Source organism: Chryseobacterium wanjuense, from assembly GCF_900111495.1.
Taxonomy (GTDB): domain Bacteria; phylum Bacteroidota; class Bacteroidia; order Flavobacteriales; family Weeksellaceae; genus Chryseobacterium; species Chryseobacterium wanjuense.
Genome location: NZ_FOIU01000003.1, coordinates 346,029 through 460,944 on the forward strand (window position 1 = coordinate 346,029; position 114,916 = coordinate 460,944).

Below are 114,916 nucleotides of genomic sequence, written 5' to 3' on the forward strand. Positions count from 1 at the left end.
AAATAAAAAATCTACTCCGGACTTCAGCTTTATGTTTCCTTGTGATTTCCTGCAGCTCTGATGATTCTCCCGAACTGCCTGATCAAAATGAAAATCCATCAACAGAAACAATGTACTTTCCTCCTTCCAACAGTGATGTCTGGGAAACGAAATCTATCTCTGCTTTGGGTTGGCATCAGGATAAAGTACAGGATCTCCTGACTTATCTTGAAACAAAAAATTCTAAAAGTTTTATAATTCTTCAAAACGGAAGGATTGTCATGGAAAATTACTTCAGTGGGCATACATCCACCACTCCGTGGTATTGGGCAAGTGCAGGCAAAACATTAACTTCTACTGTCACCGGAATTGCAGAACAGGAAGGGTTTTTAAATATAAATAATAAAGTTTCCGACTACATAGGAACAGGCTGGACAAGCGAACCTTTGGCAAAGGAAAACCTCATTACCTGCAAAAATCTACTCACTATGACTTCCGGATTAGATGATAGTCTGGGCGATGTTGTGAGTCCGGCGAATCTACAATATAAAGCCGATGCAGGAACGAGATGGGCATATCATAATGTCTATGTAAAACTTCAGGATGTGGTGGCAGCAGCAACCAATCAGACCTGGTCGCAGTATTTCAATATAAAACTCAGGGACAAAATCGGTATGACCGGAAACTGGGTTCAAAGCGGAAACAACAGTGTGTACTGGAGTACAACGAGAAGTATGGCTCGTTTTGGTTTAATGGCTTTAAATAACGGTAATTGGAATGGTACACAAATTATTAATTCCAATTATTTCCAAAGTGCGACCAACACCTCACAAAACATCAATCTTGCATATGGATATTTGTGGTGGCTGAACGGAAAATCGAGCTACCATCTGCCACAGACACAAATTCAGTTTAATGGAAAATTGATTCCGAGCGCGCCGGATGATATGTTTTGTGCTTTGGGAAAAAATGACCAGAAAATCTATGTGGTTCCCAGCAAAAAATTAGTTATCATCAGAATGGGCGATGCTGCTGATAATGTAAACCTTGCGCTTTCTGATTTTGACAATACTTTATGGCAAAAAATAAATGCAGTGATTAATTAAATCGCTGCATTATTCTGTTTATTTCAAAAATCCAATATTTCATCAGTTTTTATTTTTTAATTTTTGAACTCTTTTAATCTCATTCAGCAGCAAAGGAAATGCAGGCTGTGCCATTCCGCCGTGATCGAAGCCATCGAGCTCATACAAAGTCGTATCTTTATGACCTTTCAATTTCATCATTCGGGCCATGTAGGCGTTTTCCTCGTATCTTCCAAGTAATTCCTTTTCCCGATCACCGGTGATTAATAACAACGGTGGAGCATCAGCACGGATAAAATGCAGCGGCGCCATTTCATCGATTCTGGCATCCAGTTCATCAATTCCTTTTTCTTTTCTCGTCGTAAAATGAGAGATCATTTGTCCGCTGAAAGGTATGATAGACGCCAATTGATTAGCATTAATTCCATATTTGTTCAGATACATTTTGTTTAAACCCACCATCGTCGCCAGATAACCTCCCGCAGAATGTCCTGAAATAAAGATCATATCTTCACTTCCACCGTAATTTTTAATATTTTTAAAAACCCAGGCCGTTGCAGCAGTGGCATCTTCAATATATTTTGGAGCATTAACTTTTGGAGAAAGTCTGTAATTAACGCCAATTACGGCAATACCTTTATTTTTTAATGCTTCGGGAATTTCTTTTTGTCCGCCGGTCAGTCCACCTCCGTGAAACCAGATCACCGTCGGAAAATTTTTCACATTTTTCGGAACATATATATCCAGCACACACCTTTCATTAATGTAAACATCAGACTGATTAACTTTTTCATCATAATAATGAACATTACTGATCAAGCTGTATTCCTGAGAAAAAAATGGCGTTGAAAATAAAAATGCGAGTAAAAAAATCAGAAGCCTGGCCATAAAATGTTGTTTTTAAGATTTTAAATATACAAATTCATATTGTCTCAAATTGATAAAGAATTAATTTTTTATTCAAATTTCAAAACATTTAATTTAATTTTTTAATTAGACTTAAAATAAAAATTTACAATTATTGATATTCAAAAAATACGGACTCAAATTATTTAATTTTTATTCATAACTTTTTATATTTACTTTATCAATACAAATATCATGATGAAATTAAATTTACTTGAAGAAACCCGCTTCGAGAAAGTTCCCGTAAGCGTATTTGAAAATTCCAAAACGGCTTCCGTTCATGTAGCGCATCGAATTGCAGAAATTATCCGTAAAAAGCAGGCCGAGAAGACCTTTGCCGTGCTGGGTTTGGCAACAGGTGTCACGCCCATTGCTGTTTATGCCGAATTGGTAAGACTTCACAGAGAAGAACGGCTGAGTTTCAAAAACGTCATTACGTTCAATCTCGATGAATATTATCCGATGCAGTCCAGCTCGGCGCAAAGCTATGTCACTTTTATGAATGAAAATCTTTTCAATCATATCGATATTCCAAAGGGCAACATTCACATTCCGAATGGGACAATTGCAATGTCCGGAATTCCCTCATTCTGTCTCGAATACGAAAAAAAGATTGAAAGTCTGGGAGGGCTGGACATTCAAATCTTAGGAATCGGGCGAACCGGACATATCGGTTTCAATGAGCCTGGCTCTGCACCAAACTCCGGAACCCGACTGGTCACCCTCGATGACCTTACAAGAAGAGATGCAGCCCATGATTTTGGAGGAAAAGCGTTTGTCCCAACAAAGGCAATCACCATGGGAATCGGAACAATTTTCAAAGCCCGCGAAATTATTCTCATGGCGTGGAGCCGAAAAAAAGCCACCGTCATCAAAAAAGCTGTAGAAGGCGATATTTCCGGGGAAGTTCCTGCAACATATCTTCAGTTATCCAATAATGTTGAATTTATTTTAGATGAAGCTGCTGCCGCAGAACTTACCCGCTTCGATACACCCTGGCTGGTGAAAGATTGCATCTGGACGGACGATTTAATCCACAAAGCTGTCATCTGGCTGGCCAACCATTTGCAAAAACCCATTCTCAAGCTCACAGATGATGATTATAACACCCATGGAATGGCGCAGCTTGCCACAGAAAAAGGTCCGGCTTATAATATCAATATTCGTGTTTTCAACAAACTGCAGCATACTATTACAGGCTGGCCCGGCGGAAAACCGAATGCTGATGATTCTCAACGCCCCGAAAGAGCCGAACCTTCGAAAAAGAATGTCCTTATTTTTTCACCACATCCCGATGATGATGTTATTTCGATGGGTGGAACTTTTATACGGTTGGTAGACCAGAAACATAATGTTCATGTTGCTTATCAGACTTCGGGAAATACGGCGGTCTGGGATGATGATGCCTTACGTTTTGTCGAATTTAATCTGGATTTTTCTGAAAAGATGAAGATCGATAATAAATCATTAAAAGACGTTTATCAAAAAATGAGAACCTTTCTTGAACACAAAAAGCCCAATCAGACAGATAGTCCGGAAATTCAGACGGTAAAATCTCTTATCCGGAAAGGAGAAGCTATTGCCGGAGCCCGGTATTGCGGTTTAAATGACGATCATATCCATTTTCAGTCTCTTCCATTTTATGAAAACAGAGAAAATAAAAAAAATCCGGTTTCAGAGAAAGATATTGAACTAACGATACAATTGTTACAGGAAATAAAACCTCATCAGGTTTTTGCCGCCGGAGATTTTGAAGATCCGCACGGTACTCATCTTGTATGTTTCAATATTGTTTTAGAAGCATTGCAACGTTTAAGAAGAACCGAAACCTGGGCAAAAGACTGCTGGTTGTGGATGTATCGCGGAGCCTGGCATGAATTTGAAACCCACGAAATTGAAATGGCAGTTCCATTGAGTCCGAAAGAATTGGAACAAAAGAAACAGGCAATTTTTAAACATCAGAGTCAGAAAGATAAAGCCGTTTTTCCGGGTGATGATTCCAGAGAGTTCTGGCAGCGTGCCGAAGACCGGAATCGGGAAACAGCAAAGGCTTATGATAAATTAGGCTTAGCAGAATATGAGGCGATGGAGGCTTTTGTGAGGTGGAAATTTGAGTAACTTTATATTAAATTCCCATAGATTGCACAGATTTACACAGATGTTTATGTTTTATTTCTTCAAAGAAAAAATTATGCGCAATCATCTGTGTAAATCTGTGCAATCTGTGGGAAAAATATTTTTTGAGATTACTTCATTGCTTCTGAACTATGTTCGTAGACCCTCAGTCTGTTCGCAATGACAGATTATATTTTCGTCAGTTTAGCGTATTTTAAAATCAAATTCTTTTCACCCTCATGCTGGAAAATCACTTTTGCTTTGATATTCTGAGGATCGGTTCCATCAAGGAAAGTCACTTCCCCGATTCCGAAACGGTCGTGTCTTACCTTGTCTCCTACTTCAATATCCTGCGAAGAAGCTCCACTTGGGTTAATGATTTTCGCCGTAGCTACAGGTTTTAATTTACGAGGTTCAGCGATTGGTTTTGAGCCTTCTGCCCTTTCGATGGTTTTCTTTTCAACCTTTTTGAAACTTCTCATTTCAGAAGGATGCTCGTCGAAAATATTTGATCTTACTCCTGAATTATTAATGAAACGCTTTTCAATAGCGGGATTTACAAATTCGATATATTGCTCATCAATTTCACTTAAAAATCTCGATGGTTCAGCATCGGTAATTTTCCCCCACTGAAAACGGGAAATCGCATAAGAGAAAAAGACCTGTTTTTCAGCTCTTGTCAAAGCTACATAGAACAAACGTCTTTCCTCTTCCAGATCTTCTCTGGTGGCCGAACTCATAAAACTCGGGAAAAGATTTTCTTCCAGACCTACCAAATGTACTACTGGGAATTCCAGACCTTTTGAAAGGTGAATCGTCATTAACGAAACCATCTCATCCTCACTCTCTTTATCCTGAGTATCTGCAGAAAGGGCAATATTTTCAAGGAAATTCGATAAACTTGGGTCTCCATCTTCCAGCTGCATCTGCTCTTCAATGAAACCCTGCATCGAGTTCATTAATTCCTGAACGTTTTCTACCCTCGAAATCCCTTCCGGAGTCTGATCGTCTTTTAAAAATTTGATCAAACCGCTTCGTTTGGCCACTTCCATTGCAACATTGTAAGCTGTTTCTGTTTTTAATAATACTTCAAACGCTTTGATCATCGACCAGAAATCGTTCAGTTTATTTAAAACCCCATTGTTAAAGCCTAAATGCGGTGCATAGATCGGAAGATTGTCCAATACTTTTGCAACAGAAACATTCTGGGCATCTGCAAAAACGATCAACTTGTTCTGGGTAGTTTCCCCGATTCCTCTTGCAGGATAATTGATAATTCTCATCAATGCTTCAGAATCACTTTCATTAATTAAAAGTCGAAGATAAGCCAGTAAATCTTTCACCTCTTTTCTTTGGTAGAAAGACAAACCGCCGTATACTTTGTATGGGATATTTTTGCGTCTCAGGGCATCTTCAAAAGCACGCGTCTGAGAGTTTGTTCTGTATAAAATAGCAAAATCGCTGTATTTTCTTTGTTCGCGATTCCGGATTTCCCAGATATTTCCGGCTACGAAATTGGCTTCATCGGCGTCGGAAAGTGAGCGGTATACCTTAATTTTTTCCCCTTCTTCATTTTCACTGAATACATTTTTCTTAAACTGCTGAAGGTTTTTTGCAATCACAACATTGGCCGCATTTACAATATTCTGAGTCGAACGGTAATTCTGCTCCAAAGACACGGTAACCGCGTCGGGATAATCTTTTTTAAAGTTTAAGATATTATAAATATTCGCACCACGGAAAGAGTAAATCGACTGGGCATCGTCTCCCACCACACAAATATTTTCAAATTTTGATGCTAAAGCTTTAACGATCAAATACTGAGAATGGTTCGTATCCTGGTACTCATCTACCAAAATATATCTGAATCTGTCCTGATATTTTGCTAAAACTTCCGGAAAACGGGTTAATAATTCATTGGTTTTCAACAATAAATCATCAAAATCCATAGAACCGTTTTTGAAACACTGCTCTACATACCGCTGGTAAATCTGTCCGATGAATTTCATGTTGGCTTTTTCGTCAGCTTCCATTAATTCAGGATTATTGAAATACGCTTTTACCGTGATCAGATTATTTTTATAGGTGGAAATTCTTGCCTGAACTTTTTTAGGTTTATACAAATCTGCATCGATGTTCATGTCTTTTAAAACTTTTTTAATGACATTCAGAGCATCCTGTTGATCGTAGATTGTAAAATTCGAAGGATATCCCAGATAATTCGCTTCACTTCTCAGAATTCTCGCAAAAACCGAGTGAAAAGTTCCCATCCAAAGGCTTCTCGCATTGCTTTGTCCTACCACTTTTGCGATACGTTCTTTCATTTCGCGGGCGGCTTTGTTGGTAAAAGTAAGTGCTAAAATATTAAAAGGATCTACCCCATTTGTAATTAAATGAGCAATACGCATCGTCAGTACACGAGTTTTCCCCGAACCAGCTCCGGCAAGAACCATCAAAGGTCCCTGTAAAGTGGTAACGGCTTCAAATTGTGATTCATTCAGTCCTTTCAGATAATCCTCCATGCTGCAAAAAATTTTTGGGAACACAAAATTAGTGTATTATATGGAGAATTCAAATTTTGGTTTTAGATATTAGAAGTTGGAATAAGCTTATATAGAATTAATAATAAAAAATAAAGACTATTCTCTATTATTGGAAATCGCAAAGGCGCAAAAACTTTTACCTTGATGCAGGTTTTAAGGTGCAAGAAAATCAAAGATTTTTAGCAAGCATTTTATAAAATAAAAACTATAGAAATTTTATCGCAGATAAAATCCTTGCGCCTTAAAATAGTTTTTAATATTATTTGCGCCTTTGCGATTTCCAATAATAATGAACAATCTTACACTTTAATAATCCTTCCATTAAAAACTCCGGCAATCGATTTTTCATAAGCCTTCGCTACTTTCCAGGCTTCAACAGGGATAAAACCAGGGAAAAATGGATGATAATCCTCCGATTCCACTAAAACAGTCGGACTGATACAATTGATTCTGATATTTCTCGGCAATTCATAAGAACTGGCCTTCACAAAGCCTTCGATAGCTCCATTCACGGTAGTTCCGATGATACCTCCGGCGATAGGCTCGTCTGTAAGAACTCCTGAAATTAAGGTAAATGAACCGTTATCATTAATGAAAGGCAGTGCGGTACGAACAATATTGATCTGCCCCATCAATTTGCTTTCGAAAGAAAAGGCAAAATCCTGATCTGTGAAATTTTCCAGAGGTCCGAATTTTACATCTCCGGCAGCATTGGCCACTGCATCGAAATTTCCAACCGATCTGAAAAGCTGTTCCAAACTATTTTTATCCTGAATATCCGCATGAAAATCTCCAGAGTTTCGGGAAACCCGGATCACTTCATGACCATTTCCTTCAAGATTTTTTGAAACTTCCTTTCCAATCGTGCCGCTTGATCCGATGACGATGATTTTTAACTTTTTAGAATCCATATTATATTAAGATTTGATTTAAAAATTTATTTAAAATACTCTTTTTAACGCAAAGTTTTTTTTTATAATTAATTGAGATTTCTATAAGATTTAGGTGACATTCCGGTTTTGTTTTTGAAAAGCTTTGTGAAGTGTGACGGGTGCTCAAATCCCAGATCATATGCGATTCCGCTGATGGATTCGTCGGTACTCCACAACAATGCTTTCGCTTTATCAATTAATTTTAAATGAATATATTCCTGACAGGATTTTCCGGTGTATTTTTTTAATAAATCCGAAAGGTAATTCGGTGACATATTCAGTTTTCCGGCAAAATAGGCAACGTCCGGAATTCCTGACTGCACCAGCGTTTCCTGAGCAAAATAATCATTCAGCAACCGTTCAAAATTGGCAACCACATCATTACTCGCTTTTGTTCTGGTAAAAAACTGGCGTTCATAAAACCGCTCACAATACGACAGCAGCAACTCCAGATTCGTCAGAATAATATGGTAAGAATGCTTATCTACATTCAAGGAAATTTCTTTCTGAATATTTTTCACACAGTCTTCCAGCACAAGCCTTTCCGCTTCCGAAATATGCAGCCCTTCGCTTGTATCATACCCGAAAAATGAATATTCCGTCAGTTTATGTCCTTTTCCTGTGGCATTCAGGAAATCGGGATGAATGTAAATTCCCCAACCGCTCACTTTATTTTCCATTCCGGGAGACAAGGTCTGATGCGGAGCCGTAAACATCATCGTTCCTTCGGAGAAATCATAATTCGTTCTTCCGTACTGAAAACTTCCTTCTATTTTTTTACAGGCAATGGAATATAAATCCAGTCTGTAAACGGCATCGGGTTTCCTGTGGCTCCGGTCGACTTTAGCCAGATCAACAACGGTCACAAGCGGATGCAATGGCTTTTCATACCGAAAAAAATCGTGCAGTTCCGAAATCGAATTGATGTCTACATAATCCATTTTGCCTATTTTTTTACATTAAAAATAATAAATTTAAATATAAATTCCTCCACTGATTTCAATACGCTGAGCATTCACAAACCGGCTGTCATCAGAAAGCATTGAAGCTACAAAAAGACCCACATCATCGGCTTCTCCGAGTCTTCCTAAAGCTGTCATTCCCGCAATTTGCTGACGGTGGCTTTCATCTCCTTTTCCTCCACCGAATTCTGTATCAATAGCTCCGGGAGCCACAGAATTGGCCCTGATTTTTTTGTCTGCAAATTCTTTCGCAAAATATCTCGTTAAGGAATCAATTCCGGCTTTGATCGCGCCGTAGACCGCAACTGTCGGAAATGCAAATCTGGCCAAACCGGATGATATATTAATGATCTGCCCTCCGTTTTCCATCAAAGGCTCCAATTGTTGCGTGAGAAAAAATACACCTTTAAAATTAACATTAATTAATTCATCAAAAATAGCTTCCGTGGTATCTTTTATTAATGTTCTTTGGGCGATTCCTGCATTATTTACAAGATAATCGAAAGAATCTCTGCCCCAATCTTTCAACGTTTTTGATACTTCATCAGCAAAACCTGAAAATGTGCTGATATCGGCTACATTTAATTTCAAAGCAATTGCTTTTCCACCATTTGCATTGATTTCTTCTGCTACGGCTTTTCCCTGTTCCGGATTGTTGTTGTAGGTTAAAATAACAGCTATCCCACGTTTTGCGGCATTGATAGCGATACTTTTTCCAATTCCGCGGCTTCCACCTGTGATCACCGCGATTTTCTGATTGTGATTATTTGTTTCCATAAGACTTGATTTTTATAGGACAAAGTTCCACACTTTCAGTATTTTAAAATTAAACTTTTAAAGAAATTACTTATACATTTTACTGATTATAAATGTTTAGACTTATTTTGATAAAAAATCAGCTATAGATTGTAACAATTAGAGTAAATTTGGCACTAATTGACAAAACAATTTCTACTTTATGAAAAAGCGACTTCTTTCTGTTGCTGCAGCGGCTTTCTTCGGGATGGCTCTGAATGCACAACAAATTAAATTCGAAGAGTATGACTTACCAAACGGTCTTCACGTAATTCTTCATCAGGACAATTCTGCACCGGTAGTTACAACAGGTGTAATGTATCACGTAGGTGCAAAAGATGAAGTAAAAGGAAGAACAGGTTTCGCGCATTTTTTCGAGCACCTTTTATTCGAAGGAACACCAAACATCAAAAGAGGTGAATGGTTCAAAATAGTTTCTTCAAACGGAGGACAAAACAACGCCAATACGACAAACGACAGAACGTATTACTACGAGACTTTCCCATCAAATAACGAACAATTGGGTCTTTGGATGGAAGCTGAAAGAATGCGTCACGCGTTGATCAACCAAGTTGGTGTAGACACACAAAGAGAGGTTGTAAAAGAAGAAAAAAGATTGAGAATGGATAACCAGCCTTATGGAAATCTTTTCACGACAATTCAGAAAAACTTATTTACCAATCACCCGTACAACTGGCCGACGATCGGTTCTATGGAAGATTTAAATGCTGCAAAACTAGATGAGTTCCAGGCATTTTATAAAAAATATTACGTTCCGAACAACGCTACTTTAGTCGTTGCCGGAGACATCAAGCCTGAGCAGACTAAAAAATGGATTCAGGAATATTACGGAGGAATTCCAAAAGGAACCCTATATCCTAAAAATTTCCCGAAAGACACTCCTATCACTCAGGAAAAAGAAGTAACAGCTACGGATCCTAACATCCAGCTTCCTGCTTACGTTTTTGCGTACAGAACGCCGGGTAACAAAGAGAAAGACGCTTATGTTCTGGATATGCTTTCTTCTTATTTAAGTAATGGTAAATCTTCGGTTTTATATAAAAAATTAGTTGACCAGGATAAAAAAGCACTTCAGGTAGCTGCTTTCAACCAAGGTCTTGAAGATTACAGTATTTTCGCATTCTTCGCGATCCCGATGGGACAGACTACTAAAGCAACTTTACAAGCTGACATCGATGCTGAAATCAAAAAACTTCAGACGACTTTAATCTCCGAAGAAGATTATCAGAAACTTCAAAACCAGTATGAAAACCAGTTTGTGAATGCCAACTCAAGCATTCAGGGAATTGCAGCTTCATTAGCAACGAACCACGTATTGATGGGAGATACCAACCTTATCAATAAAGAAATCGACATTTACAGATCTATCACAAGACAGGATCTGCAAAATGCGGCTAAAAAGTATCTTAATTCCAACCAAAGAATAATCATTAACTACGTACCTGAAAAGAAATAATCATTCAGAATTTTAGGTTTAAAGCTGATTATTAAAATTAAATTTTTACAAATGAAAAAGCAATTAACATATATAGCTGCAGCGTTTTTCTTCACAGGAATGGTTTCAGCACAGAAAATTGATCTTAATGCAATGCCAAAGCCGGGGCCGACTCCAGCGATTAATATTGCCAAGCCAAAAACATTCCAGCTAAGCAACGGTCTTACGGTAATGGTGGTAGAAAACAACAAATTACCAAGAGTAACAGCGAATCTTTCAATGGACAGACCTCCATACTACGAAGGAAGCGTGGCTGGTGTAAGCGATATCATGGCTGAACAGTTCGAAAACGGAACAACCAACATGAGCAAAGATGATTTCAACAAAAAAGTAGATTATCTTGGTGCAGGTCTTAACTTCTCTTCAAACGGTGCGTCTGCCAATGCACTATCAAAATATTTCCCTGAAGTATTGGGTTTAATGGCTGATGCTATTATCAATCCTAAATTTTCTACTGAAGAAATCCAGAATTCTAAAGAAAGAGCTATCGAAGGATTAAAATCTTCAGAAAAAAATGCTTCTGCGATTGCATCTAAAGTGTCTAACGCCTTGATGTACGGAAAAAATACGTCAAGAGGAGAATTTGAAACCGTTGAATCTATCAACAAAATACAATTGGCTGACGTACAGAATATTTACAAAAAATATTACGCTCCGGACAATGCTTATTTAGTAATCGTGGGAGATGTAAAATTTGATCAGGTAAAACCTTTGATCGAAAAATCATTCAACGGTTGGAAAAAAGCAAACACTCCGATTTCACCACTGGAACCGGCATCTAATGTTGCTAAAACAGAGATCAATGTAGTAGATGTACCTTCTGCTGTACAATCTGTTGTTTCTGTCAACAACCTGAACAACCTGAAAATGAAGGATCCGAATTATTTTGCTGCAGTTATGGCCAACTACATTCTTGGAGGAGGCGGTGAAGCAAGACTTTTCATGAATCTTCGTGAGAAAAACGGATTTACTTACGGAGCTTATTCAGATATGAGCGCAAGCAAATATTCACCTGATTTCTCGGCAAGCGCAAGTGTAAGAAACGAGGTTACGGATAAGGCTGTTAAGGAATTCATGAACGAACTTAACGCGATCTCAACCGTAAAACCAGAAGAATTGGAAAATGCCAAAGCAAAACTAAAAGGAGCTTTCATTCTTTCATTGGAGCAGCCTGCTACAGTAGCAAGATTTGCATTAAACCAAAAAGTTCAGGATCTTCCTTCTGATTTTTATACAAACTATTTAAAATCTATCGATAAAGTAACAGCTGCAGATATTTCGAATGCTGTAAAAGCCACTATTTTACCAAACCAAAGCAGAATTTTCATCGCCGGTAAAGCTTCTGATATTTCTGAAGGATTGGATAAATTGGGTTATCCAGTAAAATATTTCGATAAAGATGCTAATCCTGTTGCAAAACCAACGACTCAAAAAGTGGATGCCAACGTAACGGTAGCTTCTATTGCAGACAAATACATCAACGCTATCGGAGGAAAAGCCAACCTGGAAAAAATCTCTTCTTATACGATGAATGCTTCCATGACTATGCAGGGGCAGACTATTGATTTTAAAATCATTAAAGCTCAGGGCGGTAAAGAATTAACGACGGTAACAGCAATGGGACAGGTTGTTCAGAAGCAGGTATTTGACGGTAAAGCAGGATATTCTGAGCAAATGGGACAAAAAGTTCCTATGAAAGCAGAACAAATCGCTGAAAAACAGAAAAATCCTGAACTTTTTGAAGAATTAGGTTTCGCAAAATCTGCCGATTATAAAGTAGCGGGAATCGAAAAAGTGAACAATGAAGATTCATACGTAGTGAAAGGCGGAGATACTACTTACTACTACAGCGTAAAAACAGGTTTGAAAACAGGAGAAACGAAAACTGTAAAAGCGCAAGGAAAGGAAATGACCATCCCTACAACATTCTCGGATTACAAAGATGTATCCGGAGTGAAAATGCCTTACAGCATCTCTGTAAACCAAATGGGAATGGATATGACCATGAACGTAAAATCTTACGAAGTAAATCAGGCTAAAGACGCTGATTTTAAATAAAAACTTCTATTTCTATAGAAAAGCGGCAGCCAAGGCTGCCGCTTTTTATTTTTATTAACATTTGGTTGCTTCTTTTTTTGTGATTCGGTAAAAAAAGATTAAATTTGCCCATTCTAAAAGATATCAAATTAATGGATTCTATATTTATACTATTGATGGTTCTTATTATGATTGCCAGCGTTTTATTGGTAATCATCGTTATGGCTCAAAATCCGAAAGGAGGAGGTCTTTCCAGTACTTTCGGAGGTGCATCTTCTGCACAGTTTGGAGTACAGAGAACCAATGACTTCATGGAAAAAGCAACATGGACTCTAGGAGGAACTATCATCGTTCTTATCCTTTTAAGCGTTGTACTTACAGGTAAGCCTGCACAAACAGCACCTGCTCAACAACAGCCAGTAAAACAAGAAGCTCCTGCTAAATCTGCTCCTGCTTCTTCTACGCCGGCACAGACACCAGCTACTAAATAAGCAAATAATATTTTTACATAAATAAAGCAACTCAATTGAGTTGCTTTATTGTTTTAGCTTGATTTTTAATTCTTTCTGAAGGAATTCCAATAATCGTCCTGATCCTTTATAAACAGACATTCTATAAAAGAATCCAGTGACATTTTGTAAAGGACATCTTCACCCAGTTCCTGAAAATCTGTCTTAAAAAATTCGGGATCTAATTGAATATTCTTGCGATCGATCACCAAAATATTATCCGGATTATAGAAGGGATAATTTTTAATATCAAAATTCGTAGTAATCAGTTTTCTTCCGGACGCCAGCACTTCAAAAGTTCTGATTGTTAATCCATTCTGAAACGGTTTATTGATATCAAGTACAGATTTCGTTTTTTTATAAAAATCTATGATTTGATCATGATTAAGTTTATCAAAACTTACTTTATCAATATCGAACTGCTTCAAGCTTTTATCAATAATTTTTTTTAATCTGAAAGTAAATCTTCCCATTGCATAATAATAAAAGTATGACCTTAGCTTAAGTTGATCCGCAATAACTTTTATTTTTTCTCCCACAATATACCGATCCGTGTGTGCACTGCCTATAAATACGATATCATACTCTGGCACACCTTGGTTCTGTCTTAAATTTTTATATTCATCCAGATAAAAAAGTGGTCTGAAATTCAAATTATATTTGACCGAATCATTATATTCAAAAGTAAATTTTTTATCAAAATATTTTAAATTAGAAATAAGATTAGGATATTCTGTCAAAGGATCAAAATTGTAGTAGATCATCTCCATGTCAGGGTTACTTTCCTTGATTTTTTCAAGAAAAAAAGCAGGAATTGCTTCACCTTTTATCAACAGGAAATAATCGTATTTCTTATGTTTAATATCATCCAAAATCCGGTTGTAGTATTTATTTATTTTTAAATGATACAACCTTTTATTAAGACGAATGATTCCTTTGGAAATATTGGAGTTGGAAGGCCTTTCATCATAAAAATCCACTTCATTTCCCATCTCAGTAAGTCTTTTTGCTATGGCTCTTTCATATTTAAAAAAACTGACTGATAAGAAAAGAATTTTTTTGTTTTTCAGGCTGATCATTTTAAAAGTCCTTTTACTTTCATCTCTTCCAGAGATTCTTTGAACTTCACATCCTGAATATTTTGCTGCAATACCCAATTGGTAAACTTCGACATTCCTTCTTCAAAAGATATTTTAGGCTGAAAGTTTAATCTTGATTTAATCTTGCTGATATCTGCAAAATTGTGCCTGATGTCTCCCAAACGGAACTGGCCTGAAATATTGATTTCGAAATCGATATTATAAAATTTTCTGAGATTTTCTGCAACGGTCGTCACTGCCGTTGAAACTCCAGTTCCAACATTGAAAATTTCTCCGTTTGCGGCATCATTTTCAATACATTTTATCGTTGCTTCCACTGCATCGTCAACGTGGATGAAATCTCGGGACTCCCTCCCGTCTTCAAAAACATTAATATTATTTCCATTAAGAATCTGGGATGAAAAAATAGATAAAATTCCCGTATATGGATTCAGTAAAGACTGACCTTCTCCATAGACATTCTGGAATCTTACCGCGACCGGCGCCACTCCCATCGATGAACAGGCGGTCATCACCATTTGTTCCTGGGTATATTTTGTAATTCCGTAGATGGATGTTGGATGTATTTTTGATTCTTCATCTGTAGGAAGTGCAGTAAGCGTTTGTCCGTCAGGATAAATAATATCAAACTTCCCGCTTCTCATTTCTGCAACATTTCTCGGTTTCGGATAGATCAACCCTAATTCCGGATGCAGATATTTTCCTTCGCCGTACACTGCCCTGGAAGATGCAATGACAACTTTTTTCACATTATGAGGTTTATTTACCAGAAGATCAAGCATTTTTGACGTTCCGGAAACATTCACTTCCGTATATTTTTCAATCTCGTACATCGATTGTCCGGTTCCGGTTTCTGCGGCCAGATGCACAATCACTTCTTGCCCTTCAATCGCTTTTTCCCAATCTTCAAGGTTGATAATATCTCCGTGAATGAAATTGACCTTTCCTAAAATACTCCTGTACAGCGGCGAATCTTCTTCAGGATTTTCCCCGTGGATCTGAGAAGAAAGATTATCTAAAACAGTAACTTCATATCCTTTTTTCCTAAGTTCCAGCGACAACTTACTTCCAATAAATCCGGCTCCTCCTGTGATGAGTATTTTCATGCTTATTTGTGTAATGTTTAATTTTTTGTTTTCCTTATATTATAATAAAAGGTTCGGAACAGCAAAAGTAAATATTTTGCTTTGTAAAAAAGCCTAAATGTCACATATTGAAGAAAACTTATTTTTTTCAGTATATAGATTTCCTTTAGGTTCTTTCTAAAACCTTTAGCCATTTCCGGAAGATTCGCAGATAATCCTGAAACCCCGAACGTTCTTTTTCCCTTTCCTACAGTTACCAAACTTTCGTCCAAGATATACATTTTATTTTTTAATGAAACCTTCATCCAATAGTTAACATCTTCAGCATATCTTTGATCATCATCAAAATATCCCGTATTTTCAAGGACTTTCTTCCTGAACATTACGGTTGAAGGCTGTGCTTCATTTCTTATTAGAAGCTTCCTGAAGGTTATCTCTGCAAGTCCATTTTTTACATGATAAGGAAAAAGAATTTTATTGTTATTTCTAGCCGTTGCCAGAAAATCGATTTGCAGATCATTTTCAAAATGCTGTATCTGTTTTTCAATTTTATCGGTATGCCACTCGTCATCCGCATCCAGTAGAGCGATATAATCTCCTTTTGCAACTTTTAGCCCTGTATTTCTGCCCTTAGAAACTCCGCCGTTATTTTGATGTAATAAAATAATATTCAACTGTGGATTTTCTTTCATATAATTTTCTACAATTGCCTTGCTTTTATCTGTAGAACCATCGTTCACAATAATAATTTCAAATTTTTCCAGAGGAAAAGTCTGATTTTTTACAGAATCTAAAGCGGAAACTATAGATTGCTCAGCATTATACATGGGAACAATTACGGAAATCATTTAATTTTCTTTAAACTTATTTTTAAAAATACCCAAAACCAAAGTGATGATTACAAACGGCATACACATATTGAAAAAACTGAGATCAAAAAAAGAATTTGTAATCATATCCGTATAGCCATATTTTGCAAAATACATGATAAAAGGTACGAAAACACAAATAAACAGCAACGTTCCTGCACGAAAAGTAATGTCGGAAAATGATTGTATTTTAAAAGACAATACAAAAGCTGCCACAATATATAAAAGACTAAGTAATAGCGGCTGTTTTGCACCCTGAATCATAAGTGGGTTGTGCTTTATAAAAACATCAAAGCCAGGTGCATTATGAAAGAAAAAATAGGCAACAGCAGCCACTGTAATTATGAAAACCAAAGTAAACCGCAATTTCTCCAAAATTGAAAAATCATAAAACTTTTTAAACAATAAAATAATCAACGGAATAGCTGATGAAAGGCGTGTCATTAAAAACAATGCTGATAAAAATGAAACCAATTCCAGTTTCATATTATTTTTCATTAAAAATTTATTCCAGATTAAAAATGTAAATCCTGCAACAATAATAAAATTGGAAAATAAATCACTCTTCACATATACCTCCCACAAATAACTTGGTGAAAGAAAAAGTAAAATCAATACCGCCAGTCTTTGTTTATAATCCGTAAAAATTTTAAAGATCAGATAAGAAAAAAGTAAAAAACAAAAAGACTGCAAATATCCTACACTTCCGAAAAGCAGGTAAAAAGGCATTCCTAAAACAATAAGCATGGGAAGATTAGAAGATTCCCGACCCATATGATCCGGAATATTATAAGGATACTGTCCGTTCAATATTGCTTTTATCCCGATTTCCATGGCAGACCAGCGATCTACATTCAGGGAATTTCCGTCAATTTTATAATTCAGATAAACACTTAAAAAGAAGAATAAAACAACTCCAAACCAAAATAATATTTTATAAAAAACCTCTTTAAAGTTGAATTTTAAATAAAAAAAACTTACTCCCGGAACAGCCAACAAATAAACGGTTAAAATCAACATATTATAATTCTCCCCGTACTTCATGATAAACAAAGAATTTATAATAAGGTAAATTAAAAAACTGCTGTATTTTTTAATCGTATCTAAAGAAGTGTTACTTGAGAATTGTAAGATATCCATGAAGAATTGTAACGTTTACTTTGGTTTAAGAATTCCCTTCATTATACGGCAACCTGTTCATAATCGACCTTCCCAGAGAAATTTCATCGGCATATTCCAGCTCATCGCCCACCGAGATTCCTCTTGCAATGCTTGAAAAATTGACATTAAAGTTTTTAAACTTTTTGTAGATATAATAAGCCGTCGTATCGCCTTCCATCGTGGCACTCAGCGCAAAGATTAATTCTTTTACCCTGCCTCCGTTCAGCTTTTTTTCAATGCTTGGAATGTTGAGCTGATTCGGTCCTACGCCTTCCATCGGGGAAATTTTTCCGCCTAAGATCAAATATTTTCCGCTGTATTTCCCTGTATTTTCAATGGCAATAACATCGCGAACATCTTCTACAACGCAGATCAGTTCATCATTTCTTTTTTCATTGCTGCAAATTTCGCAAACATCAAAATCAGAAAAATTATGACATTCTTTGCAGTATTTTATTTCATTCACAAGGTTAATCACGGAATTCCCAAGACTTACCGCTCTGGAATTGGGTTGTTTCAATAAATGTAAGGCTAAACGTAAAGCCGTTTTCCTGCCAATTCCGGGCAATCCCGAAATCTCATCCACTGCTTTTGCCAAAACTTTACTTGGGTAATCCATAAGACAAAAATAGTGATAATTGTTGATAATTTATCGTTGTTAGCCACTAGTTTCTCTCTAAAAACATCTTTAAATTTAATGATTAATAAATCTCCACTGTTTGACTTAATAAATTTTCTTACTATCTGTTTTTTAAAGATTAATTTTTAAAATTATTTATAATTAAGTTAAAACAAAAAACTCTCTAAATCGAAACACTTTCACTTCCATCTCCCTTCTTCCATCTTCCATCTTAAATTAAAAACCTCTATCTTTGAATTTCTAAATATTAACTTGAAAAAAAATAAACTAAATGGTACTTAACAATTTAAATTATCCATTGGATTTTAAATTTAAGATCACAACATTAGCCAGTGATTTTAATATCACGGACAAAAACGGAAACTATGTAGCTTACGTTCGTCAGAAAATGTTTAAATTGAAAGAAGATGTAGTCATTTTCAATGACGAGAGCAAATCAAAAGAACTGTTCAGAATCAGAGCTAATAAATGGATCGATTTTAATGCTTCTTATTCCATCAATGAAGTGGCAACCGGAAAAAACTTCGGAAGGCTGGCCAGAAAAGGAATGCGCTCTCTTTGGAAATCTACCTACAATATTCTGGACGAAAATGATCAGCAGAAATTTACCATAACAGAAGATAATGCATGGACAAAATTCTTCGACGGACTGGTAAGCGAGATCCCGATTATCGGAATGTTTACGGGATATTTCCTTAACCCGGCTTATACCGTAAGAGGTATTGACGGAAAAGAATATTTTAAACTAAAAAAAATGCCTTCATTCTTCGGAAGAAGATTCCAGCTGGACAGAATGATTGATATTGATGATGAAGACGAAAGTTTAGTCATTCTTTCATTCTTAATGATGGTTCTTCTGGAAAGAGCAAGAGGATAAAATAATATAAACCACAAACAATGAAATACGTAATTATTTTTTTTTCAGCATTTCTGTTGGTCGCTTGTAAAAAAGACCAACAAACCGTTTCAAGTTCCGCACCTGTGGCAGATTCTTTAGCAACTGTTCAGGATACAGCAAAAACAGAGGTTTCTTCAGGAAAAATTTTAGTTGAAAACTTTCCTTTCCCGAAAGAAATTAAGGAATGTTCTTGTTATTTTGCAAAAAATAAAAAAGATTTTGAAGCAGAAAGATACATATATGCCGATGATGCCGGAAAAACTGCCTACATGAAACTTGACGGAAAAAGGGTCGCTATGAATCTTATCTCTTCAAGCGATATGGAAGTGGATGAAGAACTGAACAAAGAAATAGAAAATGATAATTACAAAATTTCCGTAAAAGGTAAAAAGATAAAACACGAAGAAGCTCTGTTATTTGAAGGTACTTTAACCATCGAAAAACCGGACGGAACCGTAGTCACAATGCCTATTTACGGTGAATGTGGATGTTAATGAGAAAAGAAAAACGAAAATGCTGATAAGTTTATTAGCTAATTAGCTTTAAACCGTTTAACAGTGATAAAAAATAGTGCTTCCGATCTACGGGAGCATTTTTTATTTCGTAATTTTGATAAAAATAAAAATTCATGGAACTATCTAATATAGAACCGCAAATTATCTGGAAAAATTTCTCCAAATTAAACGCTGTTCCAAGACCATCAAAAAAAGAAGAAAAAGTAATTGCTTTCATCAAAGAATTCGGTGAAAACTTAGGACTGGAAACCACAGTAGATGAAGTTGGAAATGTGATCATCAAAAAGCCAGCAACAACAGGAATGGAAAACCTGAAATCGGTTGTCCTTCAGTCACACCTGGATATGGTTTGTCAAAAAAATAACGATGTTAATTTTGATTTTGAAACAGAAGGCATCAAAATGGAAATCGACGGCGACTGGGTAAAGGCAAAAGGAACAACATTAGGAGCCGACAATGGTTTAGGAGTGGCCACTATCATGTCTATTCTTGAAAGTTCAGATATTCCGCATCCGGCTTTGGAAGCCCTTTTCACTATCGATGAAGAGACAGGGATGACGGGAGCGTTGGGGTTGAAACCCGGACAATTAACCGGAGATATTTTATTAAACCTTGATACAGAAGAGGACGACGAAATCGATATAGGCTGCGCCGGCGGAATTGACGTAACGATCACTCAAACCTACGAAGTTGAGCCTGCAAAAGGCCAGATTGTAAGATTTGAAGTAAAAGGTCTTCAGGGCGGTCACTCCGGGATGGATATTCACAAGGGATTAGGAAATTCCAATATTATCTTAGGAAGATTGCTGTACACGGCTTTAGATAAAGAAAACATTCAGTTGATTTCTATTGATGGAGGCGGATTGAGAAATGCCATTCCAAGAGAAGCTGTTGCGATTGTTTCTGTGAGGAATGCCAATGAATTTATCGAAGAATTGACAACCGGTCTTAAAAAAGAAATTTTAGAAGAATTTGCTACCATTGAACCTGGAATTCAGATTAATATCGAAAATTCTACTACATCTGAAAAGGCCATTTCAGAAGCGGATTCGAAAAAAATTATTTTAACTTTAAAAGCACTTCACAACGGAGTTTACAGAATGAGCCCGGATGTAAAAGATCTTGTGGAATCATCTAATAACGTTGCAAGAGTAGAATTAAAAAGCGGTGCACTTAAAATTTTAAACCTTTCCCGCTCTTCTGTAGAATCTACAAAATATTCAGTTGCAGAACAGTTGAAATCCGTTGCAGAATTAGCAGGAATGAATACCGAATTCAGTGGTTCATATCCGGGATGGAAACCAAAACCGGGTTCTGAAATCGTACAGCTGATGGAGAAAATCTATGTTGAAAAATTCACCGAAAAGCCACACGTCGTAGCTTGTCACGCAGGTTTGGAATGCGGAATCATTGGTGCAAATTATCCTGAAATGGAAATGGTAAGTTTCGGACCGACCATCAGAGGAGCACATTCTCCGGATGAAAAGGCAAACATCCCATCTACACAGAAATTCTGGACTTTCCTGAAAGATATTTTGGCGAATATTCCTTCAAAATAAGAATATAAAATTGCTATATTTAATATCCAAAGTCGCTTTGATTTTGGATATTCTTTTTTCAAATTGATACAATGACAAAAAAATTACTTTTAATCTTTGGCTTGCTACTTTTTAGTAAACATTTTTCTCAATCAGAAAAATTAATTGGTGAGTGGTTTCTTGATCGAACGGTAAAGTCTGACGGAAATAATTTAGAAATTAACAATCCTAAATATTCAATGTTCCTCACCTATAAAATTAATCCTAATGAATTAATGATTAATAACATTAAGTTTAAAGCCAAATTTTCTGTAGATCAAATAAAACTTGATAACAGAAATTTTAAATATTGGTTTGAAAAAGATTATTTATTAATTCAGGAAGGAAATGAAATTTCTCTATTTTTAAAAGCAGATAATTTTATAAAGAAATACCCCGAATTTGAACCCAAAGTTGAGATAAGAAATAATGACAGCGTAATAGTTGCTAATCAAATCATTCATCCGATATTTAATAACGAAAAAACTTTTGATGATTTTATAATACCGCTTATGACTCAAGAATCCTCAAAAAATATGAATGATTTATATTTTAATGCGGAGTATATTTTAACAAAAGATAATAAAATTACTGATATTAAAATTATAAATAAACGCACTCCACAATATGATTCTCAGTTTATTCAGGCATTAAAAAAAGCTGAAAAGTATTACGAAAATCCTTACAAAAAAAATTTACTTATAGTCGAAGAAAAACATTTCCTGAAATGGTATGATGATTTAAAAGACAATTCAGAAAAAGAGTTACATAATTATATATATGAGGGATCCGGATTTTATGATAATAATAATTTTGAAAAAGCAATAGAAAAGCTTAGTAAAATTGACCAATTGGACATTAAAGACAATAAATTTATGATGAATATTCATGATGCTTATATAAAATTAGGAATATCATATCTTGCTCTAGGTAAAAATGATCAGGCTTGTATAAATTTTAGAAAAGCAGGTAATTTAACAGATTTTGCAGTAAGAAATTATTTAAAAGATTTTTGTAAATAATATGAAAAATATCACAGTATTTTGCGGCTCAAGTTTCGGCTCAGATCCTATTTTTGAAGAGCAGGCAATCTTGCTTGGGCAAACATTGGCAAAACAAAATATACAACTGGTTTATGGCGGTTCAAACACAGGCCTAATGAAAGCAGTTGCAGACGGCGCATTGAACGAAGGCGGAAAAGTAACCGGCGTTCTCCCCCACTTTTTACAATCCAAAGAAATTGCCCATAAAAGCCTCACTGAATTGATTCTGGTAGAAACCATGCACGAAAGAAAAACCAAAATGAATGAACTGTGCGACGGTGTCATCGTCCTTCCCGGCGGTTATGGAACTTTGGAAGAGTTTTTCGAGATGATCACCTGGGCGCAACTCGGCCTTCACAAAAAACCAATTGGAATTTTGAATATCAATGGATTTTATGATGATTTGATTAGACTTGTCCAGACCATGGTCGATAAAGGATTTTTAAAACAAATCAATCGCGATATGCTGCTGATCAGTGATAATATTGATGAGCTCTTGGAGAAGATGCGAAATTATGAGGCTCCGAGTGTTGGGAAGTGGATTTCGAAAGAGGAAGTTTAAAATTATTTACCTATATTTTATTAAACAAAAAATCATTAATTTTGATTTAAATATTAAAAATTATGAATTTAGAAGCACGTAAAATATCGCTTGTTCAAGAATTCTTGAGGATTGATAATGAGAAAATAATCAGTGCTTTAGAAAATGTACTTCATAAAATTAAATCTGAGAATTTTGATGAAAATTTAAAACCTATGTCTCTAAATCAATTTAATGAGGAAATTGATAAAGCAATTGAAGATGAAAATAAGGACCGATTGATTAATACTAAAGATTTAAAAGATAAAATCCAAAAATGGGATTAGAAATTCTTTGGTCACAATTTGCAGAAGATAAGTTGTATGATATTTTTCACTACTATAAATTTAAAGCGGGTATAAAAATTGCGAAAAAAATAGTCAATGAAATTGTTGATAAAACTTTAATTTTAGAGCAGAATAGTCAGGCTGGACAAATTGAAGAATTATTAATTGAGAGAAAACAGGAATTTAGATATTTAGTCTCTGGAAATTATAAAATTATCTATTATATCAATCTGAAAACCAAAAGGATTATCATTGCAAATGTTTTTGACACAAGACAAAATCCTTTAAAATTAAATGAAACCAAATAATTCAATTTTTGATTATAACAACAACAAAAACTCCCGAAGAAAATCTTCAGGAGTTTTTTATATAATTTAAATAAAATTTTCTAAGGATAAGGAGCAATTTCCACTTCAAGACCTTCCATGTTCATTGCCATGTGTAATTGACAACCCAATCTACTGTTTTCTTTCACATGGAAAGCTTCGGCAAGCATCGCATCTTCTTCATCTCCCATCGGCTCAAGTCCAGGATCGTTAATTACATAAACCTGACAAGAAGCACACATAGCCATCCCACCACATACTCCGATTGTTCCTTCTTCTGCCAATTCATATGAACGGATGATTTCCATTAAGTTCATGGACATATCCGTTGGAGCAATAACATCGTGAGTTACACCTTCTCTATCGGTGATTTTTATATTGATATCTGACATAATTTTGCAAAATTAGTCAATTTTTTTCACAACAGCTTTCTCAGCTTCTTTTCTACTTCCGTCGAATCCGTCTACACCGCTTACCGTTGTGTATTTCAGTACATATTTTTTACCAGGATTCAATCTGTTGTAGACACTTTGGCACATCAATGTTGCCTCATGGAAACCACAAAGAATCAATTTTAATTTTCCTGGATAGGTATTGATATCTCCGATAGCGTAAATCCCGTCGATATTGGTCTGATAGTCTAAAGCATTATTTACAACAATAGCATTTTTCTCGATATTCAGTCCCCAGTTTCCGATTTCACCCAATTTTGGAGTCAATCCGAATAAAGGAATAAAATAATCGGTTTCGATGTCGTAAGCTTCCTGCCCATCAACTTCTACTGTGATCCCTTCAACTTTTCCGTCACCTTTGATTGCTGTAACTTCTGCAGGAGTAATTAATTTAATTTTACCCTGATTTTTCAGTTCCTGAACTTTCTCTACAGAATCCAAAGCTCCTCTGAACTCGTTTCTTCTGTGGATTAAAGTTACCTCACTCGCCACATTCGACAGGAAAATACTCCAGTCAAGCGCAGAATCTCCTCCACCGGCAATTACCACTTTTTTATTTCTGAAATGTTCAGGTTCTTTCACAAAATATTCAAGACCTTTTTCTTCGTAGTCTGCAATGTTTTCGATGGTTGGCTTTCTAGGCTCAAAAGTTCCCAAACCTCCCGCGATAGCGATGGCTTTAGCTCTGTGAACAGTTCCTTTATTAGTAACAACTTCAAACCATTCGTCATCTACTTTTGTATAAGAAACAGCTGTTTCCCCCAAAGTGAACCCCGGCTGAAACTGCTTGATCTGCTCCATTAAATTATCTACCAATTCACCAGCATTTACAGAAGGATAACCAGGAATATCGAAAATAGGTTTTTTAGGATAAAGCTCAGCCAACTGTCCTCCCGGCTGAGGAAGTGCATCGATAATGTGACACTTCATTTTTAATAGACCAGCTTCAAAAACTGCAAAAAGCCCGGTAGGTCCCGCACCTATGATCAATATATCAGTAGTTATCATATTCGTAAAGATAATTTAATTATACTTGTAGCTGCAAATTTACTAATTTTAATGCGAAGCATATTTAATTCAGTCTAAATAAAAAACTGAGATTTGTCAAATATCCCTAAAATTTTAAAGATTTTAAATTTGGCAGTGTTTTTGTAAAAACTCTAACTATGAAGAAACTTTTAAGTCTTTTAACAATATTTGTATTCTATTTAGGATTTGCCCAGATAGATAATATTGCCGATGGAGAGTCCATCAAATTCAGAATTCACTACGGATTCCTGAACGCCGGGACAGCTACTCTCGTGACACAAAAAACAACTTATAAAGGTGTCCCGCATCTTTATGCCAAAGGAACGGGTGAAACTACCGGAGCTGTAAAAGCCTTTTTCAAAGTGGAAGATTTGTACGAAAGTTTCATTAATGTACAGACCGGACTTCCTAGTTTTTATGTAAGAAATGTAAAGGAAGGAAGCTACCGCCAGCATTTTGAAACGGTTTTCAATCACGATAACAATACCCTTATTTTAACGGATAAAAAAACTCCCGCCAACGGATCAAAAGTCATTAAATCGGTAAAAGGAGTTCAGGATATGCTTTCATGTTTTTATTATTTAAGAAGCAAAAGCCCAAGTGAATTAAAACCAGGAACAGTAATGAACATGAATGTCTGGATCGATGATGAAATGTTTCCTTTCCAGCTGAAAGTAGTAGGAACTGAAAACCTGAAAACGAAATTCGGAACCATTAATTGTTTAAAAATTATTCCTTCCGTAAAAAGCGGCAGGGTTTTTAAAGAAAAAGAAGGCGTGACGATGTGGGTTTCCAATGATGCCAATCACATCCCGATGCTCTTGAAAGCCGAACTGGCAGTAGGTTCCTTAAAAGCAAGTATAGATGAGATAAAGAATGTAAAATATCCTTTAAAATTCTCAAAATAAACATATAAGGTCTGTTTAAACTAACTAAAAAAATTTAACCACAAAAGATACAAAAGATCAACATATTAGTTAGCTATCTTAAAAATAAAAGCTTACAAAAGACTAAAAATCAAAGATTTTTAAAACTTCTATGTTCTTGTTTGCAGTTTAATAATAAGCTTAAAATAATTACTGTATTAATCTTTTGTATCTTTTGTGGTTAAAATGAAAAGCTTAAACAAGTTCACTGTAGTTTTTTCAAAATCATGAAATGTCTGTACAATTTACAGACATTTTTTTTGTGGTATGTAATAGATTTCAAAACTTAATTGTCTTCTTTGTATAAACGCTAAGACCTAAGACCATGAAAACTCAATTGATGATTCTTTTTATTGTTTTACTTTCGGTTTTCACCTTTGCCCAGAAAAAGGAGAACGACAATATTGTAAGAAAAAAAATAGTGATCACAAAAACAGCTTCCTCTCCAAAAATTGATGGAATTCTAGATGATGCAGAATGGCAAAATGCCCCGGTTGCGACCAATTTTATCGAAAGAAATCCCAACAATGGAAAGCCACAAGCCGATTCTATAAAAACGGAAGTTAAAATTTTATATGATGATACGGGAATTTATTTTGGAGCACAGATGTACGACCCGACTCCCGGAAAAATCGCCAAAGAACTTACAGAAAGAGACGGCATCAGCAATGATGATTTTTTTGGAGTTGCCTTAAACGGGTATAATGATAAACAGCAAAGTTTAGAATTTGTAGTGACGGCAGCCGGAGTTCAGTTTGATGCAAAATTAACAACCGACGGTGAAGATGACACATGGAATTCTATCTGGTACAGTGGCGCAAAAATCAATGAAAAAGGCTGGTCTGCAGAAATAAAAATTCCTTATTCTGAATTGAGGTTTCCGAAAAGCAATGTGCAGGAATGGGGAATGAATATTTTCCGAAGAATTCAGAGGATTAAAGCGTCTTATGACTGGAATTTTGTAGACAATGCCAAGAATTCTTATACTTTATTCGACGGGGTTTTGCAGGGTATTGAAAACATTAATCCTCCTACACGATTGTCATTTACGCCTTATTTTTCGACTTACGTTAATAGTTTTGACGGAAAAACAACAGCCAATTTCAATGGAGGAATGGATGTAAAATACGGAATTAATGATGCTTTCACATTTGATATGACCTTGATTCCTGATTTTGGGCAGGCCAATTTTGATAATTCTATTTTAAATTTAACCCCTTTTGAACAGCAGTTTTCCGAGCAGAGAACATTCTTTACCGAGGGAACCGAATTGTTCAGCAAAGGCGGAATGTTTTATTCAAGAAGAGTTGGCGGTGAACCGACAGCTTATCCGACGATCTCAGCGAATGAGGAAGTTACAGAGTATCCTTCAAAAGTAAAATTATTTAATGCTTTTAAAATTTCCGGAAGAACGAAAAAAGGTCTGGGAATAGGATTTTTCAACGGAGTTACCCAGAGAATGGAAGCTACGATTGTAAATAATGAAACCGGTGAAACAAGAAAAGAAGTCGTAGAACCCTGGACGAATTACAATGTTCTGGTTTTTGATCAAAGATTCAACGGGAATTCTTCTGTATCACTGGTGAATACGAATGTAACAAGAGACGGCAGTTTTCGTGATGCCAATGCAACGGGAATTCTCTGGGACCTCAACAATAAGAAAAACACCTACAAAACCTTCGGAAGCCTGAAAGGAAGCTGGGTGATGAATGGTGAAACAAAATTCGGTACTCGCGGCGAAGCAGGTTTCGAAAAAATTGCAGGAAAACATCGTTTTTCGATCAACGGAAATGTGACGACAAAAGACTGGGATATCAATGATGTAGGGTTTTCTACCAAAACTAATTTTGCGAATTATAATGTCTGGTACGGTTACAGGATTTTGCAGCCTACAAAGACTTTTAATAATATTTATCTGAATTTTAATCTAAATTATTACCACCGATTAGAACCATTTATTTTCCAGAATTTTGTTTTTAATCATAATAATAGTTTTACAGATAAAAACTTCAGAAACTTCGGGGGCGGAATTGAATTTACCCCACTCGGACAAAACGATATTTATGAACCGAGAACCTTCGGAAGACACCTTAAAGTTCCGGGATATTTTGATTCGTGGGTTTGGTTTGAAAGTGATACGCGGAAAAAACTTCAGTATAATTTTACCGTAGATTATTATGCTTTTGACCAAAAAGGGAGAAATCAAATCTTTACCAACTTCGGATTGCGTTACAGGTTTTCAGATAAATTCAATGTAAACTGGAGCTTTAACCCTAGTTTCAGCAATAATGAAACAGGCTTTGCCGGAAAAAACGATACGGATATCTTTATCGGAAGAAGACAGAGAAATACGTATGAAAATGCTTTAACCTCAAAATATACTTTTAACGAAAAAATCGCACTTACCCTTACTTTCAGACATTATTTTTCGGATGTTACCTATAAGCAATTTTATACTCTCAATCAGGATGGAAGCCTTACCAATACAGATAATTTCACCAATAATCTCAACGGAACTTACAACGCCTGGAATGTAGACCTGCGATTTTCCTGGTGGTTTGCTCCGGGAAGTCAGCTGACTTTATTATACAGAAATGCCACTTCCAATTATCTGGATATATCGAGACTGAACGTGACAAAAAATTACGATATGCTTTTCAGTGAACCCACCGTGAATAATTTTTCTTTAAAACTGACATACTTTTTAGACTACAACAGAATAAAAAACTGGACAAAGAAGAAAAATAAAAGTTGATCGTACATCAATGACCGTAGTAAATTTTTTTAATAAACTCGTTTTTAATTACGTTTTGTTTCTTAGGTCAGTAATTAAAAACAAAAGAACCTCCGAAAGTTTTCGGAGGTTTAATTTTTTTAGTATCATTTGTGGTGTTAGAGATCTTTGATTCTTTCTCATCATTTGTGTTTCTTGAGAAACCAAAGATCATCTTAGTTGTCTTTTCTAAATAATTTTTTTTTATCCTTTTTGTTGATACAAAGATAGGGGCAGAACAATATTCGATCCCAATAAATATTGTCGATATATATCGCATGGCTCGTAGATATTTATCGACACCATTTTAAACCAAAAAAAAGAACTTCCAAACTGGAAGTTCTTCCTCAATATAGTCTTTTGTAAGGGGGACCTTTGATTCTTTCTCATCATTTGTGTTTGGGGAGAAACCAAAGATCATCTTATAGTCTTTTTAAATAATTTTTTTTTATCCTTTTTGTTGATACAAAGATAGGGGCAGAACAATATTCAATCCCAATAAATACTGTCGATATATATCGCTTGAGCTGTAGATATTTATCTACTGGAGATACTAATTGTTTTTAATTAATTCAATAAGCTCTACCAGATTTTCAATATCCAATTTCTCGAAAATCCTTTTCTTAATGGTGCTTACCGTGTTTTGTTTCACATCGAGGTTATTGGCAATTTCAAGGTTTCCGTAGCCTTCAGCGTACAGTTTTGCAATTTGAAGTTCTCTTTCCGTTAAAGACAACAAAGGGTTGATAAGCTTAGGATTGTGCATAGAATTCATCAGTAAAGCCTGGGTTGCAGGAGAAATATATTCTCCGTTTTCCAGCATTTTTCGGATGGCACTTTCAATTTCGTCTTCTTCATTCATCTTACTCAGAAAACCGTTGGCTCCCGCGTTCAGATATTTAAGCGCATGTTTGTCCTCCTCTATTCCTGTAAAAATCAGAATTTTTATTTCGGGTTTTATTTTTTTTATTTCAGGTAAAATGCTCAGGCTGTTTCCATCGGGGAAATGGGCGTCTATGATCGCCAGATCTATCGGATTTGTTTTTAAAGACTCCAATGCCTGCTGCAAATTTGATGCATGAAAAATTTCAAAATCCGGGTTAATATCTTCCAGGAGAAAAACAATGCCCTGTCTTATCAGACTGTGGTCATCTGCGAGTAGAATAGATTTATGATCTGGTTGATTCATTTTTAAGATTTAAATTAATAGAGAAAGTTACGGTTGTCCCTTTGTTTACCTCGCTTGCTACGGATATTTTGCCTGAGTATAATTCTACAATTTCCTTACACAGGCTAAGTCCCAAACCTGCTCCAAGATTTTCTATATCCTCCGACAATACTCCCTGATAATAAGGCTCGAATATTTTTTCGAGATCCGTCTTGGAAATTCCGGCGCCGGTATCACTTATTATGGTTGTTAAAGCAACAGTATTTTCATCAACTGGTTCGGCTGTAGTCGTTACACTGATCTGTCCGTTTTCGGTAAACTTATTGGCATTCCCGAGAATATTCATAAAAACCTGATTGATCTTTGTATTATCAGAATACACAACAATCTCAGGATCAATATTTTCATGAATGATAAATTTATTATTTCTCGTTTCTATATAAGGTTCAATAGAGTTTAATATCGACTGTATTTCATTTTTAAGATTAAAAACCACCGGGATCAGTTTATTTTCCACCTGCTGGTTTTTGGTGTATTCAAGAATCTGGTTGGCCTGCATCAATAAGGTGTTGTTGGTAAAGCTTATCGATTTAAGATATTCTTTAATGTTTTTATCGTCCGTTTTCTTACCAATTCTGTTGATGAAAATTCCTATGATTTTTAAAGGCGATCTCAATTCGTGACTTAACATTCCTAAAATCCTATTTTTAAATTTCAGGTTTTCACTGATCTGTTGGTTGGCAGCTTTTAGTTTTTGTTCGTAAATAAACGCTATCCTCGTCAAAATCATGATCAGTATGGAAACAATGATCATCAAAATAATCGATCCGAAAATCAGATATGTTCTGATTCTATTGTTTTTAGAATTCTGCTTGTTGTACTCTTTCTCAAGATCCGATTTGGAATCTTTAATGGCCAATTCATAAGTGTTCATCAAGCCGTTGCTGTAAAGCAGGAGATTGTTGAAAATTCTATAAAATTTATCGTTATTATCCTGTTTTTCAGCGGCATCTACCTGTATTCTTTTTACTTCTCCGGAGTAGTGATTGTTCACTAAATTAATGATACTGTCAAATTCCGTTTTTATAGCCTTAGAAACCGGAACTTTGCCCTGTTTTACGGTAACAACGGTACTGTCTTTCCGTACATTTTCTTTTCCGGAAATGGCATCACCTATCCTTCCGAACAATCCTTTTTTCTTTACAGTGGTATCTGAGTAGGTTTTGGTTTCTACGTTAAATTTATCAAAATTATAATCCACATCATACCTCTCCAGTTTCGGCAGATCATTACCTATTTTAAACTTGGGTCTGGTAGAAAACTGATACGTAGAATCAATCAGTACTTTTAATTTTTTTATTTGTGATGAATCTTTTTTATGGGAAGCCGAAATATTTTTCAACTTAGGATATTTGTATTCATAATGACTTATGCTATCCAGATTTTCACCGAGCTTATTTAAAGATTTAAAATAAGAATCCAGATATTTTTCATCTTCACTCATCATGTATTTCTGAAGAAAATCCTGCGCATTCAATAGCTCTTTCCTGGAATTATCCGTCAGATTCTCCAACGAATGAACTTCCTTCAGCTGGTTTTCAATAAAAGTTAAATTTTTCTTGTTAATAAATTCATTATAAAAAAAAGCCGCTATGATTACCTGAATTAATAGAATACACAGTATCAGGGAATAATGCACAATTTTCCTTACTTTAAAATTCAACAATTTTACAGACATTTCTCTCGTTAAGTTATAGTATAAAATTAATAAAAAATCCTGTAAATTAGCTTTTTACAGGATTTAATTTATTTTTATTTAAAACAAATTATAAAGTTTTAAACTGTTCCAGTGTTCTGATATCATTTTCGAAGAACATTCTGATGTCGCTCATTTGGTAAAGAAGCATGACGATTCGTTCTATCCCCATCCCGAAGGCATATCCCGAATATTTCTCAGCATCAATATTTACGTTTTTCAAAACAGCCGGGTCTACCATTCCGCAGCCCATAATTTCCAGCCATCCTGTTCCTTTCGTGATCCTGTAATCGGTTTCAGAATTCAGTCCCCAATACACATCAATCTCGGCACTCGGCTCGGTAAAAGGGAAATAAGAAGGTCTTAATCTTATTTTAGACTTACCAAAAAGCTCTGTCGTGAAGAACTGGATCGTCTGTTTCAAATCTGCAAAGCTTACATTTTCATCAATATACAATCCCTCGATCTGATGGAAAATACAGTGCGAACGTGAAGAAACCGCTTCATTTCTGAACACCCTTCCCGGAGATAAAATCCTGATGGGTGGCTGGTTTTCCTCCATATATCGGATCTGTACCGAAGAAGTATGCGTTCTCAATAAAATATCAGGATTCTGCTCAATGAAGAACGTGTCCTGCATATCTCTTGCTGGGTGATATTCAGGGAGATTCAGGGCGGTAAAGTTGTGCCAGTCGTCCTCGATTTCCGGCCCGTCTGCTACAGCAAATCCGATAGATTTAAAAATCTCTATAATTCTGTTTTTCACCAGATTAATAGGGTGTCTTGATCCCAGATCCAATGGAAAAGCAGGTCTCGTAAGATCTTCTTTCTCTACGACAACAGAAGATGTAGAAGAGTTTTTCAAATCTTCCAATTTTACGTTAACAGCCTGCTTCAGAGTATTGATCTTCTGCCCGAATTCTTTCTTCTGGTCGTTGGGAACTGCTTTTAATGTTTCATAGAAATCATTCAAAACACCTTTTTTACCATTGTACTTAATTCGGAAGTTTTCGATATCCTCTTTAGATGTAGCATTGAAGCTGTTTACCTCAACCAGTAATTCTTCTATCTTTTCTATCATTGTTGTACTCCTTTCAAAAATATTTTGCAAAAATACGTTTTTTCAGTTGAATAATTTTCCTTCTTGTGTTAAAAAAAATCTGCCTCTTTTTGGGGAGGCAGACTTCAATCACTTATTTCACTTAAATAAAAAAATTATTTTTTTATTATTTTTTTAAGACGAACAATGCCATAAATAATCAGAACAATAAAACCGAGGGTCAAAATTTGCCCGGTAATATATCCCATATTATATCCAGCTTCGTAAGAATTCATCTTTATTTTTTCTCTAAAGCTTTTACGTTGATCTGAAGAGTCACCTCATTTTTGATCACACCGTTTTCAGCCGGAGCCTGGAATTTCACCCCAAACTCTTCTCTATTAATATCTTTAGGCTCAGTTGCAATGCTTGCTTCCCCTTCTTTTACAGAAACATTGGCTTTGAACTGAACAGGTTTTGTAATCCCTTTGATCGTAAGATTACCATCCAAAAGAGTGTTATAATCACCTTCTGCGGATGGGGTAACTTTTGTGATCTCATAAGAAGCCGTCGGGAATTTTTCCACTTCGAAAAAGTCGCCGCTTTTCAGGTGCCCGTTCAGTTTTCCCAGCTGTTCAGCATCGTCTTTTAGATCTACTGAAGTGAGAGAATTCATATCTGCAACGAATTTTCCGCTTTCCAGCTTTCCGTCTTTAATCGTTACATCACCACTTTCAAACTTAATTGTTCCGAAATGGCTTGTGTTTTCAGATTTAAGAATTTTATATCCCTTCCATTCAACCTTACTGTTCAGCGTATCTATTGCATACTGATTTCCGTCTTTCGTAGTCGTCACCTCATTAGTCTCACTGGAAAGCGGTTTGTCTTTTTTACAAGAAATAACCACAGCTGTTGCAAAAAAAGCAGGAATAACCAGTGAAAACAGCTTTCTCTTCATAATTTTTAATTTTTTAATATACCCGCTAATATAATAAAAAAAATGTTCTTTTCCTAAAAACATTTCATTTCATTACATTTGTAATATGCTATTAGAAATAAACAATTTATATTTTTCATATTCTAAGGAAAAACCGCTGTTTCAGAACTTAAATCTGAGATTTGAAGAAGGTAAAATTGTCGCGCTTGCCGGCGAAAGCGGATGCGGTAAATCAACTTTACTAAGCTTGATTTACGGGCTTCTCGATTGGCAAAGCGGAGACATTATTTTTGACAGTGAAAAACTTTTGGGACCCAAAGGAAATCTGGTTCCCGGAGAGGCGGAAATGAAACTTGTGGCTCAGAATTTTGATCTGATGCCTTATGCTACCGTAGCCGAAAATGTAGGAAAATTTATTTCAAATATTAATCTCGCGAAGAAAAAAGAAACCGTTTCCGAACTTCTTGAAGTGGTCGGATTGGAAGAATTTGCCCATGTTTTGCCTAAATATTTAAGCGGTGGACAGCAACAGCGGGTAGCCATTGCGAGAGCTCTTTCCGTTCTTCCAAAATTGCTGATTCTTGATGAACCTTTCAGTAATCTTGATTTTCCGAGAAAAATCGAACTGCGCGAAAAATTGTTTACATATGTAAAACAGCGCAATATTACTTTAATCATTTCCACCCATGAGCTTCAGGATATTATTCCTTGGCTAGATCAGATTATTGTTCTGCAAAACGGAAGATTAATTCAGAATGACAATCCGGAAGAAACTTTCAGAAATCCATACAATTCTTATGTTGCCAAGCTTTTCGGGGAAGTGAATATTTTTAATGAAAATGAAATGACCGATTTTCAGATTTCAAAATTTTCATATCATCCCAAACAAATAAAAATCTCTGAAAACGGCTTTGATGCTGATGTTTTGGAAAGTCGATTTGCCGGAAACCATTACTGGAACAAACTGAAAGTGATGAATAAGGAAGTGATAGTTTATACGGACAATAAAATTCAGGATGCTGTTAGAATTTCTTTTATTTAAAGCCTTCCTTTTTGTTGATTTGTAAGTTTGTCATTTCGACGAAGGAGAAATCTATTAGCATAACCATCACATTTACCAACACTTATTGTTAATTTGTGGATAAAAAAAATACAAACATAAGAATCAGGTTTAAAACTTTTTCTTACATTTGTATTTCCACAGCATAAGGAAATTTTTGGTTAATTCTCTTTCTGCCTTAGACGAAAATTAGTCTCCTCAACGAGACAATCTAGTTTTTTGAAAGATTACACTGTCCAATTTTTTCCTTTTTTTTATGCCTTTTTCACAAATTCTGATTTCAGAGCCATCGACCCGAAACCATCAATTTTACAGTCAATATTATGGTCGCTGTCTGGTCTTAAACGAATATTTTTCACTTTAGTACCAGCTTTTACAGGTTTTGGAGCTCCTTTTACGGGTAAATCTTTAATAACAACCACAGAATCTCCGTCTTGCAGTTCATTACCATTCGAATCTAAAATTTTTCCTGAATTTGATGCTTCAGCAACTGTTTCTTCCGGATTCCATTCGTAGAAACATTGGGAACACACCATCATATTGTCGCTCGGATAGGTAAATTCTGAGCTGCATTTCGGACAAAGTATTGTATCACTCATATTTTTAATTTTTGCAAAGGTAATTTTTTAATATTTTTAATTAAAATTTAAACATGAGAAATATCCGAAGAGTTTTCTTGATTATTTCAATCTTATTATTTGGATGGATATTTATTCAAATATTCAATCAAATTAATTTAATTCCAAATTATTCACGTGTTCTTATACAAGAAGATATTTCAAAAGTTGAAAACTTCACTGACTTGAATGAATTGAAACAATTTTCAAAATCAAAAATTTATAGTTTACAGAGAATTAATATAGAAAGGTCAGATTTAGCGCATAAACAGCTTTTCATAATATTCATACTTATTGGCATTCAATTATTTCTTTATATAAGTAAAAATAACTCAAAAACATAGTGAACTCTTAAAGCATGAACCCAAAACCCGAGACTCGTATCTCAACTTAAATTCGTATTTTTGCAGACTCAAAATAGCAGAACCCAATTTTATGGAACTTATTCACAGAAACTTAGCGATCGGAATTCACGATGCTTTACAGGAAACATTTTTCGAGAAAAATAAATATGCCGATAAAGTAATCGAAAGACTTTTAAAAGCCAATAAAAAATGGGGAAGCCAGGACAGAGCCGTTGTTTCGGAGATTTTCTATAATATCATCCGTTGGAAAAAACGCCTTGAATATTATATGGGAGAAGGTGTGAAGCCCAACAATATTTATAAACTTATCATTGCTTACCTTTTGTGGAGCAAAACAAATTATAAAAAGTTTGAGGAATTTGACGGAATAAAAATCGCCGATATCCTTACAAAACTTAAAAAATCTACAGTTCCTACCAAAGCTATAGAATATTCTATTCCAGAATGGCTTGCTGAGACACTGGAGAAAGAATTGGGATCAAAATGGGAAAAAGAAATGCAGGCTCTGAATGAGCAGGCTCCGACTGTTTTGAGAGCAAATTCTCTGAGAACCACACCGAAAGAGCTTATTTCTGATCTTTCTGATGAAAATGTGGTTGCCTATCCTATTAAAAATTATCCCGATGCCGTTCAATTGGAGGAGAAAAAGAATGTTTTTCTTACAACTGCCTTTAAAGAAGGATTATTTGAAGTTCAGGATGCTTCTTCACAAAAAATCGGATATTTCCTGGATGTAAAAGAAGGACAAAGAGTTGTGGACGCGTGCGCAGGAGCCGGCGGAAAAACCCTTCACCTGGCTGCTTTGATGGGAAATAAAGGACAAATCATCGCTTTAGATATTTTCGAATGGAAATTGGCAGAATTGAAACGCCGTGCCAAAAGAGCCGGAGCCCACAACATTGAAACCCGCCTGATTTCTGATAATAAAGTCATCAAAAGGCTTCACGAAAAAGCCGACAGACTACTGATTGACGCGCCTTGTTCCGGTCTTGGAGTTTTGAAAAGAAATCCGGACAGCAAATGGAAAATCGATCAGGAATTCATCGACAGAATTAAAACAGAACAGCAACAAATCCTTCAAGACTATTCTAAAATGCTTAAAATAGGAGGAAAAATGGTGTACGCAACATGTTCTATCCTTCCATCTGAAAATAACGGGCAGGTAGAAGAATTCTTGAAAAACAACCCTAATTTCAAAATGCTAAAAGATGAAAAAGTAATGCCTAGCGAAGGCTACGACGGATTCTACATGGCTTTGATAGAGAGAGTTTCTTAAAGTAAATTTAAATACATAATATAAAAGCTACCTCTGTTTTGGGGTAGTTTTTTTGTTTGAAATCACAGTTTGGATCAAAAATAAAAAACTTTAAATCAGACAATTATTTAAAAAACTTTTATGTAAATGTAACTTTTACACAATCTTTCAAACCAATACTATAAAAACTAATATAAAAATTCGTAAAGCTAAAATTCTATCAACTAAAAATTATCTTTGCGAAAACCATCATCAATTATGCATCAAAGAATTTTATTCAGCTTTTTTATCTTATTATTTTGCCTGTCTTTCGGGCAGACTTATGAAGTTCAGTACATCAGCTCATCCAACGGAAAAGTGTTGACTGAGCAACCTCCTACCCTAGTCTGGGCAAACGAAAAGGAAAATTTTATATTAAACAATAAAATAAGAGAACAAAAAGCAGAATATCCATTCACAATAACGAAAATTGAAAAACCGTCCAATACAGTCGTTTCTTATGCACTTTTGAAACCTAACGAAATTATTTCAACTTCTGATGCAGAAGCTATTGGGAAGCAAACTTTTGAATTTACAAACGAAACAAAAAAAATATTAGGCTACAAATGTAAAAAAGCGGTCATCAAGATCAATTCCAATACGATCGAAGTCTGGTACACCAATGATCTGAAAATACAAGGCGGACCTTCTACGATCGGGCAAAATTTAGGTTTTGTTTTAGAAATCGAAAGAAATAAAAACTCATTAATTTCCGCTAATTCCATTAAAAAAGTCAAAAAAACCGATATTGAAAATATTCTTAAAGGTCCGATAAACTCTATCGATAAGCTAAGTTACGGTGATCTTTTGTGGAAAAGCACATTCACGACATTGAAGGTTTTTGATAATGAAACGATCAACTTTTCGGACGAATCAAAATCAGACGAAAAAATAAAAAGATTCGCCAACGGAACCATTATTCTGAAAAAAATTAAGTTTCCTAAAATATCGGAAGGCGAAAATATTTTCGTTGAACTGAAACAGCAGTCGAACGGTGATGCTTACGACAGAACCGGAACTGTTTTCTTTATTCCCCAGAATAAACCTCAATCTTTCCTTGATGGACTGGAAAAAGGCGTAAAAACATTACCGGTCTATGAAAACGGAAACGGAAAGCAATACTACGGAATCACAGCAACAGAAAACTACGATCCCCCTGTTGAAATGATGCGTTTTTTCACGGCTTTCGGGATTAATAAATTTAACCATATTCAACTAAAAGATAAAAACTGGCAGACGATCAGTCCGTACAGAGAAGATATTACCGATCTGAAACCATCTCTGTCTGAGAAGGAATTGTGGGTCGGTGCATTCATCGGTAATTACGACAAAGGTGGCCACAAAGTAAGTCTTGAAATCACCATCCATAAAAGCGACCAGGGTACTTATAAAAACAATGCCGTAATTCCTCTATTCAACACCTTGAATATCATGGAAATGGCAGGTCAGGATTATTCTACGATGTTTAATAATGACAAAGGATTATTTGTAGAGTTTACCTTAAAAAAAGATTTGAAAAACGCACAATTGAAATATACAACAACAGGTCATGGTGGTTGGGAAAACGGCGACGAGTTCGTTCCTAAAGTCAATTCTATTTTCCTGGACGGGAAAATGACCTATTCTTTCATCCCATGGAGATCAGAGTGCGGCTCTTACCGTCTTTATAATCCTGCATCAGGAAATTTTCCGGACGGACTTTCATCATCAGATTTAAGCAGATCAAACTGGTGTCCGGGAACGGTTACCAATCCTAATTTCATTCCTCTTGGAGATCTGAAAGCAGGGAAACACACCATTCAGGTGAAAATTCCGCAGGGCCCTACAGAAGGAACGAGTTTTAGCTCTTGGAATGTTTCAGGAGTATTACTAGGATCTGAATAAAATAAAAACCTTCTCGCAAACTGAATTGCAAGAAGGTAAAAACACAAATGATGAAAAAAAATTATTTCGAGCCACAAAGTAAGGGTTAAAATTTCTATAATAAATTATCATAGATTAATAAATATGTCAATATTATTTCGTATGTGAATAATGCTTTCGATTGCACAACGAAAAAAATTAACCAAAACAACTGTTTTATTTGAAAATAATTAAAATTATTCTTTATTATAAACTTTTTAATTAAAATTTTAAACTTAATTAAATTTTTTATTGTTATTTTTAAACTGTAAATATAATTTTGTTTCAAATAAATAATAAAAAATGTGTGGAATTGTATGTTTGTTTGATGCCAAACAAAAAACCGAAATATTAAGACCTCAGGTTCTTGAGATGTCAAAAAAGATCCGTCACAGAGGCCCCGATTGGAGTGGTGTCTTTCAGGATGAAAAAGTAATTTTCTCCCACGAAAGGCTTGCTATCGTAGATCCTACTTCAGGAAAACAGCCCTTGTTTACTAAAGATGGAAAAATAGTTTTAGCTGTAAACGGCGAGATCTACAATCACAGGGAATTAAAAGAAGAATTTCCCGATTACGAATTTCAAACCCAATCGGATTGTGAAGTAATTTTAGCACTTTATAAAAAATACGGAAAAAATTTCATCGAAAAGCTCAACGGAATTTTTGCCTTCTCTTTATATGATATAGAAAATGATGTGTATCTTATTGCCCGTGACCACATGGGAATCTGCCCTCTTTATCATGGTTGGGACAAAAACGGAAACTATTATGTCGCTTCAGAACTGAAAGCTTTGGAGGGTATCTGCAAAACGATCGAAACATTTTTGCCGGGACATTTGGTTTACAGTAAAGATGGTAGCGAACTTCAGCAATGGTATACAAGAGACTGGGAAAATTTTGACCATGTAAAAGACAACGAAACCGATATTTCAAAATTAAGGAAAGGATTGGAAGATGCCGTTCACAGACAATTGATGAGCGATGTACCTTACGGGGTCTTACTTTCCGGAGGTTTGGATTCTTCGGTCATTTCTGCTATTACGGCAAAATTTGCAAGGCAAAGAATCGAAAGCGGTGATACTCAGGAAGCCTGGTATCCGAGGTTGCACAGTTTTGCGGTCGGCTTGGTAGGTTCTCCGGATCTGGAAGCAGCCAGAAAAGCAGCGGAGCATATCGGCTCGGTTCACCATGAGGTTAATTTTACCGTTCAGGAAGGTCTGGATGCGATCCGGGATGTGATTTATCATTTGGAAACGTATGATGTAACGACGGTAAGAGCTTCCACTCCGATGTATCTTCTGGCAAGGGTAATTAAATCAATGGGGATAAAAATGGTGCTTTCCGGAGAGGGTTCTGATGAATTGTTCGGAGGATATTTATATTTTCATAAAGCTCCGAATGCTAAAGAATTCCATGATGAAACAGTGAGAAAATTAGGAAAACTTCACCTTTATGATTGCCTGAGAGCCAACAAAGCCCTGATGAGCTGGGGAATTGAAGGGCGTGTTCCTTTTCTTGATAAAGAATTTATGGATATTGCAATGACCGTTAATCCAAAGGATAAAATGGTAAGTAAAGCTGAAGGAAAAATTGAAAAATGGGTATTGAGAAAAGCTTTCGAAGACATCCTTCCGGATTCGATTGTGTGGAGACAGAAAGAACAGTTTTCAGACGGAGTCGGATATTCATGGATCGATACTTTAAAAGCTGTTGCTGAAAAAGAAGTCACCGATGAAATGATGGCCAGTGCAAAATTCAGATTCCCTCTGAATACACCTCAAAATAAAGAAGAATACCGATACAGAACGATTTTTGAAGAACATTTTCCAAGTGAAACCGCTGCTGCTACAGTTCCTTCTGTACCGTCAGTTGCCTGTTCAACACCTATCGCCCTGGAATGGGACGAAGCTTTCAAAAACATGAACGACCCAAGCGGAAGAGCGGTGAAGGTGCATGAAACGTCATACGATAATAGTGATGAATTATAAGTTATTAATTATGAGTTTCTTTAAACTAATTTCTAACCCCTAATTTCTAACTTCTCAGACAAAATTTATCAATCCTGTAGCAATACGGGATTTTCTTTTGAATTAACGCTAATAATATTGTCAGATTTTAACCGTTAATCAAAAATAATATCTAATAAATAATTATATTTGGAAAACGAAAATATCAATTATAAAAAAATGAGAAGAAACATTACTATCTTATTTGCTTTATTAGCCATGACTTTTGCTTTTGGACAGGGAAAATATGGCAAATATCTTAGCTCCAAAAAGCTGGCTATGGTCTATAAAAGCGTGAAGGATGCAGATAAAGAAGATTTTTATCAACAATATTACTGGTTGGTAAAAGCGGAACAATTGAAAACATTTCCTCACCTTAAAGATGTAAAGCCTGTAGTTTTGTATGAATTTGTGAAGAAAGTAAATCCTCAGAACCCGACGAAAAAGCTGGATGCAAGAGGAAAAGAGTTGAGAGAAACAGCAGAATTATCTCTGAATCAATATTTTAAAAATAAAAAACTGGACAACAATTCTGTTTTGATGTACAACCTTGAAACGTACGTAGATCCTTCAAAAGGTCAGTATTATACAAAAGTGGATGCAGAAAAAATCAAGGAGCTTGTTCCGAAAGAATTATTTGCTTTCAACTCAAACAACAGAAATACAGGAGAAGAAAAAACATATTACCTGTGGATTGATAAGAAAAAAGACGATTTCAATATTGTAGATATCATTCCTGACGAAAAAGAAAACAAAGATTTCTACGCAAGGGTAAAACAATATCTTCCAAACTACAAATTCTCCAAATACGTTCCTTCAGTGAAAAAAGGTACGAAAACGGACAGAACAGACGTAGATTATTATTACATTATGCCATTTGAGCAAAACACCGATAATATCGAATATAAAACAAAAGATTTCAAAACTTTCTCATTAAGCCAGTATAGAAAAGCAGGCGAAGAATGGAAAGGAGTAGAAAAGCCAAGAAAATAAATCAAAGAGTCCTGTGAAATTTCACAGGACTTTTTTAATGAGTGAATGTTTAGTTTGTCGTTTTGAATGAAGTGAAAAATCTGTTATGTAGATAGATGTCTCCTTTGTCGAAATGACAAAGTGAGTCTAAGATTAAAGCTTTTAAATTCATTTTCTTGTTTTAAATTTTATATAAGGAACAAATATTGCTTTAGAATATCATTCTCAAATCTTTGAACTAAAATAAATCTGGAAATTTTATTTTCAGTAAAATCAAATGTCAGAAGTCATTTCGCAACCCAATTCGATTAAGAAAATCTTACCCCTGATTCTTGCAACCGCAATTTTCATGCAGATGCTGGATTCTACTATTCTGAACACTTCTCTCCCATCCATTGCGAAAGATTTGCACGAATCTCCGTTCAATATGCAGAATGCGATTATCAGCTATGTTTTGACATTGGCGGTTTTTATGCCTGCGAGCGGCTTTTTGGCAGACCGGTTCGGAACAAAAAAAGTGTTTATTTTTTCGCTGGTGCTTTTTAGTTTGGGTTCATTATTTTGTGCCTTATCTCAAAATCTCACCCATCTTGTCATTTCTCGTGTGATTCAGGGAGTTGGCGGAAGTTTGATGACGCCTGTCGGAAAATTAGCTTTAATTAAAACTTTCGATAAAAACGAATTATTAAAAGCCATGAATTTCGCCATTATTCCAGCTCTGATCGGTCCCGTTTTAGGTCCGTTAGTGGGAGGTTATATGGTCGATTACCTTTCCTGGCACTGGATTTTTTTGATTAATATTCCGATTGGTATTTTAGGAATTACGTTAGGCTTAAAATATATGCCGAATTACAAATCCACCGATGTCGATTTTGATTTAAAAGGATTTTTAATTTTTGCGGCAGCTTCTCTTCTGCTCTCAATTTCACTGGAACTTTTCGGAGATCTGCAGAACACAACTCCCGTTTTGGTTGTTTTCATTCTCGGGTTTCTTTTTATGTACTATTATTACAGACATGCAAAAAGAGATGAAAGTCCGATTTTCCCGTTAAATTTATTCCAGGTTCGAACTTTCCGGGTAGGAATTGTTGGAAATCTGGCAACGAGGTTAGGAATTAGTTCTGTTCCTTTATTATTACCATTAATGATTCAGATTGCGTACAATCAATCGGCGGTTACTTCAGGTTGGATTATCGCTCCGATGGCAGTTACAGCGATGTTTGGAAAATCTTATGTCATAAAAATTTTAGATAAATTTGGGTATCGGCAAACCCTGATGGTGAATACATTCATTATCGGAACATTGATCTGTCTTTTAGCCATTCCGAATATTCATACGTCTTTGTATTGGTTTATCCCGATTATTTCCGTGTTAGGATTTTTTAATTCGATTCAGTTTACCTCGATGAATACCATTTCCATTGCAGATTTAAGGAATTTTCAAACGAGCAGCGGAAACTCTTTAATTTCAGTCAATCAACAGCTTGCCATCGGTTTCGGGATCGCTTTCGGACTGATTGTTTTAAAAATATTTGAAAGCACAGATCTTATCAAAGGGGAAATTCACAACGCCTTCCGCTACACCTTCCTCACAGTCGGGGTTCTCACGATCATTTCCGGATTTGTTTTCCGCAGACTTCACATTTCAGACGGCAAAAATATGAAATCGAAGGAGTGAGGGGATACGGGTTTCGGGGTTCGGGTTTTGAGATGCGGGTTTCGAGTTTTTTTGAGTTGTGAGTTTAGGGTTTTACTGCAGTTGTCATTCTGACTTCAGGAAGAATCTATATTTTCAATCAAGCAAACTTCCACCCCCATCTTCCAACTTCCTTTCTTTATTAGTAGCTTTTTCCGCTTGTCACAGCTAGAAAAATATGATGTTGAAAACCACCCCGTCAAAAATTCTTACGAATTTTCGCCACCCCTCCAAAGGAGGGGAATTCGCATTCCAAAAAACAAAGCAATACCATAACAAACAATAACCAGCAATAACCACCCAGCAACCAAAAAATCAGAACTCGGAACTCAGAACTCAAAACCCGAAACCCGAAACCCGCAACCCATACCTCTTATTACCACAGATCAATGCACCGGATCTCCAACTCCACTACCTTTGCTTTTATAATACCAACAATATTATGGCAACTAAACAAGTACAAATCGTAATATCTCCAAAGCCTGCTCATTTTGTGGGTGATGGTTTTAGGGTGCATAATTTTATTCCGGGCGTTCAGGGATTGGATATGAAGAGGATGGATCCGTTTATTATGCTTGATTATAATGCAAAATTTCATTTTAATGGAACAGATCAGCCTCGTGGTGTCGGCGTGCATCCTCACAGAGGTTTTGAAACCGTGACTATCGCTTATAAAGGTCGTGTACAGCATCATGACAGTGCTGGCGGAGGTGGAATTATCGGTGAAGGTGACGTGCAGTGGATGACAGCGGCAAAAGGAGTCCTTCACAAAGAATATCATGAAAGAGAATGGGCAAAAGAAGGCGGAATTTTCCAGATGGTTCAGCTTTGGGTGAATCTTCCATCGGTATATAAAATGAGCTGCCCGAAATATCAGGCGATCAAAAATTCTGATATGACGAAAATTGATCTCGGTGAAAACGGCTTTATAGAGCTTATTGCCGGAGAATATCAACAGCAGAAAGGTCCTGCTTTTACTTTCAGTCCGGTTCATATGATGAATGCCAAATTGAAGAAAGGGGGGAAAGCAGATTTCAATTTTCCTGCAGATTTCAATACCGCGGCTTTGGTCGTGGAAGGAAGTATCATCATTAACGGCGAAGAAAAAGCTCCGACAAATAATTTTGTTTTATTTAAAAATGAAGGAGAAGATTTTTCTATTGAAGCTACAGAAGATTCAATTATTTTAATCATCAGCGGAATGCCACTGAACGAACCGATTTATCCTCACGGTCCTTTTGTAATGAATTCCAGAGAGGAAATCATGCAGGCTTTTGAAGATTATAATTTGGGAAGATTCGGATATCTTGCTGATTAATAATTTAACTTAAATCTAAAATCCAGTTATTATTTTCCTTAATTTTAATGCTATTATGTTTGGTTTCTTTTTCGCAAAGACGCAAAGGTTATTGACTGGCTTTATGTTGTAAGACACAATTTATCTTCGATAAAATTGATTATACACAAACGAAAATCTTTGATTTTCTTGCGCCTTACAGCAGTACTGAAATTAAAAACTTTGTGCCTTTGCGAGAATCCAACATAATTTTTAAACAAAAAAAATCATGAAACCAGAATTTGAAAACATCCCTTTAATAAATACCGGAACAAGATTCCAGATAGAATTCAATGGACATTCTGCCTTTATCGATTATCGTGAAATGGGAAGCCAGATCGCACTTAATCATACCGAAGCAGACATTCTGATTGCAGGAACCGGTGCCGCACAGGCAGTTGTGGAAAAGACTTTACATTATATCGAAGAACATCAGAAGAAAGCACTTCCCTTTTGTCCGTACGTTGTATCATTCATTAAAAAAAATCCGGAATGGAAACGTGTTGTCGACCAGAGATTTCACGGATACGAGCAACTTTAATTTTTATTAAAGTACCATAAACATTGGAAAAATTAATTACATTAGCTTAAACAAAAATCAAAAACCCCATTATTTATCATGTCAAATATCGGACTTATCATTGAAGAAAAATCTGCAGATATAGGAAACTTTTTGGTGGGAAGACTGTTGCCTTTCCGTGAAAAAAGAGCAGTTGGCCCCTTCGTTTTCATCGATCATATGGGACCTGCAGAGTTGAAAGATTATCAAAATCTTGATGTTCCGCCACATCCACACATCGGGCTTTCTACGTTGACCTATCTTTTGGAAGGGTCAATTTTCCACAGAGACAGTGTTGGAAGTGCATTGGAAATCCAGCCGGGCGCTGTCAATTGGATGACGGCCGGAAAAGGGGTTGTTCACTCAGAAAGAACCCCCGAACATTTGAGACATTCTGATAAAAGACTTCACGGTTTCCAAATCTGGGTGGGACTTCCCAAACATCTGGAGCAGTCTGAACCGACTTTCCATCATATTGAAGCCGATGAAATTCCGGTATGGGAAGAAGATGGAATTCAGTATAAATTAATTGCAGGGGAAGCATTTGGAAGAAAATCTCCGGTTCCTGTTCACAGCAAATTATTTTTTATTGAAATTAAAACCAAGGACGCCAAAAAAATCAGCATCGGAAAAGATCTTTACGGCGAAGCGGCGATGTATGTATTGGACGGAACGGTTTCTACAGACGGAAATTCTTACGGCTCAAAACAATTGATGATTGCCAAAGACACCAAACTTTGCGAATTTGATATGAGTGAAAACGGAACGGTTTATCTTTTCGGCGGTGAACCTTTTGATGAGGAGCGTTTTATATTCTGGAATTTTGTAAATTCAGACAAAGAATTAATCGAAAAAGCAAAAGTAGACTGGAACGATCAAAATCACGAAGCTTTTCCTTTAGTTCTGGGGGATGAAGAAGAATTTGTCCCGCTTCCGAAAGCCATTCTAAACAGAAAATAATATTAAAATTTTAAAATAATTCAACAGCAAATCTCAATAAATGAAAAAAATAATTCTTGTATTCTTAGTCATTATCTCTTTTGTAAGCAACGCACAGACCGTTACAGAACCCAAAAACAATCCTGCAGAATGGTCAAAACCGTATGAACCTTTTAGAATTGCAGGCAATTTGTATTATGTAGGAACCTACGATCTGGCGTCCTATCTGATCGTTACCGACAAAGGAAATATTCTTATCAATACAGGATTAGCAGGATCGCTTCCGATCATTAAAAATAATATTAAGAAGCTTGGTTTTAAATATAAAGACATTAAAATTTTGACACTTACACAGGCTCACTTCGATCACATGGGAGCAATGGCCGAAATCAAAAAAGAAACCGGAGCTAAGCTTTATGTAGACGAAAAAGATGCGGAAGAGCTGAAAAGCGGAGGAAAATCTGACTACGAATTGGGAAAATACGGAGTCACTTTCAAGCCTCTACAGCCAGATTATCTTTTAAAAAATAATGATAAAATAAAACTTGGAAACACTACCCTTACTTTGCTTCATCATCCGGGACATACAAAGGGATCGTGCAGTTTTGTATTTGAAACCAAGGATAAAAATCAAACGTATAAAGTTTTAATTGCCAATTTGCCTTCCATAATTATCGACAGAAAATTCGCTGAAGTGAAAGATTATCAGGACATCCAGAAAGATTATGCTTATACCTTTGAAGCCATGAAAAAGATAGATTTTGATCTTTGGGTAGCTTCTCATGCCAGTCAGTTTGACCTTCATACCAAACGAAAAACAGGAGATGCTTACAATCCGAAACTGTTTGCAGACAAAGAAATATATTTTCAGAAACTTGGAAAATTAGAAGCGGATTATCTGGAAAAAATTAAAAAAGATTCATCAGAAAAATAATAATAAATAAACAAATGAAAATATTAGCATTTGCAGGAAGCACGTCTTCCACCTCGATCAACAGAGAACTGGTAAAATTTGTTTTGAAAGATTTTCAGGATGAAGAAATTAATTTAATTGACCTTAATGATTTCGATATGCCCGTTTTCTCCGTAGACCGCGAGAAGAAAGGCTTTCCGGACGCCGCCCACCATTTTTTGAAAGTCATTGAAGAATGCGACGTGATCATCTGTTCTCTGGCAGAACACAACAGGTCTTATAGCGCTGCTTTTAAAAACGTTTTCGACTGGGCTTCAAGAATTAACGTAAAAGTTTTTCAAAATAAACCCATGCTTCTGATGTCGACTTCTCCGGGAGGGTATGGCGGCGGAAATGTGATGAACACGGCAAAAACATTCTTCCCAAATTTCGGAGCCGATATTAAAGATACTTTCTCACTTCCGAAGTTTTACGAAAATTTTGATTTCGAGACCGGAGTTATCAATCCTGAAATGCTGAAAGATTTGAAGAACAAGATCGAGAATTTTAAAAATCAGGTGAAAAACCAATGACAAAAGGAAGATTAGAGGCTTTCAGCGATGGAGTTTTGGCCATCATCATTACCATCATGGTTCTTGAGCTCAAGTTACCGGAAGGAGACACTTGGGCGAGCCTGAAACCTATTTTACCGAAATTTTTAGCCTATATTTTCAGTTTTATTTATATCGGAATTTATTGGAACAACCATCATCACTTGTTTCAGATGGTAAAAAAAGTGAACGGAGGGATTCTTTGGGCCAATCTTCACCTGCTGTTCTGGCTTTCGCTGATGCCGGTGGCCACAGAATGGATCGGAGAAACACATTTTGCCAAAAACCCTGTCGCCGCTTATGGCATCGGATTGATTATGAGTGCCGTCGCGTACACCATTATGGAAAATTTAATCATTAAAAATGAAGGTGAAAATTCAAAATTAAAAGAAGCAATCCATTCAAAATTCAAAGAATATATTTCTATTGTGTTTTATGTTTTAGGATTCGCCACTTCATTTTTTTATCCTTATATTGCTATCGGTTTTTATTATCTCGTTGCATTGATATGGCTGATTCCGGACAGAAGAATCGAAAAATCTTTAAAAGAAAATTGATATGGAAACACATGAATATGTAAACGGAGAAATTACTGTTATCTGGCAGCCTAAGAAATGTATCCACGCTGCGGTTTGTGTAAAAATGCTCCCTAAAGTATATAACCCGAAGGAAAGGCCCTGGCTGAAACCGGAAAATGCAACTCCTTCAGAACTAAGAAATCAAATAGATAAATGCCCTTCAGGAGCATTAAGTTATAAATTCAATACAGAAAAATAATGGCGATTATCGTAAAAGCAAGCTTAGGAAAAGAAAAATATTATACAGAAGTCGTGGCCGGTGAAAATACATTAATCACCGACGAACCTGTAGACAAAGGAGGAGGAAACAAAGGTTTCAACCCCTTCGAAATCCTGGCAACATCGCTCGCAAGCTGTACAGCCGCAACATTGAGAATGTACATCGACAGAAAAGAATGGAATGTTGAAAAAATAAACGTAGAAGTGGAACTGGAAAATTTTCCTTTAACCAAAAGAGCGGTTTTTAAAAGAGATATCAGCTTTGAAGGAACCAATCTGGACGAAGAACAGCTGAAAAGGCTTCACACCATTGCAGACGCCTGTCCTATTCATAAAATTTTAATAAACGATATAGAAGTATTAACCAAATTTTCATAATATGATTGAAGTAAAACAAAACAACGACGCAAAACACGGAAATTTTGCAGCATTCATAGACGGAAACAGCGCAGGTCTTATGACGTATACCTGGGCCGGAGAAGAGAGGTTTATCATCGACCATACTGAAGTGGAAGAAGCATACAACGGACAAGGCGTTGGAAAAGAAATGCTTTTGGCTGCGGTAGATTTTGCAAGAAAAAACGGGAAAACCATTATTCCGCTTTGCCCTTTTGCAAAAGCTACTTTCCAGAAACATGAAGAGCTTCAGGATGTTTTGGTGAATCAGACACAGGCTTGATTTTTTAAAGTTAAGATTGAGGCTGAGATTGATAATTTTTAAGTTTAATCTGAATTTTATAGATGCTTCGAGAACCTCAGCCTGACATCGCTAATACTAAATGTTTGATTCTTTTAATAGAAAAATAACTGAATGTTTTATTATTCATGCCAAGCGGAGTCGAAACATCCCAACAAAAAAATATAAACCTTCCAGAGTAAAATCCGGAAGGTTTTTTCTTTTTCAACAGAACATAAAAAAACTATATTTGTAAAATTTTAATCGAGTAAAATATGTCTCCAATTATATTATTGTCCATCATTATCGTCTATTTCGCATTGCTGCTCTGGGTAGCGTACAGAACCGGAAAAGGAAGTGATAATGAGAGTTTCTTCATCGGAAACCGTAAAAGTAATTGGATGCTCGTAGCCTTCGGAATGATCGGGACTTCCCTTTCGGGTGTGACTTTCGTGAGTGTTCCGGGAGCCGTTGGGAATGATAAATTTTCGTATTTGCAGATCACTTTGGGATATCTTATCGGATATATGGTCATTGCCTACGTTCTTCTTCCTTTATATTACCGCTTAAAATTAACCTCCATTTACGGCTATCTCCAACAAAGGATGGGACAGCTTTCCTATAAATCGGGAGCCTGGATTTTCATTGTTTCGAGATTGGTGGGTGCGACTGCAAGGTTGTATCTGGTGGTGAATATTTTACAGGTTTCGATCCTCGATAATTTAGGAGTTCCTTTTATTGTGACTACGTTGATTATTTTGGCGATGATCATCCTTTATACTTATGAAGGAGGCGTAAAAACAATCGTCTGGACAGACACTTTACAGACTTCATGCATGCTTTTGGGATTGATTATCTGCACGGTTTATATGCTGAATCATTTGGGCTTAAATGTCGGAGAAAGCTTTGCCGCAATGAATGAAAAAGGCTATACCAAAATTTTCGATTTTGATCCGAATCAGAAGAGTTTCTTTATTAAACAAATTCTGGCAGGAGCTTTCATTACCATTACCATGACGGGAATTGATCAGGAAATGATGCAGAAAAGTTTATCCGTAACCAGACTTAAAGATTCACAAAAAAATATGGTTACACTGGGCTTTATTTTGCTGGGTGTCATTTCACTTTTCCTTTATATGGGCGGATTGCTGCACCTTTACGGAGCGCAGGAAAGCGTAGCTAGCGCAGGAGATCAATTATTTCCGGATATTGCGTTGAATCATATGCCACCGTTTATTTCGATTATCTTTATTATTGCCTTAATTTCGGCCTTATTTCCAAGTGCGGACGGTGCAATGACGGCCTTGACCTCATCTTTGTGCATCGATATTTTCGGGATGAGGGATAAAACCCATTGGGATGACGGCAAAAAAGAAAAATTCAGGAAAAATGTTCACTTGCTTGTTGCATTGGCTTTCCTGGTTATGGTGATTATTTTTAAAATTATTAATGATAATTCCATGATTGGTTTAATTCTTAAATTGGCAGGATTTACTTACGGACCCCTTTTAGGACTTTTTGCCTTTGGAATTTTTACGAAATATAAAGTTAAGGACAACTTGGTGCCTTTTATTTGTATTATAGCTCCGGTTATTTCTTTCTTTATTGATAAGTATCAGGAAAAACTTTTCGGAGAGTTTAAAATCGGATTGGAACTTTTGATTATCAATGGATTGCTGACGTTTATCGGGCTTTGGTTGATCAGGAAGAAATAATCTTTAAGTTTTGGCTGAAGCCAATTGAATATTGATTTATTTAAAAAACGGGCTAAAGCCCGTTGCTATTGATGTTTTTAGATCCTTCCAGGATGACAAAGATGGCGTTGATAACTTTAAATATAAAATATTAAACCCAAAACTCAGAACCTTAAATTTTAAACCCAAAACCTAAAAACCTATGAAAAAAATTATTCAATTATTCTTACTACTCTTTGCTGTAAGCTTTATCTCTGCTCAGGAATTTGAAATTTCTACGTTGAGAATCGGACCGTACAAAATTTTTATGAAAAATGATGAAGCGGATAAATTCGGGACAAAATTGAAGCAGACGAATTACGAATTAAAAAATGTTATCAAATACAACGGTGAAACGATTTTAATTGCAACCAACCCCGATTACGATGATCAGGGAAAAGAGAATGGAAAAATTGTGATTCAGGGACTTTCTACAAAAAGTAAAAAATTCAAAACAAAAAGCGGAATCGGAGTTGGAAGTACCAAAGACGATATCATTAATGCCTATAAAAATTATCCCAGCTACAGCGTTTATCCCACTTATGACGAAAAAGGAAATAAGCAAAACAATTCCAGTAATTTTATATTAAATGATCTGGATGCGGGCACTACCCTTACCTTTACAATCGTAAATAATATGGTCACCGAGATGTCTGTTTTCATCAACGAAGGCTGTTAAATCTTTAAAAATATTTAAACAATTAAAAATCCGTGATTTATGTCCGGATTTTTGCATTTCCATAACCCGTCAAAAAATTGTAAATTCGCGGGCAAATAAATCTTAATATAAATGAGTAAAAGTATCGAAGAGTTAAAATCTCTTACTACGCAAATCAGAAGAGACATTTTGAGAATGGTTCATGCTGTAAATTCTGGTCACCCAGGAGGAAGTTTAGGTTGTACTGAATACTTTACAGCCCTTTACGGAAAAGTAATGAACTATAGTCTTCCTTTCACGATGGAGGGTAAAAATGAAGATCATTTCTATCTTTCAAACGGACACATTTCTCCGGTATTCTATTCTACTTTGGCTAGATTCGGCTTTTTTCCGGTGGATGAATTGAGAACTTTCAGAAAATTAGATTCAAGACTACAAGGTCACCCGACTACTCACGAAGGGCTTCCTGGCGTAAGAATCGCTTCAGGTTCTCTTGGACAGGGACTTTCTGTGGCTCTAGGTGTTGCTGAAGGTAAAAAACTAGATGGAGATAACGCTCTTGTATACACTCTTCACGGAGACGGAGAATTGCAGGAAGGACAAATCTGGGAAGCTTTGATGTATGCTGCTGCCAAAAAAGTTGATAATATCATTTCTACAATCGACTACAACGGCCGCCAGATTGATGGTGATACTGAGGATGTATTGAGCTTAGGAAATCTTCATGCAAAATTGGAAGCTTTCGGATGGCTTGTTTTGGAAGAGAAAAACGGTAACGATCTTGAGGCGGTAATTGCTATCTTAGAAAAAGCAAAATCTGAAACAGGAAAAGGAAAACCGGTAGTGATCATCCTTCATACAGAAATGGGTTACGGTGTAGATTATATGATGGGAACTCACGCTTGGCACGGAAAAGCTCCTAATGATGAGCAATTGGATACTGCATTCAAACAATTATATTTGGAAGCTCCTGCAGATTACTAATCTCTTTTTATCAAAATCAAGTTAACCATGAAAAAGTTTTTGTTGATCTGTTTGTTTTTCAATTTTATACTGGGAATTTCTCAGGAAAAGAAAATTTCTTTCACCAAAGAGATTCGTTATACATTAATTGAAAAAAAGAAATCTCAGGTATTTATAAAGTCATTCGCCAGCAATAAAGGCGAATTTCTAACACAGGCAAATATTCGGGAATTTCCTGTTTATTTTTTCACGGATGCTTTGGGAACAAGTTCAGTAGGACTGGAAATGAACAATCGCCTGAACGGATCCAATGCTTTTGCTTCGTCAATGTTTTTCGGGTACAACAGATCTCAGCCCGAAAATAAAGAAGAATGTGTTCTTGAAAGTAAAAAGTTGGATACAAAGGAAACTATTTTAGGAGTTCCATGTTCTCATTATATTGTAAATTTTAAATTAAAAGATGGTGAGAGCAAAGGCAAGGATGCTATGAAATTATGTATTGATGATAAATCAGACTACAATAACATTCCTGTTTTAAGTGGAATTTTTACAATGTTTGAAAGAAGATCAAAAATTAAAAATTCTGGCTTAAAAGGTCTTATTTTAAAAGGCGGACCTGCTGAAAGCTATGATACTGAATATTTTGTGGCTTCTTCCATGAAAGATTCTGAAAGCTTCGTGTATTTCGATCACAAAAAAGCGATGATGGATCAGCAAAGACAGATGGATTCTCTTACGCTTGCTTATAAAAAGCAGGAAGAAGAATATGCAAAAGCTGATTCTGCGGCTGTATTAATTGATTCTGCAGCGGCTGTGGCATTAGATTCTGTAGCTATGGCAGAAGCTCCAAACGGTACAATGTCTGATGAATATTCTTACTATATTCCTGATTATGTTTCCGAATATAAAAAAGGAAGTACTGAAGATTCCAGTTTAGCCATGACCAATATTCCTAATCAAAAGCTTTGGAAAGGACTTCCGAAACATTGTAAGAATTTTGAAAAAGACCTTCCTTCTTTTAACAATAAAGATTTGAAAAGTCACTTGAAAAACTATGTGGGACAGGTCTGTGATATGTATCTTACTCAGTCCGAAGGTCATAATGTAGGCATTAAAATTACGTTAGACGAAATAAGACGTGAAGTTCTGTACCTCAACGAAATTCAGGAAAAACTTGATCAATCAGATAAAAAGAAATTAAATACTTATTTAAAAAATCTAGATTAAAAAAATAAAAATGAAATATACATATACAGAAAAAAAGGATACGCGTTCAGGATTTGGAGCCGGATTGGCTGAACTTGCTGATAAGAATCCTAATGTTGTAGCACTTTGTGCAGACCTTATCGGTTCTTTGAAAATGGAGAAATTCATTGAAAAAGCACCAGAAAGATTCTTCCAGGTGGGTATCGCTGAAGCTAATATGATGGGGCTTGCTGCAGGTCTTAGCATCACAGGGAAAATTCCTTTCACGGGAACTTTCGCTAACTTCTCTACTTCAAGAGTGTATGACCAGATCCGTCAGTCGATCGCTTATTCCGGGAAAAATGTAAAGATCTGTGCTTCTCACGCAGGGCTTACTTTAGGAGAAGACGGTGCGACACACCAGGTTTTGGAAGACATCGGAATGATGAAAATGCTTCCCGGGATGACGGTTATCAACCCATGTGACTACAACCAGACAAAAGCTGCAACCATCGCGATTGCTGATCATGAAGGTCCTGTATATTTAAGATTCGGAAGACCGACTGTACCGGTTTTCATCCCTGAAGATATGCCTTTCGAAATCGGAAAAGGAATTTTGCTTCAGGAAGGAACTGATGTAACGATCGTTGCAACGGGTCACCTTGTTTGGGAATCTCTTGTAGCTGCAGATGAGCTTGAAAAAGAAGGTATTTCTTGTGAAGTGATCAATATCCACACCATTAAACCTTTGGACGAAGAGATCATCTTAAAATCGGTTGAAAAAACAGGAAAAATTGTAACAGCTGAAGAACATAACTATCTTGGTGGTTTGGGAGAATCTGTTGCGGGTATGTTGGCTAGAAGAAGACCTACAAGACAGGAATTCGTAGCGGTAAACGATACTTTCGGAGAATCTGCAACACCTGCTGAATTGATGAAGAAATATAAAATCGATTCGACGGCTGTGAAGGAAGCTGTGAAAAGAATTTTAGAGAAATAATTTCTTTTTAATATATAAATGAAAAGCATCCGTTTTTGGATGCTTTTTTTTGTTATTTTAAATCGTAGATAAATATTTTACTATAGTTCAATCGTTTTACAAAACATGAACCAAAACACTGACTATCACCACAAAAATTAAAAAAAACAATTGTTTTTTTCATATATTTGGGAAAAACAAAAATGTATGAAAAAGGCTACCTATCAGGATAGGGAGAAAGTCGTTGATATCTTATGTCAGGCTTTTATTGATGTTCTTATTCCCAATTCTATAAATTTTGTTGTAAACAAATACTTAAAACTTAAATCAATTATATAAAATGTTTGTTTTAAGTATGCACTTCAGCACAATTATTTATATCATAATATTTGTGCTTTTAATAATTATTGCTTCAATTAATTTTGTTCTTCATTGGAAACAAAGAGATCGTATTTATTATTTGCGATTTCTTTTATTATCAATTGTCGGATTAATATATAACTTTATAGAAGAAATATTTCCAGACAGTAAATCTACTATAGATCGTAATACTCAATATATAATATCTTATACGTCAGGTTTGCTTTCAGCATTTTATTTTTTATTTTATTTATATAAGGAATATCACTTAAAGTTTATCAAAAGATTTGACTTACTTTTGGTGGGTTCATTTTCATTCTTAATCTTGATTTGTTCTTTTATTATTCCTCTTTCAATTACTAAATCAATTAGTATTCCTAGATATCTTTTCTTATCAATTATTTTAATTATTTTATTACTCAATATCTTTTCAATACTTAAAAATCAGTTTCTAAAATTTAAATCCAGTAAAGAAATATTTTTAAAAGTACATTCAATCATTGGAGTTATTGGCTTTTTAAGTATTATATCATTACCAATTACAATTCTTTCTTCTTCTGGAAATCAGTTTATTGTTCAATTTTGTTACACTCTAGGCTTTTTTATTATTTCAACCGATTATTTTTTATATCCGTATCGAAAAGAGGAAATTAAAAAAACAATTCCATTCGAAAAATTATCCGTAAGAGAAACAGAAGTTTTAAAATTGCTTTTGGAAGATCCGAATTTAAAATATTCTGAAATCAGCCAGATGTTAAATATTTCAGAGAAAACATTATCCACCCATCTATCTAATATTTACAAGAAAATTGAAATAAAAAACAAGAAAGAAATTCATGAAATAAGTAAGATATATAAAAGCACTATCATAGAATAACACGCTGCAAATCAATAAATTTCAAACCCTTACTAGCTACCCTTAGTAATTTAAGTAGAAGTTTAAGGGTAAAAAATTCAAGTTTTGGTGATTAATGATTTTATGTTTGCATCAGAAACGCAAGTGATGTTTTTTGTTTGTGCGCACGACAAAAATAAAACTGCCGATCGGCAACAATTCCAAGTCGGGAATTGTATGATTAAAATTAATTATTAAACTTAAGAAAAACAATTTATGTCAAAATTATTTAAACTTACATTTACCTTGGTCTTATTTATCGGAACTTTTAGTTTTGCAAATAGTAAATCCACAGACATTATGATTGATGATTTACCTTATTTAAATCATATTAGTAATTCTCCTACATTTAAATATGGATGCAAAACTTTCCATATAACTGTATCAATTAAATTTATTGAAGTAGAAACAGATGTAACAGTTTGCGCGGGATGTACAAGTTATATGGCAGTAACGTGTGGAGGATCGATAAGTAAAAATGCATCAGAACAAGATTTTACTTTTGGTGGAATGGATCTTAATCAATTAATGAAAGATAGAAGATTTGCTGATGCAGAACAAATAACTGTTCTAGCATCAAGCATAGAAACAGATGATAATACTTCATTGACTGTAAAGAGAGGGACATACAAAATCATCAGAGATGAAAATGGGTATGGAACAATAGTAAATTTAGAAGTAACAAAATAACCAACAGAATAAGAGTGTAGCATCTACTACACTCTTATTAAATTATGAAAAAGATATTTTATATAACGTTGACAATCTGCCTATGTATAGCATTCGGTTTATTTTTGATAAATCAAAACACAGATATCATTAAAAACTTAAAGATCAGAACTGCAGATCAGGTAAAAAAGGATGAAGTAAAATATTCATTAAAGAATAGCCCGTTCTACAAACAATATTTTTCAAAAAAAAATCTAATTGTTTTCAATATTTGGGCGACGTGGTGCGAACCTTGCCTGAAGGAAATGTCTGTATTGAACAAAGTCAAAAAACAAATGAATAATTCTGATATTATTTTTTTATCTTATTCATTAGATAACGATTCTCTAAAAATTAAAAATTTCAATGCTTCTAAAAGGTTTGATTTTAAAGATATAACACTTGAAAACTATTCCTACAAAAACTCTATTCTTTTGGCTTTAGATGCAAATAAAAATGAGATCAACAATTCCATTATTAATATTTCTTCTACAGAATTACCTGAAACTTTCATTATAAAAAATGGAAAAGTCGTTTACATAACCAAAGGAATGATTAATTACGAAGATTTTTTAGAAAAATTGAAATCATTTAACTCGCAAAAATGACAGCTCAAATACTGATCTATTTACCTAAAAAACTTCCACTTCGGAATAATCGCCAGCATTCCAAAACCTGTAAAAAGGAACAGATTCGTAACGTCTGTGTATAAAAATGTCGACAGATAATAGTTATGCATAAAGAAATGCAATACCAGCAAGGCAGGGAAAGCAAAGATCCCTATTTTCCTGTAAAAGAACATCAGCACCAGGCTGACTGCCATCAGAGCATCAACCGAAAAAATAATAAAGAAATACCACCTCGGGATGTTGAGATATTCATGCTGCAGATACTCATCCAGATCGATCCCAAAACCCATTAGCGTAAACAACATCAAGGCTGCGAAAGCCAGAATAAATCCCCATCCTTTCTTCGGATCTTCGTCAAAATAGCTGTATTCTTCCATAGGTACAAAAATAAAGAACTTATGAGAGATTTCATAAGTTCTTTTATATAATTCGTTTAAAATTTGATTATACAGAGATTGCGTTGATCAATCTGTTTTTGTCACTTAGGTATTCTTCCATAGAAATCATACTCTCCGTTCTCATTACATCTTGAATATCATCAATTTGATAGATGATTCTCTTAGCATCGTCAGTATTTTTAGCTTTTACTTTACAGAAAATGTTATATTTTCCGGAAATAACGCTAGCTTCGATTACGTTAGGAATGGTTGACAATTCTTTTAGAACTTCCTGAGTTCTGTTTGATTTTGTCAAAAGGATTCCGATGAAAGCTGTAAAGTGATAATCTAGCTTCCCGTAGTCGATATTAAGAGATGATCCCAAAATAATACCCGCATCCTCCATCTTTTTCACTCTTACGTGAATTGTACCAGCAGAAACATCCATCTGCTTAGCAATTTCAGTAAAAGGCATTCTTGTATTTTCTACTAAGAAATCAAGAATTTTCTTGTCTATTTCGTCCAGTTGATAGTTCATATTAGTTAAATTACAATTTTCTTAAAAAATCTATGTATTTTTTGCAAATTTATAAAAAATAATTTAACTAAAAAAATTATATCAAATATTAACAATAATTAACACGGATGATAAAAATCATTAAAAATTTAGAATTATTTCGCTCCGGATTTTGTAGAATCTGTTTTTATCTCCTGCTTTGGTTCCTGAACTTTTTTATCTTTTTTCTTCTTTTTGAATAAAGAATTAAAGCTCTTGCTCCAAACGATACCTCCTCCATAGGCTTGGTTAGCAGTTCCGTTGGATCCCGCTCCATTTACCATTCCGATATTGGAAGGCTTAGAATACCCTCTCAGGATCAGGCTTCCGTCATTCTTTTTAGAAATATCGTACTCGATCGTTCCTTCTCCGGACAGATAATTGGTCTCTGTGTTTTCTGTTTTGGTTAAAGGAATTCCAAGTCCTGTTTTTACTTTAATTCTTGGGGAAAGGGCAAAACTTACCCCCGCATTCGCCCTGTCTCCCGTATTCGAATTCTGGTCTCCTTTTACATAATTAAGGTCAATCTGGAATTCGTTACTCATCGTATTAAGAACAGAACCCAGCTGTTTCAGCAACATATTATATCCGGAAGATTCCGCAACTCCCGCTACATCCACATCTACTCCACCGGTATTTGAAACATTAAAACTGCTCAGCAACAAGACGGACCCAAACTGAAGAACTTTCTCCCCTTCCTGGCTCATTTTTGCTGCCAACGTTTCCCTTACCTGGCTCGAAACATCCAATGCAGTAACATTAAGATCAACCTTAGGATCGATAAGAGATTGTGTAATATTGGCCTGTAGCAAAATACTTATCGGCTGCAGACTTCCCATATTCAGGTATTCTCCTGCGTTGGAAACCATTCTTACATAGTTTGCCGTAATGTCGAGAGCCGGCTTCATCGCATCACCATCCCAACGGATGCTGCTTCCTTTCTCGATTTGGAAGGTTTTATTTAAGATCGCTTTCGAAACAAAAGTTCCGTTGTCTACTCTATACGTTCCGTTCATGGCGATATTTCCCTGTCTGCTCATCTGGAAGCGAAGTTTTTCTGCCGCTCCTTTTACCATGATATTTCCTACATCATCACCTATCAGAACATTCACCGTAGTTCCTTTATCAACATCCAAAGAAAAATCGATATTCATATTGGCTCCGGTTTTTTTCTTTTCCTCAAGGGTTACCAAGCCGTCTTTTCCTTCTTTCAGGAACCTCAGCATTTTAAACTCCTCCACATTGGAAGTAGACCCTGAATTGAAAGTAAAGGTACTTCCGTTCAGCGCTTTCATATTAGGCGTTGAAATACTTAATCCTGAAACAGGCCCATCCACATAAAGATCTCCTTGCCCGTACACTCTGCCCCAGAATAGATCAAAATCTTTCTGAGTGGTATTTAGCATTAATAAATTATCGGCTCTCATTACGAGGTTGACCCCCATCGAAGAAATAGTCTCAAACTGAATCGCACCGGAAATATTTCCTTTGGAATTGGTTCTTCCGTCGTGCACTTCGATATTATTGAGAATGGCAAGACCTTTCGTTAAAGGAATCACCGTATCATCAAACGAGTAATCAACTCCAGTAAACAGCAGTTTTAATCCAAAACCTTTCAGCGCAATATCTCCACTGTAATCCAGATCACTGAATTTTCCTGAAATTTTAAGGTCTCCCGTCGCTTTTCCGCGAAGATTTCCAAAAACAGTCTGTACGAACTGCTGTGCAAAAGCAAGGTCAAAATCCCTCATTTCTGCCGTAAGATCAAGAACTGGTGATGATCCGTTGTTGTTAACTGTTCCTGTAAGGTTTAAACTGTTATTTCCAAGCACTCCCGCAGAATTTACCTGTACGTTTACATCATAGACATTCAGAGAATATCCGTTGGTTGCAGAAATGGTGATATCTCCCATATCGTTTCCGTTCATCTTGATATCATCGATGGTCATGTCTACCAAAGGCTGCAATGTGCTCTTATCCATCCTGATTTGCACACTTCCGTTGGCCAGACCTTTAATATTTAAAGAATTTCCGCCGGACTGCATTTCCAGGAGTTTTTCGATGGCGAAATTATTGACTTCCGCATCTACATAAAAATCTTTGGCTGACTTAAACTGCGCTTCTTTCACAAACAAAGCACTGTCATCAGAATAAACCCGCAAATTCCTTATATCAAAATCGCCCTCTTTCTTACGATACGTAATGGAATGATTGAGATCCGGACTCGTATCAATGGCCCAGGTCACATCATTGAATTTCACCTCAGTAGGCTCAAATTTAAAGACAAAATCCCCTGCCGCATTCGTTGATTGATTTACATTAATTGCATATTCCTTCATTTGGTCAGCAAGTTCATCTTCAGCGTTTCCATGCTTGAATTTTGTAGCAAGATGAAGAACCGTATTATTCTCATTTCTTCCGCTTAACGTAATGTCTTTAAGAATATTTTTATTGTATACAGCCCTGCTTATTTTAGCAAAAATCTGCTCATTAAGATTTGCCGTATTGATTCTTACCATGAGACTGTCGACCATGGCGCTGTCCCGCGTGATTTTATCTCTTTCATTAATTTTATACTCAGGATTGGCTGCGGCCAATGCTTTATCCGCTTCCGTAATTTCCTGAACTTTGGTCATGATATACTTCAGTGATGCGGCATCTACATTCAGAATCAGGTTGTTTGAATTTCCGTCATACTGACCTTCCACTTTTGCTCCCTGCGGAATTTTAAGGTCGGGAAGAAAATAACTTACCAACCCTTGTTGAACATCAAAATTCATAGCAAAATTCTGACCTCTGTATAATTTTCTCGGAGCCGGGCCAACTAAAATTTTATTCAGTCCGTTTTCTACCATTCCGGCAAGATCTCCAAGATTGTATCTTCCGGAAATTTTCCCATTTACAGCTCCCGGAGCATCTACATCGATCACTCGACCGCCAGCTTCGACGAAAGTTTTTACCTTAGCATTCGGGATGGTATATTTTTGTGTTGCCGTCGCAAAATTGATATTAGTGGCTTCAACATCCAAAGCAAGATCATTGATCGACGACATTGCCATTTTACCGTTTACTTTCCCGCTTACGATCTGGTTTCCGGGTTTATCGGTAAAATAATTCATATTTAAATAATTAACATCAGCGTCAACATTCATAGAAATTCTTGAAGTACTGAAATCAATTAACCCCTTAATTGTAGCTTTCGCCTGCTCGTCGTTAACGGTAATTAAGCCATTGTATTTTTTATGATCCAATAATCCGTCCAGATAAAGATTATTGATCTCTTTGTTCATTATTTCAATGCTTGAAATCTGGGATTTCGTGGTCAGTCTCATGGTATTTACATCGAAACTCTGCCCATTAATATCAAACCTTCCGGAGATCAAACCAACTGATTTATTTTTAGTAATCACCGAAGTGTTCAGATCTTTCACTTCCGCCAACCCGGAATATTTCGGCATTGCAGTACTGTAGCCAGTCAGTGAAAATTTCGTGATTTTTGCCTGTCCTATTCCCGTCATTAAATTTCCGTTCGAAACATACACCTGATCAGGATTTACCCTCGCAGCTCCGTTATATTTCAGTTTTCCGAAATCATCAGCAAAATTCTTCATCTTTTTAGAAATGAATGAAGGCATCATTGCTTTCAGGTCTTTATATGTAAAATCCGTTGAAAGATTATTGGTTTCAATTAAAAATTTACCTTTCAGCAAATCTTTTACTTTCATGGTTTTAGTTGCGATATTCACCTCAGGATTCCGGATCAGGAAGTTTTCAAGATAAAAACTATTTAATGGACCAGTCATTTTTCCGGACACATTGAAAGGTCTGAAATTATCCCAATTGGTTACAAAATAACTGATATCATAACCGCTCAGCTGGCTTCCCTGCTGAAGATTCATATCCCAGCGGACACGGTCTGCAAAATCAGCCCATGAGCCATTATTTAAATGAAATTTAATATCACCCTGCAGCAACGTGTGATCTGTATTTAATGTTAAATCCTTTAATGACAAATACTTTGGCGTCATGGATAATTCTGTCGAAAAAGTATCTACTAAATGAGATTTCCCCCATCTTTTTGTGACGAAGGACATATTGTTGATCAACGCAGAAATATTGGCTCCGTTTACTTTTACATTGGGAGCTTTCAGATTAAAATTCGTTGCAGTAAGCCATTTTCCGGCTTCTCCCGGGGAATTTTGATTAACAATCGAAACTTTGGAATCAAGAATCTGCAACCTTGAATTGAGCTGAAATTCCGGTTTTTTGGGATCTTTTGGTTTTCCACTGTCAAACAGCTGTGTAAAACGGATAAAATTTGAGATACTGTCGCCTTTATAAGTAATGACTTTTACGTCGGCATTTTTAAGGGTAAGAGAGTTGAAACTTAGAGAATTGTTTTTCCCGATATTGGTGGCCAGAGAAAACCAGTCTGAATTTGCCGTAAATTCTTTTGCTGTAATAAAATCGAGACCTTTATAATCTTTGATTTTCAGTCCTTTGATTTTCACATTTCCGAAGAAATTCACTTCGACACTTTCGGTCGACATTTGTGCTTTAAAGTCCTTATTTACAATCTGTAAGGCCTGATTGGCAGCCCATTGCTTTGTGACGGGAAGATTGATAATAACAAAAACCGCAACCACTAATGCAACACCCAACCAGAAAAGAATCAGTAAAAGTTTTGCCCACCAAGAGTAGCTTGTAACATCTTTTACGGCCTGTTTTCCGAACTCTTCAGCCGTCTCTACCGGATGGTGAATCGCATCTGAAGCCAGTTCAGACGCTTCCTTAACCGTCTCCTTTACAACATCTTCTGCATTTTCAACGGCTTTCTGTACCTGATCACCTAAGTTTCCAGCTACTGATTTTTTGTTCTCATTCTCGTTATTATTCTCTAACTTTGCCATTATTATGAGCGACTCTATAATTTTAGGTATTGAATCGTCTTGCGACGACACATCAGCAGCTATCATCAAGGGAAATTCTATTTTGTCGAACATCGCTGCGAATCAGGCTATCCATAAAGAATATGGCGGTGTTGTTCCTGAACTGGCTTCGCGCGCACATCAGCAAAATATCATCCCCGTTGTTGAAAAATCTCTAACTAAAGCAAATATACAACAAAATGCTATTTCTGCGATAGGATTTACACGTGGCCCCGGACTTTTGGGATCACTTCTTGTCGGAACCTCCTTTGCAAAATCATTGGCAATGAGCCTGGATGTTCCTTTAATTGAAGTAAACCATTTACAGGCGCACATTTTAGCCCATTTTATTGCAGATGCAAATCCTATGCCGCCAAAATTTCCGTTTTTGTGCCTTACCGTAAGCGGCGGTCATACAATGATCGTTTTGGTAAAGGATTATTTTGACATGGAAATCATCGGGAAAACCATTGATGATGCGGCAGGAGAAGCTTTTGACAAAATCGGAAAAATCTTTGACCTGGATTATCCGGCAGGTCCGATCATCGATAAAATGGCGAAAGAAGGAAACCCTGATTCATATAAATTTAATAAACCAAAACTGGATAATTACGATTATTCTTTCAGTGGAATTAAAACTTCTGTATTATATTTTATACAAAAAGAAGTTAAAAAAGACCCGGATTTTATTAAAAACAATATTTATGATCTTTGTGCTTCCGTACAAAAGACCATCATTGAAATTTTAATGAATAAACTGGAAAAAGCAGCGAAAGATTTGGATATTAAAGAAGTGGCGATTGCCGGTGGAGTTTCTGCCAATTCTGCCCTGAGAAAAGCAATGCAGGACAACCAGGAAAAGCTAGGCTGGAATATCTATATCCCAAAATTTGAATATACTACCGATAACGCGGCGATGATTGCGATGGTGGCTCAATTAAAATTTGAAAGAGGCGAGTTTACTGATCTCAGAACGACTGCTACGGCGAAATATGATCTATGAAAATACTGTTAGAAGAAAAAATACTTGGAACACATTCTAAAAAGAATTCAAAATATTATTGGATTTTAGAAACGATTACAGGAAAAAACGAAGTCTTTGCTGAAGCTGAAGAAGATGATTTTTTGATGAACAGTTCCGAACAAGGATATATTCAAAATGTAAAAGAAGAAATTATTGAAAAAATGAACGCTGAAAATGTATTCAGCTTTGCTTTTGAACCTAAAGAAGGAGATTATTTATCCATTAAAAATAATTTAAGAAAAAACGAATATCTTAATTTAATTTTTATGAATAATAAGTGGATTGAAGAAATTTATGCCTGTTCTTACAGAGACTGCGAAGGTGATATTTATACCACAATAAAAACCGGAGTTGCATTTTTGAGCGAAAATGAGATTACATTTTAAAAAATAATTAGCTTTTTCTATGAAACTTTTTTACGGAGAAATTGAAGAAAATAAAATAACAATTAACGACGAGGAACAGCAACACATTGTAAAAGTTCTTCGGATGAAAAATGGTGAGGAAATTCATGTGACGGATGGTAAAGGAAATTTGGCATCCGGAAAGTTAATTATTGAAGGTAAAAAAGCGAATATTGAGGTTGCAGAAATAAAAACCGATCTGTCTGATTTTAAAACAAAACTGCATATCGCCATAGCTCCGACAAAAAATATTGACCGGATCGAGTTTTTTGTAGAAAAAGCTGTGGAAATGGGAGCATCGGAAATAACTTTTTTGCAGACAGAAAAAACCGAACGTAAAAATATTAATGTCGATAAAATTAGGAAACAGGCAATTGCAGCGTCAAAACAAAGCTTGAGGTTTCACTTTCCCGTTATTAATGATTTAATTAAAATTCAGGATTTCCTTAAAAATATTAATCCAGAGCATACTTTTGTGGCGCACTGCCATGAAAACCTGGAAAGGATAGATTTGAAAGAAATTCCGCAAACAGATCAGATTACATTTTTCATTGGTCCGGAAGGAGACTTTTCGGAGAAAGAAATTTCTTATCTCGCTCAAAATAAAGTAAAAGCTGTTTCATTGGGAAATCAACGACTGAGAACGGAAACTGCCGGAATTTTTGTTGCTGCGTGGAATTATTTAAGATTGTAAAACATTGCTTTTTCTCCTGAATTTCAAAAATAACGGGTAAAAAATATGATACGGAAACAATGCTATTAAAACAAAATTTTTAGCATCCCGAAAATCTGCCAGCACAAATAAATCTGTATACCAATGAAAAATATACAGGAAAATCATTATAAATGTAAGATATTTTCTATTAAAAGCACCCAGAAAGCTTGAAGCCTGAACAACGATTCCAAACACGGTGGTGATTACCCAAAAATTTTCATAAGTGTATACATTCAGGATCCAGTCTGGAACTTTGATATCGGCGAACCAATAATTATCCAACGTATTGATTTTCGCGGCATTTTTGTCCAGCCAGGTAATTTTTCCGGTTTGCAAAATAATATTTTTAGCCATTCCTAAAAACTTGGAAAGTCCTGCTAAACTGTAGGTTGCCAATATTCCGAGGTAGAAATACTGTACCCATTTGAAATCATTTTCTTTATTCAAATTTTTCGGCAAGAGGAAAATTGCCATGAAATATCCGATGATGATCAAATGATTATGATGCCCCACACTGAAATTAAGCGAAATAGGAAAATTGATAATGGCAATTAATACAAATATTAAAAAATTGAGAATATAATTTTGTTTAAATATGGTGATGATTAAAAGTAAGGCACAACCGATCAGAATACTTCCGTACAAAAATTCGCTTGGATATTGTGGGAAAATAAATCGCTGGATTAAAAGAAACGGTTCATAAATTTCTTTCGGCCACTGACTTATCTTTTTGAAGGTAAGATACTGCATCAACAACCAGTACAAGCCAAAAATACGCATCGCATAATACGTCACTTTAAAATTAAATACCGTAAGTTCGTTATATCTCATTACAGTCTGGTTATCAGAGTTTTTTTGATTTTAAAAACGGATGTTCCCAAATCCCAGGGATTAAAACTTTCCTTGTACAGCAAAAGATTTTTATACTCCGGCTGATAGCTTTTCATGAAAATTTTCATTTTTTCAACACTCCCTTCCCTGTTCTCATTTTTTTCGATTTTTTTACCGTAAAAACCTACGATAAGTGCGAGATTATTCTCGTCATAGATAGCCGTTGGCTTATAAAGAATCCTTATCGTATCATTTCCATCGACCCTGTACAACCTGTACTGTTCTTCAAATTTTTCACTTCCACTCGGGCTTGTAAACAATTTCCAGCTGAAAAACGGATAAATTTCCTTCCCCCCTCTTTCAATCACGTACAACGAAAGCAGTGACAAAAAAAAAGAAATGAAGAAAAGATATTTGGTGTATTTCTGCATAACATTTGTGTTTAAAATATTAATTAAAATCAATATTATTTTCCCTTATATATTTCTCAAAAATCTGCTGCCCGCTTCTCATGGAATTCACCGCCCAACGGATTTTCATTTTTAATAATTTTTCTTCGTTTAATTTATAATCAATCCCAGATTTCATCAGCTTTTGCTTCAATTCGTACATGCAAATTCCAGCTGCAACGGAAACATTAAAACTTTTTGTAAAACCATACATCGGGATCGCCAGTGTTTCATCTGCAAAATCAATGACTTCCTGCGAAACACCTTCAAGCTCGGTTCCGAAAACCAGAGCAATCGGTTCTGTAATCTGATAATCAGGAAGCATCACTGCATTTTTTTCTAATGATACTGCCAGAATTTTGTAACCTCTTTCTTTAATATTTTTCAAAGAAGCCAGGTTTTTCGGCATTTTTTCAACTTCAACCCATGTTTCAGCACCTTTTGTTACGGTAAGATTCGGATTAAAAACATTTTCTTCCTCCATCGCGATCACTTTGTGAAAAGCACAGGCTTCTACCGACCTGATGATCGCCGCCGCGTTTCTGAACTGATACACATCATCCATTACAGGAAGGACAAAATCTGAACTTTCCTGAGAGAAATATTCAATTTTTGATAATCTTTCCTCCGTTAAAAATTGTTTTAAATACTCAAAAGTCTGCGCTAAATCTTTCATCTGATGATATATATTTTTTCAGTAGTCAGATGCAACGTTCACAATGACAGCATTAGTGATAAAATTTTGTCATAAACGTTTCATTCATTTTCAAATCTTTGCAAATTAACGTAATTTTGAGGAATCATCCTGAAACGGGGATAAAAATCTAATAAAAAGTCCTTATATGAAACGAAAAGTCCTGCTCATCTACACCGGAGGAACCATTGGTATGGAGAAAGATTATGAAACCGGAAGCCTTCGTGCGTTTGATTTTGGGAATATTTTTGAAAAAATGCCTGAAATGAAACTGATGGAATGCGAAGTTTTTGTACATCCTTTTGCAAAACCGCTTGACTCTTCGGATATGGGACCGGAAGAATGGAAAATTATCGCTCATTATATCCAGAAAAACTACGATCAATACGACGGTTTTTTGGTTCTTCACGGAACGGACACGATGTCTTATACGGCTTCAGCATTGAGTTTCATGTTAAAAGGATTAAAAAAACCGGTGATTTTAACAGGTTCACAGCTTCCGATCGGAGATTTGAGAACGGACGCGAAGGAAAATCTTCTGACAAGCCTGTATTATGCCAGCTTGTACGAAAATGATGAAGCAGTGATTCAGGAAGTTGCGATTTATTTTGAATATAAATTATTAAGAGGAAACCGAACTTTGAAATATTCTGCGGAGTATTTTGATGCGTATGCAAGTCCGAACTACCCTATTCTCGGGCAATCGGGAGTGCATCTGAATATTATTAAAGAAAATCTTCATCGCGATGATTCTGATGTTGAATTTCATGTGGATGATCATATTTCGGAAGATGTTTTGTTCTGGAGGATTTTTCCGGGCATGCAGCTGAGCCATTTTAAAGAAATCCCTACAATGAAGGTTCTGATTCTTCAGGTTTTCGGTTCGGGCACGATTTTCAGCAGTGAAAAAACCAGGGAAACTTTGCAGGAAATCCGAAATAACGGAACGGAAATCGTAGTGGTAAGTCAGTGTATATCAGGAGGAATCTCGTTCGGAAAATATGAAAACAGCAATATTTTCTCAAAAATCGGAGCTATCAGCGGAAAAGATATGACCGCAGAAAGTGCGATCACGAAAGCGATGCATTTGATCGACAATCCCAATTACCAGGGAAGCTTCGCAGATCATTTTTCGAAAAGTCTTTGTGGAGAAATTTCAGAGTAATTGCTTTAAGAATTTGTTAATTCAATAAATTCTTCTATTTTTGCAGTCTCAATTAGAAAGGTGTCCGAGTGGTTGAAGGAGCTACCCTGGAAAGGTAGTATACGGGTAACTGTATCGAGGGTTCGAATCCCTTCCTTTCTGCTGATTATCAAAGTCTTAAGTTTTTTTTTAACTTAAGACTTTTTTTATTTAATTATTATAAATTCATCTTAGTTTAAAAAACATAAAAAAATTCAAATAATAATTTTATTTAATTATTATTTTATGTTAAAAATCAATATTTTTAGTATTTTAAAATATATTTGCAAAAAAAAGCAAATGAAATTCAGAAATGATATTTCTTTTCTAAGAGCAATATCGGTAATAGCAGTTTTACTATATCATTATAATTTTTCTTTCTTTAAAGGAGGTTTTATAGGGGTAGACATCTTCTTTGTAATTTCCGGTTATTTAATGACCAGAATTATTTTAACTGGTTTTTCCAAGAATAATTTTTCTATATTGGATTTTTACAAAAAAAGGGTTGTACGGATTTTCCCGGCCTTAATTGTAATGATTACTTTTTTTGCTGTTGTAATCTATTTTCTTCTCCCAATTCAATTTATTAATTATACCAAGCTCTATTTTTCGAGCAGCTTATTTTTTTCTAATATTTATTATTATTTAAATTCCGGTTATTTCGATTCATCTTCTAAGTTTAATTTTCTTTTACACACCTGGTCTTTATCTGTAGAATGGCAATTTTATATGATATATCCGCTGATTTTAATCATTTTTAAAAGGTTTTATTTGCAGGAAAAAAGAAAATTCAATCTGATTTTTTTAGCATTGATAATCCTCTCAATAACATCTATGCTTATTCACAATATCTTTAGTAATTCATATTCATTTTATATGTTTTATCCGAGAGCTTGGGAGATGATGTTTGGAGGTTTGGCATTTTTATTTGCAAATTCATTTGACGATAAAAGCAGTACATTTAAAAAAAATATTTTTTATGTTTCTCTATCTGTAATTGCTTTATTCATTGTATTTACAAACGAACATACTGTAAAATGGCCTTCATTAATAACATTAATTCCGGTAGCTTTCACAACACAGATATTGTTATTAAACATTGATATTAAACTCTTTAATAATAAAATTGTAAAATACGTTGGAGATATTTCATATTCATTATACTTATGGCATTGGCCTTTCTATGTCTTAAGTTTATATTTCGCCCTTAATGACAGAATAAGATATAGAATTATTTTTATTATCCTCTCTCTAATTTTTGCGATCATTTCTTATCATGTGGTAGAAAAAAGAAATTATAATAATAAACACAGGCTTGTTTTAAGCTCTACTGCAATTCTTTTTATATTATCATTTGCAATTTCAAAATTAAATGCTAATTATTTGTTTAACAAGAATATGGCTAATTTAATTTCCGCAACAACCGATTATAAATATAGCGAACAGGCATATAAACAATTCAGTCTTGAAAATAAACATTTGGCACATTATCAAACCTTAAAAGATTATAATTTTAATAATTTAAAAATCAATAATAACAAGAAAAATATAATTTTATTAGGTGACAGTCATGCTGCAATGTTTTCGCAAACTATTAATAATATTTTTAAGAATGATAAATATAATCTGATACAGGCAACAGCTGACGCAACATATCCTATGATTAATTCTGAAACACCTTATGAAGGACCAAAAGATTTTTTCAATTTCTTTTTTGAAGACTATTTCCCGAAAAATTATAATAAAATCGATCTTGTGATTATCAGTTCAAATTATTATGGTTATTATAAAGATGATCTTATAAAGAAAATCAAATTCACTGAAAATTATTTTAAAAAATATAATATTCCTGTTATCTATTTAGGACAAACTGATAACTATCCTACTGATTTTCCAACACATTTTTATTTAAAAAATGACTATAATGTAGAAAGTATCAACACCCCTCAATTACAAAATAAAGTGTATGCAGCTAACAAACTTTTACTGAAAATATTAGGCAACCGCTATATCAATTTGCTTGATTATAAAATCGCAAAGGTAAATAAAGATGGTACACCTTATATTTATGATCAAAACCACCTTACCTATTATGGAACAGAGCAATATCGCAGTTTTATTGTAAAATCACTTTCATTAAAATAAAAAATCCCAGTCAAATCGACTGGGATTTCTGTTTGAAAAAGTACCAACTCATTTCAAACTTAAAATAATCTAGCTATATGAATGTTTAGGTGTAAAATTTTAATTGCACATGGTGAGAAATTGATGACTCATCTGTACTTTGAATTTGGCGTCTGATTTTAATTTTGAATAGATCATGCTTTCAAAAGCCTTGACTTCTTTTAATTTCAGATCAATAAATTCGGCAATCTGAACAATCGAGAATATAAAATCTCTGTATGTCGCAATATTCACGGTTTGTCCGTAAACAGGAAGATAGGCCTTCAGAAAAGGAAGCGTTGCCTGATGCTGGCTGTAATTAACGCAATACTCCGCTCCTTCCCTGGAAGTAATAATTTCATAATTATTAATGAAATCTAATGTGTTTTTACCTTCTTTATCGTTATTCTTAGAAAAATATCTGTTGATTTTATCTAAAATATGTTGGGCATACTCCATCATGGTGATGGTTTTCAATTCGAAAACATGGTTCATGCCTTTTACCTTTTTTGTTGTTTTCCCGTTTTCACAGCTTGTACAGAACGAAAGCCCGATCTTTTCGTGATAAGGGAAAAAGCAATCCTTAATCTGGATCGAAGCGTCCGCCTGAAGCCTGTCATTCGCAAAGTTGTAATACAGATACGGACTGTACATTTCGGCCAACGCTTTCAGATAATCCGTTTCTGAGGTATTGTGATATTCTTCAAACCATTTTTCAAGGTTGTCGTAATATTTGTTTTCAAATTCATTAAAACTTAAATAAAAAGGCAGTTCCATAGCTCTGTAATTTTGATATGACAAAGCTAATGGCGTAATGCGACAAAACTTGACGTGTTATTTTTTTGATTTTATTTTTTTTCGGTTTGTTATTCTAAAATGAAGGATTTGTGTAAAAATAGATTCTTCATTCGTCAGAATGACAATCTTATTGCTTTATCTTTTATTGAAAATAATTTCTTTTGTCCTGAAACAAAAGTTCAAGACTTGGATCCTTCGACTGCTTCGCGCTCAGGATGACAGCGTTAATACTAGCTGTTTATTAATGATAATTTATTTAAGTTTTAATGATAATTTATTTTTGATCATCACCCATTATTACTCATTACCTATTACTCATTACTTATCATAATTAAGCATGATAAATTCAAAGTAGTGGATCATTTTCATATAATTTTCGATGCTGATATATTCATTGGTGCTGTGAATGGACTGTTTTTCGGCATCCGTAATTTTTATCGGCATGAATCTGTAAATGTTTTTGCTCACGATCTGATATTTGTAAGCATCCGTAGCGCCAACTGTAAGGTAAGGAGTCGCGATCGCCGTTGGATGAATTTCCCGGATTCCGGCTTCTATTAATTTAAAAGCCTTTGTAGTGGTTGATGAAACGGCCGATGCTTCTTTCACATTGTCGATTTCTTCAATTTCTACATTAAAACCTTCGGTAGCTCTGGCTATGTGATCCTTTACTTCCTTCACCGTATTTCCGGGAAGAAGCCTGAAATTGACTATGAATTCAACCTCCGGCGAAAGAACATTGGGTGCATCACTTCCTTTCATCATCGTTAGGGCGGTCGTGGTACGAACCAGTGCGTTGGTAGAATTATTTTTAGTTAATTGTGACAGTAGTACAGGCCTCAACAACCATTGATTGGCAATTGCCATCCGGTTTACAAACGACATCGAGCCACCGATATTGGTGAAAAATTCATTCATCAACGGAGTAACGATGGGCTTCATCTGGTCTTTTTCCAGCCTTTGCATAATGACTGCCGCTTTTCCGATGGCGCTTTCCAACGGAGGCATCGATGAATGTCCGCCCAATCCTTTTACTTTAATTTTTACAGAAAGAAAACCCTTTTCTGCACAGCCGATTACGGCAACGTCTGCATCAATTCCGGCAACGCTACCTTTTTGTAAAATTAATCCACCCTCATCGTAAACTGCATCGAATTTCAGATTTTTACTTTTGAAATAATTTGCGATTTGTGCCGCACCTTTTTGTCCGCCCACCTCTTCATCAAACCCGAAAGCAAGATAAATATCTCTTTGAGGCGTATGTTTATTTTTAATTAAATTATTAAAAGATTCCATTAAAGAGAAGAACATTCCTTTCATATCGATAGTTCCCCTGCCATAAATTCTCCCATTGGCAACAGCCCCGGAAAATGGTCCAAAATCCCAGTCTTCGGCCACTTTTGAATTGGGAGCCAATGGCTGATCATCGGGTCTGAAAATATTTTCAGATTTATCTTTAATTTCTGCATCTCCCGGAGGAACAACATCGTAGTGAGAGAGGAATACAATGGGATCAAGAGAGGGATTGCTTCCTTTTAACCTAAAAACCAAACCATATTTATTGACTTCATAATTCTCCGTATTCTGGTAGATCAACGGATAAGTTTGCTTTAAATATTCTTTGAAGGTATCGAATGTAGAATAATCAAATTCACCCAATTCTCCCGCAGAAACCGTCGGAATTTTTATCCCTCCGGAAAGCCTCTGAATCGCGGAATCGTTTTTAACAGCTTTCCAGCCTTGTCCATTTCCCGCATTTGCTTTTCTGAAAGGGTAGGTAAATGTTTTGATTAAAATGACAGCTATTAAGACAATAAGGATGGCAAGGAGGATGAAGAGGAGCTTTTTCATAATTTTGAAATTGTGGTGAATGGTTATTTCAAATATAGTGAGATTTTTATTTTGGGAGGGTTGACAAAAAAATCATATTAATAAAATCTTTAATTGTTTAGTTTACTGGGTAATGATTTTGACTTTGAGGTTTTTGGAGGTGATGGGGATTGTGTGTTTATTTGATTTTTAAATATATATCATCAGTAAATCTGCTATATTTGTCCATTGATGAAATGATTCCTTCTTCTTTTTCTCTTTTTTTATAAATAATTCGAGATATTCAAATCTTTTAAACCCCGAATTGCAATAAAAATTCCTGTAACAATTGATACAGGAATTTGGTACATTAAAATCTTTAATATCGCGATTATTTGGACTTAAAATGTTTTATTATTTGGAAAAACCCAGGAAAACATAACATTACAAAAAACAAATAAAAACTCATTCCAAAATCTAAAATAATGGTTACTATTAAGCTGAGAAGTGGAACACATATAAGCAAGATACCAAGTATTAAGTGATTAGGCCTTTTTATAAAAAAAGGGGGTTTATTTCTAAACCGATATTCATCACTATACTTGCGAGAATGTCAATCCTCAAAATCCTCTATGAAGCTGTCCTCTTTTTCTTTGTTTTCTTCAAAATCTTTTTTACTCATTTGATGATTTTTTTGCAATTATGTCGAAAAAAAAAGTAAAAATACAGAAATAATCAAAGATGTTATTTTTCTTATCGTAGTAAAATCAACTTTGAAAGTAGAAAACATATTATTTACTAGAGAAAAGCCTGTAGTTATAATAATATAATAAGAGCAAATAATGATTGCTATCCGAATAGTTTAAAATCAATCCCCCGAATATTCGAGGGATTGATTTATTATTCAATTTTAAACTGTTTTTTATCTGGAGGAATAACTTTTATTACAATTATTTGATTATTTTTTAGTTCTCCCTCTCCATATTCGTCTGAACCAAACGCAAAATTAGGGCCGTCTGTTTCAAAGCTATAACGCTTCTCTTTATTGATTTTAAGAGTAACCATTCCTAAGGAATCTGTAACATACTGGCCTATTTCAACATACTTCCTTAATGGAATATTCCATTTAGCCTGTCTTACTGTAACAGTATCATTTATCCGAGGATGTTTAGTATAAGAATCTACAACTTTTACAGATATAGTAATCTCATTTTTTTTGTCATAATTATTACATCCTATTAAAAATAAACAAAAAAATACTAACGTTATTAATTTAGAGACCATATGCTTTTCTTATAATGTTTAAATGACTAACAGGTACACCAGATTTATAATACTGACCTGTGTAATCAACTTGATTAATAATAGGAAATGAAAACTTCGCTTTTACCGGACTACCAACAAAAGGATTATCAAGATTCCAATAAGGCAGACCATACATTTTTACTGTTGAATTTCTCTGATAATAATTGTTAACTCTTAAAACATTCGGATGAGTAAAAATAAAATCTCCTCCCAAACTTACAGGATCAAATAGATTTACTTCAGCAATATTAATATTCATTTCTCCCAACTCATTAGCAATTCTAACTGCAGCGGCTCCACCTCGACTATGTCCATAGATCTTTATCTGTTTTCCCTCATTATAACCATCCACTAAGTAATCTATGATTTCTTGGTCATTTGTTCCCCAAGAGCTTGTAAACATTTTTCCTCCTTGTTTTTCAACAATTTTCTCTAATCGTGGATTGTCACTAACTTCTCTTCCTCCTGCTCCGTAAATGCCAGCAACTACATATTTTGGCTGTGTTATCCTATGCATTGCATGATTAAATAACGCAACAATCCCACCAATTTTCACACCTTCCCAGAAGTTTCCTCCTGCAAGAGCATGACCTACACCTCCAGAAAGCATTCCCAATGCAAACTGGCTTGTACCGCTGTATGCGGCAGCTCCAACAGCTTGTCCATATCCAAACGATACAGCACTTGATAAAAATGCACTCGCTGCCGCAGTAAAGAAATTACCTCCCTGCATAAAGCTCAATGTTCCCTGTACCCCTGCGTGGACGAGACTTCTTAAAGCCTCATTTCCTATGCTTGCAGTAGCAGTAGAAAAAACATCTCCTATAACAATTGTTATTCCCGCACTTATCATACCCATTACGATGGATGAATAAAGGTTGAGGATATTAAACTTTCCGCCAGTAATCAAAACCGTAGCAGTATAACCAACAACAGCAATAGCAATTGCTTGTACTATAGGAATCATTAAAAACTGAAAAAACTCCCCACTCGGATCATTAAACATCAAGGGATTATTCAGAACATACCCATATTTATTATAATTCTGGGTGTTGTAAGGATCCTGAATGTTCTCATCAGCATTTAAGAATCTTCTTAATAACGGATCATACAATCTACCATTCATGTGAATGATTCCCACCTCTGCAAAATGCTCATGGCTGGTGTATCCTCTGTCTACTAATAGCGAAGCATTATCAATTATACTCTTATCGGTAATGATTGCACCATTTCCTATCTTAAGATGGGTAAAATTGCCCCACGCATCAAAATGCCTCTGTTCCAGTTTATTTCCTGCTTCATCACTTATTGCTAAGATACTTCCGATATAATCTTTATGCAAAAATCTGTAAGAACCACTACTCTCATCAAAGTTCTTTAAATATACAATATTACTTTCATAAGGTGTTCCTCCGATATATAAAATATGTTTTTCCTTTCCGGTAGTGTTGTCTTTCAACACTTCAAAACTTCCGTCTTCACTGTAGAATTTGGTGAATTTTCCATCTCCGTCAATACTAAAGTTTCCACCATACGTCACTCTTTGTCTCATGCTTGTCAAGCCGTACTGAAAGGCAACATCTCCTTTCTCTCCATCAATGAAAACAGGATCATTATTCTCGTTGTAAGCAATGCTCTGAATCAGATCATTATTATAGTTTTGAGTTCCCGCAGCATTTAACGTCATTCCGGTTGGTTGGTAAATCTTTGCAGAGTTTTCATACTTCATGGTTCCCACCTGGTCATTCTCCATGATTCTACCTTTAACGTCATAGATATTTCTATTATTTGATGGCTTAATTCCCGTTACCGGATTCGTCCAGTTTACCAATCGGTTGTTGTCATCATAGTCAAAGGATTCAACAATATTGAAATCTCCACCTGTTGTTCTGCTCTTTAATTCATTTTTAATGGCATCAAATGAGTAAGAAAGTTGAAGAATACTTGGTTTTACTGCCGATGAGTGATTAACATTCGTTAAAAATCCATTGGTGTCATACGTATTATTGACGTCTGCAGCTCCCAATTTAGCTTTTAAAACCTGACCTTTGGCATTGGTTTCCTTAAGCTCCCACAGGCTTTTACCTGTTACTTTGTCTTTTACCTGATAAAGCTCTCCGTTCCATGTACTGTATACATTTTCTACGTTAACTTTAGTCAAAACACCGGAAGAATATAATTGCTTTTCATAAGAAATTACTCTTCCTTTATCATCATAAGTAATTCCTTTTTGGATAAAGTATTTCCCATTACTGCTTTCTGATGAAGATAATAATCTTCCTTGTGGATCGTAAGAAACATTTGAACTATATACTTTTCCTTTAGATGTACCTCCTCTTGAAATTACTCTGCCTTTATTATCATAAGTATAAGAGATAATTTTATTCGTAGCCTGACCTCCATCTGTTGTTGACAATTCTTTTTGAGAGATCAGCTGACCTAAACTGTTATACGTGTATTCTTTTGTTCCTTTTGGACTGATAATTTTCTTGGACTGTCCAAAACCATCATATTCATATTTATAAATTCCATTGGAAGGATCATTGAATTCTGATTTTCTTCCCCAAGAATCGTATTTTGTGGTGACAGTATTTTCCGCATACTGAGCTTTTATCTGCTCTCCGGCTGCATTGTAAGAGAATTGTATCGTCCCGCCTTTATCTGTTGAAGAAACTACATTTCCTAAAGCATCAGTGGTTTTGGAAGTAGTTCTTCCATAACCGTTAAGCTCTTTGGTAGTCGTTATCAAACCTGAAACCGTAGTTACCATCTGCTTCCCATTGAACCCAGTAGCAGTTGCCTTGGTGATAGGAAAAACAGAATCATCATAAACAATGGTATTCCACCCGGAAGCACTTTGCCCTTCAAAATAAGGCTCGGATTCCTTGATTTTTCTTCCTAAAACATCATACTGAGTTTCTTTGGAAACAAATTGTCCCTGTCCGAATGCTTTAGCAGAGGTTTTATAATCCTGACCCAATCTGTTGGTAAATTTTTTAGAGATATTTCCATCAGGATCGTATTGGATAACAGTAATATTAGCATTATCATCTCTTTCATATTTATAGGTAGTTGTTCCTCCAAGATTTGTTTTGGAAGTAAGGAGTTTACCCCATGCATCATAGGTATTGGTAAGGATATTTCCTAGTGGATCGGTTTGTTTCTTAATCTGTCCCCAGTCATTATATTCAATATTAGTTTCTAATCCTAAATTATCGGTCTTTTTCTCTACAAACCTTCCTTTCGGATCATATACACTTGCTTCTGTCTGAGTTTGAGAATCTACGCTATTGCTGATTGTTTTTCCTGTGATATTACCAAAACCATCGTAATTGTAGGTTTCCTGTAAGTAGCCTGTATTATCCCTGTTCCAGGTTTTTAAGGTTTTAAGGAGATTATTTTCGTAAACGTATTCTTCTTTTGCCGATTTGGTATCTCCATAAGCCTGTACTGCATCGGTTTTAGATTGAGGACGACCTACAAAGTAATCTGCTCCAACTCCTGAGAAATTATGAATATATTCAAAATTAGAAGTTGTTATGGCATATCCATTATTAACATTCGATACACTTTGCTTTGGAAGATAATAATCTCCATAAGTGATAAAAGTGTTTGTTAATGTACCATTCAGGAAGTCCTTTGTTTTAGTACTTGTGGGAACAGTAGCTGTTACAACTTTCGGTTTATCCGTATCAGCAATTACTCCTGTTACGATTTGTCCGTTTAATAGCTTATCCTTTTGATAAACGGTAGATTTGAAACTTAATAATTGTGTATTATTCTCAGAAATATCAGCAGGGAATATTTTTGATTCATCGTTGGTCGAGATACTCCATTCTTTTACCGGGATCCCGTCAAAAAGGGGATCAATCTCTGCTCCTGACCAAATTTTAGTATTTTCAAACCCATCAGCATACCATGAGGATCGGGCAGACTGATGATAGCCCATCATTCCCTTTCCCTGCATATGTCCTGTCATTCCCCTGTACCGAAAATCCTGCTTTCTTCCTTCCTGTCTAAGCTGAGATACAGCATAGGACTGGTCTACTCTGTTTAAAGAAAAGTAAGGGTAATATTCTTTTTTAACCTTCTGATAAAAATTAGGATTAACAGTATTATTTGGAATTACCTCTAAATAATCCGCTGATGTTGTAATTCCTCCCTGAATAATAGATTGCACTTGTGATAGCCTTCCAACCGAAGAGGGTGATTTAAGCTTGTGCATCCTTTCTTTCCAAAATAAAAATACATCATAATAATTATTATTAACTTTAACCTGTGAAGTAATCGGGGAAAATAATGTAAAATTGCCAACATCAGAGGTTACATAATTATACCCTCCATAAGTATAACTGGTAAAGAAATCAGGACTATCATTTGTTGTAGTTCCATTAGCAGTATAAGCAGCAATAGTATAGCCAAAGTATCGGTTAAGTATAACTCCGCTTCCATTCACTTGTCCCGCCTTATTAAAAGAATTGATGTGTACAATATCTGACTTACCGTCTTTATTAATATCTGAAGTTGTATAAAAATTTTGATAAATATTAAAAGTAGGGTAATTACTGTTTTGATAGTCATTAGGTTTTCTATACTTCAAAAAGTTTGTTTTTAAGAAATTAGAAAAACCTTTTTCAGTTCCTATATAAAATCTCCAATTATCTTTTTCCTGTGTATCCGTAGCTGGAATGGTAAAGTCAAGATTTCCATCACCATTAAAATCTCCAAATAATACTGGAGATTCCGGTGCTTTTGTTTCAGCTAAACTACCTGTGAATCTGATTTTCTTAAGATACTGATTAGAAGCTGTTTTTACAAATTCAAATACAGTATAGGTTGTATTGGAAACATCAATAATATCTACTTTACCATCACCATCGACATCCAGATATTGCTGCTTATAATAGGAATTTTCATTGATCCCTGTGTCAACTGCGTAGGTTGATAAAGGATTGTTAGCGTTTTTTAAGTCAACAATATAATTCCCAACCAAATAAGTATCACAATTGAGTTCCTGACATGGAGGTGGTCTGTTAATTGTATTATCAGAAGTGGATGTAGGTGTTTGTTTTAAATCATTACATCCGGGGATCGGTTCAAACTGGCAGATTTCTTTATTGATTTTCACAAATACATCCGAAATACCATCTCCATTGATGTCTCCTTCGTTGAATGAAGCCATTTCTATACGACAGCCTACACCTCCTCCCTGATATGTACAGTTTGGATCAGTATAAACTAGTTTTTCAAAGACTTTTACAAAAGTGTTATCTCTGAAAATATAACCCACCACTTTACCAGCTTCGTATTGAACAATTCCATTTCCATTGTGAACCTGTCCTTCTTCATCTAATAAAGCATTAATCACTTTAGCTTCAGCATTAAAAGTTTTACCTGTGGAAATATCAGTATAGGTATCATTTAGCCCTCCAAGCTTTACTGTTCCGTTGTTCATAACAAAATCCAGATAGGAATCACCATTAAAGTCTCCTGACAACTTTACGTTTTCAAAACTCTCAACATTATTATTTGAGAACTCTAAATTTGGCTGTGTTGGAGCAGGATAGGTAAAAGCTACCGGATTAGTCGCATTATTATCAGCATTGTATTCCGTTATTTTATTAACTGCCTGATAATTCGTCCCGTTTTTCAGATAATCGATTGTATATTTCTTAAATTGGCTTCCGTTGGTGCTTACTTTAATTTCAGACAAAAGTTGAGTTTGTAAAAAACGAACTCCTGCTATATAGGAGTATTCGGCTAAGCTTCTATTAATATAAGTAAAATCTATTGTATTAAAATGAGGTTTGCCCAGTGTTTCATTTCCTCCCCATTGAATGCTTGAAATTGTAGTAATATTTGAGAGACCTGTCTGCAAATAATTATAAGTAATATAATTACCTTTACCATCTTTCCATTTTATAATATTGTATTCGATAGGAGTTCTGGCATTACTAAGCCCCGAGGTTGTCCCTCCATACCAAGCCTGTGAACCATCCTCAAAAGTTACTTCCCAGTATTCAGGACCTTTCCATGCTTGTCCTGTAATGGATCCAACCGATTTAATCTTTATATTAGAATATTTCTCTGTTACATACTCAGCTCCATCTTTCCCATATTCTCCGGATTTTAAAATTAATCTTTGTCCGTTAAAACTATAATAATCAGAATAATCCAATTGAACGCCATTTACTTCACCATCTTTTTCAATATTTTTTCCTACTCTTGAAATAGATGTAACGCCAGATAAATTCCAGCCATATCCTGCAATTCCATTTCCTGAACCACTAGTATAAACAAGATTCACTTGAGGTGCTACAGATTTCACTCCCGGTGGCAAAGCAACAGGTAAAGTAAATTGTAATTGTCCTGCTCCATTTACTTCAATATTTCCTTTCGTGTCATGGAAACTTTGTCCTGATGGTGCTGTCGTTCCTGAAGGATTAGTTGCTCCAGCTCCTGAATCCACAGGTCCTCCTCCCGGATTTTCCGTTGCAGGACCAATCTTAGCGATAAATGGATTTGAAGAGCTTGAAGAAGCATAAAATCCTTGAGTTAATACTACCGTTTGTGGATCCTGAACCGTTCGTGATGTACTTTCTGCCTGGTACAGTATGGTCTGTGAAAAGCCCAATACTGAACACAAGGACAGTATAAATGATGAAAATAATTTCATATTTGCTGTTTTGTAGTAAATTATTTGATTAATAGTTTATCGTTTGGTAACATTTCTGCCAAATACCCTTCCATCTTTCAACGTAAAACGTAAAATATAAACACCCCAGTCATAACCCGTCATATTGATTTTCAACTGTTTATTAAGACTCGGAATATTTTGTTGTTGGAATTTCCAGTGAACTGTGCTGTGTTGATACAACGAAACAGACTCAATAAGACCATCAACTTCTTCCGTCCAATCAATCGTGAGAATATCATTTACAGGAACAGGATAAAGCCTGATCTGTTTCCAGAAAGTCTTTTCATCCATTAAAGGCTCTTGTTTTACCACAGCAGCCACAGCTTTTATTTTTTCAACTTTTTTTACTTCTTCAGGAGCTGTTTTTCCCGCAGAATTAGTACCTCTGTATCTCTGATTTCCGGCCTCGTCATATTTAAAATAAACTTCTGTTTGGGAAAAGCCTAGGAATCCTATGAATAGAGAAAATAGGGAAAGTAATTTTCTTTTCATGGGTGATTATTTTTTTGTTGAAATTAATTCTTGAACTTGTTTCTTCAACTCTTCAATCTCCTTAGACTGTGACTTTAGAGCTTTGTTTTCTTCCTGAAGTTCTTTGATCTGTTTATTTTGAGTGATTGAATAAAGTGTTAATTCTTCAATTTTTTCTAAAAGCTTTGCATCCATTTCCCCTAAATTGAGCCCGTCTTTCTCTACTTCTTTCGCAGAAGGAATATTGGGCAGGTGACCTTTTTCTTCAATGTGTTTTTCTACTTCTTCTAAAGTTCGTAGCTTATAATCCTTTTTGAATACATAATCTGCCCAACCGTTTGTCGCAGGATTTTCCACCTTTACTTGTTCCGCTTTAATCCCTTTTCTTACATAAAAAATGTAATTAGGATCATTATCATATTGATCTGTTCCAACCGAAACTTTTCCCATATTATTTATAACTAAAGTATTGTTATGGGCTATATCAGTAAATTTCACCCTTGTTATTCCCGGAGAATTTGGAGTACTAGTATCAATATTAGGATCTGCAGAATTATTATTGGCCATATTGAATTCTAAATTTCGAGTTTCTCTTCCTCTGATAACAAAATCTCCAGGAGCAGCCCAAGTTGAAAAACAGCTGGCACACGATACATTTGCCATTTCTAGTCTTGCACGATCTATAGTTGTTAACCCACTCTGATTTCCAATAACAATAGCTGATAAGCTAGAAAATATCCTCATTCTTTCTACATTATTGGTTTTAAAAATTAGAGGTTTACTATCTGTCGTTCCAATAAAATTGCTTTCTATAATTCCTGTATTTCCTGTAATGTTCCAGGATTGACTAAAAGCAAATGACGAAGCCAGTAAGGCAAATAATAATAATTTTTTTTTCATAACAGTTGAAATATGTTGTATAAAATAATTTGTAAGAATAGCTCCTCTACAAGGATTATAAAGGAAATTTATTAATAAGATTAAATGTCTAGTAGTATTACCCTTTTAAAGGTATTTTACCAAACAAAAAAGGTTGTGCAATAGTTTTGGAGAAATAATGTGCATAGCGTAAAATGCACTCTCGTTGTAGAGTAATTATTTTATTCATCTTTGTGTTTTGTTAATGCTGCAAATCTAAAAAAATTTTATTTTACCCACAATATTTTTTTATTTACATAAGAAATTACTTATGAAACCATTACAAATCCACACCTAATCAAAAATAACTCTACTTTTCACACCGCATTCCAAGTTGAAAAACCACCTTTATTATCAAGCTCCTGTTTTCTTTTTCGGATAAAATCTGTGGGGCGGATCCCGTTGATTTCATAAAAAAGATCGGAAAAATTCTGGCGGGAGGCAATTCCGCATTCTTTGGCGAGGGTTTCGATGCCGTATTTCAGGTATTCGCGGTTTTCGAATAGTAGATTGGTGATATAATGAATTCTTAATTCACTCAGATACTTATTGAAATTAACTTCCTTATACTCATTGATCACTTGCGACAAATAATTAGAATTCGTTCCGAATTGGGACGCTAATTTATTGATAGTCAATCCTTTTTGGGTAAATTCCTTTTTATCTTCGAATGATTTAAGTTTTCGGAGGAGTTCTTCCACCTTATTTTCATCAAGGTTGGTTTTCTTTTCTTCCGGGGCAGAAACATTTTTTTCTACCGCATCTTGCTGCATCATGAATTTTTCTTCCAGTAAAATATATTTTTGCTGAATTTCCTTCTCATTTTTATACCTTATAATTAATAATATCACAAGTCCAACAGCCAGGATAATCAGACCGGCAATAATGAAGCTTCCCCATGAATTTGCTTTTTCAAGTTCATTTTTTTCGTCCAGTAAAGTTTTCGTGTCATATTCTTTATGGATTTTTGGAGATAAATAAATAAAATCTTTCGAAATAATACTGTCTGCCTTCAAAAGCTGACTTGTATAATATAATTGCTGTTCCTGATTTTTTTCTTTCTTATAATGATTAATAAGAAGCTCATAATTTTCCCTCAACTCAGGAAGGATAAATTGATGTTTTTGAAAAATAGAGTCTACCTTTTTAAAGTAAATAATTGATTTTGCATTATTTTTTAAATCCAAATAACTTTTTCCAACATAAAAATATCCTACTGACAGCCAGGCAAAATCACCACTCTTTTTCATTAATGAAATAGATGGGTTCAGATGGTCTAATGTTAACTGGTATTGATTTTTTTTATAATCAGAAATACCTTTGCATAAGAGAAAATAGCCTTTTTCCTGCGCAAAATCCGGATCATTTTTCACTTCGGAAAGTCCGGTTTGTATGGCAGAATCTGCTTCTTTGGTTTTCCCAAGATTACGGTAACAGATAATTAATTGATGAAGACTGTTGAGATACCCTTTTTTATTATTAAAAATCTCATTCGGATGGAGATTTGATTTCGATTTTGGGCTGTAGTAATCAATACATTGCTTAAATAGCTGAGCCGATTCCTCGTAGTATCCTAAATAGCTTTTTACCACACCTATATAATACAGATTCTGAAATTTCAGGAACTCATTATTCGTATTTTTCGAGTATTCGTAGGCTGCAAGATATTCGTTAAGTGCTTTTTGATATTTTTTGTAATGATAGTAATATACAACGCCTTTCTCAATATATGCCGTACTTATAAGATCGCTGTTTCCTGATTGTTTTGCTGCCCAAACTGCACTGTCGGCATATTTTAATTTTTTCTCGTTTAAAGATGAATAAAATACACCGTCTTTATATCCCTGAACCAGCTTTTCATAGTTTTTTTCCTTTTTTGCTTTATTAATATAAACCTGAATAAATGGAAATGCTTTAGGGCTATTTTCTTCCATATTCTCATAGTTTAGCCGCAGTGTATAATATTCACTGTGTCCTTTTTGAGAGATAGCAAGTTGAAAAAATCCTATAAAAAGTATTAATAACAGTTTTTTAATCACATTATTGAATTATATGGCAGTAGTTTATTATCAAAAATACACAAAAACAGTCAATTTTAATCAAACTATTATGAATTATATTAAACTTTAAAAGAAATTGCATAAATTAATTTAAACAACTATAAATCAACAACTTAAATACGTCCTAATTTATGAATTAAGACGTCACAATTTCCGAATAAGGACAACGCTTATTTTTTTTTTCCATTTTTAGCCTATAAATTCGACTTTAGAATTCTTAAAAAAACTAACCGGCCGGGATAACCTTTAACTAAGATTAAAAATTATGAAAAAGATTATCTCAATAAAAATCATTTCATTATTAATTATAGCTATTCTCTCACCTACATTAAAATCATGCAGAGAATACGACGAAGAAATTTATCCTGAAAAAACTAATGCTTCTATTCTGAAAATGAAGAATGCAGGAGACCAACAAAAATTAGAAGAAGATACTGCCAGAAACTCACCAGGAGATCCTCCTATAAAAAGCGGGACCCACTGGAAACCAAACAAGATTTATTGACTCACCGATTGTAGTGCACATACAAATAAGTGATTTATAAATACACCGTGTTAAAAAAAAACAATTAACAACAAAAATTAATTATCATGAAAAAAACAATCTTTCTAGCAGCAGGCGTTGTTGCTCTATCTCTGATGTCTTTTGCAAGTTCTAACAACTTAGGCATTATCCAATTCGACGGAGATGTAATCTCAATGAAGGACACTGATAAAGTAACTCCTGAAGAACTAAGCTTTTTAAGCGTAAACGTTCTTGGATGGACTTATTGCGACAAGCAATCTGAAACGAACCAATGCAATACGAGAAATAGAAACTTCCCGTATAGTGCTAGTCTTGAAGTTCAAAAAAGAATGAATCTTCTTATTGCAAAATATCAATAAATGATAGAATGCCCCTTTACCTTTTCTGGGGCATCTTTTTATTAACAAACAAAAATTAATTATCATGAAAAAAACAATCTTTTTAGCAGCAGGCGTTGTCGCTCTTTCTTTGATGTCTTTTGCAAGTTCCAATAACTTGGGAATCATCGAATTCGACGGTACGGTGATCACATTGACTGATACTGACAAAGTAACTCCGGAAGAACTAAGCTTTATGAGCGCAAACGTAGTTGGATGGACTTATTGCAACACAAGATCAGAAACCAACCAATGCTATACAAGAAATAGAACTTTCCCGTATACAGCTAGCCTTGAGGTTCAAAAAAGAATGAATCTTATTATTGCAAAATATCAATAAGTGATTTTAGGATGCCCCTCTCCTTGGGGTATCTTTTAACTAAAAAAAAGAAAGCTTTATGAAAAATACGTTTTTCGAATATGCAATTCTCGGCCTGATTATCCTTAAAGTAATCGTTACAGGAATTCTGACTACAACGGAGTCTTTCTGCAGCTTTTACAAATATGAAAATCCTTTTGAAAACAAGGAAAATCAGTATGATAAAACTTTTGCAGCCTACACGGGATTTGATACGGGATATGGTTTTTTCGCGCCCAATGTAGCCAGCAATTTCATCATCATTTCTGAAGAATTGAAAACCGGAAACACCTATTTATCAACAGATTTATTGAGTACTAATGAAGGGAAGCTGAGATTCTGCAATCTTAATGATGTTTATATGAAAAATATAACCCCTGAAAATAAAAACGATACCGACCTGAAAATAAATCATATTCTGCTAAAGCAGGTAAATAAAGCATTTGAAGCCAAATACGGTAAGCAGTTTCAATCTACAGCATATCTATATGATCATAATTTTTTAAGTGATCCTGCGAAAAAATCCAAACTTATAAAAATAGACAACGTACAATGAAAAAATCTTTATCTTCATACTTCAATAAGACATTTACTCCGAGCTTTATTGTTTTCCTGAGAATAAGTGTAGGATTTGTATTGCTTGTTCATTTTATTTCCATCTGGAAAGATTTTGAACTTTTATACAGCAATCAGAGCATTATTCCTGTTGAAATTCATGGGGCAGTTTACGAGTATAATATTATTCCGTATAGTCAGATAGAGAATTTTTTATCCGCTTATTTTCAAAACCCAAATCTCACATTTAAATATATATACATTACGTTGTGTATCTTTATCATAACAGGTTTTTTCAGCAGAATTTCTGCCATCATTTTACTGGTACTGCAAGTATCGCTGGTAAAAAGCGCAACACTTTTCATGTATGGTGTAGACTTTTTTGCAAGTATGTCTCTGTTTTACATTATTCTTTTTCCTACCAACCGTTATTTTTCTCTTCAGAAAAGATTTTTTCCAAAAACCATTACTAATTTTCCGATACAATCTTTGAATATCTGTAAAAGAATTTTACAACTTCATCTGTGTGTCGCTTACTTTTTCTCAGGGCTTGATAAAGTAATAGGTTTCAACTGGTGGAGCGGAGAAGCTATGTGGAAATCACTAAACCTGCCAAATTTTACGCGGTTTATCAATCTCCCTTCTATTTTTGATGAAAAATACAGTTTGCTATATCTCATCGGCGGTTGGGTAATCATCTGTATTGAAATATTTTATCCTATATTTATCAATATAAATAAAACAAGAAAACTTTGGCTTACACTCACCATACTTATGCATATCGGTATTATTGTAAGCTTCAATTTATTCTTCTTTTCATCCATCATGATTATTTGGAATTTAACATCTTATTACTTTAATTATTATGAAAAAGATAAAATTTTCACAGAGAGTTCTTCTGCTGCTAATGTTTACAATTAGTAATATATTTTTTGCTCAATCTTCTTACAAAGCTTTCTATGAAATGAAATGGAGAAATAAAAAAGACACTGTAAAAAATCATGAATTATGCACCCTTATCATCAACGAAAAAGGCAGCTCTTATTTTCAGTCTTATGAAAATTTCAGGAGAGACTCTGCCCATACAAAAACCGTTAATGAATATTTTGCCAATAAAGCGGGAGGCCTGAGACTGCGAGACGATACCAGCAATGCAAAATTTCGGTCACTTATTATTAAAAATGTATCACAAAACAGCATGGTTGTAGAAGAACGCTTCTTTACGAGTATTTTTTCTACACATTATAATACCACCAAACAAAATTGGAAGCTCATCAACAAAACTGATAAAATCCTGGGACATGCTGTAAGCATGGCTACAACAGATTTCGGAGGAAGAAAATGGATCGCGTGGTACACCACAGAAATCCCGATTAACGACGGGCCTTATAAATTTTACGGGCTACCCGGACTTATTCTAAAAATATCCGATGCCGGAAACGAATACAGTTTTGAAATAAAAGGCATCATAAAAGAAAAGAACGATCTGGAACAAAGAAACTTCACCTATGATGCACCGGTAAATATCACACCGAAACAATGGGATGCTTTCTGGAAGAAATATACAAAACAGCCTTCCGTGATTTTTGAAAACCTGAATACAGATCAGACAACTTATGTTATCAACGGACAGGATGTGAATTCCAAAGAAGTAAAAGATGCTTACAACCGTAAGGAATTAGAATTTTTAAAAATCTTTGAAAACCCAATAGAGCTTGCTCCAACTTATTAAATTTAAACTAATACCATTCACAATAGATAATTTAGTTGCTATCATTTCCTGCAAGTAAATTGCAAAGGTTCAGTAAAATGAACCTTTTTATGAATTAATTCTCAGTTATTATAATCGAAAAGAGACTGACCCTTTTGGGCAGCCTCTTTTCTTTTTAAAACATTAAGGATTTATATTTACTTCCAGCCTCCTCCAAGGCTTTTATAAATATCCACAACTGTACTCAGCTGTTTTTGTTTCGCCTCAACCAGTTCCATTTTTGCATCCAGCGCATCTCTCTGGTTCAGAAGAACTTCAAGATAATCTGCCCTGGAGTTTCGGAATAGCTGATTCGCAATATCTATCGACTGTTCTAGAGCTTTTGTTTCTTCAGATTTCAGCTTGTAATACTGATCTATGTTTTTCACTTTAGACATCAGATTCGCCACATCCAAATAGGCATTCAGAATCGTTTTATCATATTCATACAAAGCCTGGATCTGTCTTGCATCCGCAGTCTGGAAATTCGCTTTAATTGCACTTTTGTTAATCAGCGGACCTGCCAATTCACCCACCAGACTGGAAGCAATAGACTCCGGCATTTTTACCAGATAAGAAGGCTTGAATGCTTCTAATCCTAACGTTGCAGAGATTTCCAATGAAGGATAAAACTCCTTTCTTGCAGCTTCTACGTCTAATTTTGATGATTTTAATTCCAATTCAGCCTGCTTGATATCAGGGCGATTCGCCAACAATTGTGATGGGATTCCCGTATACACCGTCTGAGGAATCGTTGTCATAAAATCTTCTTTCGTTCTTATGATTGTCTGTGGATAGCGACCACAAAGTGCATTGATTTCATTTTCTTTTTCGGTAATTTCCTGACGGATGGTATATTCTGTAGCTTTAGACTTTGCTAATTCTGCTTCAAACTTTTTCACTGCCAATTCAGTAGCCGCCGCTGCTTCTTTCTGAATTTTCGAAATTTCCAAAGCCTTCTGCTGAAGCTTAATATATTGTTGAATAATATCCAACTGGTTATCCAAAGCCAGCAATTCGTAATAATTATCCGCAACTTCCTCGATTAAGTTGGAAAGAACGAAATTCTTCCCTTCCACCGTTGAAAGATAATGGGCCACTGCAGATTCTTTTTCTGTTCTTAATTTTTTCCAGATGTCGACTTCCCAGTTGGCCATCAAGCCGCCTTCAAAATTCCCAAGGATATCTGGAACTTCTTTTCCAGGTTCGATTTCCGTGCTTGCATCACCCGCTCCTTCACTGGTGTAACGTCCGGCTTTTTTCACTCCGGCTCCGATTCCTGCGGAAACAGTGGGAGTTAATCTTCCTTTTTTCGCTAAAACTCCACTTTTTGCAATTTCAATTTCCTGCAAAGTGATCATCAGTTCCTGATTGTTTTTTAACGCTGTTTCAATTAAAGCAACCAGATTCGGATCTGTGAAAAATTGTCTCCACGGAGTCGTTCCGGTGTCGTTGTTGGCATCTCCCTGCTCTTCCTGGTTAAAGTTTTGAGGAATATTCTCTTTTACCTCATCTTTTACCACGGTCGCCATCGGCGCCTTACAACTTGCTAAAACAAGCGATAAGGCAATGGCTGCTATATATTTATTATAAATCTTCATGTTTGTCATCGTGTTGATACGGTTCTGTTTGTTCTGTTAAAGGATTTTCTTCTTCATATTTCGCCAGTTTCGATTTTTCAGCGATCGTTCCGAAGATGTAATACAATCCTGGGATGATCATCAATCCGAAAATAGTTCCGATCAACATCCCTCCTGCTGCGGCTGTCCCGATCGTCCGGTTACCTACCGCACCCGGCCCGGTAGCCATTACCAATGGAATCAAACCTGCAATGAATGCAAAAGATGTCATCAAAATCGGACGGAAACGGATCGCTGCTCCTTCAATTGCCGCCTGAGCTACCGGAATTCCTTCTTCTGCCTTTTTCTGAACGGCAAATTCCACGATCAATACGGCATTTTTACCCAAAAGACCAATCAACATGACCATTGCTACCTGAGCATAAATGTTGTTTTCTAATCCTAATAATTTTAAACATAAAAAAGCTCCGAAAATACCCGTCGGCAACGATAAAATTACCGGCAGCGGAAGAATGAAACTTTCATACTGTGCAGAAAGAATTAAATAAACGAATCCTAAACATACAAGGAAAATGAAAATCGCCTCATTTCCACGGCTTACCTCATCTTTGGAAATACCTGCCCAGTCGATCCCGAAACCTCTCGGAAGTGTTTTATCTGCCACTTCTTTAATCGCTGCAATCGCCTGTCCCGAACTGTAACCCGGCGCAGGAGTACCACTCACCTCGGAAGAATTATACATATTATGTCTCGTGATCTCCGACAAACCATAAACCTTCTCCAAATGCATGAAATCTGAATACGGAACCATCTGATCTTTATCGTTTTTAACATATAATTTCAATAAATCCGTCGGCAACGCACGATATTGCGGACCAGCCTGAACAATTACTTTATAAGGTCTATCGAAGCGGATGAAACTCGTCTCGTAGTTGGAACCGATTAACGTAGATAAATTATCCATTGCATTTTCGATCGTTACGCCTTTTTGCTCGGCAAGATCGTTGTCTACTCTCAACATATACTGAGGGAAACTCGCAGAATAGAAGGTAAATGCAGAACCCAGCTCAGGACGTTTTTTCAATTCCTTTACAAAGTCGTTACTTACTTTTTCCATTTTCTGGTAATCTCCACTTCCCGCTTTATCCAATAAACGAAGCTCGAAACCACCGGCTGCACCGTACCCCGGAATCGAAGGCGGCTGGAAGAATTCTATATTCGCACCCGGAATATTTTTAGCCTTTTCTTCTAGCTTTTCGATAATTTCTGCGGCAGATTCTTTACGGTCTTCCCAGCTTTTAAGGTTAATCAAACAAGTACCGGAATTGGAACCTGTACCTTCCGTCAGGATTTCGTAACCAGCCAGTGAAGAAACAGATTGTACCCCATCGATATCCTCAGATTCTCTCAATAATTCTTTTGCAATCTGATTCGTTCTTTCCAGTGTTGAACCCGGTGGTGTCTGGATAATTGCATAAATCATCCCCTGATCTTCCGCCGGAATAAACCCTGATGGAAGTGAATTGCTCAGGAAGAAAGTACAAGCACAGAACGCCAATAATAATGGTAAAGTAACTGTTTTCTTTGTAACCGTTTTATTCAACATTTTTTCATACTTCCCTGCTCCTTTGGTGAATAAATTATTGAATTTATCCAGGAAAATAGTGATCGGCGTTCTTCTTTTTGCTTTGCCGTGGTTATTTTTTAGAATTAAAGCACATAAAGCCGGAGTCAATGTCAAGGCTACTACCCCGGAAAGGATAATCGCCGAAGCCATCGTAATCGAGAACTGACGATAGAAAACCCCAACCGGACCCGACATGAATGCAATCGGGATGAATACAGATGCCATTACCAAAGTGATCGCGATAATCGCCCCACTGATCTCGTGCATCGCCTCTTCAGTCGCCTTTAACGGGGATAAATGTTTCTCTTCCATCTTGGCGTGAACAGCTTCAATAACCACAATCGCGTCATCGACCACAACCCCGATCGCCATTACGAGGGCAAAGAGCGAGATCATGTTTAAGGTAATTCCAAAGGCGGACATGACGGCAAAAGTACCGATCAATGAAACCGGAACCGCAATCGCCGGAATCAATGTTGAACGCCAGTCTCCCAAGAAAAGGAATACCACGATCGCCACCAAAATAAACGCTTCAAACAAAGTGTGGATAACCTTTTCAATCGACGCATCCAGGAATCTTGACACGTCATAACTGATGTCGTAGTGCATACCTTTCGGGAAGGTTGTTTTCTGCAGTTCTTCCATCAAAGATTTTACGTTTTTGATAACGTCACTTGCGTTGGAACCGTAGGACTGCTTTACCGTGATCGCTGCAGAAGGTTTACCATTCAATGTAGAATAAATATCGTACATCGAAGAACCGAATTCTATATCTGCAACATCTTTTAGTCTGATAAATTCTCCGTCTGGCTTGGCTTTAAGGATAATATTTCCGTAATCTTTTTCATTATTAAAACGACCCGGATATTTTAAAATATATTCAAATGACTGAGATCTTTTTCCGGAGCTTTCCCCCGTTTTACCCGGAGATGCTTCCAAACTCTGCTGGTTTAATGCTTCCATTACTTCATCTGCGGAAATACTGTAAGCTGTTAACCTGTCGGGCTTCAGCCAAATACGCATCGCATATTCTCTGGTTCCCAAAATATCTGCGAAACCAACTCCGCTTACCCTTTTCAATTCGGACATCACGTTGATATCTGCATAGTTGAAAAGGAATTTCTGGTCGGCTTTCGGATCATCACTATACAAGTTAATGTACATCAACATGTTAGGCTCTTCACGAGTGATTTTCACCCCTTCACGCACTACCAATGGCGGAAGTTTATTGACCACCGAAGAAACACGGTTTTGTACGTTTACGGCTGCTACGTTCGGGTCGGTTCCCAAATCGAAAACCACCTGAATAGAAGCTTCCCCGTCGTTTCCGGCATCGGAAGTCATATATTTCATTCCCGGTACACCATTTAGACCTCTTTCCAACGGAATAACCACGGATTTGATCAACAATTCGTTGTTGGCTCCCGGATATTCTGCGGTGATGTTTACTTTTGGCGGTGAAATAGACGGGAACTGTGTAACCGGTAATTTAACCAGGGACAAAATTCCCATAAATACGATAATCAATGAGATTACAATAGACAGAACAGGTCTGCGAATGAATTTCTTAAACATAATACTGCTTCATTTATAGAGTCCTACTCTGCTTTTAATTTCAATGATTGAAGAACTTTTTTCGGATCCTGGAATTTCGTCTGAACCTTCTGATCGTCTTTCACTTTCTGAACACCTTCCAGTAAGATTTTATCTCCAGTTGCCAACCCGGAACCTACCACATATACATCTGGAAGCTCATAAGCTACTTTAATATTTTTAGACTTTACCACTCCATTTTTATCAACCACGAAAACATATTTCTGATCCTGAATTTCGTAGGTTGTTTTTTGAGGAATGATTAAAGCATTTTTCAGCGGTAAAGTCATTCTTACTTTTCCTGTTTCTCCGTTTCTTAATAATTTATTCGGATTTGGAAATTTTGCTCTGAACGCGATATTACCTGTTTCATTGTCAAATTCCCCTTCAATGGTCTGAACTTCCCCTTTCTGAGGGAAAATATCTCCGTTTGCCATCACCAAAGAAACCTGATTGCTTCCTCTCGATGCTGCATTCATCTGATAATTCAGATATTCCGGTTCGGAAACGTTGAAATACGTGTAGATATCATCATTATCCGACAAAGATGTCAGCAAATCTCCTTCATCGATCAAACTACCCAATTTCAAAGGAAGTCTGTTGATAATCCCTGAAAACGGAGCTTTAATGTCTGTGAATGACAAGTGGATCTGAGCCAGCTTTGCTTCTGCATTGGCTGCATCTAATTTTGCCTTTGCCATTGCTCTTTCGTTTTTAGAAACAATGTTGTTGTTGGCTAATGTCGTTGCATTTTTCAGCTCGATGGTGGCCTGTGCTACCTCGGCTTGTGCCTTTAGTAATTCTGCCTGATACAATTTTGGCATGATCCGGAACAATGTCTGACCCTGGTGAACATACTGACCTTCGTCCACAAAGATTTTTTCTAAAAAACCTTTTTCCTGTGCACGAACTTCAATGTTCTTTACAGACTGGATCTGAGCTACATATTCTTTATCAATCACCGTATCCATTACTACTGGAGAGGTAACCGGATAAACCGCAGCTTCTTCTTTTTCTTCTTTTTTCTTGTTACAACCTGTGAACAACAAAAGACTTCCTAGCGCAATACTTGCGACAACTCTTTTCATCATAATACTAGAGTTTATATAAATCGTTAATGTTTTAAATGAAATAAAAATGGTAATGGAGAATAGTTGCAGTGTGAAGATTACCGGCAAACACAATGCATGAGCTTTCCCACCGGATCAGCCGACAGAAAATAATCGAAAAATGAAATTTTAAATTCTGATAGAACGAATCAGAATGAATCTTTTTACAGAGGAAAATTCGGATAGATAGCCGTGAATGGTCGGCTTTAATTTTTTGAAGCTTTTTAACCCAAAAATATAGACCAAAGTAAAAATACTTGCAAAAACAACAATGGTCTGCAAGGTATCTGACAATTGAAAGTCGTCCTCGGTAAGTTCCAGCGAATATGCATTTCCTGCATCATCGGGCGCCTGCTGAATAGAGAGTTTTTCGTAAGTCTGATTTAAGCGGTTTGCTCTTTTGGGTAAATTTTGAGAAGTATGGGTGGTACTTTGGAGAGTTTTGACATTGATCTTGCTTTCCACTACGAATAGCAGAAACAGGCCAGTCAAAAAGTATACTATATAATTTCTCATTTTGCAGTTGCAAATGTAACTCTAAGTTTGAATACATTTCCAAACAATTTCATGATAAATTGCATATATTAACAATATTTAACGATCCTTTAAATAAGCTGAAAGCGCTTTATTAGGGATTTTTCAATAATTAAAGGTTAAAATTTTATCGCACAATCCATCTCTTTCATTGAAAATTCAATTAAAAAATTAGTTGACTTTAAAATGGACAACCTGATTACTCATGTATTAAAATAATTTTCTCCCAAAATATTTCCCTGAACCTTTTTTAACATTGCAATTCTGAAGATTTATTTCGTTAAATGCTTGTTAATAAAAATTTTACATTATTTATTTATAAAATTTCATATCTTTATATAAATAAGTAACTATATGGTGAATAATTTCACTTTACATTTCAATTATTCAGAAAAAAATATAATTATTGATTTTCCTAAAATCCGGAAAGTTCCAGAACACCGTGTATTACAAAACTTAAAATCAGGATTAAAATATATTAATAAACTGATTTTCCCTTTCAAAAAACCAGATTCATCTATTCATTTACAAAATACTTATTGTCTTCCCGGAACTTTAAAAATACGGGCTCCAGACAAGACTTATGCTTAAAAAACAAATCAAATCAAAATAACTTTGAAAATACTATTAATTATGAAAAAAACCACATTACTAGGGTTCGCATTCTGCTCGATCCTTACCTTTTCACAAGTGGGTGTTCACACCCAAAATCCACAAAACACCTTTCATATAGACGGTGCCAAAGACAATCCTGCTACCGGTGCTCCTTCACCCACGCAGCAGGCCAACGATTTCATTGTTACGAACACCGGAAGTACCGGTATCGGAACAACTACGCCAGACGCATCTTCCATTTTAGACATTACTTCACCCAATAAGGGAATTTTAGGGCCAAGAATTAGTTTAACTTCGGCAACCATGCAGCTCAGTGCAAACCCGAACGCAACAGGCTTACTTATTTACAATACAGGTCCGGTATTGGCTTCAGGCTATTATTTCTGGAACGGTACAGAGTGGAGAGTCTTCAACACCTCTTCCGGAAACAATAATAATGGCGGAAATACCAATATTGCCAATGTAGATCAGATCGCAGTGATGGGCCCGCTCACCGCTACCACAGACAACGGAAGAGCCGGATATGCCCTTTCTATTACAACTCCCGACGGAAGATTCTCCGTAAGAACGTTTATCCCGACAGGAACTGCATTTTCACAAGTAAACCTGCAGATCAGAAATAATACGACTTCTGTTGTGGAGATTATTTCAAACGGTCATTACCTTTGGAGTGGTGCGGGAGGTTATATGCAAAACCAATTGCGATTGCCTATCGGAGCATGGGCGGGTGATAATGCCACTTCCAGCGCATCTCTTGTTGATGCTACAACAGGGGCAAGAATCCAGACGGCGTCTACCAATCCTTATTGGGGTGACCCTGAAACTTATGCCGGAGGAATGCCGGAGCAACGTCTTTATTCGTGGACGACCAATGATGGAAATGATAAAACATTCTATAAACTCTATTATATGATGGGATCTTCATCTCCTGCGAGCGTCGGCAATGCTACCACCTGTCCTTCAGGAACTTGCAATGCCACAAAAGCATTCTTCACGATAGACCAGATTAAGGCGCCTTAAGATTCTAAAAACACATTATTATATAAAGGGAGCAGTATTGCTCCTTTTTTTGATTAAATTTTATTTCTTAAAATAGCTTAATAACAGAATAATTTATTGCAAAAATCACAAATTGCATTATAATTTTAAACGATTTAGGGTGTGATATTTTAATAAGAGAAGATTTGATTTAATTTTGTCAAAAAATTTATTTAAAAAAACAATTGATGAGAAACAAATTTTACTTTAAGAGTTCAATCTTGAAATGAACAACTATTAAACCTGTGCTTTTTCAGAATATTTTGAAAAACATCCTCTATTTCTTTTACGATCAAAAAACAACTATTAATCACCTTTTATTAATTTTTAAAGAACAGCCTTTTCATATTTTATCAAATTATGCAAATTTTTATTTAATTTATACAAAATTAACATAATTAAATTAAAAATATTTGTAAATTTATAGGATATTAATATTGAAATTCATGACACACTTTAAAATCACTTATCATTATGAAAAAATTATTCCACTTCACTATCATTGGCCTAATGGCCGTTACTGCAACAGCATGTAAACATCAGGGAAAAGATGAAATTGCCCTGCAGAATGTTGCAAAGCAAAGTACCGACAAAATCACAAAAGACGTCTATAGAGACGAATTCGGAGATCAGCTGGAAGTCGCTGTGAACGAGACACAAAATACAGTAGTGGTGCGTCTGGACGGAAAATCTTATGAACTGAAAAAAAGTGAAGAACTACCAGAATATACCGCTGCAGATGCAGATTATCAATATTCCGACATCAGAGGAGAGGTGACTTTCCTGAAAAAAGATTATAATATGGTACTCTTCCATCATAAAAAACAAAAACAGACATCAAACACCAAAATGGCTTCTTATTGAATCCAAACGAATGACTTCAGATACAACATCTAAATAAAATATTATGAAAAATTTACTGACCTATTTGAGCTCGTTGTTCCTGGTTGCTTTTTTAGCATCATGCATGAGTAAGCCCAGCCAGCCTGCTCCAAATACAAGCGATATCACAGGGAAGACCTGGAAATTGACCGAACTGAACGGACAGCCGATAAAACTTAAAAATCCGAGTGCAAACCCATACTTCAAGCTGAATATGGCAGATATGAGATACGAAGGACATGGCGGCTGCAACGGCGTTGGCGGGACTTTTGAAATCAAACCCGATGCGATGCGCATCAAGTTCAACCAAGGGATGTCTACCATGATCGCATGTGACGACCTGGATACAGAAAGAGCTTTTGTAGATGCATTGCTGGCTTCAGACAACTATTCCGTGAACGGAAATACGCTGACATTGAACAAAGCAAGAATGGCTCCTCTGGCCAAGTTTGTATTAGATAAAGCAAAATAACCCGGATAAGAAACACATCACCATACATCCAACAGCGCTTTTACTTTTGTGAGAGCGCTCTTTTTTTGTTTTTAAGGTTAATTTTTGCCATAAAAAAAGCCGAAGATCTCTATATCTCCGGCAAAAACAACATATATGAAACAACACTCTATTTTAGTTTTAGATGGCAGAGACGGAGGAATAATCGGGTTGTCGCTGCCGTGAAAAATCAAATTGAAAATCGCGTATATTGAAAATTTAAATTATGAGAGTTAGGAAACATTACTTCTTGTCGATTTTCATTGAGATTTTGCACTATCAATTTTTTTTCATCCTTAATTCTTGAATTTTTAATTATTCCTCCATGCTAATCATTTGTCTTTTTTAAATTTTTTTCTGGTGTTTTTAGAATCGTATCCTCAAAACTTGCATTTTGTTTCGATTAATTTTCTACTGCAAATCTATAACCTCCTGAGAATAAAACCATTACTGCAATTACACACTTCAAATTTAATTTACTGAAAATCAATAATATACAATTTACCATGCAGTTTTAATGCAGTGCAAAAAAATTTACTAAATTTTATTTTTTATGGAAAAAACAATGAAAGATGTGATTGATTTAATTATTACTATTTTTTTTGATTTAATGTAAATTTTTGTGATGTAATTTTTTAAATTTGTTATATAACCACTTTCACTATGTTCCCAAATATGCTAAAAAAGATTGTCTTATCAGTTGTAATACTTTTGAGCCTGCAGTACAAATCCCAACTCTATTCTGTAGATGAGTTGGACAGCATCAATAATTTGTATTGGGACAGAGGGGAAGTCGCTGCTTTTGTGAAGTTTAACCTCGAAATGCAGAAAAAATATAAGGATGCCAATAACATCGATGGTGTTGTGAATACTTCTATCGGGCTTGGCGGAGCATTCACCCACCTCAACAGACAGAAAGAAGCACTGGAATATCTCGACAAAGCAAAGGAAAATATAGGAAATGTCACCAATCCTTTACTGATTTCAAGGCTTTATAATCAATATGGGGAACTTTATACTTTATCAGATTTATACAAAGAATCGAATAAAAGTTTAGACAAAGCGATAGAATACGCTAAAAAAATTAATGATAAAAAGAAAAAAGACAAACGTCTATCCATAGCAAATTTGTGGAAATGGTACAATTTCAACCAAATGGGCATGATAGATTCTGCATACGCCATACAACGCAGGAGCCTTCAAAATTTTCCGGATAACCCTTTAGTCTATGAAAAAATTGCCAGCGAATACATCAGTACAAAAAAACATCTTGATTCTGCTGAATATTATCTGAACAAAGCACTTCCACTGGTTTCCGGCACTACCGCTTTTTACAATAAAGGACTTGTGAATGCAACATTTGGAGATCTTTTTGTGGCTAAAGGTGAAGGAGATAAAGCGCTTCCTTATTATTTTCAGTCGCTTGATATTTTCAAAAAAACGAAAAACAAATTTGTAGAAAAAGAAATCTATAACAGGATTTCCAAAGCTTATCAGACAAAAAACCTCAACGATTCTACCAAAGCTGAATATTATTACAAAAAATATTCTTACCTGAACGACAGTATTTCAATGAATGAAAAAAAGGTACTGGGAGCCATTGTAGAAAAACTTGTTCAGGAAAAAGAAGATGAACAGGAACATAAAACCATTCTGTATACCGTGATTTCGGCCATCGTTGTATTGTCATTGATTTTATTGTTTTTCATTCGTAAGGCTTACCTTAAAAATCAACAGAAAAAAGACAGAATCATCCGTGAAAAAGCTTTAAAAATAGAAGAAAAAGAACAGGAAGCCGATGAACTGAAAAGAAAAGTAAATGATTCTTTCGAAGAAGTGATGCAGCTTGTAAAAACCAATGATCCTTTCTTTTTGACGCGTTTCAAGGAAGTTTATCCTGAATTTTATCAAAAACTTATCAATCATCAGCCGAATCTTACAGAGCATGACATTAAATTTTGTGCCTATATCCGTCTTAATCTGAACAGTAAAGAAATTGCACAGTACGACAATATCGCCATCCGCTCCGTAGAATCTAAAAAGTATAGGCTGAAAAAAAAGCTCGAACTTTCAACGGAAACCGATCTTACAAAGTGGATTCTGGAGCTGTAAATTAATTTTATTTTAAACCAAAAGAAGCCAAAGATGACCTCTTCAGCTTCATTCTTCATGGTAAAACTAATTTACGCTGAAGTATTATAAAATTAACATTCTAAAAAAAAAAGAAGCAGAAACGATTGAAAACAACTGATGTTCCTGCTTCTTACTATAAATAAACTTGCTTCTTTTCTGATTGTAAAAAATTACACTCTTTTATTAATGCGCATTTCTTTTCAATTGTGTTTTTAAAAAAAAAGCAGGAACTATTGGGAACATGGTCCCTGCTTTAAGGTTAATATAATTGATTATTGAATTGCCGTTGCATAGATGGAACTTTCTGACCAAGATCCTCCGTATGATCTGATAAAAGTAGCCGCATTAGGACCTCCACCTGTTACAGTATTACCTACGATATATCTGTACGTTTTGGCTGCAGAAGTATTATTATTAATAAAGATCGTACCCTGGAATACATCAAACTGTTGTGGATTTCCGGAAGTTGCAGGACCCTGTACTCTGAAGCTCATCAGGGTAGGACCTCCATTAACATTAGCAGATGGAGTTGCAGTAGCTCCAATCGTCATTGTTCCTTCTGCGAAAGAACTTCTTACAAACAGAGCATCATCAGTATCTAAATTTCCAGATGTCTGAGCCAACTGAGTGATCGTAACTGCCCATCTTCCCGGAGGTAATGTGATATAACGACCTGTGTATCTCATTGCACTGTTTGTAGTAAATGGAATATCAATTCCAGCACCTGATTCTATTCCTCCAACTATTGTTTCTACTGCCGGTTTTCTCCATTCTGCGGTACCATTGGTATCTGTTGCAGTAAGTACTGATCCTACAGATACAGATCCTGCCGTAGCATTTTCGAATCTTCTTGTACCGATCGTATGAAAATTGGTTTGAGGGTTTGTTGTACCGATACCTACTCTACCATTCTGATTTAAAGTCATCAACGGATTTTCTGTAGCAGAAGCTCCCGCATAGATCTGTAAAACATTTGCCGACGCTCCGAATCCGTAAAAGTCATCTCCTGCTGCACTGTTCCAAACAGCTAATTTTCTTCCGTTACCAGATCCTAAATCTAATAAGCTATTTGGTGTAGAAGTTCCTATACCAACCAAACCGGCTGCAGTAATATGCATTCTTTTGGTATTATTGGTCATAAAACTTAAAGGATGTGCTGTAGAAGTACCTACCGAACCTTCTGCCGTTTCTAATAACGTTTTTAATTTAACCGTTCCATTAGAATGTTGGAATCCGGATCCGTTTGTTACGATTTCCATTTTGGTTTCAGGAGTCGTTGTACCGATACCCACTCTGTCGGTAGAAGCATTTACAGAGAATGTATTTCCATCTACAGAAAATGCATTGGCAGCAGTACTTGTAAAGGCTAATGTATTGGCACCCTGTGTTACGATACGGTTTCCTGTAAGAGTTCCGTTGTTTGTATAAATGCTTGTATCTGTCGTTGCAGGAAGATCCTTCCATGTTGCTACACCATTGGCATCTGATGTTAATACTTTATTATTTCCTTGTGTACCGTCTGTAATTTTTACTGACCCTGCTATATCTAATTTAGTTGTAGGATTTGTGGTACCGATACCTACATTTCCATTATCTCTTGTTGCCAGTAGAATATTTCCTGTACCTTTTCCATTAAGATTCAAATTAACATTACTCAGCGTTCCTATAGACTGGATTCCGCCCCATCCAATTCCGACACCTTGTGTAAGATTTTTGGGTAAAAAAGAAGCAATACCTTGATATTGATTAGTATCGACTCCATCTACAACTGTTAATTTTTGTGAAGGTTCGGTATTTCCAATTCCAACATTACCCGCTCTTGTAAGTACCATCAATGGAGCTCCGTCAGGAGTTGAAGCAGTATGAATTTGTAAAGTATTGTCGCTTATCCCAAAACCATAGAAAGATGTTCCTGTAGCATTATTATAAATGGCAAGCTTTTTTCCTTCTACAGCAGTCACATCTTTAGGTGCGTCTGAACCCAAATCCAGTCTGTTTTTAGGAGTGCTGGTTCCAAGACCCACTCTGTTATTTACGGCATCTACGGAAAATGTAGTTCCGTCTACCGAAAAATGGTTTGTCCCGGTTGTTGCTGTATTTGTAAAAGCCAAACTGTTTGCAGCTTGTGAAACAGTACGGTTTCCTGTAAGAGTTCCGTTTGAATTATAGATGTTATTATCCTGATCTATCTGTGTAGGAATATCCTGTAATAATTTCACCCACATCGATCCATCATAATAATAGTATCCTACAGCATTAATATTGGCTGCAATACCTGTTGCCGTACCTGTACTAATATTATTTACATAAATCATTGTAGAAGTAGTGATCCCGGTCATAGACTGTGCTCTTTGTCTGTCTACATTGGGAATAAGTAGCCCTTCGGGAGTTCTCGTTGTACCTGTAGGGTTTTTTGAAGTAATATCAAAAGTTGCTCTAGGCGTTGCTGTATTTACACCTATCTGTGCTTGTGCTAAGCCTGCCACTGAAAGGGCTAGAGCCAAAGTAATCTTGTTTTTCATTTTTTTTAGTGTTTAAATTTTTTATTCATCTTCATGTTATCAGATCAGAATCTGAATATTGTGTTCTTTGGAAGAGTGAATAGTGTTTATTGTATTTTTGTGTGTTTGTTTTAATGTTAGCAGTTATAATCTGGAACTGTTATTGTGCTTTTAGAATCGTTATTTTTTGCATGGGATCAAAACGGGTTGCTTCGGGGTGATCGCTACAAATAAAAATTGTACAATTCTTTTCATTACCTTTTCCATAATTTTAAGTTTTAGTGTTTTATGTTTTGTTTATTTATTTTCTAAAAATTGTGATCCGCAATTACAGATAATTCACAAAACTTACCACTACTATCCCACTACATTTCAACTACTTTTATGAATATCACTGCGGTTGTGATTCTTGGTTGCAAATGTAGAACCAATACCCTGAAAATATTGTACTGCATTTATACTCTTAGAATATAAATAATTGAAAATCAATAAACTATAAAAAACACCTCAGTAGAGATGAAGTAGAAAAAAGAATGAGGAAATTGATGAAAATAGTAGAGTTATTCTCCTAAAAACAGAAGAATATCATAATAAAAAAATAACGTAAGGAATTTTTACCGTTTCAGGATTTTTTAAAAATAAAAAAACAGACAAGAAGAATTATATTTACGAGAACGGCAAAAGAATTAGAAATAATTATAGGAAGCTCGTCTTTCAAAAAGCCATACCAAACCCATAGAGACAAGCCTGTAATAAGTACAGAAAGCATTACCCATGATAGATTTTCGGCGTCTTTTTCTTTGATTACTTTTATCAACTGCGGAATCATTGATATGGAAGTAAGTACTCCCGCTGCGATGCCTAAAATATTTTCGTCCATATGCTTAATTCTTCACATATGAAGATAATGAATTTTCATAAGAATCATGAAGTAATAGTTTTTATTTAAATGTATTTAAAAAACTGCTTAATTCTTCATCTTTCCCAAGACCTATTTTAGATTTTATTTTCGCTTTGTATACCCGTACACTTCCGGGGGTGATATTTTCCAATAGGGAAATTTCTTTGGATGACAGGCTCAGGCGGAAATAGACACAAAGTTTAAGATCATGCTTTGACAAAAACGGGTATGCTTCCGAGAGCTTCTGCATAAATGCCGTATTTTCCTCCGAACTTTCACTGATGAAATCATTGTTTTTTTCGTCGATCTGAAGAAGATTATTTATTTTGAAGAAAAGATCTTTTACTGTTTCTTCGGCATCAATATTTTTCGATCTTTTAATTTTTTTCAGATTTTCAAGAAAAGCTTTTTCGGTTTCTATTTTCAGGTTGAGGTTCATGTGCAGGTTTTTTATTTTGCCTTTTTGCAGCTGTATGTCCTTTTCCAGGTTTTCTTTACTGCTTTCCAGTAAAAAATTCAGTTGTTCCAGTCTTTCTTTTTCTTTTCTATTCCGTTCTCTGATTTTTAAAATGACATTGACGAAAATAATGATGGTGATCAACACAAAACAAATCAAAAACATATTCTTCCTCTGCTGGTCTTTTATAGCAAAATCATATTTTTGGTTGATATTTTTTATAATATATCCATTCAGGACATCAGAGAGATTGTCCAGCTCTTTACTTATTTCAGCATTATTTTTTTCATTTAATTCGTCGAGTTTATTGGAATAGAACGTGGCATTTTTTAGGTCGTTTTTTTTTGCAAAATATTTCCGCAGCTCGGAACAGGCTACAATTTTATTTCTGGTATTGGTAAGATTCGGAAAAATTTCAATAAGAAGACGGATAAGCTTTTCTTCTTTTTCAGGATGATTCGTTACGGCATATAACTCAAACAATTTTTCTGAATTACGAACAATAATTTGCTGATATTCTTTTGTTTTTATCATGAAATTGATCTGGTCGTTAAAGTATTTTTCCGCCATTGCATAATCCTTCTTTTCCATAAAAAACACTCCTAAATTTCCTTTCATAATATTTATAAAAAACAGCTTGTTCTGACTTATTTTTGTGCCGTTACCTTCGAGTATTTTTATCCCATATCTTGTCATTTTAATAGCCATATCTACATTCCCCATTTTATTTTCATATATAGCAAAATTGCTATATGCAGTAGAAATATGTATAGGATTATCATTTTTCTTAAAATCGGCCAATGCTTTATCGTAATAAAGTTTTGCCAAAGAATAATTTTTATGATTATAATACCATTTTGCTTTTGCATGATATAAACGAGGAAGGAAAAAGTGGTTACCTTTCTTTTCATCCATTTTTATGGCTTCATTCAAAAATTGTAACGAAAGTTTCGGGGAAGTTTCTTCAATTTTAACAGCGAGAAAAAAATTACAAGCTATCGTAATATAGTCGTTTTCATCATTATTAATCCTTAGAAGCTCATAGGCTAGTGATATTCTTTTGGGATCACTGTTATTATATAATGAAGTTTCTACATATTTACTACATAGCAAATATTTAAGCTCGTGAGTTTGTTGATATTTTTTAAGCTCCCGTTTATAAATAGCTAAAATTTTACTATAATTATTACCCGTATCTACAATTTCTTTATCAATATCACGAAAATACTCATTATCATTCTCCGAATGACAAGAATTCATTAAAAATAATACTGCGAAAAGGATAATTAACGTACGAAACATAGCCTAATTTAGAAAAAAAATGATCTAAAAAAACAGATCAATCATAACATTATATAAATTAACAAACTCGCTCAAAATCATAAATAATAAACTGACAATCAGATTAAAAAAATAAACACACATCTTATAATCACCGTATTTTTATAACCTGAAATTTTACTGATCTTAAGAAAAAATTAAAAAAATAAGTCCACTTTTCGCTTTAGATAGTTGGCAATTACTTTTAAGCATTTGATTAACCCAATATTTTTTTAAGCACTTTTATTTTGATTTTTTTAATCAGATTGAAGTTGATATTGTTTTAAAAAAAATAATTCATCAATTCTTGAATTATTCTAATACATAACCTCACTTATACAAGAATTAACATTTATAAATTTTAAAATAATTGAAAATCAAATAATTAAAAAAATAAAAATTAACATTTAAGCTTAAAAAAACACCTTGTCATTAACACCTATTAACACCACAAAATTTTCAAATACAGGTTAACATCCATTAGATTTGTTAAACAATCTAGCGAAAGTATAATCCTAACTTCAAAATAAATCCATTATGAAATCTTTTAAAAACATACATGCAGGAGCTTTAGTAAAGCTGAGATTTTTAGAATCTGAAATGGAGATTTCCAGAGTAAGTAATTTTTTTAATTGTTCAGAAGAAGAAATTGAAAAAATGTTTGAATCAAAAAGTCTGGATACGGAAATTTTATTGAAATGGAGCAAATTATTAGAATATGATTTTTTCAGAATTTACTCACAGCATTTAATATTATTCTCACCTCCAAGCAATGCCTACAGCAGCAATAAGGAGAAAAAGAGCAATATGCCTCAGTTTAGAAAAAATATCTATACAAAAGAAGTTATAGATTTCGTCACAGAGCTTATTACTTCCGGAGAAAAAAACATCAATCAGGTGGTGGAGAAATACGGAATTCCTAAAACTACACTACACAGATGGATTGTAAAATACAGAAACCATGGAAAAAGAATTCACAAAGAATACCAACCAACCAATGTCTAACCACAAAAATACAACATCATGGAACGTAGCCAACCCAATTACAGACTTATCTATCACGATATCATCAGTATCAAATGTCCCGGTAAGAAGGAGGAGTGCAGCCCTATCCTGAATAAAAAAGAGATCTCGATACTGGACGTTATCAAACTTAATATGATCATTTTCGGAATCAACGATAAAGAGACCCAGATCTTCAACCAGAAACACCGATCGTACGACGAAAGTACAATTTTGGAAATACTTGATTATCAAGCAAAAAACAATTTAAACAACACCCAGCTTGCCAATCATTTCAAGCTCAGTAGAAATACCGTGGCAAAATGGAAAAAACACTTTAAGAATAAGCATTTGCATCCTGTTAAGGCTAATTAATGGCATAAAAAAACACATCAATATAAAGTTAATATAGGACTAAGAGATCATTGGTTTTACGAATATGTATCATGATTTTTATTCAGTATATTTTGGAGTATAGAAGTTTTTGTTCCCAACAGTATTGCAGTTAGAGCCCATAATATCCCAATGATCTCCTATTTAGTTTAAAATAGCCTTACCGAATGTAGATGCTTTTAAAAATAAATGTAACCAAAATCATGCAGTATATTATATTTAAGTGGAAGTAGGATTGCAAAATAGCCGATTGCAGAGTCATCCCAGTCTAAGATTGGCTATTTGCACCCTATTAAAAAAAACATCAATTCATGAGTTTTTTTTATAGTGGGAAGAATAGGAATTGTAAACTTCATCCAGTATTCAATTATGTTGTTTACTTTCCTATTCTCTTAAAAAAAATGGAAAGAGTTTTCTCATATTATTAAAAAGTGTGTGTACAGGATCTGCAAACGTTCAGATGAGCAATCCCTTTTCAAGAATGTTTGCAGCCTGTTTTATTAAAGAAACCAAATCATTTCATATAATCTTCATAGTATTAAGTAAAAGTGGATAGGAGATGCAAATACTCCTGATTCCCTAAGGTCGGGAGATTTGCATCCTATTTTTTTTAAAACGTAAATCACATTTTTCATTCATATTAATTTTTGTACAAGGCAATAGTATTTCGCAAGAGTTGATTAGCTCTTCATGTTTGTAATAGTTAAGATATTGCCTTCTAAAGTTTCTGCATTTTGTGGAAACTTTAGTATTTCATTGCTGTTGCTTAAACAATTGCAAAAAAGCATTAAGCGTATTCATTTAAAGAAAATGAACTGTTTTTAAAATATTATTAAATAAAAACTATGCTTTGCTATCAAACTTTATATAAAACTCAACAAGCCAATAAAAAAGATAGGTTAAAAAAGTAATACCCACCTAAAAACAAACCACATAATCGACTGATTTAAAATACATTAAACACCAAATCAAAGGCAATTTGTATTAAGAATAATTCCATAATGGCTATTCTGCTCTATTTAAAATCACATAATAATATTTATATGATTTAATTTTGTGGGTTAAAACATAAATTATGTTCCTAAATTGTTATTTCAAAAAAACTTTTTATGCACTATTATTATTTTTGAGTATTTTTTCCCATGCACAGACGTATACTGTTGATGAACTGGACAGCCTGACAGAAAAATACAGAATCGAAGGAGATATCAAAAAAAGTATCGCTCTGAATGAACAAGCCATCCTGCAGTACGAGAAAAAACGCAATACAGAAGGCGCTATCGGAGCCCACATTAATCTGGGAGGTCTGCTATGGTATCTTCACAGGTACAAAGAAAGCCTGAAACATCTGGAAAATGCCGAAAATCAACTGGCTAAAACGAAAAATCCTTTCCTTATTGCAAAACTTCATGGGGAATATGGGAGAAATTATGCTTCTTTAGGACTTATCAGCCAGTCTACGGATAATCTTAATAAATCTATTTCTTACGCCAAAAAAATTAAGAATAAAAAACAGAGAGAAAAGCTGCTCTATTTTTATTATACCTGGAAACTTCAGAATTTTGAAGAACTCAGTATCGTAGATTCGGTAAACAGTGTGTACAACAAACGAATGGAGCTTAGCGCCCAACCGTTGACATTTGTACATATCGCCGAAAAACTCCTGAAAAACAAAGAATTAGACTCCGCAGAAAGCTATTTAAACAAAGCCATGAATATCTCCGGAGATTACAGTCTTTACCAGAAATCCATGACATTGCTGGCTTTCGGAAAACTTTATACAGAAAAAAAAGACTACGAAAAAGCCCTGGAATATTACTTCGGGTCACTGGCTATTTCCCAGAAACTTTCCAGAAAAAGTGATATTACCAATGCTTATAAAGTTATCTCAGAAACCTACAAATTCATGAATGATGATGTCAAAAAGAATGAATATCTTGAAAAATATTCAGATTCTAAAGACAGCATCGACGAATCTGAAAGAGAAGCCCTGAGAATTCCGGTGGATAAGATCATTAATTCTGAAACAAAAAAAGAAAGAAAAGAAAGAGTCCGGTCTTATATTATTATCGGCGTGATTCTTTTTCTTTCGGTGATTGTACTGGTGATCCTTACACGAAGATATGTGAAAAAGCAAAAAGAAACCGAAGAAATCATCATCGAAACCCTGAACGAAACGGATGAGCTGAAAAGTAAACTCAACACCGCATTCGAAGAATTGTCTAAACTTGCGAGTACCAATGATCCTTTTTTCCTGACGCGCTTCAAGGAAGTTTATCCCGAATTTTATGAAAGGCTTACCACGACTTACCCAAATCTTACCGCGAATGATATTAGGTTTGCCGCTTTTTTAAGGTTAAATCTTTCAACAAAAACCATCGCACAGTATAAAAATATTTCGATCCGAACGATTGAATCAAGAAAGTACAGATTAAGAAAAAAACTCAGCCTTCCTTCTGATGTTGATCTTAATAAATGGATGATGGAATTCTGATTTTTCCGTCTTCAAAAAAAATAATTTTCAAATCCTTTAAAAATTTTTTTAGAGGATTTTTTTTGTTTTTTATTAATAACTCTACATTTTACCTTTTTTAATCATACTTCAATTGCACTGCAAATCAATTTACAAAATAATGAAATTCAATACATTACAATATCAGCGTAGTATTGCAGTAATGGATTTCTCCAAAATACGTTCTACATTTGCCTCATCATTCTCAAGTTAGTTATTAAAACACAAATTTGTTCCTGAATAAGGATTTTCTAAATAGTGAGCGCTGAAGCCGCTAGCCAACCGCTCACTATTTTTCTAACAAAGAGATGTGAAAGAAATTCAAATTTTTAAGACATAATAAGGTTATTTTAAGCTTTTAATTATTTAATAATTTACAAATTAATTAGAGTGAAGTGGAAGTAGGAATGCAAATATTGTAATGTAAAGACTCATCCCGTTTTATGTTATGTATTTGCTTCCTCTTTTTTAAAATTTGAAAAAAACGTTCATTATAAGGGTAGAGGTAGTGGTCACACTATAAATTGTACCACTACTTCTTTTTTTTAAAATAAAATACTTGTCGTTTTGACAAAATCATATTTGATCCGATTAGTTTTTAATTTACTTACAGGTTGGTTTTTTGAAGTTTGTGAGATGGTAAGTAAATTCCAAAGCAGGCAGGTAAACACTTTTGCCAGAGATTCATCCCACTCTGCCCCGAATGTTTACGGCCTGCTTTTTTCATTATTGTTGTACAAAAAATCGTTCTATTTCGGAGCGATTTTTTTAATTTAAAAATATATTAATTGTTATTTTTGTTATATAAAACCACATCATGAACTCAAAATATTACTATAGAATCGTATTTTCTATATTATTTTTTTGTTGTCTTCAGTTTCGGGCACAAAATTATTCTATGGAAGAGCTCGACAGTGTTGCAGATCTCCACCGAGGCAAAGGAGAGCATCAAAAACTCATTGATCTCTGCCTGACATTGGCCGAACAGTATAAGAAATCCAAGAGTACCGAATCTGAGATCAATACTTATATCATCATCGCCAATGAGCTCGCCCACCTGAACAGATACAAAGAAAGCCTCACCTATCTGAATAAAGCAGAAAAAAATATTTCCATTATCAAAAATCCAGAAATCAGATCAAAATTGTATGGCGGATACGGCAGGAATTATTATTCGCTGGGATTGTATGAGCAGGCTAATAATTTCTTCGACAAATCCCTCAAATATGCACGGCAGATTTCCAATAAAAAAACAAAAACAAGAAGACTTTACGTGGGTCATGTATGGAAACTGACGGTTTTTGCTAAAATGGGATTGACGGATTCCGTAAAAAGCATGGAAAGAAAATGCATGAAACTCGATCCGGAACCGCTTTTATACACCAATATTGCCATAAGATTTCTAAAAAACAAACAACATCTGGATTCTGCAGAATATTATCTTAACAAAGCCATTTCCATATCCGGAACCTATCCTGTCTATCAAAAAGCAATGGCTTTAAAAAACTTCGGAAAGCTGTACACCGAAAAAAAAGAATACGGAAAGGCCTTGCAATACTATTTCAACTTCCTATCAATCGTTGAAAAAAGCAACCGGAAAATAGACAGACGGGAAGCTTATAAACTTATTTCTGAAACCTATAAACTCATGCATGAAGAGGATAAGGCGAATGAATATTTAGTAAAATTCAGCCTTATTAATGATACGATAAATGAGGAAGAAAAAACAGCTTTAAAAATGCCCATTAAAAGGATCATCCGGGAAAAAGACGCTCATGAACGCGAGGAAAAAAACAAACTCTATATCGTAATTTCTATCATAGTTCTTCTTTCTGTTTTATTATTTTTCTATTTGCGAAAAGCCTATCTCAAAAAACAAAAGCAAAAAGATGAGGTCATCACCGAAAAACTTCAGGAAACCCATCAGCTGAAAAAACAAATCAACCCTTCCTTCAAAGAAGTGATCCAGCTTGCAAAAAACGGAGATCAGCGTTTCTTAGCCCGGTTTAAAGAAGTCTATCATGATTTTTATGATACCCTTACATCGCGATACCCTACCCTTACTACCGGCGATATAAAAATCTGTGCATTGCTCAAACTAAACTTTACCACCAAAGAAATTTCCGAGATTGAAATCATATCAATTCGAACCGTTGAAAATAAAAAATACAGGATCCGGAAAAAACTGGAACTTCCTTCAGAGGTCGATCTCAGCAAATGGATGATGGAACTCTAGCTTTTATCAAAAAAAGATCTGTAAAATATACAGGTCTTTTTTTGTGACTTTTACATTAAAATTAAACCAATCTTTCACTGTAATTTTCATTCCTACAATTACAAAAACAGAGTAACTGAAGAGTAATAAGAGTTTGGATTTCCCGAAATACATTTACAATCGAAAAGCTGACTAAACAACTGTACATATCAGGTACAAACAGCTGACATCTCATGATCGGATTTGAAGATTCTAAATACTCATTAAGGAAAAAATAAAAACATAAAAAAAAAATTTATGCTTTTATTTTATTTATAGGTTAAAAAATAGGTCACCTTTCTAAAATCAGAACTTTAATATTAATGGTATTTTCTTCTCTAAAGACCTTTATCTCTCTTCGTTATAACCTAATTATCTTACCTGCATAACAGATGTTAAAAATTAACTTAAACTATTAAAAACAAATTTAATATCCAATATAATATAATTATTATCTTTATATATTCAATTTAAAAAACAAAAAAATGGAAAAATTTAAAACTTATTCTTTATCACTATGTTCAGTAATTTTAATGACTTTTTTTACGACCTTTTACGCACAGGTAGGAATTAATACTTCTTCGCCATATTCCTCAGCAATTTTAGAGCTTTCTTCTTCAAACAAAGCCTTATTGTTGACGAGGGTTTCTTTACTAAACACGCTAGATAATACAACTGTTCCAAATCCTATTGCCGGAATGATTATATTAAATACTTCCAATGCAGGAACAGGGGGTACAGCTGTTACGGCTAATACACTATACCAATGGATTGGAACTGAATGGGCCGCACTCGTAAACAACAAATCATTACCAAGCTTTAATATTCCGACGCAAATCCTAAGTATCAATGTACCGGGTACACAAAATATTGGTAGTGGAAGTAGTACTGGAGTTGTACAACTTACAGTAGAAAACAGAGATATTTATAATGCATGGAACAGCAATATATTTACTGTACCTATAACAGCAACCTATATTGTAAATTACCAATCTTCCCACTTCCATACCCCAGAAGCAAACGTTTGGTATGTTATATTATCTTTTGAGAAAAGTGTTGATGGAGGAGCTAATTGGACACAGCTTATAAATGACACAAGAAGTGGCTTGCAAGGAGTAGATGGGGGTAACTCCAATATTCTTTTCTGGACAGGTAATTTAAACGCAAATGATTTACTCAGAGTTAGGTTTGCAACAAGCGCATCAACACCAAATATTGTTTCAAATGGTGGAATCGCAATAACAAAGTTATAATATACTAATATTTTTAAAAGGAAGAAGGTTGTGAAAGGTATCGGCACCTCCTAATACATTCGATTTATTATATCATACAGACAAGGTTTCCTTTCCAAGAAAGTTCCATCTGATGTTGACCTCTAGCTTTTTAGCCAAACTTAATAAAAGACCTGTAAATGTACAGGTCTTTTATTATGCTTTTTAGATTAAAATTAAACAAGTTTTTCTACTGCAATTTTACTTCATCTCTACTTAATTTCATTAAAATACAATTGAAAATCAAATAATTACAAAAACAGAGTAACTGAAGAGTAATAAGGGTTTGGATTTCCCGAAATAAATTTGCAACAGAAAATCTGATCATCCAACCGGATAAAATCAGGCACAGTCGGTTGACATTTTTGGTCGGATTTTTAAGATTCTAAAATACACACAAGACACACAAAACAGTAAACAAGAAATGAAAAAAACCATAATATTCCCAATTCTATTGGCCAACTTGTTTTTCGGACAAGTGGGAATAGGAACAGCCCACCCAAGAGGAGCTTTAGACATCAACAAAGGTGACGGAAGCAATACATCAGGCTTGGTACTTCCGGCTAACTCAGATGTGAATAATATTCTTAACCCGCAAATACAGTATCAGAATTCTGTATCGGGGATGCATTATAAAATAAATATATAAACACTTTAAGGAAAAAATTTAAAACAAAGACAATGAAAAAAGATGTAATTACTTTATCAGCACTTTTGCTTTCTACCCTTGCCTTTTCGCAGGTGGGAATCAATACGCCTGATCCCAGGGCCAGTTTAGACATCACAGCAAAAAATGCAACTGGTACCACAAGAACGGCAGAAGGACTGCTTATTCCCAGAGTTGACCGACAGAGAGCACAATCTATGACAGGAGTAGAAACTTCTACATTGATCTATGTAAACAATATTGCTACCGGAACTGCTACCGGAATTGCAGCCAATATTAATACTGTCGGCTATTACTATTATGATGGTACCAGATGGATGAAGCTTAAAGAAGACACCAGTCTTTATAATGTTAACGGAGCTCTTACCAATAACCGTACAATAGCTCAAGGGACAAACACATTGGCTTTTACAAGTACAGCCACAACAGGAACTGATCATTTTTCGGTAGATGGTAATACATTTTCCATAGATGCAGCAAACAACAGAGTGGGCCTTGGAACCAGCACTCCTAAAAACAGACTGGATTTAGGCTCAGATGCACCTGTAGATGTCACTGCTGTAGAAGGAAAAAAACTTGCTATCTACAATAATGCTACGGGAAATTCCTTTTATGGTTTCGGAATTAGTTCCAATACTTTACAAATTCATACTGCTTCAGCTCCGGATGGAGCTCCATCGATGGTACTTACAAGAGCGGGTAATGTTGGAATTGGAAATACCGAGCCTTCTCAAAAATTAACAGTTGTAGATGGAGTCAACAGCAATCAATATCAAGGTATTGCTTCTTTTTTAGCCAATAATCTTACACAAGGTGTCGGGATTGGATGGGGCGGAATCCAGTCTATAGGAACGCTGGATAATGTTAATCTGAATCTTAATGGAAAAGGTACAGGAAATATTCTACTGGCGACAAGAGATACTGGAAATGTCGGTGTTGGAGTCATAAATCCTAAAGCCAAAATTGATGTAATAGGTACATTAGGTATTAGAAGTGGAGAAACTTCTGGAAGTTGGGATAACTTGTGGCTCAATGTAACTGCAGGTACCGCTTCTGTAAATGCTTCTGGTGCACAAAGTGGTTTAAGGTTCAATGTTGGAAATAATGCTACAGGTACTTATGGTGATGAACAAACTTTAACGACTGTAGCCACAATGATGCCTAATGGGAATATGGGAATTGGGACAAATGCTCCATCAACCAAGCTACACATCAATTCAGCTACCAATGGCGCGGTAAGAATTGCAGACGGTACACAAGGAAATAATAAAGTATTAACATCAGATGCTAATGGAGTAGCAACATGGAGGGATCTTCCTGCAACGACGGATACAAGCATTTATGCAAACAACGGAACTCTTACAGGAAACCGTACTGTTTCACAAGCTGCAAACAGTTTGGCTTTTACAAGTACAGCAACAACAGGAGCAAACCATTTTTCGATAGACGGAACTACATTTTCTGTCAACGCTGTTAATGACAGAGTGGGAATTGGAACAAATGCCCCATCTACCAAGCTACACATCAATTCAGCTACCAATGGCGCGGTAAGAATTGCAGACGGTACACAAGGAAATAATAAAGTATTAACATCAGATGCTAATGGAGTAGCAACATGGAGGGATCTTCCTGCAACGACGGATACAAGCATCTATGCAAACAACGGAACTCTTACAGGAAACCGTACTGTTTCACAAGCTGCAAACAGTTTGGCTT

At 35.2% G+C, this 114,916-nt stretch carries 96 protein-coding genes and 1 tRNA gene (1 of these 97 running past the window's edge); 60 read left to right on the forward strand and 37 right to left on the reverse strand.

What is annotated here, in order from left to right; all coding sequences use genetic code 11:
* Positions 1 to 1,085, forward strand: partial view of a serine hydrolase domain-containing protein gene (locus BMX24_RS18030; RefSeq protein ID WP_089795256.1) — the 3' portion only. The gene continues 4 nt to the left of window position 1, outside the view; 1,085 of the gene's 1,089 nt are visible here — the last part of the coding sequence; its start codon lies beyond the left edge, outside the window; it ends in the stop codon at positions 1,083 to 1,085.
* Positions 1,086 to 1,127: 42 nt separating this feature from the next.
* Here BMX24_RS18030 and BMX24_RS18035 read toward each other — a convergent pair whose 3' ends face one another.
* Complete coding sequence (locus BMX24_RS18035) at positions 1,128 to 1,952, reverse strand: alpha/beta hydrolase (RefSeq protein WP_089795258.1); 825 nt, start codon at positions 1,950 to 1,952, stop codon at positions 1,128 to 1,130.
* Between the two features lie 213 nt (positions 1,953 to 2,165).
* Between BMX24_RS18035 and nagB the strand changes: the two genes are divergently transcribed.
* Entirely contained in the window at positions 2,166 to 4,088 is a 1,923-nt protein-coding gene (gene nagB / locus BMX24_RS18040) for a glucosamine-6-phosphate deaminase (protein WP_089795260.1), read from the forward strand.
* 185 nt (positions 4,089 to 4,273) lie between these two features.
* On the opposite strand, the gene BMX24_RS18045 is transcribed toward nagB, so the two are convergent.
* The 4 genes from BMX24_RS18045 to BMX24_RS18060 form a co-directional block, all read right to left on the reverse strand.
* Positions 4,274 to 6,607, reverse strand: coding sequence for an ATP-dependent helicase (locus BMX24_RS18045; protein WP_089795262.1), 2,334 nt, complete (start codon positions 6,605 to 6,607; stop codon positions 4,274 to 4,276).
* A 320-nt stretch (positions 6,608 to 6,927) separates the two neighbouring features.
* The gene (locus BMX24_RS18050; protein ID WP_089795264.1) at positions 6,928 to 7,539 is read right to left on the reverse strand and encodes a short chain dehydrogenase; all 612 of its coding nucleotides are present in this window, start codon (positions 7,537 to 7,539) and stop codon (positions 6,928 to 6,930) included.
* Positions 7,540 to 7,607: 68 nt separating this feature from the next.
* On the reverse strand, positions 7,608 to 8,501 hold the full coding sequence (locus BMX24_RS18055; RefSeq protein ID WP_089795266.1) for a helix-turn-helix domain-containing protein: 894 nt from the start codon (positions 8,499 to 8,501) through the stop codon (positions 7,608 to 7,610).
* 33 nt (positions 8,502 to 8,534) lie between these two features.
* Positions 8,535 to 9,299, reverse strand: a complete 765-nt coding sequence (locus BMX24_RS18060; RefSeq protein WP_089795268.1) for an SDR family NAD(P)-dependent oxidoreductase — start codon at positions 9,297 to 9,299, stop codon at positions 8,535 to 8,537.
* Positions 9,300 to 9,480: 181 nt separating this feature from the next.
* On the opposite strand from BMX24_RS18060, the gene BMX24_RS18065 reads away from it, so the two are divergent.
* The 3 genes from BMX24_RS18065 to secG all read left to right on the forward strand — a co-directional run bounded on the left by BMX24_RS18065 (position 9,481) and on the right by secG (position 13,361).
* On the forward strand, positions 9,481 to 10,794 hold the full coding sequence (locus tag BMX24_RS18065) for a M16 family metallopeptidase (protein WP_089795270.1): 1,314 nt from the start codon (positions 9,481 to 9,483) through the stop codon (positions 10,792 to 10,794).
* Between the two features lie 51 nt (positions 10,795 to 10,845).
* Entirely contained in the window at positions 10,846 to 12,891 is a 2,046-nt protein-coding gene (locus tag BMX24_RS18070) for a M16 family metallopeptidase (protein WP_089795272.1), read from the forward strand.
* A 131-nt stretch (positions 12,892 to 13,022) separates the two neighbouring features.
* Complete coding sequence (gene secG / locus BMX24_RS18075) at positions 13,023 to 13,361, forward strand: preprotein translocase subunit SecG (protein ID WP_089795274.1); 339 nt, start codon at positions 13,023 to 13,025, stop codon at positions 13,359 to 13,361.
* A 65-nt stretch (positions 13,362 to 13,426) separates the two neighbouring features.
* Here the strand turns inward: secG and BMX24_RS18080 are convergent, their stop codons facing one another.
* From BMX24_RS18080 to recR, 5 genes are all read right to left on the reverse strand, one after another.
* Positions 13,427 to 14,458, reverse strand: coding sequence for a WaaS/CpsH family glycosyltransferase (locus BMX24_RS18080; protein WP_139176892.1), 1,032 nt, complete (start codon positions 14,456 to 14,458; stop codon positions 13,427 to 13,429).
* Positions 14,455 to 15,585, reverse strand: coding sequence for an NAD-dependent epimerase/dehydratase family protein (locus tag BMX24_RS18085; protein WP_170835746.1), 1,131 nt, complete (start codon positions 15,583 to 15,585; stop codon positions 14,455 to 14,457). Before BMX24_RS18085 ends, BMX24_RS18080 begins: the two co-directional genes overlap by 4 nt.
* A gap of 17 nt (positions 15,586 to 15,602) precedes the next feature.
* Positions 15,603 to 16,412: a glycosyltransferase family 2 protein gene (locus BMX24_RS18090; RefSeq protein WP_089795280.1), complete on the reverse strand. Its 810-nt coding sequence runs from the start codon at positions 16,410 to 16,412 to the stop codon at positions 15,603 to 15,605.
* Positions 16,413 to 17,477, reverse strand: coding sequence for a hypothetical protein (locus BMX24_RS18095; protein ID WP_139176894.1), 1,065 nt, complete (start codon positions 17,475 to 17,477; stop codon positions 16,413 to 16,415).
* A 121-nt stretch (positions 17,478 to 17,598) separates the two neighbouring features.
* Complete coding sequence (gene recR / locus BMX24_RS18100) at positions 17,599 to 18,213, reverse strand: recombination mediator RecR (protein WP_089795284.1); 615 nt, start codon at positions 18,211 to 18,213, stop codon at positions 17,599 to 17,601.
* A gap of 292 nt (positions 18,214 to 18,505) precedes the next feature.
* Between recR and BMX24_RS18105 the strand changes: the two genes are divergently transcribed.
* The 7 genes from BMX24_RS18105 to BMX24_RS18135 all read left to right on the forward strand — a co-directional run bounded on the left by BMX24_RS18105 (position 18,506) and on the right by BMX24_RS18135 (position 23,442).
* On the forward strand, positions 18,506 to 19,111 hold the full coding sequence (locus tag BMX24_RS18105) for an LURP-one-related/scramblase family protein (RefSeq protein WP_089795286.1): 606 nt from the start codon (positions 18,506 to 18,508) through the stop codon (positions 19,109 to 19,111).
* Positions 19,112 to 19,131: 20 nt separating this feature from the next.
* Complete coding sequence (locus BMX24_RS18110; protein WP_089795288.1) at positions 19,132 to 19,626, forward strand: hypothetical protein; 495 nt, start codon at positions 19,132 to 19,134, stop codon at positions 19,624 to 19,626.
* A gap of 134 nt (positions 19,627 to 19,760) precedes the next feature.
* The gene (locus BMX24_RS18115) at positions 19,761 to 21,206 is read left to right on the forward strand and encodes an aminoacyl-histidine dipeptidase (protein ID WP_089795290.1); all 1,446 of its coding nucleotides are present in this window, start codon (positions 19,761 to 19,763) and stop codon (positions 21,204 to 21,206) included.
* Positions 21,207 to 21,277: 71 nt separating this feature from the next.
* Complete coding sequence (locus BMX24_RS18120) at positions 21,278 to 22,246, forward strand: tetratricopeptide repeat protein (protein ID WP_089795292.1); 969 nt, start codon at positions 21,278 to 21,280, stop codon at positions 22,244 to 22,246.
* 1 nt (position 22,247) lies between these two features.
* Positions 22,248 to 22,829, forward strand: a complete 582-nt coding sequence (locus tag BMX24_RS18125; RefSeq protein ID WP_089795294.1) for an LOG family protein — start codon at positions 22,248 to 22,250, stop codon at positions 22,827 to 22,829.
* Positions 22,830 to 22,891: 62 nt separating this feature from the next.
* A complete protein-coding gene (locus BMX24_RS18130; RefSeq protein WP_185116626.1) occupies positions 22,892 to 23,134 on the forward strand; it encodes a hypothetical protein in 243 nt (80 codons plus the stop codon).
* On the forward strand, positions 23,125 to 23,442 hold the full coding sequence (locus tag BMX24_RS18135) for a type II toxin-antitoxin system RelE/ParE family toxin (RefSeq protein ID WP_089795296.1): 318 nt from the start codon (positions 23,125 to 23,127) through the stop codon (positions 23,440 to 23,442). The genes BMX24_RS18130 and BMX24_RS18135 overlap by 10 nt, the downstream gene beginning before the upstream one ends.
* Positions 23,443 to 23,522: 80 nt before the next feature.
* Here BMX24_RS18135 and BMX24_RS18140 read toward each other — a convergent pair whose 3' ends face one another.
* Positions 23,523 to 23,852: a 2Fe-2S iron-sulfur cluster-binding family protein gene (locus tag BMX24_RS18140; protein WP_089795298.1), complete on the reverse strand. Its 330-nt coding sequence runs from the start codon at positions 23,850 to 23,852 to the stop codon at positions 23,523 to 23,525.
* Between the two features lie 12 nt (positions 23,853 to 23,864).
* Positions 23,865 to 24,920 carry an NAD(P)/FAD-dependent oxidoreductase gene (locus BMX24_RS18145; RefSeq protein WP_089795300.1) on the reverse strand — a complete coding sequence of 352 codons (1,056 nt, stop codon included), beginning with the start codon at positions 24,918 to 24,920 and terminating at the stop codon, positions 23,865 to 23,867.
* A gap of 158 nt (positions 24,921 to 25,078) precedes the next feature.
* On the opposite strand from BMX24_RS18145, the gene BMX24_RS18150 reads away from it, so the two are divergent.
* Both BMX24_RS18150 and BMX24_RS18155 read left to right on the forward strand, forming a co-directional pair.
* A complete protein-coding gene (locus tag BMX24_RS18150) occupies positions 25,079 to 25,849 on the forward strand; it encodes a DUF3108 domain-containing protein (RefSeq protein WP_089795302.1) in 771 nt (256 codons plus the stop codon).
* Between the two features lie 358 nt (positions 25,850 to 26,207).
* Positions 26,208 to 28,622, forward strand: a complete 2,415-nt coding sequence (locus BMX24_RS18155) for a DUF5916 domain-containing protein (RefSeq protein ID WP_228404918.1) — start codon at positions 26,208 to 26,210, stop codon at positions 28,620 to 28,622.
* Positions 28,623 to 29,193: 571 nt separating this feature from the next.
* Here BMX24_RS18155 and BMX24_RS18160 read toward each other — a convergent pair.
* From BMX24_RS18160 to BMX24_RS18175, 4 genes are all read right to left on the reverse strand, one after another.
* Positions 29,194 to 29,829 carry a response regulator gene (locus BMX24_RS18160; RefSeq protein WP_089795306.1) on the reverse strand — a complete coding sequence of 212 codons (636 nt, stop codon included), beginning with the start codon at positions 29,827 to 29,829 and terminating at the stop codon, positions 29,194 to 29,196.
* A complete protein-coding gene (locus BMX24_RS18165; RefSeq protein WP_089795308.1) occupies positions 29,810 to 31,546 on the reverse strand; it encodes a sensor histidine kinase in 1,737 nt (578 codons plus the stop codon). The genes BMX24_RS18160 and BMX24_RS18165 overlap by 20 nt, the downstream gene beginning before the upstream one ends.
* Positions 31,547 to 31,634: 88 nt before the next feature.
* A complete protein-coding gene (gene pheS, locus BMX24_RS18170; RefSeq protein WP_089795310.1) occupies positions 31,635 to 32,645 on the reverse strand; it encodes a phenylalanine--tRNA ligase subunit alpha in 1,011 nt (336 codons plus the stop codon).
* A 256-nt stretch (positions 32,646 to 32,901) separates the two neighbouring features.
* Positions 32,902 to 33,561, reverse strand: coding sequence for a YceI family protein (locus BMX24_RS18175; RefSeq protein ID WP_089795477.1), 660 nt, complete (start codon positions 33,559 to 33,561; stop codon positions 32,902 to 32,904).
* A gap of 85 nt (positions 33,562 to 33,646) precedes the next feature.
* Here BMX24_RS18175 and BMX24_RS18180 point away from each other — a divergent pair, with 85 nt between their 5' ends.
* Positions 33,647 to 34,582: a sulfate/molybdate ABC transporter ATP-binding protein gene (locus BMX24_RS18180; RefSeq protein WP_089795312.1), complete on the forward strand. Its 936-nt coding sequence runs from the start codon at positions 33,647 to 33,649 to the stop codon at positions 34,580 to 34,582.
* A gap of 272 nt (positions 34,583 to 34,854) precedes the next feature.
* Here BMX24_RS18180 and BMX24_RS18185 read toward each other — a convergent pair whose 3' ends face one another.
* The gene (locus BMX24_RS18185; RefSeq protein WP_089795315.1) at positions 34,855 to 35,199 is read right to left on the reverse strand and encodes a zinc ribbon domain-containing protein YjdM; all 345 of its coding nucleotides are present in this window, start codon (positions 35,197 to 35,199) and stop codon (positions 34,855 to 34,857) included.
* Positions 35,200 to 35,652: 453 nt separating this feature from the next.
* Here BMX24_RS18185 and BMX24_RS18195 point away from each other — a divergent pair, with 453 nt between their 5' ends.
* The 22 genes from BMX24_RS18195 to BMX24_RS18300 all read left to right on the forward strand — a co-directional run bounded on the left by BMX24_RS18195 (position 35,653) and on the right by BMX24_RS18300 (position 57,352).
* On the forward strand, positions 35,653 to 36,858 hold the full coding sequence (locus BMX24_RS18195; protein ID WP_089795319.1) for an RsmB/NOP family class I SAM-dependent RNA methyltransferase: 1,206 nt from the start codon (positions 35,653 to 35,655) through the stop codon (positions 36,856 to 36,858).
* A 237-nt stretch (positions 36,859 to 37,095) separates the two neighbouring features.
* Positions 37,096 to 38,760: a GLPGLI family protein gene (locus tag BMX24_RS18200; RefSeq protein WP_089795321.1), complete on the forward strand. Its 1,665-nt coding sequence runs from the start codon at positions 37,096 to 37,098 to the stop codon at positions 38,758 to 38,760.
* A gap of 321 nt (positions 38,761 to 39,081) precedes the next feature.
* On the forward strand, positions 39,082 to 40,767 hold the full coding sequence (gene asnB, locus BMX24_RS18205; protein ID WP_089795323.1) for an asparagine synthase B: 1,686 nt from the start codon (positions 39,082 to 39,084) through the stop codon (positions 40,765 to 40,767).
* 198 nt (positions 40,768 to 40,965) lie between these two features.
* Positions 40,966 to 41,778, forward strand: coding sequence for a hypothetical protein (locus BMX24_RS18210; protein ID WP_089795325.1), 813 nt, complete (start codon positions 40,966 to 40,968; stop codon positions 41,776 to 41,778).
* Between the two features lie 256 nt (positions 41,779 to 42,034).
* Complete coding sequence (locus BMX24_RS18215; RefSeq protein ID WP_089795327.1) at positions 42,035 to 43,435, forward strand: MFS transporter; 1,401 nt, start codon at positions 42,035 to 42,037, stop codon at positions 43,433 to 43,435.
* Positions 43,436 to 43,895: 460 nt separating this feature from the next.
* Complete coding sequence (locus tag BMX24_RS18220) at positions 43,896 to 44,771, forward strand: pirin family protein (RefSeq protein ID WP_089795329.1); 876 nt, start codon at positions 43,896 to 43,898, stop codon at positions 44,769 to 44,771.
* A 247-nt stretch (positions 44,772 to 45,018) separates the two neighbouring features.
* On the forward strand, positions 45,019 to 45,330 hold the full coding sequence (locus BMX24_RS18225) for a GNAT family N-acetyltransferase (RefSeq protein ID WP_089795331.1): 312 nt from the start codon (positions 45,019 to 45,021) through the stop codon (positions 45,328 to 45,330).
* Between the two features lie 78 nt (positions 45,331 to 45,408).
* A complete protein-coding gene (locus BMX24_RS18230) occupies positions 45,409 to 46,308 on the forward strand; it encodes a pirin family protein (protein ID WP_089795333.1) in 900 nt (299 codons plus the stop codon).
* A gap of 40 nt (positions 46,309 to 46,348) precedes the next feature.
* On the forward strand, positions 46,349 to 47,221 hold the full coding sequence (gene bla, locus BMX24_RS18235; protein ID WP_089795336.1) for a subclass B3 metallo-beta-lactamase: 873 nt from the start codon (positions 46,349 to 46,351) through the stop codon (positions 47,219 to 47,221).
* 14 nt (positions 47,222 to 47,235) lie between these two features.
* Complete coding sequence (locus tag BMX24_RS18240; protein WP_089795338.1) at positions 47,236 to 47,772, forward strand: NADPH-dependent FMN reductase; 537 nt, start codon at positions 47,236 to 47,238, stop codon at positions 47,770 to 47,772.
* Complete coding sequence (locus BMX24_RS18245) at positions 47,769 to 48,347, forward strand: TMEM175 family protein (RefSeq protein WP_089795339.1); 579 nt, start codon at positions 47,769 to 47,771, stop codon at positions 48,345 to 48,347. Before BMX24_RS18240 ends, BMX24_RS18245 begins: the two co-directional genes overlap by 4 nt.
* 1 nt (position 48,348) lies before the next feature.
* Positions 48,349 to 48,567: a (4Fe-4S)-binding protein gene (locus BMX24_RS18250; RefSeq protein ID WP_089795341.1), complete on the forward strand. Its 219-nt coding sequence runs from the start codon at positions 48,349 to 48,351 to the stop codon at positions 48,565 to 48,567.
* Positions 48,567 to 48,965, forward strand: coding sequence for an OsmC family protein (locus BMX24_RS18255; RefSeq protein WP_089795343.1), 399 nt, complete (start codon positions 48,567 to 48,569; stop codon positions 48,963 to 48,965). The genes BMX24_RS18250 and BMX24_RS18255 overlap by 1 nt, the downstream gene beginning before the upstream one ends.
* A gap of 1 nt (position 48,966) precedes the next feature.
* Positions 48,967 to 49,266, forward strand: coding sequence for a GNAT family N-acetyltransferase (locus BMX24_RS18260; RefSeq protein WP_170835747.1), 300 nt, complete (start codon positions 48,967 to 48,969; stop codon positions 49,264 to 49,266).
* Between the two features lie 272 nt (positions 49,267 to 49,538).
* Complete coding sequence (locus BMX24_RS18265; protein WP_089795346.1) at positions 49,539 to 50,978, forward strand: sodium:solute symporter; 1,440 nt, start codon at positions 49,539 to 49,541, stop codon at positions 50,976 to 50,978.
* Positions 50,979 to 51,159: 181 nt separating this feature from the next.
* Positions 51,160 to 51,675 carry a hypothetical protein gene (locus tag BMX24_RS18270; RefSeq protein WP_089795348.1) on the forward strand — a complete coding sequence of 172 codons (516 nt, stop codon included), beginning with the start codon at positions 51,160 to 51,162 and terminating at the stop codon, positions 51,673 to 51,675.
* Positions 51,676 to 51,786: 111 nt separating this feature from the next.
* Positions 51,787 to 52,638: a transketolase gene (locus BMX24_RS18275; protein WP_089795350.1), complete on the forward strand. Its 852-nt coding sequence runs from the start codon at positions 51,787 to 51,789 to the stop codon at positions 52,636 to 52,638.
* 27 nt (positions 52,639 to 52,665) lie between these two features.
* Positions 52,666 to 53,844 carry a hypothetical protein gene (locus BMX24_RS18280; protein WP_089795351.1) on the forward strand — a complete coding sequence of 393 codons (1,179 nt, stop codon included), beginning with the start codon at positions 52,666 to 52,668 and terminating at the stop codon, positions 53,842 to 53,844.
* Between the two features lie 10 nt (positions 53,845 to 53,854).
* Positions 53,855 to 54,802 (forward strand): transketolase family protein, encoded by a 948-nt coding sequence (locus tag BMX24_RS18285; RefSeq protein WP_089795353.1) that lies wholly within the window; start codon positions 53,855 to 53,857, stop codon positions 54,800 to 54,802.
* A 319-nt stretch (positions 54,803 to 55,121) separates the two neighbouring features.
* Positions 55,122 to 56,018: a helix-turn-helix domain-containing protein gene (locus tag BMX24_RS18290; protein ID WP_089795356.1), complete on the forward strand. Its 897-nt coding sequence runs from the start codon at positions 55,122 to 55,124 to the stop codon at positions 56,016 to 56,018.
* A 234-nt stretch (positions 56,019 to 56,252) separates the two neighbouring features.
* Positions 56,253 to 56,726 (forward strand): hypothetical protein, encoded by a 474-nt coding sequence (locus BMX24_RS18295; RefSeq protein WP_139176896.1) that lies wholly within the window; start codon positions 56,253 to 56,255, stop codon positions 56,724 to 56,726.
* A 44-nt stretch (positions 56,727 to 56,770) separates the two neighbouring features.
* Positions 56,771 to 57,352 carry a TlpA family protein disulfide reductase gene (locus BMX24_RS18300; protein ID WP_089795361.1) on the forward strand — a complete coding sequence of 194 codons (582 nt, stop codon included), beginning with the start codon at positions 56,771 to 56,773 and terminating at the stop codon, positions 57,350 to 57,352.
* A gap of 20 nt (positions 57,353 to 57,372) precedes the next feature.
* On the opposite strand, the gene BMX24_RS18305 is transcribed toward BMX24_RS18300, so the two are convergent.
* The 3 genes from BMX24_RS18305 to BMX24_RS18315 all read right to left on the reverse strand — a co-directional run bounded on the left by BMX24_RS18305 (position 57,373) and on the right by BMX24_RS18315 (position 63,216).
* The gene (locus BMX24_RS18305; protein WP_089795364.1) at positions 57,373 to 57,750 is read right to left on the reverse strand and encodes a hypothetical protein; all 378 of its coding nucleotides are present in this window, start codon (positions 57,748 to 57,750) and stop codon (positions 57,373 to 57,375) included.
* A gap of 67 nt (positions 57,751 to 57,817) precedes the next feature.
* A complete protein-coding gene (locus BMX24_RS18310; protein ID WP_027379287.1) occupies positions 57,818 to 58,288 on the reverse strand; it encodes an Lrp/AsnC family transcriptional regulator in 471 nt (156 codons plus the stop codon).
* Between the two features lie 134 nt (positions 58,289 to 58,422).
* A complete protein-coding gene (locus BMX24_RS18315) occupies positions 58,423 to 63,216 on the reverse strand; it encodes a translocation/assembly module TamB domain-containing protein (protein WP_089795366.1) in 4,794 nt (1,597 codons plus the stop codon).
* A 4-nt stretch (positions 63,217 to 63,220) separates the two neighbouring features.
* On the opposite strand from BMX24_RS18315, the gene tsaD reads away from it, so the two are divergent.
* The 3 genes from tsaD to BMX24_RS18330 are packed head-to-tail and all read left to right on the forward strand — an operon-like array spanning position 63,221 to position 65,356.
* A complete protein-coding gene (gene tsaD / locus BMX24_RS18320) occupies positions 63,221 to 64,237 on the forward strand; it encodes a tRNA (adenosine(37)-N6)-threonylcarbamoyltransferase complex transferase subunit TsaD (protein ID WP_089795368.1) in 1,017 nt (338 codons plus the stop codon).
* Positions 64,234 to 64,644 carry a hypothetical protein gene (locus BMX24_RS18325; RefSeq protein ID WP_089795370.1) on the forward strand — a complete coding sequence of 137 codons (411 nt, stop codon included), beginning with the start codon at positions 64,234 to 64,236 and terminating at the stop codon, positions 64,642 to 64,644. The genes tsaD and BMX24_RS18325 overlap by 4 nt, the downstream gene beginning before the upstream one ends.
* A 19-nt stretch (positions 64,645 to 64,663) precedes the next feature.
* Positions 64,664 to 65,356, forward strand: coding sequence for an RsmE family RNA methyltransferase (locus BMX24_RS18330; protein ID WP_089795372.1), 693 nt, complete (start codon positions 64,664 to 64,666; stop codon positions 65,354 to 65,356).
* Here BMX24_RS18330 and BMX24_RS18335 read toward each other — a convergent pair.
* From BMX24_RS18335 to BMX24_RS18345, 3 genes are read right to left on the reverse strand one after another with little or no spacing between them, the layout of a single operon-like run.
* A complete protein-coding gene (locus BMX24_RS18335) occupies positions 65,345 to 66,208 on the reverse strand; it encodes a hypothetical protein (RefSeq protein ID WP_089795373.1) in 864 nt (287 codons plus the stop codon). The two genes, BMX24_RS18330 and BMX24_RS18335, sit on opposite strands and share 12 nt — an antisense overlap.
* Positions 66,208 to 66,639 (reverse strand): hypothetical protein, encoded by a 432-nt coding sequence (locus BMX24_RS18340; RefSeq protein ID WP_139176898.1) that lies wholly within the window; start codon positions 66,637 to 66,639, stop codon positions 66,208 to 66,210. The genes BMX24_RS18335 and BMX24_RS18340 overlap by 1 nt, the downstream gene beginning before the upstream one ends.
* 19 nt (positions 66,640 to 66,658) lie before the next feature.
* Positions 66,659 to 67,333, reverse strand: coding sequence for a TrmH family RNA methyltransferase (locus tag BMX24_RS18345; protein WP_089795377.1), 675 nt, complete (start codon positions 67,331 to 67,333; stop codon positions 66,659 to 66,661).
* A 166-nt stretch (positions 67,334 to 67,499) separates the two neighbouring features.
* Between BMX24_RS18345 and BMX24_RS18350 the strand changes: the two genes are divergently transcribed.
* From BMX24_RS18350 to BMX24_RS18360, 3 genes are all read left to right on the forward strand, one after another.
* Positions 67,500 to 68,516, forward strand: a complete 1,017-nt coding sequence (locus tag BMX24_RS18350; RefSeq protein ID WP_089795380.1) for an asparaginase — start codon at positions 67,500 to 67,502, stop codon at positions 68,514 to 68,516.
* Between the two features lie 54 nt (positions 68,517 to 68,570).
* A tRNA-Ser gene (locus BMX24_RS18355) sits at positions 68,571 to 68,657 on the forward strand.
* A gap of 177 nt (positions 68,658 to 68,834) precedes the next feature.
* Positions 68,835 to 70,679: an acyltransferase family protein gene (locus tag BMX24_RS18360; protein WP_170835748.1), complete on the forward strand. Its 1,845-nt coding sequence runs from the start codon at positions 68,835 to 68,837 to the stop codon at positions 70,677 to 70,679.
* Between the two features lie 99 nt (positions 70,680 to 70,778).
* Here the strand turns inward: BMX24_RS18360 and BMX24_RS18365 are convergent, their stop codons facing one another.
* From BMX24_RS18365 to BMX24_RS18395, 7 genes are all read right to left on the reverse strand, one after another.
* Positions 70,779 to 71,474, reverse strand: coding sequence for a hypothetical protein (locus tag BMX24_RS18365; protein WP_089795384.1), 696 nt, complete (start codon positions 71,472 to 71,474; stop codon positions 70,779 to 70,781).
* A gap of 339 nt (positions 71,475 to 71,813) precedes the next feature.
* Positions 71,814 to 73,346 (reverse strand): M20/M25/M40 family metallo-hydrolase, encoded by a 1,533-nt coding sequence (locus BMX24_RS18370; RefSeq protein WP_089795385.1) that lies wholly within the window; start codon positions 73,344 to 73,346, stop codon positions 71,814 to 71,816.
* An 858-nt stretch (positions 73,347 to 74,204) separates the two neighbouring features.
* Complete coding sequence (locus tag BMX24_RS18375; RefSeq protein WP_089795387.1) at positions 74,205 to 74,588, reverse strand: hypothetical protein; 384 nt, start codon at positions 74,586 to 74,588, stop codon at positions 74,205 to 74,207.
* Positions 74,578 to 81,285: an RHS repeat-associated core domain-containing protein gene (locus tag BMX24_RS18380; RefSeq protein WP_089795389.1), complete on the reverse strand. Its 6,708-nt coding sequence runs from the start codon at positions 81,283 to 81,285 to the stop codon at positions 74,578 to 74,580. Before BMX24_RS18380 ends, BMX24_RS18375 begins: the two co-directional genes overlap by 11 nt.
* A gap of 36 nt (positions 81,286 to 81,321) precedes the next feature.
* Positions 81,322 to 81,798, reverse strand: a complete 477-nt coding sequence (locus BMX24_RS18385; RefSeq protein WP_089795391.1) for a hypothetical protein — start codon at positions 81,796 to 81,798, stop codon at positions 81,322 to 81,324.
* 6 nt (positions 81,799 to 81,804) lie between these two features.
* The gene (locus tag BMX24_RS18390) at positions 81,805 to 82,677 is read right to left on the reverse strand and encodes a hypothetical protein (RefSeq protein ID WP_089795394.1); all 873 of its coding nucleotides are present in this window, start codon (positions 82,675 to 82,677) and stop codon (positions 81,805 to 81,807) included.
* A gap of 335 nt (positions 82,678 to 83,012) precedes the next feature.
* Positions 83,013 to 84,629 carry a helix-turn-helix domain-containing protein gene (locus BMX24_RS18395; protein WP_139176900.1) on the reverse strand — a complete coding sequence of 539 codons (1,617 nt, stop codon included), beginning with the start codon at positions 84,627 to 84,629 and terminating at the stop codon, positions 83,013 to 83,015.
* A 391-nt stretch (positions 84,630 to 85,020) separates the two neighbouring features.
* Between BMX24_RS18395 and BMX24_RS18400 the strand changes: the two genes are divergently transcribed.
* From BMX24_RS18400 to BMX24_RS18425, 6 genes are all read left to right on the forward strand, one after another.
* Positions 85,021 to 85,260: a hypothetical protein gene (locus tag BMX24_RS18400; RefSeq protein WP_089795399.1), complete on the forward strand. Its 240-nt coding sequence runs from the start codon at positions 85,021 to 85,023 to the stop codon at positions 85,258 to 85,260.
* A gap of 86 nt (positions 85,261 to 85,346) precedes the next feature.
* Entirely contained in the window at positions 85,347 to 85,640 is a 294-nt protein-coding gene (locus BMX24_RS18405) for a hypothetical protein (RefSeq protein WP_089795401.1), read from the forward strand.
* 64 nt (positions 85,641 to 85,704) lie between these two features.
* Complete coding sequence (locus tag BMX24_RS18410) at positions 85,705 to 85,998, forward strand: hypothetical protein (protein WP_089795403.1); 294 nt, start codon at positions 85,705 to 85,707, stop codon at positions 85,996 to 85,998.
* A 58-nt stretch (positions 85,999 to 86,056) separates the two neighbouring features.
* On the forward strand, positions 86,057 to 86,572 hold the full coding sequence (locus BMX24_RS18415; RefSeq protein WP_089795405.1) for a hypothetical protein: 516 nt from the start codon (positions 86,057 to 86,059) through the stop codon (positions 86,570 to 86,572).
* Complete coding sequence (locus tag BMX24_RS18420; RefSeq protein ID WP_089795407.1) at positions 86,569 to 87,492, forward strand: hypothetical protein; 924 nt, start codon at positions 86,569 to 86,571, stop codon at positions 87,490 to 87,492. Before BMX24_RS18415 ends, BMX24_RS18420 begins: the two co-directional genes overlap by 4 nt.
* Positions 87,479 to 88,303: a GLPGLI family protein gene (locus BMX24_RS18425; RefSeq protein WP_228404925.1), complete on the forward strand. Its 825-nt coding sequence runs from the start codon at positions 87,479 to 87,481 to the stop codon at positions 88,301 to 88,303. Before BMX24_RS18420 ends, BMX24_RS18425 begins: the two co-directional genes overlap by 14 nt.
* Before the next feature lie 176 nt (positions 88,304 to 88,479).
* Here BMX24_RS18425 and BMX24_RS18430 read toward each other — a convergent pair whose 3' ends face one another.
* From BMX24_RS18430 to BMX24_RS18445, 4 genes are all read right to left on the reverse strand, one after another.
* Positions 88,480 to 89,922: a TolC family protein gene (locus BMX24_RS18430; RefSeq protein WP_170835749.1), complete on the reverse strand. Its 1,443-nt coding sequence runs from the start codon at positions 89,920 to 89,922 to the stop codon at positions 88,480 to 88,482.
* Positions 89,909 to 93,103: an efflux RND transporter permease subunit gene (locus BMX24_RS18435; RefSeq protein WP_089795413.1), complete on the reverse strand. Its 3,195-nt coding sequence runs from the start codon at positions 93,101 to 93,103 to the stop codon at positions 89,909 to 89,911. The genes BMX24_RS18430 and BMX24_RS18435 overlap by 14 nt, the downstream gene beginning before the upstream one ends.
* A gap of 23 nt (positions 93,104 to 93,126) precedes the next feature.
* Entirely contained in the window at positions 93,127 to 94,209 is a 1,083-nt protein-coding gene (locus tag BMX24_RS18440) for an efflux RND transporter periplasmic adaptor subunit (protein WP_089795415.1), read from the reverse strand.
* Positions 94,210 to 94,359: 150 nt separating this feature from the next.
* Positions 94,360 to 94,746, reverse strand: a complete 387-nt coding sequence (locus tag BMX24_RS18445; protein ID WP_089795416.1) for a hypothetical protein — start codon at positions 94,744 to 94,746, stop codon at positions 94,360 to 94,362.
* 651 nt (positions 94,747 to 95,397) lie between these two features.
* On the opposite strand from BMX24_RS18445, the gene BMX24_RS18455 reads away from it, so the two are divergent.
* The 4 genes from BMX24_RS18455 to BMX24_RS18470 all read left to right on the forward strand — a co-directional run bounded on the left by BMX24_RS18455 (position 95,398) and on the right by BMX24_RS18470 (position 99,901).
* Positions 95,398 to 96,399 (forward strand): hypothetical protein, encoded by a 1,002-nt coding sequence (locus BMX24_RS18455; RefSeq protein WP_089795421.1) that lies wholly within the window; start codon positions 95,398 to 95,400, stop codon positions 96,397 to 96,399.
* A 492-nt stretch (positions 96,400 to 96,891) separates the two neighbouring features.
* Positions 96,892 to 97,281 (forward strand): hypothetical protein, encoded by a 390-nt coding sequence (locus tag BMX24_RS18460; protein WP_089795423.1) that lies wholly within the window; start codon positions 96,892 to 96,894, stop codon positions 97,279 to 97,281.
* Between the two features lie 43 nt (positions 97,282 to 97,324).
* Positions 97,325 to 97,771 (forward strand): META domain-containing protein, encoded by a 447-nt coding sequence (locus BMX24_RS18465; RefSeq protein ID WP_089795424.1) that lies wholly within the window; start codon positions 97,325 to 97,327, stop codon positions 97,769 to 97,771.
* 693 nt (positions 97,772 to 98,464) lie between these two features.
* Positions 98,465 to 99,901, forward strand: coding sequence for a hypothetical protein (locus BMX24_RS18470; RefSeq protein WP_139176902.1), 1,437 nt, complete (start codon positions 98,465 to 98,467; stop codon positions 99,899 to 99,901).
* Between the two features lie 293 nt (positions 99,902 to 100,194).
* Here the strand turns inward: BMX24_RS18470 and BMX24_RS18475 are convergent, their stop codons facing one another.
* The 3 genes from BMX24_RS18475 to BMX24_RS18485 form a co-directional block, all read right to left on the reverse strand.
* A complete protein-coding gene (locus BMX24_RS18475) occupies positions 100,195 to 102,444 on the reverse strand; it encodes a hypothetical protein (RefSeq protein WP_089795428.1) in 2,250 nt (749 codons plus the stop codon).
* Between the two features lie 601 nt (positions 102,445 to 103,045).
* Entirely contained in the window at positions 103,046 to 103,303 is a 258-nt protein-coding gene (locus tag BMX24_RS18480) for a SemiSWEET transporter (protein ID WP_089795430.1), read from the reverse strand.
* A 61-nt stretch (positions 103,304 to 103,364) separates the two neighbouring features.
* Positions 103,365 to 105,083, reverse strand: a complete 1,719-nt coding sequence (locus BMX24_RS18485) for a helix-turn-helix transcriptional regulator (protein ID WP_089795432.1) — start codon at positions 105,081 to 105,083, stop codon at positions 103,365 to 103,367.
* Between the two features lie 555 nt (positions 105,084 to 105,638).
* On the opposite strand from BMX24_RS18485, the gene BMX24_RS18490 reads away from it, so the two are divergent.
* The 7 genes from BMX24_RS18490 to BMX24_RS18520 all read left to right on the forward strand — a co-directional run.
* Positions 105,639 to 106,106, forward strand: coding sequence for a transposase (locus BMX24_RS18490; protein ID WP_089795434.1), 468 nt, complete (start codon positions 105,639 to 105,641; stop codon positions 106,104 to 106,106).
* 18 nt (positions 106,107 to 106,124) lie between these two features.
* Positions 106,125 to 106,478, forward strand: coding sequence for a transposase (locus tag BMX24_RS18495; RefSeq protein WP_089795435.1), 354 nt, complete (start codon positions 106,125 to 106,127; stop codon positions 106,476 to 106,478).
* A 1,144-nt stretch (positions 106,479 to 107,622) separates the two neighbouring features.
* Positions 107,623 to 108,990: a tetratricopeptide repeat protein gene (locus BMX24_RS18500; RefSeq protein ID WP_170835750.1), complete on the forward strand. Its 1,368-nt coding sequence runs from the start codon at positions 107,623 to 107,625 to the stop codon at positions 108,988 to 108,990.
* A 916-nt stretch (positions 108,991 to 109,906) separates the two neighbouring features.
* Positions 109,907 to 111,244: a tetratricopeptide repeat protein gene (locus BMX24_RS18505; RefSeq protein ID WP_170835751.1), complete on the forward strand. Its 1,338-nt coding sequence runs from the start codon at positions 109,907 to 109,909 to the stop codon at positions 111,242 to 111,244.
* 503 nt (positions 111,245 to 111,747) lie between these two features.
* The gene (locus BMX24_RS18510; RefSeq protein WP_089795441.1) at positions 111,748 to 112,515 is read left to right on the forward strand and encodes a hypothetical protein; all 768 of its coding nucleotides are present in this window, start codon (positions 111,748 to 111,750) and stop codon (positions 112,513 to 112,515) included.
* A 442-nt stretch (positions 112,516 to 112,957) separates the two neighbouring features.
* On the forward strand, positions 112,958 to 113,182 hold the full coding sequence (locus BMX24_RS18515; RefSeq protein ID WP_089795443.1) for a hypothetical protein: 225 nt from the start codon (positions 112,958 to 112,960) through the stop codon (positions 113,180 to 113,182).
* Between the two features lie 32 nt (positions 113,183 to 113,214).
* A partial coding sequence (locus tag BMX24_RS18520; protein ID WP_089795444.1) for a hypothetical protein occupies positions 113,215 to 114,916 on the forward strand: 1,702 nt, incomplete at its 3' end.

Coding starts and splice junctions, on each gene's coding strand:
- BMX24_RS18155 (WP_228404918.1), top strand. CDS start 26,208: ATGATTCTTTTTATTGTTTTACTTTCGGTTTTCACCTTTGCCCAGAAA.
- BMX24_RS18185 (WP_089795315.1), bottom strand. CDS start 35,199: ATGAGTGATACAATACTTTGTCCGAAATGCAGCTCAGAATTTACCTAT.
- BMX24_RS18050 (WP_089795264.1), bottom strand. CDS start 7,539: ATGGATTCTAAAAAGTTAAAAATCATCGTCATCGGATCAAGCGGCACG.
- BMX24_RS18445 (WP_089795416.1), bottom strand. CDS start 94,746: ATGAGAAATTATATAGTATACTTTTTGACTGGCCTGTTTCTGCTATTC.
- BMX24_RS18180 (WP_089795312.1), top strand. CDS start 33,647: ATGCTATTAGAAATAAACAATTTATATTTTTCATATTCTAAGGAAAAA.
- BMX24_RS18510 (WP_089795441.1), top strand. CDS start 111,748: ATGGAAAAATTTAAAACTTATTCTTTATCACTATGTTCAGTAATTTTA.
- BMX24_RS18290 (WP_089795356.1), top strand. CDS start 55,122: ATGTTTGTTTTAAGTATGCACTTCAGCACAATTATTTATATCATAATA.
- BMX24_RS18275 (WP_089795350.1), top strand. CDS start 51,787: ATGAGTAAAAGTATCGAAGAGTTAAAATCTCTTACTACGCAAATCAGA.
- BMX24_RS18325 (WP_089795370.1), top strand. CDS start 64,234: ATGAAAATACTGTTAGAAGAAAAAATACTTGGAACACATTCTAAAAAG.
- BMX24_RS18360 (WP_170835748.1), top strand. CDS start 68,835: ATGAAATTCAGAAATGATATTTCTTTTCTAAGAGCAATATCGGTAATA.
- BMX24_RS18115 (WP_089795290.1), top strand. CDS start 19,761: ATGGAACTATCTAATATAGAACCGCAAATTATCTGGAAAAATTTCTCC.
- BMX24_RS18515 (WP_089795443.1), top strand. CDS start 112,958: ATGAAAAAAACCATAATATTCCCAATTCTATTGGCCAACTTGTTTTTC.
- BMX24_RS18145 (WP_089795300.1), bottom strand. CDS start 24,920: ATGATAACTACTGATATATTGATCATAGGTGCGGGACCTACCGGGCTT.
- BMX24_RS18125 (WP_089795294.1), top strand. CDS start 22,248: ATGAAAAATATCACAGTATTTTGCGGCTCAAGTTTCGGCTCAGATCCT.
- BMX24_RS18210 (WP_089795325.1), top strand. CDS start 40,966: ATGAGAAGAAACATTACTATCTTATTTGCTTTATTAGCCATGACTTTT.
- BMX24_RS18255 (WP_089795343.1), top strand. CDS start 48,567: ATGGCGATTATCGTAAAAGCAAGCTTAGGAAAAGAAAAATATTATACA.
- BMX24_RS18375 (WP_089795387.1), bottom strand. CDS start 74,588: ATGGTCTCTAAATTAATAACGTTAGTATTTTTTTGTTTATTTTTAATA.
- BMX24_RS18110 (WP_089795288.1), top strand. CDS start 19,132: ATGAAATACGTAATTATTTTTTTTTCAGCATTTCTGTTGGTCGCTTGT.
- BMX24_RS18130 (WP_185116626.1), top strand. CDS start 22,892: ATGAATTTAGAAGCACGTAAAATATCGCTTGTTCAAGAATTCTTGAGG.
- BMX24_RS18165 (WP_089795308.1), bottom strand. CDS start 31,546: ATGTCTGTAAAATTGTTGAATTTTAAAGTAAGGAAAATTGTGCATTAT.
- BMX24_RS18455 (WP_089795421.1), top strand. CDS start 95,398: ATGAAAAAAACCACATTACTAGGGTTCGCATTCTGCTCGATCCTTACC.
- BMX24_RS18260 (WP_170835747.1), top strand. CDS start 48,967: ATGATTGAAGTAAAACAAAACAACGACGCAAAACACGGAAATTTTGCA.
- BMX24_RS18085 (WP_170835746.1), bottom strand. CDS start 15,585: ATGAAAATACTCATCACAGGAGGAGCCGGATTTATTGGAAGTAAGTTG.
- BMX24_RS18195 (WP_089795319.1), top strand. CDS start 35,653: ATGGAACTTATTCACAGAAACTTAGCGATCGGAATTCACGATGCTTTA.
- BMX24_RS18175 (WP_089795477.1), bottom strand. CDS start 33,561: ATGAAGAGAAAGCTGTTTTCACTGGTTATTCCTGCTTTTTTTGCAACA.
- BMX24_RS18225 (WP_089795331.1), top strand. CDS start 45,019: ATGAAACCAGAATTTGAAAACATCCCTTTAATAAATACCGGAACAAGA.
- BMX24_RS18295 (WP_139176896.1), top strand. CDS start 56,253: ATGTCAAAATTATTTAAACTTACATTTACCTTGGTCTTATTTATCGGA.
- BMX24_RS18220 (WP_089795329.1), top strand. CDS start 43,896: ATGGCAACTAAACAAGTACAAATCGTAATATCTCCAAAGCCTGCTCAT.
- BMX24_RS18470 (WP_139176902.1), top strand. CDS start 98,465: ATGCTAAAAAAGATTGTCTTATCAGTTGTAATACTTTTGAGCCTGCAG.
- BMX24_RS18105 (WP_089795286.1), top strand. CDS start 18,506: ATGGTACTTAACAATTTAAATTATCCATTGGATTTTAAATTTAAGATC.
- bla (WP_089795336.1), top strand. CDS start 46,349: ATGAAAAAAATAATTCTTGTATTCTTAGTCATTATCTCTTTTGTAAGC.
- BMX24_RS18215 (WP_089795327.1), top strand. CDS start 42,035: ATGTCAGAAGTCATTTCGCAACCCAATTCGATTAAGAAAATCTTACCC.
- BMX24_RS18485 (WP_089795432.1), bottom strand. CDS start 105,083: ATGTTTCGTACGTTAATTATCCTTTTCGCAGTATTATTTTTAATGAAT.
- BMX24_RS18335 (WP_089795373.1), bottom strand. CDS start 66,208: ATGAGATATAACGAACTTACGGTATTTAATTTTAAAGTGACGTATTAT.
- BMX24_RS18045 (WP_089795262.1), bottom strand. CDS start 6,607: ATGGAGGATTATCTGAAAGGACTGAATGAATCACAATTTGAAGCCGTT.
- BMX24_RS18250 (WP_089795341.1), top strand. CDS start 48,349: ATGGAAACACATGAATATGTAAACGGAGAAATTACTGTTATCTGGCAG.
- BMX24_RS18315 (WP_089795366.1), bottom strand. CDS start 63,216: ATGGCAAAGTTAGAGAATAATAACGAGAATGAGAACAAAAAATCAGTA.
- BMX24_RS18070 (WP_089795272.1), top strand. CDS start 10,846: ATGAAAAAGCAATTAACATATATAGCTGCAGCGTTTTTCTTCACAGGA.
- asnB (WP_089795323.1), top strand. CDS start 39,082: ATGTGTGGAATTGTATGTTTGTTTGATGCCAAACAAAAAACCGAAATA.
- BMX24_RS18280 (WP_089795351.1), top strand. CDS start 52,666: ATGAAAAAGTTTTTGTTGATCTGTTTGTTTTTCAATTTTATACTGGGA.
- BMX24_RS18440 (WP_089795415.1), bottom strand. CDS start 94,209: ATGAAAAGAGTTGTCGCAAGTATTGCGCTAGGAAGTCTTTTGTTGTTC.
- BMX24_RS18090 (WP_089795280.1), bottom strand. CDS start 16,412: ATGATTTCCGTAATTGTTCCCATGTATAATGCTGAGCAATCTATAGTT.
- BMX24_RS18060 (WP_089795268.1), bottom strand. CDS start 9,299: ATGGAAACAAATAATCACAATCAGAAAATCGCGGTGATCACAGGTGGA.
- BMX24_RS18480 (WP_089795430.1), bottom strand. CDS start 103,303: ATGGACGAAAATATTTTAGGCATCGCAGCGGGAGTACTTACTTCCATA.
- BMX24_RS18080 (WP_139176892.1), bottom strand. CDS start 14,458: ATGATCAGCCTGAAAAACAAAAAAATTCTTTTCTTATCAGTCAGTTTT.
- BMX24_RS18435 (WP_089795413.1), bottom strand. CDS start 93,103: ATGTTTAAGAAATTCATTCGCAGACCTGTTCTGTCTATTGTAATCTCA.
- BMX24_RS18300 (WP_089795361.1), top strand. CDS start 56,771: ATGAAAAAGATATTTTATATAACGTTGACAATCTGCCTATGTATAGCA.
- BMX24_RS18270 (WP_089795348.1), top strand. CDS start 51,160: ATGAAAAAAATTATTCAATTATTCTTACTACTCTTTGCTGTAAGCTTT.
- BMX24_RS18365 (WP_089795384.1), bottom strand. CDS start 71,474: ATGGAACTGCCTTTTTATTTAAGTTTTAATGAATTTGAAAACAAATAT.
- BMX24_RS18035 (WP_089795258.1), bottom strand. CDS start 1,952: ATGGCCAGGCTTCTGATTTTTTTACTCGCATTTTTATTTTCAACGCCA.
- BMX24_RS18240 (WP_089795338.1), top strand. CDS start 47,236: ATGAAAATATTAGCATTTGCAGGAAGCACGTCTTCCACCTCGATCAAC.
- BMX24_RS18495 (WP_089795435.1), top strand. CDS start 106,125: ATGGAACGTAGCCAACCCAATTACAGACTTATCTATCACGATATCATC.
- BMX24_RS18410 (WP_089795403.1), top strand. CDS start 85,705: ATGAAAAAAACAATCTTTTTAGCAGCAGGCGTTGTCGCTCTTTCTTTG.
- BMX24_RS18490 (WP_089795434.1), top strand. CDS start 105,639: ATGAAATCTTTTAAAAACATACATGCAGGAGCTTTAGTAAAGCTGAGA.
- BMX24_RS18310 (WP_027379287.1), bottom strand. CDS start 58,288: ATGAACTATCAACTGGACGAAATAGACAAGAAAATTCTTGATTTCTTA.
- BMX24_RS18065 (WP_089795270.1), top strand. CDS start 9,481: ATGAAAAAGCGACTTCTTTCTGTTGCTGCAGCGGCTTTCTTCGGGATG.
- BMX24_RS18200 (WP_089795321.1), top strand. CDS start 37,096: ATGCATCAAAGAATTTTATTCAGCTTTTTTATCTTATTATTTTGCCTG.
- BMX24_RS18390 (WP_089795394.1), bottom strand. CDS start 82,677: ATGAAAAAAAAATTATTATTATTTGCCTTACTGGCTTCGTCATTTGCT.
- BMX24_RS18265 (WP_089795346.1), top strand. CDS start 49,539: ATGTCTCCAATTATATTATTGTCCATCATTATCGTCTATTTCGCATTG.
- BMX24_RS18150 (WP_089795302.1), top strand. CDS start 25,079: ATGAAGAAACTTTTAAGTCTTTTAACAATATTTGTATTCTATTTAGGA.
- BMX24_RS18475 (WP_089795428.1), bottom strand. CDS start 102,444: ATGAAAAACAAGATTACTTTGGCTCTAGCCCTTTCAGTGGCAGGCTTA.
- BMX24_RS18395 (WP_139176900.1), bottom strand. CDS start 84,629: ATGGAAGAAAATAGCCCTAAAGCATTTCCATTTATTCAGGTTTATATT.
- BMX24_RS18505 (WP_170835751.1), top strand. CDS start 109,907: ATGGAAGAGCTCGACAGTGTTGCAGATCTCCACCGAGGCAAAGGAGAG.
- tsaD (WP_089795368.1), top strand. CDS start 63,221: ATGAGCGACTCTATAATTTTAGGTATTGAATCGTCTTGCGACGACACA.
- BMX24_RS18350 (WP_089795380.1), top strand. CDS start 67,500: ATGAAACGAAAAGTCCTGCTCATCTACACCGGAGGAACCATTGGTATG.
- BMX24_RS18345 (WP_089795377.1), bottom strand. CDS start 67,333: ATGAAAGATTTAGCGCAGACTTTTGAGTATTTAAAACAATTTTTAACG.
- nagB (WP_089795260.1), top strand. CDS start 2,166: ATGATGAAATTAAATTTACTTGAAGAAACCCGCTTCGAGAAAGTTCCC.
- BMX24_RS18370 (WP_089795385.1), bottom strand. CDS start 73,346: ATGAAAAAGCTCCTCTTCATCCTCCTTGCCATCCTTATTGTCTTAATA.
- BMX24_RS18135 (WP_089795296.1), top strand. CDS start 23,125: ATGGGATTAGAAATTCTTTGGTCACAATTTGCAGAAGATAAGTTGTAT.
- BMX24_RS18120 (WP_089795292.1), top strand. CDS start 21,278: ATGACAAAAAAATTACTTTTAATCTTTGGCTTGCTACTTTTTAGTAAA.
- secG (WP_089795274.1), top strand. CDS start 13,023: ATGGATTCTATATTTATACTATTGATGGTTCTTATTATGATTGCCAGC.
- pheS (WP_089795310.1), bottom strand. CDS start 32,645: ATGATAGAAAAGATAGAAGAATTACTGGTTGAGGTAAACAGCTTCAAT.
- BMX24_RS18095 (WP_139176894.1), bottom strand. CDS start 17,477: ATGAAGTACGGGGAGAATTATAATATGTTGATTTTAACCGTTTATTTG.
- BMX24_RS18380 (WP_089795389.1), bottom strand. CDS start 81,285: ATGAAATTATTTTCATCATTTATACTGTCCTTGTGTTCAGTATTGGGC.
- BMX24_RS18385 (WP_089795391.1), bottom strand. CDS start 81,798: ATGAAAAGAAAATTACTTTCCCTATTTTCTCTATTCATAGGATTCCTA.
- BMX24_RS18305 (WP_089795364.1), bottom strand. CDS start 57,750: ATGGAAGAATACAGCTATTTTGACGAAGATCCGAAGAAAGGATGGGGA.
- BMX24_RS18420 (WP_089795407.1), top strand. CDS start 86,569: ATGAAAAAATCTTTATCTTCATACTTCAATAAGACATTTACTCCGAGC.
- BMX24_RS18245 (WP_089795339.1), top strand. CDS start 47,769: ATGACAAAAGGAAGATTAGAGGCTTTCAGCGATGGAGTTTTGGCCATC.
- BMX24_RS18400 (WP_089795399.1), top strand. CDS start 85,021: ATGAAAAAGATTATCTCAATAAAAATCATTTCATTATTAATTATAGCT.
- recR (WP_089795284.1), bottom strand. CDS start 18,213: ATGGATTACCCAAGTAAAGTTTTGGCAAAAGCAGTGGATGAGATTTCG.
- BMX24_RS18230 (WP_089795333.1), top strand. CDS start 45,409: ATGTCAAATATCGGACTTATCATTGAAGAAAAATCTGCAGATATAGGA.
- BMX24_RS18405 (WP_089795401.1), top strand. CDS start 85,347: ATGAAAAAAACAATCTTTCTAGCAGCAGGCGTTGTTGCTCTATCTCTG.
- BMX24_RS18425 (WP_228404925.1), top strand. CDS start 87,479: ATGTTTACAATTAGTAATATATTTTTTGCTCAATCTTCTTACAAAGCT.
- BMX24_RS18160 (WP_089795306.1), bottom strand. CDS start 29,829: ATGAATCAACCAGATCATAAATCTATTCTACTCGCAGATGACCACAGT.
- BMX24_RS18140 (WP_089795298.1), bottom strand. CDS start 23,852: ATGTCAGATATCAATATAAAAATCACCGATAGAGAAGGTGTAACTCAC.
- BMX24_RS18285 (WP_089795353.1), top strand. CDS start 53,855: ATGAAATATACATATACAGAAAAAAAGGATACGCGTTCAGGATTTGGA.
- BMX24_RS18415 (WP_089795405.1), top strand. CDS start 86,057: ATGAAAAATACGTTTTTCGAATATGCAATTCTCGGCCTGATTATCCTT.
- BMX24_RS18430 (WP_170835749.1), bottom strand. CDS start 89,922: ATGAAGATTTATAATAAATATATAGCAGCCATTGCCTTATCGCTTGTT.
- BMX24_RS18340 (WP_139176898.1), bottom strand. CDS start 66,639: ATGCAGAAATACACCAAATATCTTTTCTTCATTTCTTTTTTTTTGTCA.
- BMX24_RS18465 (WP_089795424.1), top strand. CDS start 97,325: ATGAAAAATTTACTGACCTATTTGAGCTCGTTGTTCCTGGTTGCTTTT.
- BMX24_RS18055 (WP_089795266.1), bottom strand. CDS start 8,501: ATGGATTATGTAGACATCAATTCGATTTCGGAACTGCACGATTTTTTT.
- BMX24_RS18330 (WP_089795372.1), top strand. CDS start 64,664: ATGAAACTTTTTTACGGAGAAATTGAAGAAAATAAAATAACAATTAAC.
- BMX24_RS18460 (WP_089795423.1), top strand. CDS start 96,892: ATGAAAAAATTATTCCACTTCACTATCATTGGCCTAATGGCCGTTACT.